Below are 115,343 nucleotides of genomic sequence, written 5' to 3'. Positions count from 1 at the left end.
TATGTATAAATCAAAGGTGACATTAGGTGATTTATTTGGGACCAATTCCCCGTTGACTGATTATTTAACCGTCGAATACGCTGAAATGAAAGAGCAAATTGGCGATGTATCGTATGACGAGTATCAAAAGATGGCGTTTGCGGATACCTCTTTTGATTATTACTCAAAAGGTGAGAAAATTAATGAGTTAGGCGTGTCAATTTTAGTTAATGGGGCTATTTTAGTAGTCGGGGGGCTATTGCCGTATCCGATAATGGTAGCGCTGGGATTTGTTTCGGGGAGTAAAAATCTAGGCGACGCCTTTAATGGCAAAGATATCATAACGGGCAAAAAATTATCGTCAGCCGATCGACTGATTAGAGGTCTATCAGGTCTTGCGGATGTAGCTCTAGCGGCTTACGGGACGTATAAGATGGTGTCAACACCTAAAGGAACTGTCAACGTAGTTGTGAACGATGGCTATCATGGTCAAGTAGTAGATCGGACAAAGCAAGCCAGTGGGGCTGGAGATCCAATTCAAACTTTAAAAAATAGATATCCTAATGAAATACAGCCAGGGAAAACATTTGAACATGTTATAGAAAATGGACAAGTAAAAATTCGAGATGGAATTAGAGAAGTCGATTTTGTTATCGATTCAAGCGGAAATTTGAAAGTCGGAAGAGGACATTCTCATTTAGCTAATGGTTCGGATGTACAAGCTGCTGGGATATTGAAAGTTGATTCATCTGGTAATGTTAGAAGAATAACCAATCAATCGGGACATTATGCGCCTAGTGTTGAACATGCTAAAAATTATGAAAAAATATTTAATGATGTAGGAATCAATACAAAAAATTCGTGGTTAGAAATTTATCAACTAGAGCTTACTAATTCTGGATATGTCAATTTAGGCGAACTTAAAATTATTGAATCTACAAAATTAAAATAGGAGATGATTTAATCTTGGGAAGATTAACACAAATGAACAACGAAATATTTCAAGAAAATTTGAATAAAACAGTTATTGAGATAAAAGAGAGATTAGGAATAAGTAGCGAGCTAGACAAATTCATCATAGAACCCATAGATGAGCCTGGAAAAATGTTAGATGGTGGTGATGAAATGATGAAAAGAATGGTTTTAACACCTGAAAATATTGGGGGGAAAGAGCTATTAATAGATGATGTTGTTGGAGTTTTAGGAGGACTATTTCCTCGTTCTCCAGTGTGGATAAAAGTTTTTTTTGTCAGAGAAGAAAGTGGCACTGCAATTTTTAGTTTACAAACTAGTTTAAGATTTAGGAAGCCGACACTTTTGCAAAATTCTGAAACAGGGCATGCTCCATTCAAAGCGGAAATAGAATAAAAAAGGCACTTTATCACTCGATTGTCGTCTTGTGAAGAAGTCTTGAATAGTAAGTCCAAGCTCACCAATCAAGTTGCCAATAGCTAACAAAAACTATTGGTGTCCAACAGTGAAGGATTGAAAAAAATTCAAGTGCCTCACCAAATGGGCAGGTATGTTAAGCTGGAAAGCATTAAGGAAGAAGGCAAGGTGCCAGTTATTTGGGCTCTACGTCAAATGGTGTGGATGGCTAGAAATTAATCGAAATTATCGACAAATTAAGCGGTTCTGTCAGCGATGGCAGGGGTGCTTTTTTGTTTGCCCAGCATGGGCAAACTCTAACGGGTTCAAGTCCCGAGTACATCCCGTAGTGGAAAGTACCTAGCTGAGAATAAGAGTGTCCACCGTGAGGTGGAATCTGAAGGAAGTTTAAAGCAAATCCCTGGTCCGACGAATAGAAATCATATAAGAGGCGACATCTGAGGATAAGGCTGCGAAAGAAGGTAAGCAGGTAATACTGAACGGCTACACAAATAACCTCAAAGCTAGTAAACTATAAGTAATCAGTTCACCACGTTTTGAGGTTATTGGCTGAGTCGGGGATGTTGGCATTGTACTTGAACCGCGTCACTCCATGGCAAATAATCATCCAGAAGATCTGGTTGTTGTAAAAATGGCACATTAGGCAAATGGGTAAATAGATACTCCAAATAACGCGTGGCGTTTAGCCCATTCGCAATCGCAGTTTCAACGATACTGTGCGCCAAGGCATTGGCTTGTCCTCCTGCCATACTTGTGCTGAACAGGTAATTTTTTCTGCCCATCACAACGGCTTTAATACTCCGTTCACTCAAATTGTTGGAAAGAGCTAATCGCCCATCCTCCAAGAAACACCTTAGCGAAGCCTGTTGATTCTGTGCGTAGCGAACAGCTTCTTGTAACTTCCCCTTCATCGTATGAAACGAACTTAGCCAATCAAAGAAGGCACCAACAATTGGTTGTGAGCGCTCTTGCCGAGCTTTGAGTCGTTCTTCAACGCCTAAGTCTTTTGCCAAAAACTCTCGTTCCAAACGGAAAAGTTGATCACAGTACTCTATCCCGATGGCGGCTTGCCCTCTCTTATCAGCGCAATCCACGAATTTTCTACGATAATGGGAATATTCCCAGTATCGTAGTTATGAGAAGTAAACTGAAATGGGAAGTAATCGTTTTGAATGGTGTTAGATCGCCATTTAACATCTGGTTACTTCCCATTTGAATTAAGTTATAATAGCATCATATCAAATGATGGAGGTGCTTTATATGACAAAGAATCAACGAATCGAAACGATGTTACTTATTCAACACGTCAAGAAAGAAATGCAAGAATTAGGGTATAAAGAGAGCTCAATTGCAGTATACCTACCATGTTGGAACCAGTTCCTTACCTACCAACAGGAAAGAGATCATTTATTTTTTTCCTGTACGATGGCGACACAATTTCTAAAAGATATCTACGGCATTTATTTGGATCAAATCCCTGACGGTTACAATAAAATACGACTTAGATCCATTCAACTTCTCTGCGAGTACCATACTCATCGCTTGATTTTGGTGCGTCAGCAATCGTCAAAGTTATCGGTATTGACAACTGAATCGCAAAATTTACTTAATGAGTTTAAGGTTTATCAACAACTCCACCATTTTATTTCTAACTCCTCATTAAAAAGCTACACTCGCTATCTAACCCCTTTTTTTCGTTTTCTAGAAAATCAACTCGTCACAGTAGATACGTTAACCCCAGGTCATATTTTTGAATACACTAAAACGTACCTATCTTTTTCAGCAAGTACTGTCTATAATTCCTCCGGCAGTTTACGCGTTTTTCTTCGCTTTTTATTCCACCAGAAATATGTGTCAGAAGATTTATCTCTTCATGTGTTAACCGCTAGTTATAGTAGACAATCAAAATTGCCTAGTACCTTTTCACAATCGGAACTGACTCAGTTATTAGCTTCAATAGATACGCAAACAGCGATCGGGAAGAGAGACTATGCGATTATTTTGATCGCAAGTCGTTTAGGGCTACGTTCTGGAGATATTAGATTGCTTACCTTTAGCTCCCTAAATTGGAGGGAAAACTGTATTGAGATTACTATGGAAAAAACGAAAAAAGAACTTGTTTTACCTCTCACCGCTGAGATTGGAGAAGCTCTTATCGATTATATCAAGTTCGGACGCCCAAAATCAGCGTGTAAAGAAATCTTTTTGACAAGTTATGGCCCATATACTGTTTTGTCTCCCTCAGCCATGAGTGGCATTGTGAAAAAACAATGTCGAAAAGTTGGCATCGATTCGTCTATCAATGATCATACTAAGTCCAAATCCCTCCATTCCCTTAGAAGTACACTAGCGACGACTCTGCTAGAAAATAATGTTTCTTTGCCTATAATAGCAGATATTTTGGGACACAGCGACACACGAACCACCGAGCTTTATTTAAAGAAAGATATAGAAGGACTGCGGCAATGTGCCTTAAATGTCCCTGGAATTTTTCAGATTCGAAAGGAGGCGTTTTAAATGGAAGCTTTAATACGTGTGCCTCTTTCCAAAGTAGCACTCCCAGATTTAGTCGCTAATTACATTGAGATTAAACGTGCAGCAGGTTTTTTGTATAAAACAGAAGCAGAGGTACTTAAGCGAATGATACGCTTTATGAAACAAACTGAGGAAGCCCTTCCCCTGGTAACACCGAGTGAACTAGTGCAGTGGTGTGCAAAAAAAGAAAGTGAAAAGAATCAAACGGCTTCTAGTAGAGGCAATGTCACACAAGCTTTTATTAATTACTTAAAGCAATGTGACTATGACATTGACTTACCTGAGCTGCCAAAGCTAAAAAGAACAACTTATGTGCCGTATATTTTCACAAGTGATGAAATTAACCGATTTTTCCGTGCAACTGATACATGTGACGGGTACAATGGTAGCCTTCGGCACATTATCTCACCTATCATCTTTAGGTTGATTTACGGCTGTGGCTTGCGAGTTTCAGAAGCCACTCGTCTTTCTCTATCTAATATTGATTTCAAAAAAAAGTGCTTGATTCTTACTGAAACAAAATCAAATAAAGTCAGGTTTATCCCATTTTCAAAGACACTGGGAATACTCTTGGAAAATTATTGCCAAACCTATGTGACATCAGATATGCCCTATATTTTCCGAGGGAAATATCACTATGGGATTAATCGAAGTATCATCTATAAGTGGTTTCGATACTATTTAGAAAAAGCACAGATCACACACAGAGGTAGAGAGTTGGGACCACGTCTTCATGATTTTCGGCATACATTTTGTGTCCATGCCCTTCATCAATTAGAAGGAAAAGGAGTCGATCTGTACTGTGGACTCTCCGTGCTTTCAACATATATCGGGCATGTGTCAATCAAGGAGACACAAAATTATTTGCGTCTAACACCTGAGTTCTTCCCAAGCATATTTCGACCTATTTACGGCTATATTTGCCTGGGATGATCGGGGCAAGCCCGAATACGATCTCCTCATATCGAGATATGTTCAAAATGATGTTTTTGTTTTTCGAACAGGTTTATCAATTAAGTCCAGAAAAAATAACGATGAGTCATTTCACCCGAGAAACTATTCAACACTTCTTAATTTGGTTAGTAGAGTCACGAGGAAATAGTTTATCAACACAAAACACTCGTCTAGCTTCTCTTAAATCATTTATTGACTATCTAATGAAAGTTGAACCTGATTTCTTGTATGAGCTAAAAGAAATCAGGGCAATAAAAGCGAAAAGCTATGGAAAACCACCAATGGATTTTCTATCAATTGACGCACTAACTTGTTTACTAGGTACGCCAGATACTAGCACTCGAAAAGGGTTAAGAGAAGCAACCTTATTAAGTCTGATGTACGATACTGGTTGTCGTGTCCAAGAATTAATTGATCTCACAATTAATGACATTCGCTTATCGAATACATCCACCATTCAGTTGAAAGGGAAAGGAAACAAGCAACGAATTATTCCGATTATGACACCAATGAGTGAGTTACTACAGAGTTATCTCCAGCAATTTAACTGTACAAACCACCTCTTTTTGAATCATTCAAATCTTAAACTTTCCAGGAAAGGAGTGACTTATTTATTACAAAAGAATGTTGATAAGGCAAAAACACTGACGGGTATTGAGTTTCCAAATTCTGTTTCACCACATGTTTTACGGCATAGTAAAGCAATGCATCTGTTAAGAGCAGGTGTCAATCTAATTTATATTCGTGATTTCTTAGGTCATGTAGACATTAAAACAACTGAGATATATGCGCGTGCTGACAGTGAAATGAAGCGAAAAGCTTTAGAGCAATCCATGAACTTGGTTCCGAGTGCCTCTCAACCTATTTGGCAAGAAGACCAATCCCTACTTGCATGGCTGAACTCACTGTAACTTAATTTAAATGGGAAGTAATCAGATGTTAAATGGCGATCTAACACCATTCAAAACGATTACTTCCCATTTCAGTTTACTTCTCATAACTACGAACATGGCTCCAACATCCTACTTGGCAAATATTCGGTAGATTTTGATAAGCACTATAGCCATCGGTTTGTAAATAACCGCTGAAATTTGCCAAGGTTTGTTCAGGCACTTTCTTTTCTCGTGTCAAGGTTGACTGATAGAGGACGATGGGCGTTGGGCAGTCAGCCATTGTTCGAAAGAGCCAAACACGTGCTTCCGATGTGGCTGGACGACCGTCAGGTCGTCTTAAAATCTGATAAGGGGTTTCATCAGCCATTAAGACCTCTTCCTTGACCAATTCTTGATGAAGTCGATCGTAGATAGGGGTCAACCAATCATGGCTTCCTCGAATGACCCAATTGGTCAAAGTTCGATGGCTGACATCTAGCCCCCAAGTCAACCATTCTTTCACTTGACGGTGAAGCGGTAAACACATTTCATATTTTTGGTGGAACAGTTGTGCTAAGATTGACGGACTTGAAAGACTATTTTGAATCGGCTGCTTTGCCGCCTCTGCTCGTTTGATCGAACAGGTTTCGCCAGCTTTACAGGTAATGCAATGGTACGTTTGTTCATGATAGATTCTTTTTTCTAGGCGAGCGGGTATAAACACGAGTTCTTCTCGTGTGGTTTTTCCCATCTCATTCATCTGAGTCCCACAGACTTCACATAATTTTTCCTCATCCGTTAAGTCTAAATGGATTTCTTCCAAAATAGGAAGATGTTTGGTGAGTGCTGCTTTTCTACCAATTACTTCTGGTCGCTTCTCAATGAAAGTGTCAGCGGTTTTTTCTTCAGTTGTCTCTGCTTGGTCGAAAAAAGACTCATCTTCATCCAATAAAGAGAGTTGATTCTCATCGACCTTTTTTTCACTAGACGTCCCAAATAGCTTACGTGTCAAATACTCGATTTGTTCAGCCAAGCGCTCAATTTGTTGAGCTTGATTCTCAAGTTGAATCCGCTGCTGTTCATTTGTTTGGACTAATATTTTTTCTAGTTCTGTCAATTAGATCACCCACTTTCTATCTTGATGTCTTGTTATTATTATACCATAAATAAACAACGTAAAACAGCTGAATCTCAATATTATCAAGGGTTTCAGCTGTTTACTTAAGAGAGATAACCTGGTTTTGCCGGCATAATTGCTTTAGGCTGTTGGATAGACAACCCTTCCAATAACCAGCGAAGTTCTTGACTAGTTAATTGCCGAACCTCGTCTTGATTTCGAGGCCACTGGAGTCGACCAGATTCGATGACTTTATACAATAAGAGAAACCCATCTTGATCGAAATATAAGGCTTTGAACCGATCTTTCTTGCCACCACAAAATAGAAAGAGAGCATCATCGAACAGATCAAGTTGATAGGTGTCGGTGATAATTGCTGCCAATCCTGCAATCCCTCGTCTCATGTCAGTCCTTCCACAAACGATGAATAGATTTTTAACTTGGCTATAATCAACGAGCACTGGTTTTCAACTCCTTTAAAACAGTGAATAAAATGTACTTGTCAATCCCATTGTACAAACGAACTTCCGTCTCTCCCATTGTACAAACGAACTTCCGTCTCTCCCATTGTTAACTTGCAAGCGAGAGACGCTTTAGGCAAGGGGATCTGTTTAGTAATAGGCTTGTCTGTCAATTGAACGGGGACTATCTTAGATTGTTGACTCATTTAGTTTCCTCCTCAGGCTATTTGATACCCCAAGTATAGACCGAAGAAAAAGGCTTGCCAATCCGTCGAGTATTACCTACTTACGAAAGAAGCTAAAGTCCCATAACTACTGCAACAATCAGATGGCGTATATGTGGCGGATAGATGGAGAGGAAGAGTTTGTCCTTAACTGGGGAGGGCTCACTTATCTGTACCAAACGCTCATAGTGATATGAGTCTGGAAAGTGAGCAGTCAGCCGAAGCCATAGTAGTGATGACGCAAGGTGAAAACCTTGAAGAGCGAAGGGCTGAACAACTTTATTGTTAGGAAATCTCGATTGAAAGAGGAAATAGACCACTGGCGAAGAGCGTAAAAGTGGATACCGACTTTACGAGAAAGAAAGGAATAACACCTATTTATACTGAAAAATTAATGGTTCAAATCCTCGACAAAGAAAACCTTTAAAAGGCAATCAAACGAGTTAAAAAGAATAAAGGAGCCCCAGGCGTAGACGGTATGACAATTGAGGAGCTTGATCGATACTTCGCAAAACATTCTGAGGAAATTAGACATCAAATTCTTAATCGTACGTATCACCCTCAACCAGTTATGCGAGTGGGGATACCAAAGTCCAATGGAGACAAACGATTACTAGGGATACCAACAGTGATTGACCGAGTGATTCAACAAGCTATTTCCCAACAACTCACACCTATTTATGAAGAGATATTCCATCCCAATAGCTATGGGTTTCGGCCGCATAAAAACGCGGAGATGGCAATTTGCCAAACACTAACTAATATAAACGATGGGTTTCAATGGATTGTCGATATTGATTTAGAGCGATTCTTTGACACGGTTCATCACGATCGGTTGATGACCTTGATGGCAAAAACAATCAAGGATGGAGATGTTATATCGTTAGTCAGAAAATACTTAGTGAGTGGGATACAGACGGATGAAGGCTTTAAAGAGTCGATTATAGGGACGCCTCAAGGTGGCAACCTGTCCCCTTTACTGAGCAACATTCTGTTGAACGAGTTGGATCAAGAGTTGGAAGAGCGAGGGTTAGAATTTGTCCGTTATGCGGATGATTGTATTATCTTTGTCAAAAGTGAGATGTCGGCTAGGCGAGTTCTGCGAAACATGACAACCTTTATTGAGAACAAACTAGGATTAGTTGTGAATGCCTCTAAATCTAAAGTGACCAGACCGACTGATCGCGAGTTCAAATTTTTAGGTTTTGGTTTTTTCAAGAATTTTGGAAATGACTACATGGCGAAACCTCATCACTTATCGGTAGACAGTTTTAAGTATAAGTTGAAACAATTAACGAGAAGAAACTGGGGTGTTAGCACAGCGCACCGAATAAGTAAGATAAATCAATTAATCAGAGGGTGGGTAAATTATTTCCGAATCAGTAAAATGAAAAACCTCTTAGAGAGGATTGATGGTCATACGAGGTATCGCTTGAGGATGTGTATATGGCAACAATGGAAAACGGCAAAGACAAGACGAAAGAATTTGATAAAACTTGGCTCGGATAGGAAAAATGCGTATAAAAATAGCCATTCGAGCAAAGCCGTTGCCCGAATAGCCACGTCGTGGGTATTAACAACGACAATTACCAATAAACGCTTAGAACGCTTTGGCTTACTATTTTCAGTTAAACATTACCAGAAATTACATAGGATGTAAAGTTGAACCAACCTATATCGAACGGTACGTACGGTGGTGTGAGAGGACGGATGATCAATTAATGATTATCCTCCTACTCGATAGACTGAGGAACAATTTGAAGCGTTAATTTGTTGGCTTCGTGAGAAGGTAGAACCAATTTGTTGATGGGGGAAGTGTTCATAATAAAATACCCCCTTCACGAGGAATAAAACCTTAGTGAAGGAGGAGCACAGCTATCCTTTTAAATTAGGATCGGGTTGTTTTTCCCGTGAAATCTGAATGATTACGCCGAAAGGGTCCTTAATAATGGCATAAAATTCAGCAAACTCGTTTTCGGTTGGAAGAGCAATGGTCTCCGCATTAGGATGGGCCATGATGTCGCGATACAGTTGTTCTGCTTCTTGGATTGTGCCTGTGGTGACACTGAACGAAAGGCCACTTGTTGTAGGCATGCCAGGGTAAACGGGATTGTCAACAATGTTGAGTTGCGTGCCGCCAATTTGTAAGACAGAATGCGAAATAAAGTGTTCTTCTCCTTGGGGAATGATTAAGTCAGGATCTAATCTTTCTTTGAATTGTTGATTGCTGATTTTGAAAAGTAGTTGTCCCTTAAAAAGTTCTTGATAAAAGGTCAAGGCCTCTTCTGCTTGTCCATTTAGGCTTAAAAATACTGCTAATGTCGTGTCTGTCATGTGTAATGCCTCCTATTTATTTGGTATACTAAGCATATAATACAATGGTGTCAGATTATGACACCGATGGAGGTATCTATGAGTAAATCTGAACGAATTAATCAGGAGATGTTATTTCTTAGTGGCAAACAACAGTTCAATTTAGCTGATTTAATGAAGGAGTTTGGGATTTCTAAAAGCACGGCTTTACGAGATATTCAAGAATTGGAGCGACTCGGGGTACCTTTATATACGGAAGAAGGCCGATACGGAGGCTACCGGCTGGTTCATCAGTCATTATTAACTCCGATCTATTTTAATGAAGAGGAAGTCTCTGGGATTTTTTTTGCCCTTCAATGTTTGAAATTCTTGAGCAATAGTCCCTTTAATGCGAACTATCAACAAATCAGCAAAAAACTCCTGCAGACTTTTACGCAAGAGCGACGAGAGGCGATTATCATGAATACGGATATCGTTCATTACAAAGGGGTGGTCCAAGTGGTAGTAGTTGATAATTTGGCCCTTATTTTTAAGGCAATTCTGGCAAGTCAGACACTAAAAGTGATTTATCGGCGATATCAAGCGGCGCACAAAGAGATTTTGCCTATTCGTTTAACAATTATGGATGGCTTTTGGTATTGTATTGGCTGGGATCTGGAAAAGGAAGCGTGGCGAACCTATCGTTGTGATCATCTGGAAATAATTGGTAGTGAGTCGTCGAAAGAAATTGTCTTTAGCAAGGCACAGATTGAGGCGTCTTATGACAAACAAGGTGAAACCTATCGCAATCTAAACTTTAAAGTGAAACTGTCGTCTAAGGGAAAAGACCACTATATTAGACGTCATTTTGAAAATATGACGTTGAGCGAGCAAGGAAATGAGTGCTACTTGATTGGCACATTTAATGAGCAGGAGGCGGACTTTTTAGTCGACTATCTGCTAGGATTTGGGGAAGAAGCAGTGATTATAGAACCGAATTTTCTAAAAAAAATGTATGTTGCTAAATTGCAACATATGATAGAAACGTATAATGGGTAGTCGTCATTTTTAACTAAAATAGATTTCCATCTATTGCATCATAATTGACACCAATGATAAGATAGAAGTAATTCGGAGGTGTCAAGATGAAAGTTGACGAACGTGTCTCAAAATATTTTAATGAATTAAATGCGAATGATTTACATATTTGGCAATATATGGCGAATAATAAACAAAAGTGTTCTGAATGCACGATTGAGGAGTTATCTCAACTATGTAATTCATCTAAGTCTAGTATTTATCGATTTGCTCGTAAGTTATCGTTAAATGGGTTTAGCGAATTAAAGTATGCCTTGAAAAATGATGTCACGATGAGTGAGATGGAGGATGATATTTTAACAGCTTTCTGTGATACCTTGACTAAGTCCATCAATGAATATAAAAAACATGATTTTACCGGGGTTTCAGAATTGATATATAACAGTCAAAAAGTTTTTTTATATGGTACAGGGACACTTCAGAGAGCGGTGGCTCAAGAAATGAGGCGTGTATTTTTATCAGGGAATGAACATTTTTATGTCACAGAAGGTGTGGATGAAATTGGTGCTTTAAGTGGCACGCTAACCAAGGATGATTTAGTCATTATTATTTCGTTAAAAGGCCAATCTGACAACGCGCGCTTGTTTGCAAAACAATTGGTGCTGCAAGGGGTTCCGTTTATCTCCATTACAAGTTTTGAAGAAAATGCTATTTCCCATCTCAGTAATGAAAGCGTCTTTGTGAATACTTCGGAATTAGATATTGGCTTAGGGCGAAAATATCAAGCATTGGATTCGTATTTTATATTAGTTAATATGATCTTTTTAAATTATATGACGTATAAAAATCAGAAAAAATGATTAAAACATCTACATCATGTTAAATAATCAAACAGATAGGTCCATTGGATGATTATTCAATGGGAACTCTCTAGCTATTTTCCAGTTAAATAAACGGAAGATAGTTTTTTTAGTTTGAGTGGAAAATATTTCACTTTTTGAAATGTTTTTCCTAAGGATGCACTTTCGCCCTGAACATCTGAAATGGATACCTATTCATTTGGGTTTAGGCTATACTTTGATGTATTAAATGAGTTAAGGAGATGACTAAATGAGTCTAAAAATAACCAATGTCAAAGTGATAGCGACAGCACCAGAAGGGATTAATTTGGTTGCCGTTAAAATTGAAACCTCGGAGCCAGGTCTATATGGTGTTGGGTGTGCGACGTTCACACAGCGGCATAAAGCAGTTGTTACAGCAATTGAAGAGTATTTAAAGCCTTTCCTAATTGGAAAAGACCCGCAAAGAATTGAAGATATCTGGAAAACGGCAATGGTGAGCAGTTACTGGCGAAATGGGCCAGTCTTGAATAATGCTGTTTCAGGTGTTGATATGGCGCTTTGGGATATTAAAGGAAAGTTAGCTGGCATGCCTCTCTATCAGTTATTTGGTGGAAAGTGTCGTGACGCAGTACCGGCATATATTCATGCCGACGGAAAAACAATTGAACATGCCATTGAATTAGTTAAAGATCGTGTCGACGCTGGCTGGAAAGAAATTCGGGTACAGGTTGGCGGGTATGGTGGCGAAAGTAATACCATGCATCGACCGGAAAGATCGACGCCAGGTGTTTATTATGATCCTCAGGTTTATATGGATACGATGGTAGAAACGTTTGAACAATTAACGACTAAGTTTGATTCAACCATTAACTATTGCCACGATGTTCATGAGCGACTAACGCCGAACCAGGCCATTCAATTTGCTAATCGTTTAGAAAAATTTAATTTAACCTTTTTAGAGGATGCATTACCACCCGAACAAGTGATGTGGTTTGATCATCTTCGTGCTCATACCAAAATTCCTTTGGCTCAGGGGGAATTATTTAATAATCCCAACGAGTGGATGACGATCATTGCTAAACGATATATTGATTATTTACGACTTCATGTGAGTCAAGTTGGGGGGATAACACCCGTTCGAAAAATCATCGCCTTTGCTGATGCTTATGGTGTTCAAACAGCTTGGCATGGGCCAGGTGATATGACCGGAATCGCTCATGCAGTGAATACTCATTTAAGTATATCCACGCCCAATTTTGGGATTCAGGAGTGGAGTTGTAGCATTAAGGAAAACACGTACAAAGTATTCCCAGGGACACCAGTCGTTAGAAATGGCTACATCTATTTGAACGATCAGCCCGGAATTGGCGTTGACATTGATGAGGAAGAAGCGGCGAAATATCCATGTCATGATAATTTACCAGAATGGACATTAGCGCGATTACCAGATGGAACAGCGGCCCGTCCGTAGGGGGAGTTGTGTACAATTTTTGATTGGGAGGAAGACATTATGAAAGAGACGAGAGATGAAGCGGTAGCGGCGGCGATAGTAAAAGAAATAGGAGGGAAAGGGAATATTCGGGCAGTTGGTCATTGTTCATCGCGTTTGAGAGTGACCTTGCATGATAAGCAATTGGTCAACGAGAAGGCAATTGAAGAAATTGATGGCGTTAAGGGGCAATTTTTTAATGGTGATCAATATCAAATTATTTTGGGAACAGGCTTTGTGGATCGGATTTATAACATCGTGGCAGGGAGTGATGATTCAAGTCTGAATACTGATTTAAAAGGAGATCTCTATGAAGGGATGTCATTACCTAAGAAGGTTTCACGAATATTAGGCGATGTGTTTATTCCCGTGATTCCGGTTTTGGTGGCAACTGGGCTTTTTAGTGGTATTATTAATTGCATTAATGCCTTTGGGGTGGAGATGAATCCCAATGTCTTGACGATTGCCACGATATTGATGAAAACGGCCTTTACCTTTTTACCCGTTTTGATCGCTTGGGCTGGAATGAAGCAGTTTGGTGGCACACCTGTTATCGGCATTGTGCTAGGTTTAATGCTAGTCAATCCCTTACTTCCTAATCCCAATGATGTGGCCAAAGGAGTAGTGGATGCCATTATTTTTCAACCTTTTGGCTTAACTTTAAGCGTTGTCGGGTATCAAGGCTCTGTTTTGCCAGCGTTAGTCGTAGCGATTATTGCTGCTAAAACGGAAAAATTTCTAAAGAAGAAAGTACCAGATGTGTTAGATTTAATTATTACCCCATTTTGTACGATTTTAGTGGCCGGACTATTGGGGCTGATTGTTGTTGGCCCAATCTGCCAATTTATTGAGTTGGGTGTTTTAAATGCTGCGAAGGCTGTGATTAATCTTCCCTTTGGACTTGGAGGGTTGATTATTGGCGGCACGCAACAAGCAATTGTGGTCACAGGTATGCATCATATTTTCTTAGCACTGGAAACGGATTTATTGGCAACAACGGGTTTTAATCCCTTTAATTCGATGATTACAGGTGGTATTATTGCTCAGGCAACGGCTGCTTTTACAGTAGGCTTAAAAATGAGAGATAAGAAAAAAGGGGGCTTCTTTATGTCAGCGTCACTTCCCGCTTTTCTTGGTATCACAGAACCAGCTATTTTTGGTGTCAATTTAAAATTTGGCAAACCATTTTTATTTGCTCTTTGTGGAGGGGCAACTGCTGGTTGGGTAGCCGGTCTTTTACATGCAGCAAGTACAGGAATGGGGGTAGCGGCCATTCCAGGATTTGTGACGTATCTTTATAGTGCGACTGGAATTCGAGATTATTTCATTATTCATGGGGTTGCCATATTAGTGACATTTTGTTTAGTTTATTTCTTTTTTGACCCAAATAAGGCGTTGGAAGAAGAATTAGTAAGCTGAAAAGAGCCACACTTTTTTGGTAAGGGGAATGACTATAATAAGTAAAAGCCAGACTTGTCAGAATAAATGACAAGTCTGGCTTTATTTAGTTTAAGTCTTCGGCCAAGACTTCGCGGGCGGCGATGTCTTGAATCAAGTAACAGGGTTTGTTATGCGAAATGACGTATAAATCTACTGCCAGATTGTTCTTCAATTTTTTTACAAAGAATGATAAAAAAATTAAGTGGTGCGATTCTACTTATCTTAAAATGACCATTCAGGAGTATTTTTAGACCCTTTAAGGTTTTTTAGCATCTTCTTACCATAAATTGATATCATAATTAGTATAAACTTATGGAATGGAGAATGCTATTATGGACAGACAGCAGCAAGTATTTGAAAGTATCAAATCTCTAGGTGTAGAGCCTATCGAAGGAAATGGGATTGTTGTCCAGTTTATGGACCCTAGTGTCAGCCCTAATGTCACATCATTTCTATTTCTTTCTGCCTCGTTCTATATTTTACAAATTTGTAAGAATGAATTGATTCTGGTTCAACCAAATAGCAATGGAATGGCCATTGCGACAAAGCTTAAAAAGAATACAGAGGTTTTAAGAATTGATTTTTCAACTATAAAAAAAATATCTGTAGAAGATCACGGTATTAATTATCAAATTACTATTTCCAGCGATGATGGTGATATTAACTTAACTGCGCAAAGAAAAGAACTCTCAGTTCTCAGATCAAGTGGTGCTATCACTGCCGAAAGTATGTGGCCAACTGATAATTGGCATGCCAAAAATATAGATGCTACACTAAAAAAATTAGAGGAGTTGTCCCCTACGAATCAATAAGAACAGTAGAGAAAGAATCAAAATGTCTCAGTGATTGGAATCTGGTTCTTTGCTTGGGAAAATTACACGTTATTTGAAAGGATCAAGATAGTTTTTCATATTGATTCTTTTTTTGGGGGAATTTAAAATGCGGATTTTTTCGGTCAATAATGTCTGCCACTTTTTTGTATGTCAAATCAAATGAATAGATTGCAATTGTATGGATGAAGCAGAGGGGCAAAAACAGAACAGTAGTCATCGCAAGAAATCGATTAGTCTGACAAGATTATCATGGTTTTAATTAATAATATATGTTAATTTTGGTCCATCTTCAAGATTAGATGGGAAAAGTTTTATTATTTTCTGCAGTAACTACTGCTTATTGTTCTATTTTAATTTTTAGCAGCCTAAAGGTTATAATCTCACAAGAAAAGTTGACGGCAAAGGTTATGATAGACTATCCTATAGAAGAGGGAAATAAAGGAGGCGTCATCATGAGCAGCATAGACAGAACATCAGGGATTCCCATATACGAACAGCTTACCCTTGAATTGAGTAAGTATATCGAAAGAAATCAAGCTGGTGATTTTATTCCTACGGAGAAAGAGCTGGAAAAAGAATACGAAGTCAGTCGGATTACCGTCAGAAAAGCAGTTGATCAGCTTGTCGATAAAGGTTATCTTGAAAAAATTCAAGGCAAGGGAACGCGGATTGTTAACACCGGCGCAGTTGGTCAAAATATCGGGTCGGTCTTTAGCTGGACGGAAGAGATGGCTTCTAAAAATATTGAGACCCATACGATTGAACAAAGTCTGAAACGAATCACACCATCCAAAAAATTAAAGCGGGAGTTGTCTTTAGCAGATAATGAAACGGTGATTTGTTTGGAACGTGTCAGAACGGTTGAACGAGAGCCAGTGGCGATTACAATTAATTATATTCGTGAGAAATTTGTGCCTGGCTTTTTTGCGGAAGGTTTGCAAAAGGAGTCCTTATATCAACAACTGGAGGAGCTGTATGGCATTCAGTTTTTAATGGCAGATGAGACGATTTCTGCTAGAGATAGTACCAGTCTAGAAGCCTTTAAGCTCAATATTAAAGAAGATGCGGCTGTGTTAAATGTCCGACGGATCTCCTATTTAAGTAAAAATGTGCCTTTTGAAGTGGTCGATATGGTGGCGCGAGGTGATCGCTATCACTATCTAGCGAAGTTGGAAGGAAGAAAAAATCACAGCATTCAAATCAATAAGCCTAGTTAGGCGTTAAAAACATCATTGAGTCTCTCATGGTGTTTTTTGTTATAACCTTTTTTATTATATTGACAAAAAGGTCATGATGATATAAGATGGGGTTAGGTTATAACAAGTTAGGGGTTTCGTTTTTAAAGGTTATGACGAAAGGGGGGTGCTATGGGTGTCAATTTTGAACAAAAAATCGTCTGTCCCTCTGTATATTCAATTAAAGGAATTGCTGAAGGCTGACATTGAAAAAAATATGGTCATAGGGGAAGTGATGCCAACTGAAAAGGCACTTGAATCTTATTATGGCGTTAGTCGCATGACCGTTCGCAATGCGATTGATGAACTGCAGCGAAGTGGTGTTGTCATTAAGCAGCAAGGCAAAGGGACTTTTGTTAATCAAACTAAAATGACTCAAGATGTGAGCGCTATTTTTAGTTGGACGGAAGAGATGTTGCTTAAGCAAAAAAAATCCACAACTTTGGAAATGGACATGAGGGAGGTGGAGCCGTCTAAGCGGATTCGTGAAGCCTTAAAGTTACAAAATGGCGAAAAGGTCCTATCTCTCACGCGCGTTCGGGCGATTGGCAATGAGCCAGTCGTAATTATGATTAATTATTTGCGAAGTAAGTATGTGCCTGATTTATTGGCAAGGGGATTGACTTCAAGTTCTTTGTATCAGGAGTTGGAGGAGCGCTACGGCATTATCTTGGAAAAGGCCGAAGAAGTCATCACGGCACGTTCGGCGACGGCAATCGAAGCCTCTAAGTTGTTAATTCCAGAAGATTCGGCTGTTTTGCATGTACGACGGGTCTCTTTTATGAAGAACAAAGTTCCTGTGGAAGTGGTTGATATGATTGCCCGAGGTGATCGTTATGAGTATTTTGTTGAGTTGGAAGGTCGTCATAAAAAACACATCATATAGAGAAAAGGAGTTAGGCAGATGTTACCGATTAAGAGGGAACAAATTGAACTGGATGTAGCGTTAAGCACACCAAAAGAAGCGATTCGTTATGCTGGCAATTTACTAGTTGCCACAAACAGTGCGACGGAAAGTTATGTAGAGGAAATGATCAGGGGCTTTGATGAATTAGGCGCCTATATCGTCTTAGCCCCTAATATTGCCATTCCTCACGCTCGGCCAGAATTTGGGGTCAATGAGCAGTGTATGGCCTTTGTGAGAGTCAAGGAACCAATAACTTTTGGCCATCCGCAAAATGATGACGTTTTCCTGATCATTCCGATTGGCGGCGTGGACAAACAGTTTCATATTGAAATGTTGCGGGAATTGAGCACGATTTTAATGGATCAGGATAAGGTAGCAAGGCTTAAAACATCGGAGAGTAAAGAAGAAATCTATGCAATCTTGAAAGGAAGTGCGACATGATGAATGTGTTAACAGTTTGTGGTATGGGGTTTGGCACCAGTTTAATGTTGTTGATGGAAGTGCAGGATATGGGGAAACGTCATGGGTTTGAAGTAAATGGGGAGGCAACGGATTTAAGTAGCGCTAAGGGAAAAGTGGCAGATTTAATTATTGCTTCAAGTGAAATCGCCAAAGAGCTGGCAGGGGAATCAGCTGTCGTTGTGCCAATTGTCAATTTGTTGGACAAAGAGGAAATTCAGGAGAAGGTCTTGCCGCATATTCAAGCATTTTATGCATAAGGAGGGAAGAAGATGTTAGCATTTATTACAGGGATTTTATCGACACCGGCGTTTATTTTGGGGATTATTGCGGCGGTTGGATTAGCAGCCTTAAGAAAGTCAAGCTCGGATATAATTAAGGGAACGTTAAAAACGATTTTTGGTTTTATCATGTTACAGCAAGGGTCCAGTATTATTGTCAGTAGTTTAGTGCCTTTCAGTCAAATGTTTGAAAATGCCTTTAAGTTAACGGGGGTGATTGCGGAAGACAATGCGATTGCCGCAGCTGTTCAAACGGTTTTAGGGACAGAAACGTCGTTGATCTTAGTCTTTGGTTTTATTATTAATGTTATTTTAGCAAGAGTGACAAAATGGAAATACATCTTTTTAACGGGGCACATGATGTTTTCATTTGCCGCAACCATGGCCATTTTATTTGATCAGATGGGGATCAACGGTTGGCAGGCCATCGCTCTGGGATCGCTGATTCAAGGATTAGCCAGTGTGATTTTCCCAGCTATGGCACAACCTTTTGTCAGAAAAGTGACGAACAATGACAGTGTTGGCTTTGGTTTTTGGGGAAGCTCATTAGTTTGGTTTAGCGGCTGGGTTGGTGGCAAGTTAGGCAATAAAGAACACTCCACAGAAACAATGAATGTGCCCAAACAACTGGATTTCTTAAAGGAAATGTCGATCTTAATGGGGCTGGTTATGAGTGTGATTTACCTGATTACCTCAGTTTTTGTCTCGCCGAAGTTAATGAATGAGTTAGCTGGCGGCCAAAGCATTCCCCTCTTTGCGATTATGCAAGCCTTTACTTTTGTTGTGGGGATTTTGATTTTACTACAAGGGGTCAGAATGTTCTTAGGTGAGTTAGTACCGGCTTTTAAAGGAATCAGTGAAAAACTGGTACCAGGAGCCAAACCTGCCCTTGATGTACCAGTCTTTTACTCTTTTGCACCAACAGCCACGACCATTGGTTTTTTATTCGCAGTGCTAGGTGGTTTATTGGCAACCCTGGTCTCAACCATGTTACCAGTGGTCGTCTTGCCTTCAGTGATTGGCTTGTTCTTTATGGGCGGGGCAGCTGGTGTTTTTGGCAATGCCATGGGAGGTCGGCGGGGTGCGGTGATTGCTGGGTTTGTTCTCGGCTTTTTATTCCAGATGATCGTCGCAGTGGCTTATCCAATCTTAGATTTAAGCGGCTACGGTATTAGTGGCCTGTGGTTTGCCTCGACGGATGCCATCATTGTGGTTGTCATCGTTCGCTTAATCGGCACGCTTTTTGGAATTGGAATTTAACTAAATGAGGAGTGAACATTATGTCAAAAAAAATAAGAACGGTCTTAGGGGATATTTCGATGGAAGAGCTAGGGTTTACCTACTCACATGAACATTTATGGTGTTGCCCTCCACCTCAACAAACCGATCGTGATTTTGAGTTAACCAATTATGAGGCTTCTTTGGCAGAATTAAAGACCTTTAAAGCCATCGGTGGTCAAACATTGGTCGATGCTTCCACCCTGGATTATGGCCGTGATGGTAGTAAGCTAAAGGCGATGTCTCAGGAAAGCGGGGTTCACGTTTTAGGGGTATCGGGTTTTAATAAGCACATTTATTTTGATCAGTGGGTGGAAACGGAAAGCATTGAGCAGATTACTCAGCGGTTAGTCAAAGATGTGGAAATCGGCATGGATGGTTCAGATGCTAAGGCTGGGATTTTAAAAGCTGGGTCTTGGTACAATTTGATTCATCCTTTGGAAGAAAAGATTACCCGAGCGGTGGCGCGAGCTCACAAACTAACGGGTGCCCCAATTTGGCTCCATACTGAGGCTGGCACTATGGGATTGGAAATGCTGGATATTCTGGAAGGCGAGGGAGTCGATCTCTCTGTTGTGGCTGTTGGACACAGTGACCGGAACGCAGATCCTTATTATCACTTACAAATTGTCAAACGGGGGGCTTATATTCAATATGACGGTCCGGGGAAAGTTAAGTATTACCCTGATGATGTTCGAATTGAGTTGATCAAAAATATTTTGGCTCATGGTTACGGCCATCGCTTATTAATTTCTGGAGATATGGGGCGTCAAAGTTATCTCCATGCTTACGGCGGTGGGCCTGGCTTTAGTTATATTAAGCAACTATTTATTCCGCGAATGTTGGATGAGGGGATCTCTCAAGCAGCAATCGATCAGATCTTTTACACAAATCCAGCTGTGTGGTTAGCAAAATTTTAGGAGTGAGCAGATGAGACCAAATAAATTATTGGCGATTATTCGCGATGTTTTACCTGAGGATGTGGTGCCAATTGTTCAAGGGTTAATCGCTGAAGGGATCAGAGATGTAGAAGTCTCTTTAAGTAATCCCGAGCGCGGCCTTGGTTGTCTTAAAAAGTTGGCTGACCATTTTAGCTCTGAGGAATTGTATTTAGGGGCTGGGACAGTTTTGACAGAGAGCCAGATTGAACAAGTTTTAACAGCGGGTGGCCGCTATATCATTACACCAGGCTGGAACAAGGAACTAGTTAAAAAGGCTTTGGCTAAAGGTGTCCCGGTTTATCCCGGCGTTTATACCCCTGGTGAAATTGCCGAGGCGGTTGAATTGGGAATTGAGTATTTTAAGATTTTTCCGATTAACGGGGCCAGTGACAGTTATTTAAAGGCTTTGCGAGGTCCATTTCCAGCGATTAAACTAATGGGAGTGGGAGGGATCACGCCGGAAAATCTAGGGGATTATTATCGTTTATCCGTACACTATTTTGGAATTGGCAGTGACCTAGTGCCGCGAGGGGCAACTAAAGAGGATTTGCCACAGATTCAAAAAAATGCTCAAGCCTTTGTGGCGGCGTTAAGGCAGGTGGACAAACAGGATGACTAAACCTAAATTAATGATGGAGCTGACTCGCGATGAGATCAAGGAGGCTTTAGCGGCGTTTCCGGTGGTGATCTTGCCGATGGGAGCGACGGAGCAACATGGTCATCATTTGCCCTTGGGCGTGGACATTTATTTGGCGGAATATTTTGCCAAGGAAGTTTCTAAACAGACTGGGGCGCTAGTCTCACCTAGTATGCCATTCGGCTATTCCTGGGTATGGCGGGATATTCCCGGTACGATCTCTTTGCAGCAAGATTTAGTGGAGGAGGTCATTAAAGATGTTGCCACCAGTGTTTCCCGTTATGGTACCAAGCTGTTAGTACTGATTAATGGCCATGACTCTAATAATTCAGCCATGAAATACGCAGTTAGAGAATTAGAAGACGAGTTAGCTATGCCAGTGATTTACTTATTCTACCCAGATTTAAATCAAGTGCTTAAGGATCAGATGGACTCGCCAACGTGGCATGGCATGATCCACGCCTGTGAATTTGAAACTTCTTTGATGCTCCACGCTAAAGAGGAACTGGTCGATCAAGAGAAAGCCGTTAAAGAATATCCGGAAAAACCAGATTTATATGGCATGTCCACCATCTCTCTCGGAGATTTAAGTAAAAGTGGCGTTTTTGGGGATGCGACACTGGCTACTAAGGAAAAAGGTGCTCGCATGGCCGAGACCTTTGCCAATGAGATGAGTGAGCTTGTGCGAAAAGCTTACGAGGAATTTGTGTTAAAACGATCGTAATAAAACCGACTTACCAAGCACTAAGCCATTGGTAAGTCGGTTTATTTTGTCAGCTAATGCTTTAAGACCGTTATGAGTTGGTGGTAAATTTTCTCAGCAGCCAGCACACCATAGTCTTTTTTGGAAATGGCGATAACTGGGGTTCCTGTAAATTTCTTTTCAAGAGAGTCTTTGGCATAAGCAAATGTCGGCGTTAAGAGAATGGCATCGGCTAGTTGACCATATTGATCCACTTGGTTTGAATTGTATGTGTCAACATCAATCTTCTGCTGATTTTCTTGCATCAGTAACTCTAGTTTTCGATTGAGCATTTGCGTTTGAAGCAACCCTTTATCGGAAATAAGGCTAAACGTCTTATCAAAGATTATGACTTTTTTTCTATTATCATGATTCTGTGGTGTATTCTCCTTCAGTTTTTGTGCCATTTTTCCCATGTGATCCCGTCCTCTTTTTTTAGAAAAAAACCCATCAAAAAAACTTGGCCTCTTATTACCCAACATCTCGTCAATTGTAATGTTAAAACACTTGCTCAGATCAATCAGAGTTTGGAGATCTGGCTGGCTTTTATTTCTCTCCCATTTTGAAATGGCTTGCGGTGTTACGTTTAATATTTCGGCTAACGTTTTTTGAGTCATTTTTTTTGATTGTCTTAATTCTTTTAGTTTCTCACCTATTTCTGGCATTAGTATACCTCCTCGGTCGTCAATTTATCAATGAACAATTCGTTGAATCAGAATAAATGGATGTCAACGAATAGTTGAGTTGTTCTATCAGGTACAGTATAGAGGATATTTCCGAATATGTTAACCAGAAACCTGGTAGTGGGGGTTAAGTAAGGGGAATTGCACACAACTTAACGATAGGTGACAGTTCGACACCGATATCCTCCTTGCGTTTGATAAAATAATCAGTCCTGAGGATGAACGCGCGCGCTATTCCCAATGTTAAACTTAACATACAAATAGCTCTTATTTATCTCATTTTCTATGATAGAAATAGTATGTCAAACAGATGTGTTGCTAGGGGGATATTTGATAAGGAGTGTTCATTTTAAAAGGAGTTATTGAATGAAGGAGAAAGAGGGAGAACATGTACAAAACAATGATCAAAAATGATATCAAACGCAGTAAATTAATGACCATTACGATTACCGCATTTATTGTTATGGCTTCGCTACTGACAGCGCTGGGTGCTTTTCTAAGTGTTAATTTAATTTCGGCGATTGACAGTGCCATGGTCGCGGCCAAAACGCCACACTTTATGCAAATGCATTCAGGTGAGGTGGATCAAGGGCAATTAGCAGATTTTGCTAGTCAACAATCGGTTAAGGACTATCAAGTTCTTAATTTTCTAAATATTGAAGGGCCGGATATTGTCATCAATAAGACTAGTTTGGCCGGCAGTATTCAGGACAATGGAGTGTCTGTTCAGAGTCAAAACTTCGATTTTCTTTTGGATGTGGCGGATGAGATTGTTTATCCGGAAGCCGGTGAGATTTACGTTCCTATTTATTACATGAAGGAAATGCCGATTGCAGTTGGTGATACTGTGACGATTGCGGGTCATCCTTTGACGATTGCCGGTTTTGTTCGCGATTCTCAGATGAATTCTGCCATCGTTTCTTCTAAGCGTTTTTTGGTTAATCAGGCGGATTACGATGTTTTAAAAGATCGTGGTAAGCTGGAATCGTTGATTGAGTTTCGTTTAGCTGAGACTGCCAATCTGGGTGAATTTGAAGCGGCCTATCTTACAGAGAAGATGCCGGCCAATGGACCGCCTGCGATTACTTATCCGTTGTTTAAACTGGCCAATGGGATTACCGACGGCATTATGATTGCGGTGCTGATTTTAATTAGTTTGTTGGTCATTATCGTGACCTTTCTCTGCATTCGTTTTACGTTACTCGCTAAAATCGAAGAAGACTATCGGGAGATTGGCGTTTTAAAAGGGATTGGTTTAAGAGTTGCTGACATTAAACGAATTTATTTGGCGAAATATGGGGTGATGGCTGCTTTAGGAGCTAGTTTAGGCTTTGGTTTAGCTTTATTATTGCAGCGGCCACTTTCTGCCAATATTCGCCTTTATTTGGGAGAATCCAGCAATCCTTTAGCTGGTGGGCTATTTGCTTTGGGTGGCGCTTTGCTGATCTTTTTCGTGATTTTATTGTATGTTAACGGAGTGCTTCGACGGTTTCGCAAGCTATCTGCCGCACAAGCCATTCGCTTTGGCGCGCCTGCCGAAAAATCAAAGGCGGTCAAAAGCTTTAGGCTAAGTCGAAACAAGCTGTTGTCGGCCAATGTATTTCTGGGAGTAAAAGATTTGCTGTCTAGGAAAAAATTGTATCTGACGATGTTTATGGTGCTGGTGATTTCTTCCTTTATTATGATCGTGCCTCAAAATATTTACAATACGATTTCCTCTAGAAATTTTATGACTTATATGGGCATCGGCAACTCTTATATGCGGATTGACGTTCAGCAGGTGGATGATATTGCCGCAAAGACAGCATTAATTGCCGACAAAATGTCTCAGGATGAGAGCATTTCGCAATTTACAGTGCTGACCAGTTATCTGATCGACATGCAAATGGCTGACGAGTCTGTTCAACGTCTTAAGGTTGAACTTGGCGATCATCAAGCTTTTCCAATTGATTATTCAGCGGGAAGAGCGCCAATCAAAGCCGATGAGATCGCCTTATCCACGCTCAATATGGATGACTTAGAAAAAGAGTTGGGAGATGTTTTGCGACTGACGATTGACGGTGTGCCGCAAGAGGTCAAGATTTGTGGGGTTTATTCTGATGTGACTAATGGCGGCAAGACCGCCAAGGCGGCCTTTGAGACATCGCAAGCAGCTAGTATCTGGAGCATCATTCCCGTTACTTTTTATGATAATTCCCTTGTAGATGATAAGGTCAAGGAGTATCAGGAGGCCTTTTCTTATGGCAAGGTGTCCAACATCGATGATTATATCGATCAGACCTTTGGCAGTACGACTGCAGCGATCAAAACCGCTTCTTATGGAGCAATCATAGCAACCATTTTGCTGACGGTCTTAGTGACCTTGCTCTTTATGAAATTGCTGATTGCCAAAGACAAACAGGCGATTGCGATGTTGAAATCGATCGGTTTTAGCACGAAAGATATTCGGCGACAGTATCTGACGCGTTCCTTGATTGTGTCAGTGTTAGCAGTGCTAGTTGGGGTGATATTAGCCAATACTTTAGGAGAAGTTGTCGGCACGTTGCTGATCTCATCCTTTGGCATCGCTAGTTTACACTTTGAAATCAATCCGCTCTTTGCCTTTGTGATGGCGCCGCTGGTGATTGGCACTTGTGTCTATCTGGCAACGTTAGTGGGGATTCAAGATATTCAATCCGTCAAAATTTCAGATCAGATAAAGGAGTAACTCATGGAAAATTTAATTATTGGCTCAACAATCAGCAAAACTTTTGGCAAGGCTGGAGCAGAAAGCCTTGCTTTGGGAGAGGTTAACATTGACTTGGCGAAGGGGGAATTTGTGGCCGTGATGGGGCCTTCTGGCTGTGGCAAGTCAACCTTACTTTATGCCTTAAGTGGCATGGATACGATCACCAGTGGTTCAGTGGTGTTTGATGGCATTGCGTTAGAGCAACTATCTGAAAATGAACTAGCGGATATTCGCCGCCAGCGCATGGGTTTTATCTTTCAACAACCGACCATGCTCAAAAATCTGTCTATTTTAGATAATATTATTTTGCCAGCTTTGCGAGACGCTAGAAAAGACGTCGCTCAGCTGAAAGAAAAGGCTGAGGCTTTATTAAAAAAAACCGGGATTGCTGAGCTTGGTAATCGTGACATCGCCGAAGTCTCTGGCGGCCAACTACAACGAGCAGGCATTTGCCGTAGCTTAATGGGAACGCCTGATATTTTATTTGCAGATGAACCGACTGGTGCCCTTAATTCAAAAGCGTCAGCAGAAATCATGGATCTTTTAGTTGAAATCAATCAGGAGGGGACGGCAATTTTACTTGTGACTCACGATGCAAAAGTAGCAGCAAAAGCCCAGCGCATTCTTTTTATGAAAGATGGCCAGATTGCCTCTGATCTAAGGGTTGCTAAGGAAACAAGTGAAAGTCGTATGGAACTAATTAATGCTCAAATGACTGAGCTAGAAATTTAGCGCAGCTCTAAGCGTAATAATCAGGAGGTCAGGACCCAACAGTCCTGACCTCCTGATTACATAGTGACTATTTTTCTGATAGTATTAGCGGTTCGAATGGTGATCTTGTTTTTTATTTTGGTATTGGCTGTTTTTGCCCACCAGTGGGTCTTTTGATAATTTTTACGAGAAAATGACCAAAAAACGGCATTCTGAGCTGGCTGAATTTGTTCGTATGCTTCTTTAGGCTCGCCAAGTACTTGATAAAGGGTCTCGTAAGATAAAGGTGGTAGCAGAAAAATCAAGTTATCATAGATTGTCTGATCGTCAGTTCCCCACCAATCAGGTGCACTGGTTAATAGTTCTGCTAATTCACTTTGCAAAAGAATATGAACGGGGATATCTAAGGCAAAGTTGTCTTTTATCAGCGCTTCAATCTGGCCAGCAAGTTGTTGCTTATCGTCAATGCTGCTAGAAAAGATGACATTCCCACTATTGAGGTGGGTAAGGACTTCTGAAAACTCACGTTCAGTCAAGGCTTTTTTTAATTCAGCCATGGAAAGCTTGTTTTTCCCTCCCACATTGATCCCTCTTAACAAGGCGATATATCTTTTCATCTAGTTAAAACCTCCTGTACGATTTAGTTGTTAGTTGTATTATAACAGGGATTATGCTCTTCTAAAAGGCAAGTGACTGGGGGAAAATCGAATTTTATTAGCTAATAGACGGATTATACTTGACTTATTTCGTAAAAAAGGTTAAATTAACAGTGTAAACAAAATTAACAGTGTTAATCGAAAGGGGATAATGGTTTAAATGTCTCGTAAAGAAAAAGAAAAACAGGCCCTTCAACAGAAAATTTTTAATGCAGCTACTCAAATAGTGACGGAAGAAGGGTATGAGAAATTATCAATCCGGAAAATTGCCACAAAAATTGAGTATTCGCCAACGACTATTTATAACTATTTTAAGAATAAAGACGAGATTCTCATGAGCATTGCCTATGATATTTATCGCGAGGTAGTTGAAAATGTCAAACAGGTGATCAAAGATCATCAGCAAGCGTCGCCTAGAGAAAAATTTGTCTTAACTAGTCGTTGCTATATTTCTATTATGTTGGAAAATCCGGAAAAGTTTCGAGCGGTTATGTTAACCAGTGGCCTTTCTCTTTCAGAGGATCTAAAAGCTAGAGATCCTGAAGAGGTTCAAGAAGGGAACTATTTGCTACAAATGCTTTTAGAAGAGGGGATGGCCACCAATGATTTTAGGAATGTTCAAGAAAATTCAGCAGAATTGATTTTAATTTCTTTAATGGGCTTGGTGTTTAACATCGTCAGTTATCGAGTGACAGATCCAATACAAATCGAGCAGATGACAACCGCTTATATTGATTTATTACTGAATGGGATAGGAGGAACACAAAATGAAAAAGAGTAAAAAGAAACGGTGGCTCTTGGCATTGATACCATTGCTGCTGATTCCTATAGGGCTGTTGGTTATTCAACACGTAACTGCGGGTGAGGAAAGCAAAGTAATCTTGCAAGGTCAGCAATTTGATCAATTGAATTTAGCTGATGGGCAGTTAGAAGGGGCTTTTAAACAGTCGGCGGTCAGTGCCAAAGTCAAGCTCACGATTGAAAATAACCACGTCAAAGGGATTGATTTGCTGGAACATACCAATGGTCTTGGTAGCAAATCTGAAACCATCATTAAGACGGTTATTGAACAACAAGGAACAGATGTGGATAGTGTATCTGGGGCCACTCTTAGTAGTAAAGTGATTTTAAAAGCCATTGAAAATGCTATTAAGCAGTAACTAATAAGGGAAAGAAGGTAACGACATGAAATACTTAATTATCTATTCAAGCAAGTATGGAGCAACGCAGGCCTATGCGGAAATGATTGCTGATCAGCTTAAGGGCGATAGTCAGAGTCAGAATGTGGCAGACGTGACCTTGGAAAATTTGCAAGCTGCTGACAAAATTATTCTAGGAAGCTCCATCTACATGGGGAGCATTGGCAAGAGTATGCAGAAATTTTGTGTGAAATACGAAGAACTCTTACTTGCAAAACCCTTGGATTTGTTTATTAACGGGTTACGTTCGGGTGATGAATTGGCTGATGAACTAGCCAAGGCCTATACGGAAAAATTGAGACATCACGCCTCGCAGCAAGCCGCCTTTGGTGGTAAAGTTAATTTCTCAAAGTTAACATTTATGGATAAAAAAATTATGAAAATGGTGAGTAAGCAAGAGCCGCAATTTGAGACATTTGATAATTCGACGAACTTGTCCTTGTTAAATGAAGCAGAGCTTATTCGATTTGCTCAACAAATTTGAGACAACCGGGATCGCTAAAAAAGCATGAGAGCTACTTATGAGTAGCTCTCGTGTTTTTACTTGTTGATGTAGAGTTGTCATTAATTGGGCAATACTTGTGTGTTCTAGAAAATAATAACAATTGCTGCACAATAGAAGTAGTTATGACATGGTTACTTTCCTTTGGGACTATATTTATTCTTCCAGATCTTAGAAAAAATAAATAGCAAGATTATTGGAACTAAATAGTCCAAAGTTCTATCCAAAATAAAACTCCAGGTAATGTTAACATGCTTGGCTAGATCAACGCCTAATCTAATTGCGAAAGCGATAATTAAAATAGCAACAGCACCATACAAGTATTTATACCAGATCTCCTTTTTCATCAAAAGCGCCTCCTAGTTCTTATTAACTCATTATATCATACGTTAGTAAGGACAAACTGTATGTTTTTTACTTTAGTAGGGAGTTTGTTGATGTAAAGATACTATCAATTAGGCAATGAAAAGTCTAAAATCAATTCACTTGTGTGGCCTAGAAAATGGTAATTGTAATGGCCAGTTAATTGGGCTAATTCTCCTGTAGCGTGAATGATTTCGGCTGGGCTATCTAGTGTCCCTTGATCAAACATGCCATTTTCAGAAGCTGTAAAGGCGCCAACTTTCCCAGCATAAGTTCCTTCAAAATGCAAAAAGCCAGCAATTTTTGATTTGGCTTTTTCAGCGTCCTCAAGATTGCTATCTAGGTAATAAAGCAGGTATTCCAAGGTAGCAGTTCCTTCTAAAACTCCACTTATTTGGTATTCAACCTTTGCAGAATTAATGGGGAAATGATTAAGAGTTGTTTCGATAGGTGTTTCTTCCCATTTTGTCACAGTAAAAATAGCTGTTTCCATAAGATCACTCTTTTCTAAAATATATGATACTTAAAGAGTAACAGAACGTACGTTCTTGGTCAATAGTTGTGAAGATAATTAATTTTCAGCCCTGAGACAAAATGTTTTACTTATTTTTAGTAAGTGATATACTCAGTATATAAATGAAACAAACAACTACCTTAGGAGGTATGGAAAATGACAACTATTAGTATTTTTGGTAAAGGCAATATGGGAGTAGCAATTGGTGGCAATTTTGAGGATGCGGGGAACACAGTCACCTATATTACTAAGGAAACGCCTGTTGAGCAATTAGGCGATGTAGTCGTATTAGCTGTCCCTTATCCAGCCGTGGCAGGTATTTTAAGTGCCTATCAAGCAAAGTTAGCCGGAAAGATTGTCATAGATATAACAAATCCAGTTAACTTTGAAACCTTTGATGATTTAGTGGTGCCAGCTGACAGCTCTGCTACTGCAGAAATAGCTAAGCAATTGCCTGATTCAGCTGTAATCAAAGCTTTTAATACAACCTTCGCCGCAAGCTTGGCGACCAAAAAAGTCGCGGGTGAACAGCAAACAACGGTGCTCTTAGCATCAGATGATCAAAAGGCTAAAGAACAGTTAACAGAAATTTTAGAGGGCAGTGATTTAGCGGTTATTGATGCCGGTTCGTTGAAACGAGCTCGTGAATTAGAAGCGATTGGTTTCCTACAAATTTCATTGGCTTCTGCTGAAAAAATCGGTTGGACAGGTGGCTTTGCTGTCCTCAAATAGACACTCATTTTAATTTGGCTCAACGAATCTTTACCAGTCAGTAGTAAAAAAAAGTGTTAACAGTAATCGGCTAATTGTCTAGAGTTGTAGATGAGTGGTCGATTCTTTTTTGTTGGTGGGCTTATTGTCGATAGGGAGTGACTTGACAGAAAAAAACTATCTCCTGAATGGACATAGTGGTTAGTTGTTAATAGATCGTTTTACGAACTAAGTGTCAAACAGATTGGCAAGCATATCGGAAAAGCTAATCTGTTTACTATCAATTGAGTATGGAAGTACAGATGTAGAGTTTATTTATCAAGGTTGTATTGATAGTAATGTCAATATATCACAGTATATTGATGGGGAATGCAATTTTTTCATATATGAAAAAGCTGGGAATTTTAACGTGAGTTTGTTTTTTTTTGGTAGGTTGGCATAAACAATCTAATGAGCAGCCAATACAGAACGATTTATCTAGATAATTTAAGTAGCACTGATGAAAAAATATTGCATCGAGTAATTTTAGTGATCAGTTGAATTCGAATTTCCTTTCTAAAAAAATGTAACAATATTGTAATGTGAAAACGTTCTCTTTTTATGGTGTTATAAAAAAAAATTGGAGGCGTAAATTTATGAAATGTAGGTTAAAAAGATTAGCTGTTTTATTCAGTGTCACTATCATGTTTTCTCCTACGGGATCTAGTTATGTTTTTGCAAGTGAAAGTGTTGGAACTAACAATGAGGTAGCTGTTGAGGTTAATTTAGAAAAGGACGATTTGGATACTGTTCTAACAGAAAGAGAAGAGTTTGTTGAAGAGTTCAAAGATTTACTGTTACTAGAAGACAATATTAGTATCGATTCTGCAGTAGATGGTGCTAAAGAAACGGCGCCGCAAGATACGATAACCGATTCAATTGAAAGTGAAATTGAATTAGTGAAAAACGAGGAACCTACGATATTTGAGATATCTTTGGAAACTAATGTGCCAGTAGAAACTTATGAAATCACAGAAAATATTTCTGTGACCTTTGATACTAATTTAATCATAGTAGATGAATTTCAAGAATCAGAGGAGCAAGAGGCACCAACGATGATTGAGGAAGATGAATTAGCATTTAGTCCACTAAAATTTATTGATAGTTTAATTTTCAAAGAAGCTTTAGCAGCTCCGAAATCTAGAATTAAGAATGCTTCACATACACGTCATATTTATGATGTAACAGCAAAGAAATGGAAAATTGTTACCGCCTATATTTCATCTGAATTTACGTATAATGGCATAAAAGTAACTGCTAGACGAACAGGAAATTATATGAAATCAAATGGAATCGCAGGTACATTTATTAAGATTAGTGGAACAAGCAGTGCTGTCCAAAAACCAAGTAGTAAAAGAAGGGTTGCCTATCAATCTGGTGTTGCAAAGATTGGGATCACAATCAAAGGTGTCAGTGTCGTTTGGGATACAAAATATTTACGTGTAAATGTTGAAGCTAATCATAACGGGACTATTAGTAAAAGCTCTGTATTAAGATAAGGAGGAGGAAAAATGAATCTTCTTTTAGTGTTGGTTATATTGGGGCTAGGATCAATTTTACTCTTTACTCTGTTAGTTTTGCTCATAAAAAGAGGGATAAATAATTAAAGAAGATAAGGCATGATAAAAAGGGTGTATAAATTTTTATAGTAACTTTTGTTATTTATGTTACATTTGGCATAAACGCTAACAAAGCATTATAACTTAAGAAAAACTCAAAGGATATCATATGCTATCAATACCGTTATAGATATGATGAAGAGTCAGCTGAAACAGAAAAATGGCACATTTATTTTCTAAATGACAAGGTTGTATGGAGGTATCTCCCATTAGATTAAATTGTAGAAAAAAATAGCGGCATTCTAACCCGCAAGTTTGCAATTTGGTAGCTTTAGAGAATGTCAAAAAATTAAAGTCAAGACGCCTTTTGCGGAATAAAAAGCAAAAGGGCGTCTTGCTAGATTTGACCTGATTTAAATGGGTTTTACTAGCTATTATAAAAGACTACTCATCTCCATTGTAATACTCAGAGCGTAGCCAGCGTTCTTCTGGCTGAGGTTGGTTGCCACTCATGCCAACCTGAACATCTTCGAGGATTTCTTCATAGGATTTTTGCGGGTTGAAACCTTTGGAATTGACATAACTAATACTGAAAAGTTCTTTCTTATTGGCGTAGATAAACAGGCCGAAGTTATTAGCTTGTTTGGTAATTAGTTTTTGATAAAAGGGATCGATAATCTTAGCATAGTAGTCAGTGCTTTGATCGTCTTTGAGAATAACGAAAAAACTATACTCTGCTTGATAGTGATTAAAATACTCATCCGCGGATAGTGATAAATCATTTTTGGCATAGTCTGCCCCTTCTAAAGTGATAAAATATTTTTTGAAGGGTTCATCCCTAAATAGAGGTTCAACAGCATCGCGAGCTTTTTTGGTATAAACAACTTGAGAATAAGTGTCGCTTGTGCCTGCAACTCCTGAGTCTACCACGTCACCTAAGTCACTTTTTTTGTCTTGAGGCAGGGTGATTTCCGCTTCTAGTCCATCAGAATCTTTAAACTTTGTCTTAAAGTATTGAATATTTTTAGCCGATTCAAGTGTACCTTCTCCTGTAAGGGTAAATTTCTGTTGATATTCTTTTTCAAGAAAGACTAATGCGGCTTTTTCCGCTTCCTCTTTCGTTGTATAGTTTTGTGATGTTTTTTCTTTCATGGTACAGCCTCCTATTAGGCCAATTAAAGTTGTGAAGATAAAGGCTATAAAAATTGGTTTTAGTCTTTCCATGTATGTGTCACCCGTTTTCCAATAGTACTACTAGTGTTTTTAATTTCTTAATTTTAACATTGTTCACTATTAGGATCACTGTGAACTTTTAGTGTTTGCTCGGTATGGAAATAAGAAGAGGTAAGATAAACCATTAATGTTTTTAGTGATTCAATTTATAGATAGCCAAAATTGCTCTGTCATTGAGATGACAGGGCTAAACCATATATATTCTACTTTAAATTGTTTTATATAAGATAGTCTGGTTTTGACATCGACCTAAATAAGGTAACTCTTTCGACAAAAAGCATAACAAAAGTTAGTAAACGATGCTTTATCATTTAAGTGTACACGAACGCTATTTAATGAACTTTTTGTCTACTTCATTGACTGGATTAAAGCAATATGCTAAGATTTTCCTATCTTAATTTAGAAGAAAAATAAAAGTTGCTGTGATTTTATGATAGTAAGAATTTTTTTGATTGAGTCAGTTTTTTTCATTTGAAATGAGTTCAATCAGTGATAGAACTATTAGATTAGATAAAATGAGAATCATCGTAACTACTAAGTTAATACTATCAACTTTTTAAGGAAAAACTATGCAGACAAAAAGAAAGAGTCTTATATGTATTATTTTGGGAGTAGTTTCAATTTTCGTTTTAATGCTTTATCGAAAGCCCATCACGATAATTCCAAAATACGATAAAATTTTAAGTATATCCATCAGTAAAAATGATATTCACAGGAGCTTAACCATAGAAGGAGAAAAAGAAATTCTTAATTTAATGAACGATGCCTATTCAAAAATCATCAACAGACAATCAGTAAATGATTCTCCGAATGTAGCTCAATTTTACACCATTAAAATTCTAAGAAAAGGAAATGTAACAGACACATTTTATGTTTATAAAGATGAAAACGATTATTTTATTGAAAAACCTTATACTGGTGTATACTTTTCAACAATTGAATTGTTTAATTATCTAAAGGGAACAATTCCATAAAAAAAGAGATACTTAGTGCCGTAAACACTCATTTATGGTACTTTTTTATTTATGCTTGTTTTCGGTCATTTTAGTTCTAAATCAGGTGCCAAAAACTCGTCCTCTTTTCAATCAATCCAATCTTCCAAAAAGTCGCTATTTTTGTTAAACTAATTAAGGAACCTATTATACAGAGGAGTAGATGAGATGAATGTAGGCATTGATTTAGGCACATCGAATAGTTTGATTTCATATTGGCAAGAAGGTGCCGTCACATTGGTGCCTAATGAATTTTCAAAAACAATTACCCCGTCAGTTGTGGGGATAGATGATAATGGGGAGGTCGTTGTCGGTGAGATTGCCAAAGAGCGTCTGCTGTCTCATCCCAATTTAACCGCCTCAACCTTTAAACAATTTATGGGCACTGAAAAACTTTACCACTTAGGTGATTTGAGCTTTTCTCCCATCGAATTATCGGCTTTGGTATTAAAAAAATTGAAACTCAATGCGGAAGCTCATATTGGCGATGCGGTAACGGAAGCGGTGATCAGTGTTCCGGCTTATTTTAATAATCTGCAACGTGAAGCCACGATTGAGGCGGCTAGACTTGCTGGTCTTAAGGTGACCAGTTTACTTAGTGAACCGACAGCCGCGGCGATTGCCTATGGTTTGCATAAAGAGTTGGATCAGACGATCTTAGTGTGTGATTTAGGTGGGGGCACGTATGATGTCTCTTTGATGGAATTATTTGAAGGCATTATGCAAGTTGAATCGATTTCAGGGGATAATTTTTTAGGGGGAGAAGATTTTACGAAAGTGATCGTAGCGGATATTATGGCCCAATGTCAGTTGACGGAAAGTGACCTGACAAATCAGCAATGGTCCCTGATTTATGAAAAAGCTGAATCAGCTAAGCGCTCTTTAGAGGAAAGGGGAGTTGTGACGGTTAATTTTCGGATTAACCAAGATCATTGTTATTCATTATCTTTGGAGCATTATGAAACCCTTTGTGAGCCCTTGTTAAATCGCATGAAAAAGCCATTGGTTCGAGTCTTAAGAGATGGGGGCTTGTCCTTAGAGGAGATTGATAAAGTTATTTTAGTTGGCGGAGCAACCAAGTCTGTAGTGATTCGCAAGTTTATTACCAAGCTGTTTAAAATTTTTCCTTTTGTCAGTTTGGAACCAGATGAAGCGATTGCGATCGGCGCTGGGGTTCAGGCCTCAATGCGTAGTGGCGATATTCTGCAAGAAGAGATGATGTTGACGGACGTTTGTAGTCATACAATGGGCACGGAAATTGTCAAGGAAACGCCGACTGGTTTTATTTCGGGGATTTATCAGCCGATCATCGAGCGCAATTCAGCCATTCCGATCAGTCGCGAACTGCCGTTTTCAACAATCGTTGACAATCAAACAGAGTTGTTGTTTGGCATCTATCAAGGGGAACACTCTCGGGTAGAAGATAATTTGAAGATTGGTGAAGTGCGAATCAAGATTCCCAAAGGACCTAAAGGACATTTGGTCACTTGTCGCTTTACTTATGATATTAACGGTATTTTGGAAGTCATTGTGACGGATCACAAGCATGACAAGACAGAACGGCTGATCATCGAAGAAAAGCCGGGATCTCTTAGTCAACAGGAATTAGTAGCGGCTTTAAAAAAATTGGATTACTTAAAAGTCCATCCTAAAGATCGAGAAATCAATCGGCTGTTACTGGCAAAACTTGACAGTCTTTACGTGGAGCATCAAGGGGATCTGCGGGAACAAATCTCTCGCTTAAGTGTCTCATTTGAATTTGTTTTGGACAAGCAAGATGATAAAAAAATCCGTAAAATGCAGCAGGAAGTCACACAATTTATCGAAAATATCAGTCAACATCAGTTCGACTGGTTCGATTGAGGGTGATAAGATGACAATTTATCAGATATTAGGCATCGAAGCAGGTGCTTCAAAAAAAGAAATTAAGCGGGCGTATGCCCAAAAAGTTAAACAATTGGACTTATCTAAAGACATGGAGGCTTATCAGGCTTTGCGCAAAGCCTATGATGTGGCTTTATCAATCCAAGGATCCCCGGAAATCAGGCCTGAGTTTCAATCGGTTCCAGATGAGGCGGTGACTCAAGAGGAGATCAGTTTTACAGATGACGTGATGCAGATCGTCGAACTTAAAAAAAGTTTGAATCAGCTGTTGCGTGAAACCATGACTCAGGAGGCTTATTTTGATGATCAGGCTCTATGGGAAGATTTGTTGAGGCCTTTTTTAAATGAATCCCTCCAGCAATACGAAGAGACTCGCGAGCGCATGATTTATTTTCTTGTGGAAAATCACTATTTATTGTCTGATGAGGTTAAAAAGTCCATCACAACATTATGTGAATTAACGGAGGAAGATTGGCAGGCCTATTATGGGTATTGGGACTACAGAGATGTATTAGCTGAGAATCATCTGCGGTTTGCGGATTATCAGAATATTCCTAAAGGACAGCGTGAAACCTATTATCATTATCGCTACCAAATTTATCACTTTTTATCTGACGATCAGCCAGAGAATGCTTCAATTCGCTCGATAGTTGAAAAAGCCAAAGATTTTTCTTATTTGGACGATGATCTGCTTTATTTGCTAGCTCTTTATTATCTGGGGCAAAGCAAAGAAAAAATCAGTGAATCAAGCTCTTTAATTCTCAATTTGTTGTCAAGGATTGAGGGCACACGATATCGGCAAGACTGTGAAAAATTCGCTCGATTTACTCAGTATCTTAATGGCGAAAAAGTGACCAAGTTAACTTATGCTGAAATTAAGGAATTGGAGTGGGCGTCAGAGCGTTTAAAACGCTATTGGGTATCGTTGCTTTACCCAAATAAGGCGACCAAAGAAGTTAAGGTGACATCAACTAAAAGCGGTCCCTCATGGCAGTTTATTTGGGTGGCAATCGCCATTTTAGGGTTAATTGTCAGAGTTGGCGGCATGACTAGCACTCAGTCCAGTCGACCAATCAAGCCGGTGGATCAAGAGATTATGAGGAAAATCCAATCTGAATCTTTAATTGATAATGCTAGGAAATTTCGCAGCTTGAAAGTTTATGGTAGCTTACGATTTTTTGATGATCTATTTGAAAAAGAAGGAACAGCGGGGACGGATTCTCAGTGGAAGGAGGATTTCAGCGACGATGGATATGCGGCTTATTTGGTGTTTAAACAAAATAATCAGGAGCAAATTAAACAAATCAAATTGAGTAGTTATTTGGATCGAGAGATCTTCCATTCTTTTGCAGATCAAGGGTCGATCGTTCAGGTGCGTTTCCAACAATTACCTGATTTTACACTGGCGGTCTTTCTGAATTGGCAGGAGCAGATTACCAATCTCGCGTTTCAGCCTGATGATCAAACCTTGTCTTCACCTGGTTCTTATACGGCTTATGACTATTTTAGACGTGATTTAAACCAATATGGCTTGCCGAGTGAGACTTACTTGAAAGTGCTCAGTGACTTAGGGGCTGACTATTTTTCTGAGGAACTGCGTACTGAGATGATTTTGGTGGCAGAGGATGAGGACAAGCTAATTGAACTGAGAGGATTTGTCAATCAACCGGGTTATCTTTTTAGGTCAGAGCAGTTGGTTTTGGCTTTGAAAAAAGAAGAGGATATTCTCTTTATTGAGTTTAATGAACGAGAGAAACTGGCTCAGATTTATGGTGGTTCATTTGCTGAAGCCCCACAAGCCTATATGGATCAAGTAGCAGGGGCTAGTTTTGATTTTCCTAGTTAATCGAGAAAAAGGGGGGCGTGACTTGGCTCACACAATTGTAATCGAAAATGCGGGTGTTGCTGATTTACAGCAGATTTATCAGCTTCAGTGTCGTGTTTTTCATGAGGAACAAGGGATTCCGCTTGCTGATATCCCTTTGACAGCCGCCAAGGAGCCTCAGTGGTGGTGTGCTAAACTTGATCAGAAGATTGTTGGTGCAGTGGCAGTCTGGCGAGAAGACGGAGTGACTCACTGGGGGCGTTTTTTAGTAGCGCCTGCTTATCGTGGTCGGCATATTGGCAGCCAGTTAGCCCGGGAATCATTGGCCGCTATTTTTGCGCAAGGGGTGGAAAAAGTGACATTAGAAGCGCGAGCGAGCACGGTCAAAATTCTTTTAAGCTTAGGTGGCAGTGTGACAGGAGCTGAGAAGATATTTTATCAAGGGACAATTACGCCAATGGTCATCGCTCAACAGTCGTTTAGCCAAGGTAAGTGATGGTATTAAACAAAATAAGTGGGCAGACTCTCCAGATTTTGGAGAGTTTGTTTGCTTTGATCTGATGTTACTTTAATTGACGTATGCAAAAAAAATAAGTTTTGGTTGACAAAATGAAAAACGCTTACTATAATACAAGTTAAGACAAGTTGATACAAGTTAATACAAGTTGAAACGATGAAGGAGGATACTATGGAAAAAGAGATCTCTGAAAGCAATCCAACGCCACTTTATAATCAATTGGCTAATTTGATTGAAAATAAGATTTTGTCTGGTAGCTATCAATATGGGGAAAAATTGCCTTCTGAAGGGGAGTGGATGAGAGAGCATGACATCAGTCGGGTTACCGTTAGAAATGCCTTACAGTTATTGGTAGATCAAGGGATTGTTGAAAAAAAGCAAGGAAAAGGCGCTTATGTGGCATTTCCTGTTTATAAGGAAGCTTTTAATGCGGGTGGTAGTTTCACTTCAGCAGGGGTTACGTCTAATAAAACTCCCACTACTAAAATTTTGGAAAAGGAATATCTTAATTTAAGTGAGGGGCAACAAATTGAATTAGGATTTATGGCCTCAGAAATTATTTCTTTAAAGCGATTGCGAAACATTGACTATCAACCGGTTATTTTTGAAATCGACTATGTCACAAAAGAAATGGCGCCGATTATCGATGGGTTAACTGAGTCGGATTCCTTGATTGAAGTTTTAAAAGCAAAGGGTTATCAAATCAATCATTTTGACAATGTGATCGATGTGTCCCTTGCCACAGCTGAGTTGGCCCAGCAGTTGCAGGTTGAAGAAGGAACACCACTGCTTCATATTAAGCAACAAGTTTTGGATGCTTCTAGCAAACTGATTTATTTTAATGAGCAGTTTATCAATTCTAAGCTGTATAAGGCAGCGATTCGTTCTTATTAATACCAGGAGGAATATCAATGAAAAAATTAATTATCGCCACCCATGGAGAGTTAGCGCAAGGCTTTAAAAATGCTTTGGAGTTAATCGCTGGTAGTACTGCACAGGAGATCACGACTTATTCCTTAGTTCCTGGCAAAAGCGCCACCGACTTTATGGCGGAAATCGCCAAGGAAATGCATGCCCAGCCGGAACAGCAATTTATTATTATGGGAGACCTTTATGGGGCTAGTATTGTAAACGCTATGTTGAGTTTAGGCCATTATCCTAATGGGGTCCTGTTGTCTGGGGTTAATTTGGGATTGGCTTTGCAAGTTCTTTTAGATGGGTCGGAAGTTATCTCTGATGCCACAATTGATGAGATGATAGCTGAAGCCCAGCAAGGTATTCGGCGGATTCAGCTGGACCATGAAGCACTAGTAGATGAGGATTTTTAGAGAGGAAGTTAGCTAAAGTTGGAAAAGAAAACATTTTTGGATGTCTTTAAGACAAAAAAACCGATTATTGCGATGATTCATTTAAAAGGAGACTCAGAAGAAGAGATTCAAGAGCGAGCCAAAAAGGAGATCGCTATTTACGCTGAGGAAGGCGTCGATTGTATTATGATGGAAAACTATTATGGCGATTATGTCCAGCTAGAAAAAGCCATTCAGTACATCGTTTCCTTGAAGTTAGGGATTCCGATTGGGGTCAATTGTTTAAATCTGGATGCCATGGGTTTTTATTTGGCCAATAAATATGAGCTGGATATTGTACAAGTGGATTCAGTAGTGGGCCATGTTAAACCACGCGATGAAGCGACCTTGCAAGCGTTTTTCGATTTGGAACGCAGTCAGTCTAAAGCTTGTTTAATCGGTGGGGTGCGCTTTAAGTATCAACCGGAATTATCCGAAAAGAGTTTGGCGGAAGATTTGGCCATTGCGAAGACTCGCTGTGATGCGGTTGCAGTGACTCAAAATGCCACGGGAGAAGAAACCTCAATGGCCAAAATTCAAGATTTTCGTGAGGCCTTAGGGGCGTTTCCTTTAGTGGTGGCAGCAGGTGTGACTGATGAGAATGTTTTGGCTCAATTGGCGATCTGTGATGCGGCTATCGTGGGAAGTTGTTTTAAAGATACGAAAAAGGACACTGGTGATGTAAGTCGCGAAAATGTTCGGCAGTTTATGACATTAGTGAAACAATATCGGGAGGGATTGTAGAGATGACAGTAAAATTAGTGAGAGTGGATCACCGTTTGATTCACGGGCAGGTTGGCTTTACTTGGACAAAATTTTTACAAGCAAATTGTATCTTGATTGCTAGTGACGCATTGGTGAAGGATTCGTTGAAAATGACCGCTATGAAGATGGCCACACCAAGTGGCGTTAAGTTAGTCATGAAAAGTATTGAAGATTCCGTCACGGCCCTAAATTCAGGGGTGACGGATAAGTACAGCTTATTGATTTTATGTGAGTCAGTGGAGGATGTGGCCAAGTTAGCTAGTCAAGTGCCCGCGATCAAGGCAATCAATTTAGGCGGCATGAAGGATGGGGCTGATCGTAAGCAAGTCTCAAAATCCGTCCACTTATCACCAAGTGACATTGAGTTGATTCAGCAGTTGTCAGCAACGGGCGTTGAATTAACAGTTCAGATGGTGCCTGATGAACAAGCTGTTAACATCGCTAAATTGATTTAAGGGGGAAAAATAGATGGAGATTTCAGTTGGGAATATCGTTTTAATGTTTTTAATTGCACTGTTTGCTTATATGCACAGTTTCTTTGGTTCAACTATGTGGAATCGACCAATTGTGGTCGGTCCTTTAGTGGGACTTGCTCTTGGTGATTTAGAGGCTGGTTTAAAACTAGGGGCTACTTTGGAATTAGTCTTTATGGGTGCTTTTCCAGTCGGTGCTAGCAATCCCCCAGACTTTGTCTCAGGGACGATTATTGCCACGGCTTATGTGATTATGAGTGGTCAATCGATTTCGAGTGCGGTTTTATTGGCAGTGCCGATTGCCACCTTGGTTCTATTAATCGACAACTTGCAGATGACATTTCTCTTGACGCATGCCAGTCATCAGGCAGATAAATATGCTAAAGAAGGGGATATTAAAGGGGTTGAACGGACTCAAATTTTTTATTCTATTTTAAATAAAGTGATCTTGGCCCTTGTGGTAGCCGCAGGGTTTGCCCTTGGTGTGCCAGCGATTGAAAAGATTTTGTCTTTTGTGCCAGAATTTATTACTCACGGGTTGGATATTGCGGCTGGGATTATTCCAGCAATCGGTTTTGCTATGCTAGCTAAAATGATGTTGACTAAAAAAATGGTGCCATTTCTGTTGTTAGGTTTTCTATTAGCGGCTTACTTAAATGTCACGGTTGTTGGGGTGGCGCTTTTCGGGATTGTGGCGGTCATGTTAATGATGACCGTTAGTGAAAATAAAAAACAGGAGGATTTTGTCGATGACAACGAATTCTAAGCCAGCGAATGAGGTAGCAGCAGGATCAAAATTAACACGGAAAGACTTTTGGTCAGTGTTCTTTCGGTCACTGACACTGGATGCGTCATGGAACTATGAACGGATGCAAAACTTGGCGTTTGCTTATACCATGGGCCCGATTATCAAGCGGCTGTATCAAACGAAAGAAGAGCGGGCCTTAGCACTTCAGCGGCACTTGGAATTTATGTCGATTACCCCTCATGTTTCCACTTTGTTATTTGGCATTACTAGTGCCATGGAAGAAGAAAATGCTCGTAATAGTGAGTTTGATTCTTCCTCAATTAGTGCTGTTAAATCCAGTTTGATGGGGCCGATTGCTGGTGTTGGTGATTCCTTTTTCTGGGGCACACTGAAAGTTATCGCCACAGGGATTGCGATCTCCCTGTCCAATCAAGGCAGCATTTTTGGCCCGATTGCCTTTTTATTGATCATTAATGTGCCACACTTTATTTTGAGATACCTCTGTTTGGATAAAGGTCTCAAGTTTGGTGCCAAATTTTTTGGCGAATTAGGCGACAGTGGCTTAGTTCAATCGATTACGCAGTCGGCGTCCATTCTTGGGTTAATGGTCATCGGCGCTATGACGGCGTCGAATGTCAACTTTGAGTTAACCATGAAAGTGGGTGGTGGCAAGATTGCTGAGTCACTGCAAACGTATGTGGATCAAATCATGTTAGGTTTTTTCCCTGCTGTGTTCTTTTTGATTATTTATTGGTTATTAGGAAAGAAAGTTAAAACGACGACGCTATTATTAGGGGTTATTCTGTTTTCAATTTTAGTGGCTCTAGTGGGCTTAGCGTAAAATAGGTTTGAATAGATGGTTTCTATTGAATAGAAGCCGTCTATTTTTTACTGCCCACTAAATATCTATTAAATAACCCAATCAGGAGGTAGAAGCCAAAACTTTGGCCTCGACAATTGCATTCATGAAAATTGCCTCCTATATATTGGATTTAGTGGGATGACTGTTAGAAAAGGCCATCCCTTTTGTGAATTATTTCCTCGGGTTTTAAAAGACATTATCTCCTCCATGAATGATTAATATTTAGTAGAATGGTGATTTTTTTTTATTTTCTTTATCAAGTAATAAATTGACAATTGGATAAGTAAGCAGATTACCATGATCGTGAGAATCAGAGAACTAGTTTCAAAAGGTTTAAAATACGATGACCACTGTTCAATATTTGCAATTCTTTGGTTTAACGTAATTGAAAGAAAAGTGGAGACAAAACTTCCAACAATGAGAGGAAGTATCACTTTTTGTTTATAGGAAAGAACAAAAAGGAGCAGATAAACGATTCCCATAATTAACCAACCGATCATCGATCGAAAAAAGAAATCTAAGTACATGGCTAGATAAATGAAGGGGAAGCTATAAACTAATGTTAGTAGCAGTCTAATTGTTTTATTATTCATAGGGACTCCTTGTTGTATAAGATTGATAAGTGCTTAGTAGTATCGAGACTTATCGGTGAAGATCAAAACTAAGTAAAAAAGGCTCATAGCCTAAAGGCCATGAGCCATAAATATTAAATGGTTTTTTTAAACGTAATCAGAAAGGCGCTTCGTGTAGCGACTACGTTAGGCATGTAAGCATGTGTAACGAGCTCCCATCCTTGTTGGGCTCTTGAATTAATCAAGTCGTCAAGTAGTTTCAAATCTTTTTCATTTGCGCTATCTTTAATCCACTTTGTAGATGTTTCTAAAATTTCACTTTTGTATTCGTACATATAATCAGCCTCCTAGTTATTGTATACTAATTATACGATATATAATATACAGATGGCATTACAATGTTGTCATCTTAACCATGTGCACAAACTACAGATTTAAGGAAGTGGTTGATGATTGGGAGAAAGTTTACAGGCGATGTTTGAATAGTTAAGTCAGTTGTGACCTTACTATTGATCATCTTTGCATCGTAAAGCAGGGATTAAGGTGTTGACGCAAGAGTTGCAGTTAGTATACTTTATGCCAATGGTGGGGTTGGAGTTCGCTAAGTTTGGCAAACTTCAGATCTAAGACACTGTCTGATGTCAAAGCACACATCACATCGTTTCCCCAAAACCTCAGTCTTTCTAAACAAATCCCACAAGGCGAGAGAATCTTCAAGGGAGACATTTCATCATGTCTAACAAGGCAAATTGTATGAGTGATGTTTTTGTTCTGATTGGCAGCTTCTAGCATAGAACCCAATTCCATACAGACACTAGAGCCTTCATTTGGAAAATCAGGGGAAATGCTCGTAAGTATGTCATTGGTATCTAGCAGAACACCGGCTACACCTCCCCAACCAGTTGGATACCTGTCAATCAATTCGTTTTTGACAGCGTTAAGTAGTCTTTGTTCGTTTGTCATTTTAATTCTCCTTTTGCTTTAGTTAAAGTATCTTAGGTGACAGTTTTAAAATGAGATAAGTGCGTAATCAATGCAGCAAGATAAAAGTCTAACTATGAATTATTTTTCGAAGATCGTTTTCCAATTTTTTATATTGCGGGTTTTTTATTGTACCATCATTGTTTGTTGCTTTCAGAAAAATTAGGGTGATTACTATGTGCTAGAAAGATAAAAACCACTTCTTAAACAAGAAGTGGCACCTATTAATCTATTTATTGAAAGCCAACTGCCACACATTCCGTTAATCTATTGGCACTAAAAAACACGTTGATGACATGTCCATTTTGAGGTGAGTAACCATCGTTTGGTTTGTTGTCATTAAACTCTTTTAGGCTGAATATTATCACTTTTTTAAATGTCATAGTTTCACCTCCTATTCTTTTTCAGCTGGAATCGGCTTTCCAGCTAAATCAATTAGTGGCGTGAGGCCAATCCCGCCTGAAAATGCCACCATTAAGTACTGAACGCCAGTTTCGCTATCGGTGATAATATGAGCTGCTTTCCCAAAACCTTGTAATTTATCACTCGTTAATTCAAATCTATTAGTCATCAGTGTAACTTCCAATCATTTTCTAACATCATCGTATCAAATCAAAAGCTGATGAGTGGCTAAAATGCTTGAAGGGTAAGAAAATTACCCTCAATGATATCTAATACTAGAGTTGTGGCAAGCCTAATTAGAATGGAGGGATTATTCTGGAGTGATAACTTCAGGTAAATTGGAGTCAATCGTCCCATTATCATCAGGCAAGTAATCGTGATAAATTTTGCTTGAGTCGAGGGTTCTAATTGTTTCTTTTTTTAAGCTGACGTCTTTATTTTCAGTTGGGGAGCAGCCACTGAGACCAATAAAAGCCAGGATCAGGATTGTAAGAGAAATATATTTTTTCATGTGAAACCTCCTTATGCGTTTTTTATTTCTATCACGGGAAAAGAAAAGTAGTGGTTCAATCGCAATTTGCTGACAAGTCTGTTGTTTCTAATGATGCGGTACTTGTGAACTGTCAAACTCGAGTACTCATTGGGTGATCATCGTTAAATTGAACTAAGTCCCAAAGATTACCATATAAGTCTTTAAAGACAGCAACTTTTCCGTAATCGGCGTGTTTAGGAGGTCTAATAAATTCTATTCCTTTAGCTAGCATCTGTGTATAATCTCGCTCAAAATCATCTGTTCCTAAGAAAAGAAAGACTCTCCCGCCAGCTTGGTTGCCAATGAATTCTTTTTGAATTGGTTTGGCTGCTTTTGCCAATAAAATAGTGGTTCCACTAGAGTTTGGCGGTGCAACAACTACCCAACGTTTGTCTTGTTCTGCTTGGTAGGTATCTTCAAGCAATAAAAAATTTAATTTCTCGGTATAAAATTCGATAGCTTCATCATATTCGTTGACGACTAAGGCTATGTGTACAATTGATTGTGTCACTATTAGCACCTCTTTTTTTATGGGTTTTATCTTACAAAAGACTGAAAGTAAGCGTTTTTTAATACCCGATATAGCTTCCTAAGGGCCATTACTAAAAATAAGCCAGCCAGCTATATATAGGCCAAGGTAGGTAATGATAACTAAAGCTGAAATGACTAGCGGAATCAATGCAAATTTAGAACGAGTATTTCTAAAGAGCATGAGCGACATGATGAATGACAATGTGTTTCCCACAAAAAATAAAATAGGAACTCCAGGGTATAACGACTGTATGATATTGGAATCCGTGAATCTTGATATTGCATAAAGTTGAGGAATAGTGCTAATTAGGGAGAGAATAATCAAAAAACAGGCTGATTTTGAATTCTTTCGGGTCATTTTAAATACCTCTTTTAATTTATTGTACCATAAAAATGGTGCCGTCATAATTTTTGTGAACAGTAAATTCCAAAAAAAAAGCAATCAGTTCTCATTGCAAAAAGTTACTTTTTATTTTTTGGTTTTGAAGCATAGAGAGCTAAAAAGATACAGGCGCTTACCAGCCAAATTATTTTCATGCGATCCCTTCCGTCCTTACGTTATGAGCTAAGGACGGAAGGGGGAGATGATTTCTTTAAAAAGCTACTTAAAGTTAGACTCATTCTTTTTTTTAGTCTTATTTTTATAAGCGTAATAAGATGGTTTATTATCAAAATATATTTCTTCAACAAAGTGGATATTTTCCTCAGGCAAATTTTCTATAATAGCAGGAGGGATGAAAAAGGCGTTGGCTGGTTTAAAGTGATCAAATAACGTCGTGCCACAATTTGAGCAAAACCCGCGTTCAGCGACTTCTGAGGAGTTAAATATGGCTAGGTGTTTTTTTGAAATAAATGTTACATCATTAGCACATTCTAAACTGGCAAATCCAGTAGAGCCTGTCAATTTTCTACACATTGAACAATGACAGACGACTAAGTCTAAATTTTTTAACGTAGCCTGAAATTGAACAGATTTACAAAAGCAACTACATTTGTATGTTGACATACAATCACTCTCCTGTTGATCGATTAATAATGATTCTTTTAGAGTTAACGTGGGCTGAGGTTATGATTCTTTACGATAGGAACTATCAATAAGAACGAATAACTGATTGTATTTGTTGAGAAAGATAACTGATAGCTGTTCAAAAAAGAGCTGGTAGCAGATTTTTTTTGAATATCAGAAAATAAAAAACTAAAAAAATAACGACAGTAAACACTAAGTGATTAATCCATTTTTTTTGAAGGCAAAGGTATATGATTTTGAAAATTGTTTACCAAAAAATTTTCCGAAAGAAAATTTCATCTTAAAACCTCCCTTATAAAGTAAAAGTTATTTATAAGTATATGTCAAGAAGGATGTAATTGCTAGAGCAATTAACAATCATTTTTGATTTTCACGTTGAATCAAAAAGGGGAGCAGAAGAGGTTGTAATTTCACTAAGGGAGTTTTAGTGCTTTCTATACACGTGATTAAACTTAATGAAATTTTACAGATAAATCAGCTTTAGAAAAATTTCGATAAAAATGTAAGTTACTAGGTTCAACGATAATTTGATAGCTTTCAAATGTAAATTCACATATTTCACCAACAAGTGTGATTTCACCTAAATTATGTTGACGTTCAAACGATAAGAATTCTGTCCCGATTAAATTTGGAAGATGACTTTCGAATTCATCAGTGTAGTCTAGTCCAGATTCCCAATCTATCCAACTAGTTATATTGTCAATGCTGATAATGAGTTTAGGGCATCCTTCGGAAGAATAAATTGCAGGGGTATTATTGTTGTTCAACCAACAATAAACGTATTCAAATTCAAAACATAAGTATGGAGTTTTGAAGTAGCAATTAACAATTGGAGCATCATGGAATGAAAAAAAATTATCAGTATCGTGAGTGATAACAGTCAAAAGTATCCCGTCCTTTCCCAAGTAGGTATTTACAAAGATTATAGCATAGAAAGTTTGTCAAAATAATTGATAGGAATAATCAAAGAGGTTTTAGTAATACCTAGAAGATTTGAAGCTTAGTGTTGACAGTCCAGTGAGAAAAAAAAAGATGCTTCAAAAAAATTATTTCTTTTTTTCAGTTCATCTAAAACCTTTAAAACAATTGGAAAGGTGTTATCACTATTAATAGACTTTATATCGACAAAGATAACCCCTGAAGAATCGTTAGCGCCATCAATTACTTGTTCAGGTATTTCAGTTTGCGCACTAAAATCAATTTCGATATCATATAATGCAAACACATGATGGACACAATTAGAATCGTCTGTAGGTTGTACAAACGAATCGTAGATTCTATTATTTTTATAAGATAGTATGTCATAGCCAGTTTCTTCTTTGACTTCCCTAATAAGTGTACGAACTAGGCTTTCTCCTTCTTCTTGGCTGCCACCAGGAAGATCAAAGCTGTTTTTGTATGGAAGTAATTTTTCATTTTTTATCAAGACGCCATAGACGCCAAAGTGGTTTGCTATTTTTTTCATGTACATAGCTCCGTAGATATTTTTTATCGTGAGTAGTATAGTTTAACAAAAATTGTGTAAAGTGCAAAAAAGAGTCCAGTTTTAATTACTAAAAAGGAACTGTAAATAATTTTTAAAAAAGCTCACCGCATATATGCGGTGAGTAAATGACATCAGAGTGTTTTTCTAAATGTAATCAGGAATGCGCTGCGTGAGGATGTAAGGATAGGCATATAGCCATGAGTGACAAGTTCCCATCCTTCTTTGGCGCGTAAATTAAGGAGAGCATCTAATTGTAACAAATCTTTTTCATTGGCACCGTCCTTCGTCCATTTGACACTTGTTTCTAATAGTTCAGTTTTGTATTCAAACATAAATATTACCTCCTAATATTTTATGAGGTGATGATAGCCAAAATATTAGGAACTTATGAAGAATATGCTTAAATGGTTTCAAATAGTACGTGAATGGTCGTAATTGATAAAATTACGGAAAATAAAAACCCTCTCCTAAGACAACTTTTTGTTGTTTTAGCTAAAAAACGATGGGCAGAGTAGCCAACAAGAATAACTGATAGTATGACCAACTGAGAAATAAATAGCTTCCAATTGTTAACATCGTATTCTTTGTATGTTGGCATAAAATTAAAGAGTAGCATGACAAAAATAATATCAATAACAATAATTATCCCTAGCTTTTTCATGATAATTCCATGTATTGTATGATCATGCAATAATTTGAGATGATGCGAAAGTAACAAAAAAACCAAATATTTTATTTGAGAATTCAATTTTAAGGTCACGTTGTAAAAATATCAGATCAGAACTTTTGATAAAAACAGTCAGAAACTCCATAAAAATAGAAATGAATGAAGAATCGTGGTGGTTAATTGTGATTGAATCATGAAGTCAGTAGGAAAAAAGACCATAATTGTGGTCTTAATTTTTAGTCAATTTTTTCTTTCTTTTTGCTTCTCGAATGATCATACAAATTGACCAAACAACGGCTGCTAATACTGCTGTATCCATAGTTAATTCCTCCTGTGTGCTACTTGATGAATTAACTATACCAAGAATTAGGAGGATTCAACTCGAAATTGCTAACATGGTCTTACACTTTTGTGATAAAAAGGGGGGTTATAGAACTTATGGTTACTTAAATACTGATCAGCTACTATTCTTTATCTGCTAGAAGTAATTTGCCATTAGAGTCAAGTTGAGGTGTTATACCAGTACTAGGTGCGAAAAGGTATTGAACGCTCGTTTTTGTATCGGCAACAATTTGATAAAGATCATTATGAGCTTCAGTGATAAACCGTTTTTCTTTTTTAGTCATGAAATGAACTCTCCTTTCAATTAATCATTTTAATTGGGCCATAAATGAAGGGTGGTCAAAGAGAAAGGGAAGATTAACCTAACGAAGAACTTTTTGATACATCAGGGATGGGTGTTTAGGTAGTGATGATAAACTTAGGTGACAGGGGTAAGAATCAAAAGCAAAAAAATAAACTTGGAATTAATTCCAAATTTTGACGACTTTACCAAAAATATTAGCTTTCTTAATCCAACCGTTTACGTAACCATGATTATTAGAAATTTGATACTCGATAGTACCGTTGCGATTTCTAATAGATGAAATTAAGTGTGTGTAGTAATTTCCTTTGACTTTACAAAAAACAATATCTTTAATCTCTAAAGTAGTTTTAGCTGTAACAGGAATTAAACTAACAGGTTGATTAGATTTAATAATTGGCAACATAGAATTTCCTGCTTCTTTATACTTTTCAACGGTTTGCCCGTTTTGAAGTAGTGAAGCAAAATAGCTTGCTTTTGACATATTTACCTCCGTTTCTTACTAAAAGAATATCATTTTAGCTGATTTTTGTAAAGGTGGCCTTCTATTAATCATGATGGAACTGAAAAAGCTAGGATAAATTATCCTAGCTTTTTTGGGGAGTGAGTTTTTTAGCAATCAGCCATTTTCCAAGGGGAACAATAAGGAGAATAATAACGACGCTAGCTTGAAAAATGGTAAACGGTAATTGTTTCTCAAAGAAATAGCATAGGAGTAATAGTGCAACCGAGGTAAGGCCTAAGCTGATGTTTTCTTTTGGAATATTCATGAGATCATAGCCTCCAATCAATGGGTTTATTATCCTAACATTAACATCTATGCTGTGATATTTCTAGTGACAATTCTGTCATAATAACCGTTAAATGAAAGGGTTTAGGGGGATAAAAGCCTAACAAGCTCATAGGCAATAATCGGCATGGCAGTAGTTGTGGAACATCAGAGGTTTGCTCGAAACAAACGTTCTGCCCAAAAGCTGTAACTCACGTTGAGTATTATTGAAAAAAGAGGCACCAACTTAATCTGTCATTGTTAAGCTACAAGACTAACAGATTAAGGGGAACTCAAAGAAATAAGCCAAAAGTTGAGGGAGAAATGCTTAAAAACGCCAAAGTTCCCCATTAAATTTCAAATCGTTTAAAAAGAACGTCCTTTAATAAGCATGACAAGCAAAATACCAAAAGTGGCGCCAATCGAGCCGCCTTGTAATAATGTCAACGTGGTATAGAGTTTTCCCAAGTCTTTTTTTTGAACAAAGGGCATAAGAAAGATTAAAACGAAACTAATGGTTGATAATAGAAATAATAATGTTAACAAATAATCACCTCTTATTTTTTATATTTTAATTGTACATTAAATTAGGCTGGATTGATACCAATTTTATATAGGAGAAAGGTTATGCTGTTACCAGAGTTAGCGGCCTGAGAAAGTCAAATAAAAAAAGTTTAACTAAATGGTGTTGAAGCCAAAGTTGATCAAATCTCTCTAAAAAGACAGATGTATGGTAATGAGTTGCTTTTAGCAAAGCCAACAGTCATGATAAATTAGGATTTTGTTTGGTTTAGTTAAAATAATTAAAGAGAATGATCGACTGTTATGGTCTATATTGTCCTTTTTCTTAATATAGTACCACTATTGACGCACATTTTGCATGTTATTGCCGTTCGTATAAGGTTTCCTTTGTGGTATAATGAGTAGCGATTTTGTCATATTAACCACAATTAAATTAGCTGGATTATACTCTTAACAAGCGGGATTAAGATGTATAAAGGAGAAGGAGATTCAAATGAAAAAAGTTAGCTTATTGTTAATTACCATTTTTGTCAGTGGCCTTTTTTATGCCCCAACCATTTTTGCGACAGATGAGGTCTCCTCAGATAATATCGCTGAAATAAGCAGTGATGATCAGGAAGGAACAGAGCCTTTTGAAGAAGCGCCTTCGGAAAACACCGAGGCCATTCCCATCCAAACTACTAGTATAGAAACGGGGAATACCTTCCAAATTCGTAAAGAGATTAGCATCACCACGCGAAATGATGATGCTGAAACAAACTATTCCTCTGTTAATTTAACCAGTACTGGTCTTGACTTACATGGCCCAACTACTTATGACACTTTTTTACGGTTTAGTAATCTTAATCTCCCAGCTGGCGCTATATTAACGAATGCTTACTTAATTTTTACAGCTCGTAATGTGTCGACGTCTCCTACTCAGTTCCAAATTTTCGGAGAAACCAGTGAAGCTACAGCTTTTACCTATCAAGGTGCTACCTTTAAAAATCGTCAGATGAGTCAGAATTTTGTAGAAGTCCAAACACCTGCAAAAGTTGCCGTCAACGATCAATTGACAACGGAAAGTCTGATGGCGATTTTTGATGAAGTGAGTTCACAAAAGGCGGGATTGGATGATGTTGTTTTTAAAATCGTCGGTAGCAGAAGTGGTAGTTATATCGCGCGTTCTTTTGAATCTAATCCGACCTTTGCCCCAAAACTAGTCCTTGAATATGAGACTGAACACGATCAAACCATCGTGACAACGAGCGTTAATTCAGATGATGCTGAAGAGTTTGGCATTGGTTTAGCTGTAACGACAAGCAGTAACCTGGAGATTGGTGGCCATTACGGAGTCCCTTCAGCAGGCAATAAACAACAAACTGGGATTCGTTTTAATCAAGTGGAACTGCCTGAAAATGCGGAGATCGAAGATGCCTATCTTGAGTTTGTGACGGCTACCACCACTAGCCGACCTGCCACTGCTAATATGGAGATCCGCGCAGAGCTTGGAGAGCCTGAAACCTACAAAGGGATTGCAAAAAATATCAGCAATCGCTCATACAGCACTTTAGCTATTCCGTTCCAACAAAGCAACTTTACAAGTCGCAACACGACAATTCGAACACCTAACTTAAGCAATATCATCAATGAAACGCGCTTAGCCGGGTGGCAGTCGGGCCAATCTCTGGCGTTTAAAATTGATGGTGATAATTTTATCGGCAGTGTTTATTCCTATGGTTCAACTAATCCACCTCGACTAGTCATTAATTATCGATACAGCGATACGCCTTTTACTTTAACCGATGTTATCTCTGATCCCCAAGAGATTAAAGAAGTCTTTATCAATGAAGTCGCGGCTGAAGGAAGTGTTGCTTCAAAGGCGGGATGGTTAGAATTATACAATCATCACGATCAGCCAGTGTTATTAACGCCTGAAATAGCCCTTACGAGTAAAAAGAAACAATCGAATTTGGCAAACCTCTTAATTCCTGCTAATGGATTTAAAGTTATTTACATGGATCAGCAGCCTGATTTAGGTAATGATCACGGGGCTTTTTCTCTAAGTGGGTCTGGGACGGTAAACTTGATCGATACGAGTGAGCCATCCATGCGTACAATTGATTCGTTGGACTACTTGAAACAAAAATACAACCAAACCTTCGGACGTAAACCGGACGGTAGCGACCAAGTGACGTTGATTAACCAGCCTAGTTTCGGTCAATCGAACAATCAAGCTAAAGCTGATCAAAGTCTAAGTTTCAGCCATACTCGTGGGCTTTATTCAAGTTCCTTCCAACTGGAATTAGTAACGGACCCTGCTTTAACAATTCGTTATACGACTGATGGTAGCGATCCAAGTGAGACAAAAGGAACCATTTATCAGAAGCCTGTGGCTATTAACCAAACAACGGTTGTAAAAGCCTATGCCTATAGTGATGACTATAACACAGGGGTTACAGCCCAGACCTATGTCTTTGAAAATAACTATCCTAATGAAAAAATCAGTGGCTATCAGTGGCTATACAAAGGGAACATCACGACGGAGGAATACGCTCTTGGTATGAAACAATTTCCGATTGTCTCTATGACGAGCAATTCGACTGCTTTAACCTTACTGGATAGTTTTGGTACCTTTGAATATATTGACAATCACACTGAAAATGGCAAGGGCGATTTTTTCAGTTTATCGGCTAATAAAAAATTTGGGCAAGTTAGCGCGTATCAATACAACTCAGGTGTTGCGGCTAAGTTCAATCGCAACGCTCTTACAAAAAAGGCTAATTATCCGTTCTTTGAAGCGACACCTGGTGAACCATATCCTGTTGTTAACAAGTTTGCCAAACTTGAATTAAAAGAAGGTCAAGATGGCCCGCAAAATGATATTTATGGCTTAGGTTATAACCGTTATGACGAATTAGTCACCAATACATTAGCCAGCCAAATGGGGAAAATTGCGTTAAGCGCTCGCTATGTTAACTATTTTTACAATGGCAAATACATGGGCATTAAAACTCTTCGAGAAGATTTTGGTGAGAAAATGTTTGAAGAGTATTTCGGTGGCAACGACAGTGATTATACTAAGATCCGTTTTCAAGATGGCTATTTTCCTTATGGGATAGTAGAAGATGGGGATTTAACGGTTTGGCCAGCGATTAAGAAAATACTTGCCACAAAAGATTTTCAGGAGGCTAAAAAGTACATCGATGTTGATGACTTTATTAAAACACAAATTCTCTTTATGTTTGTTGATACTGAACGAGAAATTGATGCAGTGGTGGAAAATGCCGTCTTAGAAGGAAAAAGCGATGCTGTTAAAATGACTTTTAACATCAATGACACAGATGGGGCTTTCCACAATAATAATCTGATCGGTACAGGTTTTTCAGCTCTAGCCGGTGGTGGGACGTATCGTTATAAATGGAATATTGATAGCATTTCACGGAAGGGACCTGGGGGACTTTTTGGTTTCTTTTCTGGCGACAGTACAATAGCGACGGCTGGTAATTTAGAATTTAAAACTCTTGTTAAAGATGAGGTATTAACACAATTTGGACCGGTAACTAGCAATCTATCTCAATCAACGACCCCTCTTTCAATTAGCAATGTCACTAATCAAATTCAACGCAATATCGATGAATTGAAGGATGCTTACAAACTTGACGCCGCCTTTATGGGCGCCAGAAAAACGATGTATCAAGACTGGTTAAATCAACAAGTTAAAATACTCAATCAAGTACCTGATCGTGTCCAATTTTCACTTGATATGTGGGCAAAATATCAGATGGCCCATAGCTATAAACCAGTGGAAATCAGTCAAGCAGCCGCTGAACTTAAATTGACCAACCCTAATCCTAATACGATCACCTATTACACATTAGATGGCTCTGATCCAATGGGAGCGAATGGGGTGATAGCGCCTCAGGCTTTTGTGTATAAAGCTGAAACCAAGTTACCTGAAGACGCGCAATTAACGATTCGAGCATACAGTGCTAATAATTGGGGACCTTTGACCAAACATTAATCACGAGATAACATGACAGCGACCCCTCTTCGAAGGCCAGATTTGACTTCCCAGAGGGGTCGCTGTGTTAACTACTTCCTGTTAATAGTAAAGTAAGCTAGCAGTAGTTCGCTGGTCGATCATCAAAAATCAGCTAAAAAATCAAGTGTACAGTCAAATGCTTGTTGGCGCGCAAGTCTACATAAGGGTTTATTGTTACGCTCTAAGCGGAATATAGAGTAAATAAGCTGGTGTGTTGGCGTGAGAAAGTGACTAGCTGGCGAAAATGTTTTATGGGAGTAATTGTATTTAAACTTTTTTTCCTCAAGTCTGTTAATAATTAACTCATTCATTCGCTTGGAAGGCCATACGACGTCTTCCTTGGCAGATAAAAGGAGAATAGGACCTTTGATATTCTCGACGTGGATTACTGTGTTTTCTGTCATTTCAACTTCAAGCAACCGATTAAAACTGTCAAAATAATTCATCTCACCATTTTTTATTAGAGTAGAGAAGAAGCTTGGCACAGCGCCACTGGTTGATACGTAGGGTACCTCGTTGTCGCGCCATTGCCAACTAGATTTTCCTGATGATTTAAGATTCCAAGTTAACCCTTCGAAAATACAGCACGAACCTGAGACGGCAATCACCCCGTTAATTTCGGCGATTAATGAGGCAGCGAGAAGGGCAAGTTCTGCTCCTTTAGATAGACCGTAAACAATAATTTTTTTTGTCCCGCTGTTTTTAAGCCAGTTTACCGCATGTTCGATGGTTTCCACTGGAATGTTTGATAGTGAACAGCCCGTTTGGATCGTTCGGAAATAGTAAACGGCTAGGGCCGATATTCCGATAGCGCTGAAAGACTTTGCCACGGAATTAGTGAAGGCTACACTACCTTCACTGCCACCTAATACAAGCAGAGCTATGTCCCGCTGCTGACTGGCGAAATAGCGACCTTGAAATCCGTCTCGATTAATGGTTGTTTTTGTCATTTGAATTGTCTTCAAAATGAAGTCTCCTTTCAAATTTAATTAAGAGTATCATTCCTTATATAAGTCCTCTTAAGTGATTTGGATTAGTCATTCAAAGCCAGTATAAAGGATTTTTTTGTTCGTGAAAAGTAGCAAAGCACAACTTGTGAAGTGATTGATTCTTCACAAAATCAACGGTGTGTTGTTAGTGGGATTGTCTGTTAAGAAGGGAGGCTATTTTTAAGTAAGTGAGCTGGTATTATCAATAGTCAAGACCAAATAATTTGGCAAAAAGCCTAACGATCAATTGATTCGTTTATCGAGAGTCAAGAAAGATCCTTTGTGGCCTGCGGCATGTTGATTGATTTATGTAATGGCGATAAGAAGGTTTTATTTAAAGATAATTTTTAGTAATTGAATTGATGCCTCAAATATGGAGTCTGAGAAAGTGTTATTACTGGGAATTTTAAGTTTGACTATTCTGTCACAAGTGCCCCTCTTGTTAACGTATCAGCCATTCTTATGGTCACTGATGTTTTATATTAACTTGCACGAGACAATGGTTGCGACATTTGAAGGAGCTATGTTCCGTCAGCATCTTTTCATTATCGGCATTTTGTTTTGCTATTAATTGTGCTAACTTATTGGGTGTTAAATGATGTCAGGGGAAAGCAGACTAGAGCTAAAGGTGTTAGGCAAGGATAATGATCGCGACAGTTGGTGTGCATGAAGAAATCTTATGGCTCAATACTAAAGATAGAGCCTGACAGACGAGAATCTAGTAGGTGTATCGGTTATTTTGGATTGATAGATGTAGATAACTATGAGAAAATTAAGAGAGAATAAGTGGGTGAGGCTCTTAAACTTTAAAGCCTATTTATGAATGACTGGAAGAAGGGGTAGAAAATGAAGGTTGATGAAATTACACTTTATTTGCGCAATCATGCGTCAGACAAATTTAAGCAGAACGTTGTCAAATTAGGAATTCCCGAAGAGCATACGTTTGGTGTTCCAACGCCTGAGTTGCGCAAATTGGCCAAAAAGCTGCCAAAGGAAAAAGCGTTTCTAATCGAGTTATGGTCAACGAATTACCATGAGTGCAAAATCTTGTCTGTGCTTGCCCTAGAACCGAATGAATGCACTGAAGCTGATATCAATATGTTGATGGATGGCATCATTTCATGGGATTTATGTGACTTATTTTGTAAAACGATTTTGATTAAACGGCCTGATTTTGACCAAAATATCACGAAATGGATTAGCTCTGATCAGCTATTTTATAAGCGTGCTGCCTTTTCTTTAATTGCTAGCACGTCTACTCACGCGGCTTTAACCATCGATGAGATCAAAGCATATCTGGAATTAATCGCAAACTATTCTGAGGATGAACGTTTATTAGTAAAAAAAGCGGCTTCTTGGGCCCTTCGAGAACTTGGGAAAACGAGTGAAGCTTCTAAGGAATTGAGTGTGCTTACGGCAAAAACTATGTTAAAACAAGCATCTAAAGCTAAACAATGGGTGGCTAAAGATGCCTTAAAAGAGCTGGAAACGTTGGTTGCTGTTAGTGGACGGACGCGACTTATTTCCTCAAAATCGGCCATGGGGAAACAAGTTAACGCCATTAGTGAGAAATGAAACGCTCGTTTGTAGTGGTCTTTTTTGCCATTTTTTTATGCTATACTGAAAGTCTAAAAGATGTTAGGGGGGAATGAAATTGGCTAAGATTGGTATCGTTGAAGATGATCCCTTGCTAAGAGAAGCCTTAGTCATCGGTTTGGAGCAAGTTGGTTATCAAACGGTCAGTGGTTCGACGGTCAAAGAAGGCTTAGCCATGATGACAGAAAAGCTTGATTTATGTATATTGGATATTAATTTACCTGATGGATTAGGTTATGAGATTGGCAAAAAAATGCTGATGCCTGTAATTTTTTTGACTGCCCGTGACGAGGAGTCAGATATTTTGCATGGTTATGATCTAGGGGCTGAAGACTATATCGTCAAACCTTTTTCTTTAGAGGTGTTAAAGCGACGAATTAAGGTAATCTTAAGTCGCAATCAGCTTGCCGAGAGCTATCATTATGGAGAGTTGTCCTTAAATTTTTCGGAAAAGCAAGTCTACTTCCAAAACGAATTGCTTAAATTAACGGCGAAAGAGTATCAGTTATTGCTTTTTCTTACCTCTCACGAAGGCCAAGTTTTATCAAAGGAAACGCTTTTGAGACATATTTGGGACGTGAATGGTGATTTTGTTGGTGATAACACAGTCAGTGTGACGATAAATCGGTTGAAAAAGAAAATTGAACTTAAGGCCGAGGGACCAGATTTTATTCGGAATATCTTTGGCATGGGGTATGTGTTTGGGAGTAACCAATGAGAGAACAGCGACTAGCAAAAAAATACCCCCTCCTATGGTTGTTGTTAACGGTGGCATTTGTTGCAATGATCTATTTTGTTTCTCAGAATTACTTGGTCTTACTTTTGGTATTGTTAATGAGTGGCGGTTTTTGGTTGCTAGGCCTTGGTCAAGGGCGACAACAGGAAAAAGAACTGCAGTTTATTGCCGATTTGTTGCGAACGTTTTTAGAGGGCCGTCTGATGTCAGAGAGCTCTCAGCTTAAGTTGAAAGAGACCCTAAGCGGCAAGATTAGTCATGAATTATTGCGCTTAGAAGAGCAATACAGTGGCTATCAGGCCAAAATCAATCACGACCAGCAGGTTTTGCAGCAATTAATTAGCGATATTGCTCATCAGTTGCGAACTCCTTTGGTAAATATCAAAACATATAGCAGCTTGCTAAAGCAGTCGGCTGATTTGTCAACGACTGAGCAAACGTATGTTAACGCCATTGAGCTGTCAGAAAGTCAATTAACATTTTTGATCGAAAGTTTTATCAAAATGTCACGCTTTGAAAATGACCTAATTCAATTAAAGGTTTCGCCAAATAATGTGAACGAGCTGTTGTTGGCAACGGTCTTTAGCCTTCATTCTGCGGCCTTAGGGAAAAACATTGACATTAAATTTGAAAATAATGAGCCAATTATTGCGGACTATGATTCAAATTGGTTAGGCGAAGCGCTGTTTAATGTTTTGGATAATAGCATTAAATACTCTTTTGAGGATAGTGTGATTAGTTTGCAAGTTTCGCAAAATGAGATGTTTACTGTGATTAGCTGTCGCGATTGGGGAATTGGCATTGAACGGGGTGAGGAACACGCCATATTTCAACGCTTTTATCGAGGAGAAAGAATCGATAATCAGGCTGGTTTTGGGATCGGCCTTTACTTAGCTCAAGAAATCATGTTAAAACACCATGGATTTATCAAAGTGACTCGTGAAGATCAGGGCCTAACTGTGTCCTTGTATTTTTAACAGGGAAGATAGGTTGGTAGAAATTGTCTACTCCCTTTGAACTAGGGCCGTCGTTAGTTACTAGAACTGAATCAAAGGATTGTTGGTTTTTATGTTTTCTAAACTTGATTCAGGCAGTGACAGTGCAATTTCTCAAACTGTTGATGATAGACTTAAGAACGTTCGAATGGTCTTTGTTTAATCGAACCCAAAAATAGTAAAGAAAAGGCAATGCCAGATTAGGTAATTGCCTTTTGTTATGTTCTATTTGGTAGAGAAGATGGGATTGCTCAATTTTTCTAATACAACTGTTAGAAGGTCACTCCTTTTTTGATTTTAATGAAACGATCTTTGATGTCTTATCAGAAAATGAAAATTGTACTTTTTTGGCGCTATTAGGAATGTCTTTAAAGTAAATTGCGTTATGGGAATTGGGTTCAAAATTGACTTGAAAACCTAAATCAATCGTGGCATTTTTTTGAATGTCAGCGTCATATTCTTGATAATTAAGGGTGCTGAAGTCCTCAATAAAATAACTATGAAGGGTCGTTTCAATCCACTGGTTATTGGCGTTGGCATAGTGAAGTGATTTCAACGAAAAATTTTGGTTGGTAGACATATTGTCGACAATAAAAAGCCGAGTGTTCTCTGAGTTTATTGATAAAGTGTCAACTGATGAAGGGGGGGCAGTTTTATTTATTACTTTTTTTTCTTTGGTTTTGAGGTCAGTGCTATCTGTTTGATTAACTATAATAACGAGTGCGATACTTACAGTTACTAATAATGTTGATATAATAGTAAATTTTTTTTTCATTGAATATCTCCTAAATTGATAGTAATTCCATTGTAGCACATCCTTAAAGTCGGTACTAAAGGCAATTATTAATGGTTAGGTGTCATAGTTACAATTGGCTATCTTTTTTGGTTTGTTAGCAAATTGTTAGAAATGGTTGTTAAACTCAAGATAACCAAGAAAGAGGAGTGGAGTCTCATGAGTATTATACAAACGGTTGATTTAACAAAAACCTATGGCGAAAAAACGAATCAAGTTGACGCTTTGAAACAAGTCAATTTGTCGATTGATGAAGGGGAATTTGTGGCGATTGTCGGCAGTTCTGGCAGTGGCAAAAGCACGTTGCTTCATCTGATCGGTGGGTTGGATTTTCCCACAAGTGGCGATGTGTTGATTCGGGGGCAACATTTAAGCCAAATGAAACAAACTGAATTAACGATTTTTAGACGACGTAATTTAGGTTTTGTTTTTCAAAGTTACAATTTGATGCCGATATTATCGGTTTATGAAAACATTGTCCTCCCATTAAAGTTAGACGGTGTCACAATTGACGAGGAGTTTGTCATGGAAGTGGTGGAGAAATTAAAAATCAGTGATAAATTAGCACAAATGCCCAACCAACTTTCTGGTGGACAGCAACAACGGGTGGCAATTGCTCGAGCTTTGGTAGCTCGGCCAACGATTATTTTGGCGGATGAACCGACTGGTAATCTTGATTCGCAAAATACGATTGAAGTGGTTGGTTTTTTGAAGACGTTGGCTTTTGACTTTCATCAAACGATTGCCGTGGTTACCCATGATGAAAAAGTTGCTCAGCTAGCTGATCGGATCATCAAAATTGAAGATGGTCAGATTGCGATCGGAAAGGAGTAATCAAAATGACAACCCCTAATAATAACAACGCTGTGATTCAAAGTTTAAGTATTGCCAGTTACAAGCATAATAAAAATCGCAATCGTTTGATGATAGCGGCGGTCGCCCTGACAATTATGGTTATTTATAGTATTTTCTCGATCATGTTAGGTCGGATTAATGCCGAGTATACGATGGAAGTGCGGGAACATGGCAATACAGCCAGCTCCTCCCTTGAACACCCGACTAATAGACAAATTAAGCAGTTAGAGTCATTAAATTACTTAACAGACACTGGGGTAATGACTTATTTTGCTGACGGGCGAGTTGATCAAGAAAACGTCTTTGCCAGTGTTTTTGTTGGAGAGAAGATGTTTGACACCTTTTATGCTCCTGCTTACACAGATATAATAGGAAAATTCCCTCAGGCGAAAGATGAGTTAATGCTTTCAATTCGTGGGTTAGCTGAAATGGGGATTCAGAACCCAGTCGTTGGCATGGAGATCCCGGTGGAAATTTATCGTGATCGAGATATCACTAGTTTTGACACCTTTCGTTTGTCAGCTTATTACACGGATTATGTGCCCCCGATTTTTGGACCGCCTATCGGCTATTTTTCAGAAGCTTATTTTAAAGATTTAAGTGGTCCAGGTATTGAGCCGACGGTGATTTTCTTAAAGCAAGCCAATCGATTTACGGGCAAACAAGTTGAAAAGAAATTGTATCAGGATGTGGCGACTAGAGATGACGTTCAGCGTTTTGACGGAGGCAATTCGGCTAATTACAATGTTGTTAGACAAACTGTTGGCGGCTATGATATCGCCATCTTGGCCAGTGGCGTTCTCTTTTTATGTGTCTTTTTATTGAATTATAACGTTATGGCGATTTCATTAGGAAAAGATGTTCAGTACTATGGTTTGTTAAAGACGATTGGGACGACGGACAAGCAAATCAGAAAGATCATCTATCGTCAGATTTGGCTGATTGGCTTGATCGGCGTGGGCATTGGTAGTCTTTTGAGTGTCTTAGTTGTTCAGGGGATTCTGCCACTAATTTTAGCCAACTACTACTTGCGTAATTATGGGGTTTCCAGTGATTTAATTCGATTTAGTCCGAGTTTATTGTTCATTGCTTGCGGAATTGCGATCGTGATTGCCTTTCTTAGTATCATGCTACCTGTGCGGAAAATTAGCCGCTTAGCTCCTTTAGAAGCTCTCAAGTACTCTCCTATTGAGGGAAAGGTCAGAAAAGCCAAATCAGGAAGCAGGCTCTATCAAATGGCTTGGCGCAATGGCACTCGTGATCTCAAACGCTTTATCATCACTGTTTTGTCTCTATTTATCGGTTTAACCATTGCTTTGGCTTCATTTTTAGTGACAGAAGGACTGGATTATACAAATAATTTCGCTTTATTTCCCGATTTTACAGTAGAAAATTCTTATAATCCAAGTTGGTCGGAGGATTATCGAGATGATTTTTTACCTGTTGATCAAGAAGATTTAACTTTTTTTGCCAATTTACCAGGTATTGAAAAAGTAAATGTCGTCGCAGGAGATTTTGTTTTTCTAGATGCTAATGAACCGGTTTGGCAAGTTGCCTTAAAAGCTGATTTTCGACTGCAGGAGCAGCAAATAAAAGAAGATGATAAAGAGGCCGCAAAAGCCTTGCTCAAGGATTATTACGCCCCGGTATTGGTAGCAGATGAGGCTTATATCAAAGAATTTGAAGCCTATGTCTTGAAACATCAGTTGGCAATTGATTTAGAAAGTTTCAAAAATGGCACGGGAGTTGTAGCGAATAGTTTCGGAACTTTTTCGCCAACGATGAAGCTTGTGGCAGAAAAAGTGATTGGTCAACAAATTAGTTTAGCAAATTATCAAGGAGAAGGATTAGGTAATATGACCTTTTCTGGTTTCATTGCTCCCGAGACTGACGATTATCCGAATCTTCACATTAGTTTTGGCTTAACTGCTCCTGATATTATCATTAGTGAAAAAGGTTTGGCTAATTTGGGCTTAAGACCTCGAGCCTTTAAAGTAGAAATAGATGTCGATTCCGAAGCAGAGCCAGCAGCTAAAAAAGTAATGAAACGTTGGTTTAGTCAGAAGGAAAGTGTCGTTAAACCTAGTCAGCGCGATCAGATGTTGCCGTGGGTGAATATTAATTCTGATTTTCTTGCAGATGCTCAAGATGAAATCAGAACGATTAAGATTACCATGTATGCTGTCAGTCTGTTGATGGTAGTTTTAGGCTTAGCCAATTTCTTTAATACAGTTATGATGAATATTATCAGCCGTAAGCGAGAATTAGCCATTCTAGAAAGTGTGGGAATGGTTCGTCAGCAGCTTCGTTGGCTACTGGTCATGGAGGGACTGGCTTATAGCTTAGTTGTCGTTGGCTTATTAAGTACGGTAGGGGTGATTAGTTTAAAACTTGTTTATAAGGTCTTAAAATCGCGGATTGGTTATGCAACCTACGAGTTCCCTGTTGTGCCTTTTATCGTAATTATCATCTTATTGATGGTCTTTTGCGTGGTGATTCCTCTATTATCTTATAAAAAAGTGACCGAAGAAAGTATTGTCGAACGACTGCACGGTCGTGATGAGTAGTGTTATTATTATAAGTCAATCTCTTGATATGGGGGAGATTGACTTATTTGATATGTGTAAAATTGACAGCTTTTTGGTGAGTTAGCTATTTTCTGGCTGTCATCTGTTGAGTCCCGTGATTGGTCTGTTGGCGGTAATTTTTTGGGGTAAAGCCGGTTATTTTTTTGAAAATCCGTGAAAAATAGTAAGGGTCCTGATAGCCGACTTTTTTGGCAATCTCATAAATTTTTAGATCAGTCATTTTTAAATAACGGCAAGCTTGTTCAATACGGATCTGAATTAAGTAGTCAATGGGTGAGGTGTTCAGATACTTGTTATAAATACTGCTGAGATAACTTTGAGAAATATTTAAATAAGTCGCCAGTTCAACTAGGGAAATACTTTCTGACAGATGTTCGTTTAAGTAGCGGATGCTCTTGGTCAAATAGCTATTTTGCTTGTCGTTGGACAAGCCATCTTTAAGATAGACAATTTCTGTTAAAATTAGTTTGATTAACTGGGAAGTACATATAATATTTCCTAAGGAAAGAGTTTTTTCGGCTATGTCAAATAAGTTAATAAAGTGAGATTGAATTAAGGCATTTTTTTCAGGTGACGATATGGCAATTGGTATTAAACGATTTAATTCAAAATAATCTGAAAGTGGTGTTTCAAAGTGAGCCCATAAAATTGACCAAGGATCATCTCCATCGGAATAATAACGATGAGCTGTGTTTTCTGGAATGATAAAGAGTGTCCCTCTAGTTAAGATAAAACGCTGACTATTGTTGATTTCAATGGTTCCTTCTCCCTCAAGACAATAGATGAGAATATTTTCTACATTTTCATTATAACGTTCACGGTAATGGTACCTTGCAGAAGGGTAGTAACCTAATTCATTAAGTAACGTGCCTTCAACTAAGGGATGCTCTTTAGCTTCCTGTAAAAGCCCTGGCGGTATGATAATATGACGTTCATCTTTAAACCCGTCCTTCTTTTTAATGTGATTCACTAAAATCACCTCCTTAACAGGAGTTTAACAAAAAAGTGCAAGATAATCCATGATTAATTAATATAGACTATGTTTTTGGTGGCGCTATCACGATATTATATGGGTAATCTACAGAAACAAATGTAGGATTACGAAATAATTTAAGGAGGCGCTAGAATGTCAGAAAATGTCAAGGTTTGGGAAGAAACGATTATCATGCCAACCTATCAAACGTCAGAACCTGATAAAAATCCCTTGTTTTTTGAGAAGAGGGTTTATCAAGGGAGTAGTGGAAAGGTCTATCCTCATGGAATGACTGAAAGAATAATGGATGAGAAGATTGATGTGGCTTATCCCGCAGTGATGTTGGAAAATCAGTATTTAAAAGTCGTTATTTTACCTACTTTGGGTGGTAGGATTCAGCGAGCATATGACAAGACGAATGATTATGATTTTGTTTATTACAATCAGGTGATTAAGCCTGCGTTGGTTGGCTTAATAGGCCCTTGGATTTCTGGTGGTATTGAGTTTAATTGGCCCCAGCATCATCGTCCATCAACTTATATGCCAACAGAATACGAGATTTCTTACAATGATGACGGTAGTAAAACGGTATGGGTAAGTGAAGTGGATAAAATGTATGGGACCAAAGGGATGGCCGGGTTTACCTTATACCCGGATTCAGCTTATATTGAGATTACTGGCAAGGTATATAATCGGACGGACACACCTCAGACTTTTTTATGGTGGGCTAATCCTGCTGTGCCTGCGAATGACCACACAGTGTCAATATTCCCTCCAGATGTGCATGCTGTAATGGATCATGGTAAGCGGGCGGTATCAGATTTCCCGATTGCAACTGGTACTTACTACAAATATGATTATTCAGCAGGGGTGGATATTTCTCGTTATAAAAATATCGAAGTGCCAACCTCCTATATGGCATATCACTCAGATTATGATTTTATTGGCAATTATGATGAGGAGAAAAAGGCTGGATTGTTACATGTGGCCAATCACCATATTTCTCCTGGGAAAAAACAGTGGGTCTGGGGAAATAGTGATTTTGGTTTATCCTGGGATCGAAACTTGACGGATGAAGATGGCCCTTATACTGAATTAATGACAGGCGTATTCACTGATAATCAACCCGATTTCACTTGGTTGAAGCCTTACGAAGAGAAGGAATTTAAACAATATTTCATGCCCTACAAGGGAGTTGGACATGTAAAAAATGCCACTATTGAGGCCGCAGTGAACTTGGAAATAGAAGGCGATTGTTTAAAACTCGTGGTTTATGGAACAAAAGCGCGAAAACAAGTCAATGTGATTGTTTCTCACCTTGGAAAATATCTTTATGAAAAGGAAATTGACTTAAGCCCCTTTTCCTATTTTGAAGATTCTTTTAAAACGTCTCTTACAAAAATTAATGAAGATGTCAGTATTACAGTATGTGATCAAAAGGGGCAGATTCTTGTGAGTTATCGAGGTATGAAGGATCAGCTTCAAGCCTTACCAGAGCCAGCTGAAGCTTTGTTGCCACCAGAAGAGTTAAAAAGTACCGAAGAATTATTTTTAGCAGCGACTCATATTGAACAGTACCGTCATGCAACACTTGAGGCAGAAGCGTATTACCTTGAAGGCTTAAAACGTGATCAAACAGACATTCGTTTGAATAATGGGTATGGGGTGTTTCTCTTTAAACGCGGTCTTTTTCAAGAAAGTGAAAGTTATCTGCAAAAAGCTGTGACGAAGCAAAAATGGAAAACACCTAATCCTTATTATGGAGAACCTTCTTTTAATCTAGGTCTCGTACAAGTAGAATTAGGAAAGGCTGAAGAGAGCGTTAATCATTTTTATAAAGCAACGTGGAGCGAAGATACTCAGTCAGCTGCCTTTTATCAGCTAGCTTGTCATGAAGCCAAACTTAAACACTTCCATGAGGCGATTACGCTGATTGACAAGTGTTTAGTCAAAAACCAGCATCATATGAAAGCTCGTGTGTTAAAAATAGCTTTACTAAGACAACTTGGAAACGAAACGACGGATCTGCTAAAAGCAAATTTTGTCGTTGATCCGTTGGATTTGGGAAGTCATTATGAACATTTTAAAGAGGGACATCAAGAAAAGTGGCAACAGGTCATGCGGGGGGAGTTAAACAATTATTTGGAACTGGCCTGGGATTATCTTAGTTGGGGATTGTTGGATGAGGCCTTGGAGATTTTGGAAAAGGCTCCTAGCTCCCCGTTAACTGCCTATTACCAAGGGTATGTTTATCATCAACAAGGCTACGAACAAATGGCTAAGGAGGCTGTGCTAAGAGGAGAGAGTTTATGTCCAGATTACTGTTTTCCTAATAAATTAGCAGAGATTAAGGTCTTAGAACTAGCTATTAATTTATTACCAGAACAAACAAGCTTTGCCCGATACTATTTAGGTAATCTGTTTTATGATAAAAAGCGCTACCAAGAAGCGATTGAGTTGTGGGAAGCGAGTATGAAACTAAATCCATTATATCCGACTGTTTACCGCAATCTGTCCTTTGGCTATTACAATAATTATGATCAAATAAAATTAGCTGAGTCCATGTTGAAACAAGCGTTTGAACTAGATTCAACCGATGCTAGAGTCCTGATGGAGTTGGAATTAGTGATGAAAAGGCGAGGGGCATCAGTTGAAGAACGTATTGACCTATTGGAGAAGCATCTGACTGTAACTGAGCAACGAGATGATTTATACATTGTGTACATCTCTTTATTAAACAATCAGGGTAAGCATCAAAAGGCTTTGAGTTGTTTGAAATCAAGACAGTTTCATCCGTGGGAAGGTGGTGAAGGGAAAGTCAGTGGTCAGTATATCTTTGCCTTGGTTGAAGAAGCCAAAAAGTTGTTGACGTGCGATCCTACGAAAGCCATCGACTTATTGAGTCACTCACAATCTTTTCCGCATAGTTTAGGGGAAGGCAAGTTACCAAATGCTCAAGATAATATTTCGGACTATTTTATCGCTAAAGCTTATGAGGCTATGGGAAATCAGGAACAAGCCAATAGTTATTATCAAAAAGCCAGCGTAGGTGTAAGTCAACCAGAAAGTGTGCTCTATTATTATGATCAGCCAGCAGATAGCATCTTATACAAAGGCTTAGCCTTGGCAGCCCTAGGTCGTATGAAAGAGGCGAAAAGTTGTTTTCATGGGTTAATTCGATATGGTGAACTTCATCTTTTTGATGTGATAACCTATGACTATTTTGCTGTTTCGTTGCCTGAAACAGTCGTCTTTAAACGAGATCTCCAAGAAGAAAATCAGCTTTATTGTGAATATTTGATGGGGCTCGGAAATTTGGGGTTAAACAATCATCAAGAAGCCTCGGATTACTTTTTGAGCGTTCTTGAACAGGATGGCAGTCACCAAGGGGCTAAGCAACACTTAGCGATGATTGATAGAGGATAATTGTAATATCTGAAAGCCGGTTTAGAAAAGTGGTTTTCAGATATTTTCTTCCTAGATTTTTAGCACTCAAATTATATTGATGGCTTAGGTTAGATGTTGGAGCGAGGCGTGATAAAGATGACTAAATATAAAGTAAAGGTGGTCAAGACCACTGTTCAAGGGAAGCATGACCTAGAAGAAATCTGTATCGAAGGGACCAATTTTGATTTGTCACTGCTGAATTATGGGGCAACCATTACGCATTTGGCGACAAAGGACAGGTGGGGGCAAAAGGAAAATATTGTGGTGAATTTTGAAAAAGTTGAGGATTATCTGGCGGAGCGAAGCTTTATTGGTAGTGCTGTTGGAAGGGTGGCAGGACGAATTCGTAAGGGAAAGTGGGGAAATGACAAAAGTGTACAGTTAGTTTGTAATGAAGGGGTTAATCATCTGCATGGTGGGGAGATTGGTTTTGATAATACCTTTTGGAGCTATCGAATTGAAGAAAAGGTGGACCAGTTGATTATTCTATTTAGGCGACAGTCACCTCATTTGGAAAGTGGGTATCCTGGAAATTTGGAAATGAACATTCGCTTTACGTTATACCAAGATACGTTGAAGATTGAGTATGAAGGTTATGCGGATCGAAAAACACTGTTAAATCCAACGAATCACACCTATTTCAATTTATCTGGCAGTAAAAGAACGTCCATTTTGGATCACCATTTATGGATTAATAGTGCTAATTATTTACCTTTAGGGAATGAACACTTACCAACAGGCGATAGTCAACCAGTTGAAGGAACTGTTTTTGATCTACGAGCTAGCCGCCAATTATCAGAGGTACTTTTCTCTACAGATTCTCAAATTCAGCAGGAGGATGGCTTAAATCATCCATTCTTATTGAGTCATACGACTACTTATATTGGCAGTTTATCTCATGCAAAAAGTGGTCGAAAGGTATTGATTACCTGTCATAATCCAGTGATGATTGTTTATACTGGCAATCATTTTAAGGGACAACCTTGCATCAAATACGGTGGAATAGCTCTAGAAACACAAGATTATCCAGATGCGGTGACTCATCCTCAGTTTCCTAATCACTGGCTCGAACTTGGAGAATTGTTTCATCGTCAAACAACTTGGTCCTTTTTTGCCACGTGAGATTTTGTGTAAGATAGTCTAGTTTTCTAAGGTATCGTCCATTTACCCTTTGAAAGCGCTGTATTATACTGGTTATATCAGGAATATGTGTTATTTAAAATCAAGAATTGGAGGGATTTATTGTGAAGTCAAAAGGAATAAAGATCTTAGCGGTAAGTATGTTAGTTATCATGGGATTAGCAGGGTGCTCTAGTGGAGGTAACAAAGTGGAAAAAGAAGAAGAGGCAGATGGAAAAAAAACTGTGACAGTTTGGGCGTGGGATCCGGCCTATAATGTGGCAGCTTTAGAAGAAGCTAAGGCCATTTTTGAAAAAGAAAATCAAGACGTTACGATTGAAGTTGTTGATTACGCCAAGGCTGACTTGGAACAAAAATTACATACAAATTTAGCTTCAGGGCAAAAAGAAGGGTTACCAGATGTCGTATTAATTGAAAATTTAAATGCGATCAAGTACTTGTCTTCTTATCCAGGTGCTTTTGCGCCCTTAACAGATCAAATTGACTATGATGATTTTGCGACATCTGTTGATTTTATGACTGTTGAGGGGGATACTTACGGTCTACCTTTTGGTGCAGCTGTGGCTGGTTTGTATTTCCGCAGGGACTATCTGGAAGAGGCTGGTTATGAGGCGAAAGATTTGGAAAATATTACTTGGGATCGCTATATAGAGATTGGCAAAGATGTTATGGAAAAAACCAAACATCCAATGTTAACTCAGGATCCTGAAGATGGCGGACTTTTGCGAATGATGATGCAGTCAGCTGGAACATGGTTCTTCGATCAAAATGGTGAAGTAGACATTGCTAAAAACAAGGTCATCAAAGAGACGATTGAACAATATAAACGACTGATGGATTCTGGTATTGTCAAAACAAACAGTGGCTGGAGCGAATTTGTTGCTGGCTTTAATGGTGGAGAGGTGGCAACAGTGCCAACTGGTTGCTGGATTACCCCGTCGATTATTGCGGAAGAATCTCAGAGTGGTAAATGGGGCGTGGCTCCAATGCCTCGATTAGCTATTCCTGAATCTGTCAACGCGACAGAGTTAGGTGGTTCCAGCTGGTATGTCTTATCAACAAGTGATGTTCAAGACGAGGCAATTGATTTTCTCAATCAGACCTTCGCGGGGAGTGTTGAGCTTTATGACACGTTATTGAGCAAGCATGGCATTAGTTCCATGTATTCACCAGCCTTTACAAGTGCTGCTTATACAGAGCCGCAAGCATTCTTTAACGGGCAAAAAATTTACGAAGATTTCTCTAAATGGTCGAAGGATGTTAAAGGGGTTAATTTTGGTATGTATACATGGGAAGCTGATAGCGCGCTAATGGCTGAACTTGTGGGCATTAAGAAGGGTGAAGATGTTGATAAAGGCTTGGACAATATTCAAAAGCAAGTCGAACAACAAATTCAATAACCAGTCTAAAGGCAAAGTAGCTCCTCTGATCGTGATAGAAGAGCTACTTTCCTTCCATTGAAGCAAAGTCAGCTTTCCCAGTGTTGAAGAGAACGGTGCTTTTGATTAGCTAAATGGAATTAAGGAAGAGGGGGTGTCCGAATGGACAGAAAACAACGAACGAATGCTCACGGGCTAGGTTTTGTTTTGCCGGCCTTGCTAATTATTACGATTTTTTCATTTGTTCCGATGATTCAATCATTTTTTTTATCATTTCAAACAGGAAAAGGGGTTGTAACAGAATTTGGCGGTTTGGCTAATTATCGACGTCTGTTTCAAGACCCAGTTTTTATTCAAGCGGTTAAAAATACCTTATTATTTCTGGTGATTCAAGTACCAATTATGACAGTCTTAGCCTTAATTATTGCGGCTATCTTAAATGACAAAAAGTTGAAGTTTCGAGGGTTCTTTCGAGTGTGTATTTTTTTACCTTGTGTGACATCGTTGGTCTCTTATTCTGTCTTATTTAAATCACTGTTTTCTTCAAGTGGTTTGATTAATGATATTTTGTTGAAACTTCAGCTTATTGATTTGCCGATTGAATGGTTAACCGATCCTTTTTGGGCAAAAGTGACAATCATTATCGCATTGACTTGGCGGTGGACGGGCTATGACATGATATTTTACTTAGCTGCCATGCAGAATATAGATGAATCTGTTTATGAGGCTGCTCGACTAGATGGCGCTAATGGCTTTAAACAATTTTTTTCAATTACAGTGCCAATGCTTAAACCAATTATCCTATTAACAACGATTATGTCAACAAATGGGACTCTACAATTGTTCGATGAAGTCATGAATTTAACCAATGGCGGTCCTAATAATGCGACAATTACGATTTCTAAATACATTTATGATTTATCATTTAAGTTTACACCTAATTTTGGCTATGCTGCGACTGTTTCTTATGCAATTGTTGTTTTTGTGGCAGTTTTGACCTTTATTCAGTTTAGAGTGACGAATCGTAAGGAAGGATAGGTGAGATTATGGTAAAAACAAAAGTGACAGCAGTTAGTAAATATGTCTTTTTAATCGTAGCTTCTTGCTTGTCGATTTTTCCTTTCTTTTGGATGGTGATTAGTGCGACAAATTCTTCAAAAGATATTTCCATGGGAAAATTGACCTTCGGCAAAGAATTTATTAGTAATTTTATGAAGTTAAACCAGCAGGTAGATTTAGCCAGGATTATTGGCAACTCATTCAAAGTAGCGATTGCGGCCACTTTATTGGCGTTGTTAATTTCTTCCATTGCTGGTTATGCTTTCGAGATATTTAAAACTCGCGTAACTAATGCTATTTTTAATACATTGTTGTTGGCGATGATGATTCCTTTTGTGGCTATTATGATTCCGCTATTTCGCATGATGACTAAAGTGGGACTATTGAACAGTTTTATCGCTGTGATTATACCTGCAGTTGCTACGCCCTTTCTAATTTTTTTCTTTAGGCAAAACACTCAGGCCTTTCCGAAAGAATTAATTGATGCGGCCCGAGTTGATGGGTTAAACGAGCTGCAAATCTTTTTAAGAGTCTATCTGCCTAGCATGAAATCTACGTACGCTGCTGCAGCAATTATCACGTTTATGAGTGCCTGGAATAATTATTTATGGCCGTTAATTATTTTACAGACAAATGACAAAAAAACATTACCTTTGGTTATCTCGTCCTTGTCCTCAGCTTACCAACCGGATTTTGGGATGATTATGATTGGCATAGTGATTGCAACTATCCCAATGGTCATTGTGTTTTTTGCGATGCAAAAGCATTTTGTCAGTGGAATGGTAGGATCTGTCAAGTAGAGGAGGAAGAAAATGATCAATTTAACAGGAAATTGGAATTATCGGCTGGACCCTGATGATTTGGGTGAAGAAAACAATTGGGCTACAACTTTATCAGAGTTTACTGGCGGGTTTAACATTCCAGGAAGTCATAATGATCATGGAATTGGTGAAAGTTATCAATATGACGGACAGTTATCAAAAGAAAATGTTCGTCATTTACGCCAGAAGCACAAGTATCGAGGGAAAATTTGGTTTCATAAAACAATAGAGATTGAGACATATTCGCCTAAGATGTGTTATCACTTGCTCTTGGAACGGGTGATGTGGCAGTCCCAAGTTTGGTTGAATGGGAAATTCGTGGGAGTGCGTGATTCCTTGTCTGTTGAACATGTCTATGATTTGACAGAATATATTAATGAGAACAATAAATTCGAATTAGTTGTATGTATTGATAATCGGGATATTAAAGATATTAATGAAACGCCAAGCGCTTATACTGATGAAACTCAGTCAATTTGGAATGGCATGATTGGCCGTTGTCAGATCATAGAAACAGCTTATTTGAGGAAACTGTCGATTCAGATCTTACCAGATAGTCTGCAAAAGAAAGTTCAAATAAGTCTGACGTATAGATTGCGTCAACCGTTAGAAGGGGGAAGAATGGAAATTTCCTTGTTTTATCAAAATGAGCCTTTGTTGACACGAGATGAGGTTGTGTCACATGACGGCTCAATAACATGGGACTGTCAGCTTCCTGCTATTCATCTTTGGGATGAATTTACACCTGAGCTCTATTCGTTAAAAGTCTCATTAAAACGGGATCAAGAAACACTTTATTCAGAGTTTCGTACCTTTGGCTTTCGTCATCTCAGTTCCTTGGACTCACAGTTATTAATCAATCATCACCCAACCTTTTTAAGAGGGACCATTGATTGTTGTATTTTTCCTTTGACTGGTTATCCTTCGATGGCAGAAGACCATTGGCAAACGATTATGTCTACGATTAAGTCTTATGGGTTAAATCATATTAGGTTTCATTCCTGGTGTCCGCCAGAAGCGGCATTTGCTGTTGCAGATAAGCTGGGACTGTACTTGCAGATTGAAGGGCCAATTTGGTTAGACGATTGGATGCCTTTTGTCCTAGGAGATAGACCAGACCACTATGATTTTCTACCTAAGGAGAGCGAACGAATTATCAGACAGTACGGCCATCATCCTTCTTTTTGTTTTTACAGTTGTGGCAACGAAATTCGTGGAGATTTCCAGTTGCTAAGTCAAACGATTGCCACGCTAAAGCAGAAGAATCCACAGATCCTGTATACACTTACCAGTAATTGGGATCGATCGGTAGATCCTGAAGATGATCTCTTTATCGCTCAAACGGTCGACACGATTCCGATTCGTGGTCAATATGATATGGATCAGTTGATTAAGTCAACTAAAATGTCCTTTGAAAAGGGTGTTAATCGTCGTCAAATACCAGTTATCTCTCATGAAATTGGCCAGTACAGTGTCTACCCTTCCATTAAAGAGATCGACAAATACACAGGTAATTTGTTACCAATAAATTTTCAGGCAATTAAAGATGATTTAATTCGTAAGGGAATGTTAGAACAAGCTGATGAGTTTACCCAAGAGTCTGGTAAATTAGCACTAGCACTTTATAAAGAAGAGATTGAAGCCGCATTACGAACGGAAAAAATGGGCGGGTTTCAATTGTTAGGGTTAAATGACTTTACCGGGCAAAGCACAGCAACCGTGGGAATTTTAGATGCTTTTTGGGAAACAAAAGATTTGATTGCTGCCGAGGAGTTTCGTCAGTTTTGTCAGGGGATCGTCCCATTGGCATTATTGGAGAAGCGAATTTGGGACAATCAGGAACCTTTTTATGCTGGTGTGAAAATAGCCAACTATCAAGAAGACATTGATGATGCGGAAATTCAATGGAGTCTTGATTATGGCGAAGGCGTTTTGTCGGGGCAGTTTAATACTTCCATAAGCTTAGGGGTTAATAGCTTAACTGAGGAAATCCAGCTCGATGATTTAAGCGTTATAAAATGCCATAGTCGAGTGACTTTCCAAGTGTCATTGTACTTAAAATCAGGGATACGTTACAGTAACTCCTGGGTTTTGTGGGTTTATGCAACAAATACTGAGACGTCACCAACTTTCTTACATGCAACCTACCCAGATGAGAAAGTCTTGGCTCGTGTCAGTCAGGGAGCAACCTTATTGCTAGAACCGGTGGCAGCTCAAATGGAACAGGCGAAAGCGACTAATTATTTTCCAGTTTTTTGGAGCCCAGTTCATTTTACTAGTCAAGAAGGTTGCGGTTTTATTTTTCAAGCCATGCATCCTTTGTTTCAGTCTTTTCCGACAAAAAGCTATCTCGAATCTCAATGGAAATCAGTTATTGAGACAAGCTATAGCTTGTCTTACCAATATTTAGAGAACGATTTTACGCCTTTAATCCAAGTGATCCCTAATTTTTTTAATCATGAAAAACGCTTATTACTGGGAGAATTTGCTTATGGTAAGGGGAAAATCTTAATCTCAACCTTAAATTTAACTGGAGAAACAATTGAGACAAAAGCTTTAAAACATGCTATCTATGACTATTTGAATCATTCATCTGACTCATCTTTGTACAAGATAGAGACAGCAGAACTACTCCAGTTGTGCCAAGTGAAGTCAGATCGTCATTATCAAGACTTGGCTCTAGGGAAAAAAGCTATGTCAGATAGCGAACTTCTACCCCATACTGCCAGTAATGGTAATGATGGGAAAAAGACTAAATGGCAAGCTGTCGATCAGCTACCAGGTCATTGGTGGGAAGTTGATTTAGCAGATACTTATATGTTTAATAAAATAGACATATCTTTTCTATCGAGTGGTGTTTATTACTATAGCATTAGCAGTTCTCTTGATGGAAAAGACTATGAGATCTTAGTAAATAAGACTGTTAACAGTGGAGAAGATAAGTTTGTATCAGAACCAGTTGAAGGCTGCGGGCGCTTTATCCGAATTTCTTTTGGTGATAGTGAAACTGGTATGTCAGTTGGGTTTCATGCATTTAATGTTTATCTGGAGGAGACGATATGACTGTTACATTTGATGAAGTAACTCAAGTTTTTCACTTAAGTAATCAAAAAATGAGTTACATTATGGAAATAAAAGAGCCAGGCTTTTTACTTCAAGTATATTATGGTAAAAAAATTTCTCGGTTTGACCACCGTGGAGATTATCCAGAAGTGGATCGGTCGTCCTTTTCACCTAATCCACCTGGCTGGAAAAATCGGGAGTTTTCGTTGGATACGGCGTTGCAAGAAATCCCTGGACAAGGGACAAGTGACTATCGGGAATCACTTTTTGAAATAGTCTACCCAGATGGCTCATCTGCCACAAGTTTTGTGTATCAGTCTCATCATATTTATCAAGGGAAACCTAAGTTGGCTGGATTGCCAGCTACCTATGTAGATGACAAAGAAGAAGCGGAAACGTTAGAAATTGTGATGGTTGATCCTTTTAGGCAGGTCGAAGCAATTTTAGTCTATACGATTTATCGATGGCGGTCTGTGCTGACAAAGTCTGTACGCTATCGCAATTTAGGAGAGGTGACCATTTGCCTTAATCGAGGAATGAGTGCTTGTGTCGATTTTGACGATGACAATTTTGAGATGATCCAGTTACCAGGTGCTTGGGCCAGAGAAAAACACATTGAGCGACAATCAATTGGTACTGGGATTAAAATATTAGACAGTAAACGTGGTGCTAGTAGTGTGACGCAACAACCCTTTATGGCCCTTGTCAGACCAGAAACTGATGAGCATCAGGGAGAAGCCTATGGCTTTCATTTTATTTACAGTGGTAATTTTTCTATAAGGACGGAAGTTGATCCCTTTTGCCAAACACGGGTATTAGTCGGAATCAATCCAAGCCATTTTAGTTGGCAACTTGAGCCCCTAGAAATGTTTCAAACGCCTGAGGTGGTTTTAGTATACTCTAATGAAGGACTAAATGGCATGTCTCAAACGTTTCATCATTTGTATAGAGAGCGACTAGCCAGAGGCAAGTTTCAATATCAGCAACGACCGATATTGATTAACAATTGGGAAAGCACTTATTTTGACTTTGACGAAACGAAATTAATCGAACTGGCAGAAAGTTCTGCAGAACTGGGAATTGAGTTGTTAGTGTTGGATGATGGCTGGTTCGGTAAACGAAACGATGACAAGAGTTCGTTAGGTGACTGGTATGTGAATCAGCAAAAGCTGCCACGAGGTCTTGCTTCTTTGGCTAAGGCCATTAATGACAAAGGAGTAAAATTTGGGTTATGGTTTGAACCTGAAATGATTTCTGAAGATAGTGACTTGTTTAGACAACACCCTGATTGGCATTTACACGTTCCAGGTTTACCAAGCTCTCAAGGACGTGATCAGCATATTCTTGATGTTAGTCGAGAGGATGTACGTGACTATTTGTTTGTGACAATGGTGAAGCTATTGAATAAGGCGCCAATTGAGTATATAAAATGGGACATGAATCGTAATATGACAGAAATTTATTCTCTTGGAAGACCACCACAACAACAGCAAGAAACCGCCCATCGATATATTTTGGGACTCTATGACTTGCTGGAGCGATTGACAAATAAGTACCCTGATATTCTATTTGAAAATTGTTCTGGTGGCGCAGGTCGCTATGATCCGGGGATGGTCTATTACATGCCTCAAAGCTGGGCCAGTGACAATACAGATGCAATTGAGCGGATTAAAATTCAGTATGGGACTAGCTTGGTTTTCCCACCAATTATGAGTTGTGCTCATCTGTCAGAAAGTCCTAATCATCAAGTTGGTCGCCTGACTAGTTTTGAAAGTCGTAGTGCCGTTGCTATGTCCGGCAATTTTGGTGTTATGATGGATGTGACACAAAAGACGGCAAGTGAACGGAAAAGTATCTCTAAGGTGATTAGTTTTTATAAACAGCATCGTCACTTAATTCAATTTGGCGAATTTTACCGATTATTAAGTCCCTTTGAACATAATGATGGTGCCTGGCTGTTTGTGAGCGAAAACCAAGATCATGCTTTATTTTTCTATTTTGAGATTCTTTCTCAAGCGACGAAACCTTTTCGTAGAGTTAAATTGGCTGGGCTTGACCCGGATGCTGAATATCTTGTAGAAAACGTCATCCGCACGGGTGAAGAGTTGATGAACTATGGACTTTATGTCAATTATGAGATGCAACATGATTTTTCAAGCAAAGTCATCGACATTAGGCGGTCCGATTCAGATACGTTATAACAAGAGAAAGCATGACGTTTTATTGGATATACGAACCCAAAAAGAGTGAAAAATACCAATTACTAAGGGTATTTTTCACTCTTTTTACTTTACAGGAAGGTTCAAAACTATCTTTACATCATAGTTTGACTCTAGCTTTACGCGGCGGCAAGTTGAGTTCCATTTATTGAATTTGGCTCGTTGGTATCTAATTGTTCCCGTTCTTGCCAATCAAATCTGAAATCAGTTGACGTTGACTTAAAAGTTGAATATTGAGCAGAGTGCTGATATGTCAGTGATCATCCTTTGATACTAAATGTTTTTAACTATTTTAAATGACGTCCATAGTCGTGATGCTTTTTTTGGAAGCGTAATTGGAAGCTATTTTGTTAAAAATATCTATTATAGCTGATTCTTAGCGCAATGACAAAAGTTCGAAGAAGTAAGCAATTTGTTTATAAATTTGATGAAAATATAGTAGTACTTGTTTGAATTAATGTTAAAATAGAAGGGTTAATAACAACGGTGATCAGTCGCTGACGATCGAGGTTTATTTTTTGTGTGTTTAGTAGACAAAGTAGTTAATTTAAAGGAGAAACGAATGGAGAAAATATGGCCTGCCAATTATTTAGTAGTGGAAAATGTGGAGCGCTATCGGCAGCTTATGCGCTTTTTTTATAAACGTCATCGGCAAATGCAGGGAGCAACTTATCGTCCTGAAATCTTGCAAATGATGCGTCAAGAGTATTCGTCGGATTATACGGAAATTGAAGCAGATCAAGATTTAGAAAATCTCGTGAAGTGGGGGAATTTACAAAAGCAACAGGAAATGATTCGCGCCCGTACGATTGAGGAATACCGCAATCGCAATTTCCGCTATCAGATTACCGAAGAAGGAGTGCTGGTAGAAGAGATGGTCTATCAGCTAGTTCATACGAAGCATATAGCTCGCGGCGCTTTAAGCGAAAAGGGATTTCGCAATTTACTGGGATTGTTGGAATCTTTGATTGCTGGGCGCGAGGACAGTGTGGTGTTATGGCTACAAATTCGCGAGGAGTTTCGTAAGGTCGGGGAAGATACTGCCAATTATATTGGTTATATTACCAGTCCAGAGGTTGACAGTCGCATGAAAACAGCACAGTTTTTAGTGTATAAGGACCGGTTTGTCAATTATTTACGTGAATTTATTAGCAGTGTTCAAAGTTTGACTTACAAATTTCAAACGGTGATTAAAGGGTTACTGGCGGTTGATCAGGAGGAACTGATTGACGGGTTGTATCAAAAGGAGTTGGAAATTCCAACTTTTGATGGTATTACTCGTGAGGAAGTGGCCGAGCAGGTGTTGGGGGAGTTTGAAGCCTTGAAAAACTGGTTTACTGGTACTTCTGATCGGCCTAGTGAATATGATAATTTAATGATGCAAACGGATCAGATGATCACTAAGATCACGGGTCTGATTTACTATTATGGTCAAGAAATTCATCAATATCAAAGTCGTAAAAAGGATTATTTACACCTGGCAAAATGGTTCGCTGAAGCGGAGAGTTTAGTTGAGGCCCAGAAGATGTATGCGGGAATTTTTGGTTTGGATCATACTCGTCATTATTTTGTTAGTGAAGGCAGTGATGCCACGAGCACTCGAGAAAATAGCTGGGAGTTAACGCCAGGCATTTTACACTTAAGCAAACGGGGTCGAGGCGCGCGAAAAGAATATCGGGCTCAGAGTTTTAAGGTAGATCGTCAGATTCAAAAAGAAAAATTGGCAGATTATCAGGCTGAGGTGGCAGCTCATCGTCAATAGATTGACCAGTACTTTGTCGAAGGAATTTTGGATTTTAGTCAGGTTAGGGAACTGGATCGTGCCTCACGACAGGTGTTTTTAAAGTGGATCAGTAAGGCAGTTGCGACACAGGCGCCAAAGAAGCATCTCAAACATCAGTCGATTGAACAACGGATTGTCACCGAATTGGATTTTGAAGTGATGGTCACCATCTATCCTGGCGAGCGAATTACAGTGGCTTGTGAAGATGGCGATTTGGAAATGCCGCGGGTAGTGATGGAAAGGAGGGGCCAATGACACCTGAAGAAACAGCAAGAGGCTTATAGTTACTATTTGAAAATTTCTGGATTATTCGTGAGGATCAGCCAGAACATTACAATTTTTTACGTCGGCATCAGCAAGCCTTGCAAAAAGAATTGCGTCAGCGCTTTGGCATGAGTTTAATTGCTCGTCCTCAGTATATTCAATTGTTAAAACGGCCTCAGCAATTGGCAGGCTGGATGGGAGATATTGGTTTTACCTCGTCTAGTGACTACGGATTGTTTTGTTGCGCTATAGCTTACGTGGAGGATTTTGAGGCGGGCACGCCGTTTATGTTAGATGAACTAATCCGTGGTTTAGGGTTAATGATGCCTGAAGAGCTAGAGATGGATTGGACAAATTACAACCATCGCAAAAGTTTAGTGCGGGTAATCAAAAAGATGATCAGTTTACGGTTGATTGACAGTATTCAAGGTGAAACGAGCGGGTTTGAACAATCGGAAATGAATCAGGATGTGCTCTTTATGACGACGGTTCAATCACGAGCCTTTTTAGCACGAGCCCCCCAATCTTATACAGAATATCAGGATTTTAATGAGTATTGGCAGGATTTTCAAGGGAGTCAACATTTAGAAGGGAATCAAGTGTTGTACCAGCGGTTGATGATGGAGCCTGAAATTCGTCGCAGTCCGGAGAATGAGGAGACTTTCACTCGTTTACGCAATTATCATTTTAGGATGCAAGAGTATGTGGAAAGTCACACTTATTTTCATTTTGAGCTGTATCGTGATTATGGGGCGTTTACCTTAGAGCAACAAGATAGTTGGCAGGAAGTGTTTCCTAGTCGGCGGGTTATTGATGAAATACTGGTTCAGCTGGCGACGCTTCTTCGGGCTACTGATTATGAGGCTTCGCCATATGGTCATGTGACTCTCTCGCAAGAAGCGTGGCAGCAACTAGTGATCAAGTTAAAAGGGGAGTATCACAGCTATTGGTCAAAAGAATTTAGTGAGATGAGCGATACACAATTAAGTCAGACCTTACTGTCTCGGGGACAGGAATGGCAGTTGATAGAAGTGACAGAGATGATTAAGTTCCAGCCGAATTTTGCTAGGCTGGTAGCAGAAATGAGGCAAGAAGATGAATAGATGGGTTGTTAACCGCGTAGGTCTGTTAAATTTTTGGTATTATCAAAATCAAATTTTTGAATTGGCCGATGGCCGGATGTTGCTGAGAGGAACCAATGGCTCGGGAAAATCGTTGACGATGCAAAGTTTATTCCCCGTGCTCTTTGACGGCAATACCAATGCCAATCGTTTGGATTCTTTTGGGTCAAGTGACCGTAAAATGGAAGACTACTTATTGGGAGAAAAAGGGGTATCCGATCGTGATGAAGGAACGGGTTATCTTTTTTTGGAAGTCAAACGGGAAGAACGGGAGGAGTATCTAACCATTGGGATTGGCATGCATGCTAGTCGTGGTGGTCGTTTAACCAAATGGTTTTTCGCTATTGAAAACAATCGCCGCGTGGGGATTGATATTGAATTGTACGAGGAGATTCGCAAAGATGAAATTGCCCCTTTGACGAAGAAAAAGCTGATTAATCGTTTGGTTGGTGGCGGCCGGGTTTATGATCGGCAACGGGATTATAAGCAGTTTGTTAATGAGCGAATTTTCGGTTTTGAAGACATTGAACAATTTGATGAGTTGATTGCCTTATTGATTAATTTGCGCAGTCCTAAGTTGTCCAAAGAGTTTCGCCCTTCGGTTATTTATGGTATTTTACGGGGATCGCTGCCAAAGTTAAAAGATGACGAGCTTTTGACCTTGTCTAAAACCATTGAGCAGTTAGATGGTCACCGGGAACGGTTGGAAGATCTTAGCAATGAAGTGCGGGAGTTGGCTAAGTTTACTAAAACGTATCAACGCTGGCAAGAAGAACTGACGGGGCAGGTGTCGGGAAAATGGCTGCAACTGGCAGGAGAGCAGAAAGAATTAGGTGCTACTAGTCAAAGGATCGCCAAGTCATTGGAAAGTGACCGTCAGCAATTGGCTGATAGTCAGCTAAAGCTGTCAGACAATCAGGTTCAGTTGGCAGCGTTGGAGCAGAGCATCCAGGAATTAAATCAACATGAAGGGATGAATTTGGTCCAGCGTGGCCAAGAATTGCAGGAGCAATTAGCAGATATTCAAAGGCGGTTGCTTAAAAACCATGATCAGCTTTCTCGCAAGCAAGAGCAGTTAAGTCGGCAACAGGAGCAGTTGGAACAACAGGAACGGGATAAAGAGTTGTATTTAGTGGATTTAAAAGACTTGTTGTTGGACAATGAGCAGTATCTTGACTATTTGCGACTAGCGGAGTTGGACAAGGTTTATGCTGAAAAAATGCAAGGAGAGATTAGCCGAGAGGAATACGACTATTGGCAGGCAGAGGTTCAGAAAAAGAAAGAACATTTTCAAGATGTTTTGGAGAAGCTACGTCAATTGGCTCATTTAAAAAACCAATTTGCAAACTTATCCCGTGAGGTCGCAACCATTCAACAGCAATTAGATGAGTGTGATCGAGATATGCGTCAATGGCAACAGACTCGTCAAGGAGAGATTGAGAAATGGAAGGAAGGGATTGAACTTTGGGCCAGTAAGGCGTCATTTTCGATAGCAGAAAAACGTTTTTCAAAGTTATTTTACCGGATGGATCAGTTATTGGAAGAAGATCTGCGAGAAGAGCTGGTATTAGCGCCGATTCGTGAGAGTTATGAAGAGGCCAGAAGTCAGAATCAAGCATCGATGGTTCCCTTAAGGAGCCGTTTGACGGATATTGAGGAACAGCAACAAGAAACAGAGGAAGCGATTAAGGAATGGCAGTCGCAAAAGATGCCAGAACCTACGCGGAATCAGACGAGGTTGGCTAACCGTCAGCAACTAGCGAAGGACATCTTGTATCGCAGTTTTTACCAAAGTGTGGATTTTCTTGAATCAGTCGAGCAAGGGGAGCGGGATAATCTGGAAGGCGCTCTATATGCTTCTGGTATTTTAGATGGGCTGATTTCTGAAGAAGGCTTAAGTCTGGCCGATGATCTGCAAATTTTACCACGACCAAAGTTTTTTGCCTCGACCTTAGCTGATTACTTGTGTGTCAATGATCAGATTGAGCCTGCCCTCCAACCTATCGTGGCAGATATTTTACAGAGTATTACCGTTGATGAGGTTGATCCTGAGTTACCAGCAATTTTCCGCAATGGCTCTTATGAGATTGCCAATTTAAAAGGAGCCATGGCTGAGGGCTATCATGCTTCTTATATTGGGGCAGCTAGTCAGGAGCGTTACCGTCAAGAGATGATCTTAGAGCTTCAGAAAGAGTTAGCTAGTTTAACGGAAGAGTATAGTAAAATTGAAGATCAGTTGTCTGTGAAGGAACGGTTACAAGATCAGATGCACGAGGATTATCACGATTGTCCTAAGGGGGAGCAAGTCTATCAAAGTATTAAGTACTTAGACGAGATTAAGTTGCGACGTCAGGCGAAACTAGAGCAGTTTACGGAAAAGCAAGCTGAAGCTCAGCATGTTGAGCAAGACCTGATCACAGCTAAAATCTCCCTTCATGATCTGACTTCCCAAACAGGGTTAGCTTTAGAAGAAACGGTCTATCAAGACGCGATTCGCTATAGCGATAATTATCAAGCAAACTTGCGAGATGCCTATCGAAATTATGAAATCATCAAAAAGATGGACCCCAACTTGATCAACTCAGCTCAGACTGTCGCCGATTTGGCTGATGAGGTTCGTCTTTGCTTTATTGAAGAAAATGAAGGCAAAGGGGAGGAGCAACGGCAGCAGCGATTGGTGGCAGAAAATCTGAAACAGCAACAGTTGGTTCATGTGGAAGAACTTCAAGCTCAGTTGTCGGCAGCCAGAAATGAACAGAGAGAACGGCGAGACACGGAAGAACAATTGCGTCAAGCGTTGCTTGACTTAAGTAATTCCCGGACAAAAAAGGAAATGGAACTGTCTTCGGTGACAGAAAAACTAACTGTCACCAGCTTCAAGGAAACTTACTGGCGCCGTCTATTGGAAAAAGAGTTGTACCAAGTGGTGGCGGACCAGACGGATTTGAAGAAAATTGCGCTTGAAAAAAAACGAGATGAGAATTTTAATAAATTACGAGGCCTTGAAAATAATGTGTTAACTCAGTTTGGTTATATTGGGGAGCAGTTAGGCAGTTATCAACCGCAATTGTTAAATGCAGTTGGGATTGACCTTTCAGCAGAAGAGGAAGCTCAGCTAGAAGAATTTGCCCAGTACAACCATTATAAGCAACCGCGATTTTCGGCTGATGGTCAGGCCCATACGGCGGTTGATTTGTTGGATAAGCTGACGGGACATCAAATAACCTTGAGGGATTTGCTGAAAAAAGACGATGAAGAGTTGTTTAAATCAATTATCTTAGAATCAGTTGGCAAGATTTTAAGAAGTCGTATTGAACAAGCCATGAAATGGGTGGAGCAAATGAATCAATTGCTCCAGTCGCAAAAAAATTCTTCAGGTCTGTCTTTAAGCATTCAATGGAAACCAGTACCGAGTGCCTCAGATCAGGATTTAGGAACGAGTAAGTTGGTTGAATTGTTGCAAAAACCGACGGAAATTCTCTCAGAAGCTGATCGTGAAGCTGTTTCTCGTCATTTTCAGGAAAAAGTGTATTATGCACAGGAGCAGTTGGTCAATAGTGAGGATGATAATAGTACTCTTTTCCAAGCGATCGCACAGGCTTTGGATTATCGTGATTGGTTTGAGTTTGAAATGAAATTCAAACGGGCCAATGAAGGTTACCGACCACAGGTCTTAAGCGATCGCAAGTTTAACCAGTTTAGTGGCGGTGAAAAAGCGGTGGCGATGTACTTGCCTTTATTTGCGGCAGTTTACTCACGTTACCGGGATGCAGGGCGAGATTGTCCAAAAGTCATCACCCTGGATGAAGCATTTGCCGGCATTGACGATGACAATATTGCTGAGCTTTTTAAAGCCTGTGAACAGCTAGGCTTTAACTATGTCATGAACTCTCAAGCGCTTTTCGGTGATTATCCAACTGTTTCTAGTTTGATGATTTATGAATTGTTGCGACCGCAAAACATTAATTTAGTGACGCCGATTCGCTATTATTGGGATGGGCACAAAAAGCATTTTATGCTGGAGGAAAGCCATGAGTAAGGTGCAAGCGCAGCAGTTTTTCAAACAGGACGTTTTCCGCATACTAGCTAAAGAACTTTGGCGCCGCTATTATCATAAAGGGGAGTTTGGTGGGTCAGTTGGCCTTGGCTTGTTCAAAGAGGTTGATACTGAACCGCTTCGAGGGCTGTTAGGCCTGACTTCTCTGGCGTGGTCGAAGAAGAAGAGCCTGTCCCTCTCCACTTTTGCTACAGCTATGGCAGACAGTGCTGTCGCATGGACGTTAGTGGAGTTTGTGGAGACGGTCTGGCAACCCTTAGTGTTAAAAACGGATGTTGTAGCTCAAGAGAATGCTGATTTTCAGCAGTTTAAGGCTGAGCTGGAGCAAATTGCTCCAGTTTACCTCAAGCTGTTGACAGATAAGCAAGTGTACGAGTGGTTTCAATCAGAAACTGTGAGTCTGGCTGATTTTCGTTTGGTTGCTAAGGCCTTGAAACATCTGCCAACAGATTATCTGCGGATCCCCGTGTTTGCTTATGAGCAGTCGGGTGACGCTCATGCTTTTGACAGTGGGATGCCTGCGGAAAGGCTGCTCCTGCAAATCTTAGCTGGCCAATCTCAAAAAGAGGAACGAGTCGGGTTTTTGGCAGAGGTTGAAGCGAAGAATGACTTGCTTAATGAATTTTACTTATTGCGAGACGATATCTTAAACTTTGCTGCCATCCGTGGTTTAGTCGCCACAAGTGATGGTGAAATTAATGAGATGTGGCGTCAGGCCTCACTCCAAGGGTGTTCATGGAATGTCCCTCTTAAAGAGATTTTACGGATGGACGAGATTCGCCCAATGTCTGGGGATAAAGTCTTGATTGTCGAAAATTCTGGTATTTATTCGATTCTGATTGATTTATTGCCTCATGTGCCGATCATCTGTTCAAGTGGACAGTTTGTTTACGCTATTTGGCAATTATTGCGTAAATTGGTTGCTAGTGGGACTCACCTGTATTACTGCGGTGATTGTGATCCAGAAGGGTTGTTGATGGCACAACGGGTCTTTGATACGTTTCCGGCAATGGCCCACACTGTTGGCATGAGTCTGGAAAATTATCAGTATGCTGTTAGACCTAGTGAAATCAGCCCACAACGGTTGAAACAGTTACGGCATATTCGCCAGCCTGAGCTTAAACTGGTGGCTGATAAAATTGCGACTAGTGGCATTGCCTTGCAAGAAGGAATGATTGACCAGTTGATTGCGGAAGTCAGACAAGTTTTTCAAGAGTAGGAAGCGAGTTAGGTTTTTTGATGGAGCTGTTGGTTTGTCAGACTGTTAGTAGAGGGCTATTCACGGTATTAAGAAGGCGTTTTTTGTAATGGAATTTTAAAGAAAGAGTCTTATCTATAACTGATATAATATTCATATAAAAGGCTACTGCATGAACACTTATCTTTAACTACAGAGGGATCCGTTCTAAGAACGGTGACACAAGTCAAACAAAAAACGCTGTTTAAACCGATGAAAGTTTAGCGATAGCGTTTTTTTGTTGGTTTTTTTAGTTCTGATTTTCACAATGAGATTAAGAAACGACATGGATAGTCTACAGAATCAGAGGGAATCAAGTAAAGGGTACTACTTGTTTGGTATTGGCTACATTAAATAGCTAAAAAGAAGCTGAAAGAACCACTCTTTGTTCGTCATTATGTTGATAATCCAGTGGAACTATATGTTTGGATTATTTTACGGGATGTATCTAGTTTTTTTACAGATATCGCAAAACTTCAAATAAAGATCGCTAGCTATATGTTATAAGAAGGTTTTAACAGTCATAAGCATGCAAAAAAACTGGAGATAAACTCCAGTCAATCACGCATTTAGTGCAAGCACAGAGTGATGAGCTCGTGCATAGTATAACAAGAAAGAGAGAAATTAGCAAAATAAAATGAGAGTTAAATGATTAAGAAGGCGATTGCTCATCTTTCTTATCATTAATTATCTCGCTTTCAGCTGTCTTTATCCCGATGTTTGATTCATTTATGCCATGCTTAATTGCTAATTTTAAAATGAAATACACAACAATCGCACATATGCCAAATAAAATTAAATTATAGATGATATCAATATAGTACAAACCTTCGATCGTCATAACCATCACCTCGTTTATAGTTTAAGCTAATTATATCATGATAAGAGAACAGGTATATGACAGTCTTGTCAGGTTAAGGGAGGAAGAGAGTAAAGGTATGTTAGTTATTTCGATAAATTGAAATATAAGCCATCGGGTCTATGAAATGTCCGATGGCTTATTGGCAAAGCCTAAATTAAGACTTAAAAACTGTCATTATCTTGAGTTAGGCGAGGTTGTTAACGCTCAGAATGGTTCTAGCTTAAGATTGAGTTGATAAGCAATGTGTTAAGCCTTTTTTATCGGCACCCAAACTTCATATCTGCTGCCTTCAGGAGTATCGCAATTTTCCTTTTCTATTGCTGTTATTGGATTTTCTGGACCATTATTTCTAATATATCCTTCTGGAATTTGGACTTTATCTGCATATCTATTACATTGGCCATTTCCGTTTTCGCCAACGGCTTCTTCATTGGTCGCCATCCATTCTGTAGTAACTACAAAAAAATCGCTTCCAGGAAATTCTGTCATTGTGTAACCTTCCGGGACGATTTCCACATTATTTACAAATAAACCTTGAGAATAAATTTCTTGTCCTTTGTTATTGGTATACCAGATATTAATCGGTTTTGAATCTGTCGCATGTTGAAGAATGGGGTGATAACCACCTTTTCTAAAAAAATTATTCCAAACAAGCTCAAAATCAACTGAGTTAGTAAGAATAGTTTCGTTACCAAGAAAAGTAAATTTTTCCTGGTGGATTTGAAATGTTTTTATTTCAGGTTTGTTTGTTCTTGACATGGGTTCTCCCTCCCTAGATATGTGATATGTGATATGTTCAATTATACCAAAAAAAAGAATAAGAAGGGCTATATAATTATGATAGTGCAGATTTCATAGCTAAATTATGTTCTGTCCGGGTTAATTTGGTATGTTTACTGCTAAAGTAGAGGTAAGAGAGTGCTTAATATGGCCGAAGGACCGATATTGGCAATTCTAGAATTTTCAGAGTATTTTGCGGAAGCACGAAGTCAATGCCCACATATAGCATTGAGCCCCTTTTTTATTAAGCTGGGTTTAAATTCTGATATGTAGAAATTTATGTAATAGGAGATATCACAAAAAAACAACCTTTTAGCGATGCTTTGACCAGCTAAAAGGTTGTCTTTAATTAACTTAAGAAAAACTAAGGAAAATGAGATCATAAATGATGTGAATAATTAACGGCATGATGATGGTATTTGATTTGAGTCCACTTAGATTAAAGGCTATTCTGGCACTGCCTTGAATCAGTAAGATGTGAGCGAGTGTTGTCATGGGATTGCCATTATAGTAGGTTGAAAAATGTAAAAGTCCAAAAATGATACAGCTAAAAATGATGCCAATTATCTCAGCTTGTTTTTGATTTGTTGTTTTTCTATAAATAAGGTTAGCTAGGACAAGTAATATATAAAAGCTAATTAATTCTTCACCTAATAACATAAAGGGGATGTTTAAGATGATTGACATGATATTTCCGGATTCTGGATTAGCAGCTAAGTGAAACTTTAAAACATATTGAAGAAAGATGGACGCCGCAAAACCTAAAACAGCTGTAAGAGTAATATATTTAAAGAAGTTCTTGATATTTCCATTAGGATCGCTCGGTTTACTGAATAAATCTTTGATACCTGATGTGCCGAAAGTGACGATAAAAGCAATCAACCCAGAAATCATTAAACTATAGGGTGATAAGGCAGTGAAAAAGGAATTGATTTCGTTTGTTGCAAGGAAAAATCCAACACCTAAAATGACTGCTCCGATTAATCCGCGACTAATTGACACATTGTATTTATTAATTAATTTATCCATGAGAAATCCTCCGCTCATTTATTATTTCGCCTTATTATTGATCGTTTGTAAATGAAAGTCAATAAATTTTCATTTGATTTTTCATCTTTTTTTTATAAGGATATTTTTAATACAAGGAAAGGGTTACAGTAGAGTGGGGTAGCAAAGCGACAGGCCTTTAAACTAATTTAGTAATAGTGGTTTTAATTATCTTAAATTGCAGTTTTTCCATCTAAAAATTTAAATATATGAACCTTTTTTACAAGTTGATAATATGTTTCTGTTAAACTAAATTGAAGAGAGAGGAGTGATTGAATGGCTTATATATTGGTTGCCGAAGATGAATTGTCGATCAATCGGTTAATAAGCAAAAATTTGCAATTAGTGGGGCATCATATTGTGCAAGCTTTTAGTGGTGAAGAGGTGTTACAACAAGTTATTTTAGAAAAATTCGATTTGATTTTATTAGATGTAATGTTGCCAAAAGTCGATGGTTTTGAGATTGCTAGACAATTAGAGCATACAGTGCCGATTATTTTTATCACTGCTAGAACCAACTTGTCAGATCGTTTGGCTGGTTTGGGATTGGGGGCAGATGATTATATTGTAAAACCCTTTGAAATACTGGAATTACTTGCTCGTGTGGGAGCTGTATTACGGCGGACTCAAAAACAAGAAAAAGTGTTTACTCATGATAATGTATCGGTCGATTTACTGACACGACAAGTATTTTTTAATCACCAAGAAGTACCACTAACACCAAAAGAGTATGAATTATTGCAAACATTGGTTCTTAATCGGAATTTGGCACTTTCAAGAGAAAAGTTACTTGAATTAGTCTGGGGATATGATTTTATGGGGGACAGTCGAACAGTTGATGTTCATATTCAAAAACTACGAAAAAAACTTGAATGGGAGGATGTTATCAAAACTATATACAAAATGGGATACCGATTACAGACAGGTAAACCCAAATGAGTCAATACAACTTTTGGCAAAAAACATACTTGATTACACTACTTTTTTGCGGTGTTTGTTTATGTCTTGGTGTTTTTATTATTGAAATAATTGGTTATCATCAAAATTTAAACCTAGAGATTGCTCAGCATCTTGCTGAGCAAACGGTTATTGCTGAAAATCTGAATCATGATATCAGTGTCTTAAATCAAGGGAATGAGAAGATGCTCTTAACGGTTTTCAAATTTTATAAAGAAACGTATCTTACAGAAAATTCTCAAATAGAAATTGCAAGGACGAAGACAAATTCAATGAATCAAACACCTCTTAAAGAAGATGAGGTAAATTATCAGATATTAAAGAATGAAGGGACGCCCTATTTATATATTACTAATTTACTTAAAGGGAATTATCGAAGCTGGACGTTAACCTATCAATATGATCTATCATCTTTTATTTGGAGGTCAAACCAAACACGATTGGCATATTTAATTGGTTGCGGAGGTATTTTATTAACCTTAACCATAGGTTTGTTTGTGATTTTGCGTCGTTTAACTGCTCCCCTTGAAAAATTGACATCAATGGCAGATCAGTTAGCGGAAGGCGATTTGGGATGCAGAGCAGACCAAGGAAGCCCTGATGAGATAGGGCGTTTGGCTACAAGTTTTAATAATATGGCTCAATTTATGCAACAATATATATCTGATTTGCAGGAAAGTTCTCGACAAAAAGAACAACTTGTTGCTAATTTGTCCCATGAAATTAGGACACCTTTAACAGCGATTAAAGGCTATGCAGATTATCTGCTAATTGCGGAAGTGACGGAGGTGGAGCGGATTGAGGCCTTATCATTTATTACATCTGAGAGTGCTAGATTGCAGCAATTATCACAGATGATGTTACAAAGCTATACAATTCAGCATACATCCTTAGATTACCATCGTTTGTCTTTAGCCACAATATTAAAAGAAGTGGACTACACTCTTTCTGAAAAGCTACAGCAAAAAAATGTAGTTTTCGATTATGAAAAGCTAGAGAATATTGAGTTATATGGTGATCCAACCTTGCTTAAAAGTCTTTTTATTAATCTCATTGATAATGGCATTAATGCGAGCGAGGCTGGTGGGAAGGTTTGGATTACCGCAGAAATAACCCAAACGCAGCTTTGCGTTGCTGTACATGATAATGGTTGTGGCATAACACAAAATGAACTAGAGAAAATTGGTCAGCCTTTCTTTCGATCAGACAGTTCTAGAGCGAGGCATACAGGAGGGGCTGGTTTAGGTGTGACATTATGCCACAAAATAATCGAACAACACCTAGGAACTCTTCATTACCACTCATCCGAAAAAGGAACGACTGTTACCATTGTTTTTACATGTTGTTAACAAGTTGATACCATTTCTAAAATAATAAAGAGCTATACTAGGATCAATTCAAGAAAGGAGTTATACAGTATGAAACGAAATGAAACAAAAAAGGCGATCAAGACGGTAGTCATTGGCGGGGTTAGTATTGTAGCACTGTTAGGACTGATGGGAGCGAGTGTTTCCCTTGTTAATAGTGTTAGTAGTGGTCACCTACAGACTGTTGATGCAAAAGAAATTAAGCAAAAAGTTTCTTTTAAAGATCAGCAGGAAATCGAGGGCTTTACCATTCGTACGTATGAATCAGTTAAACCGACTGAAAATGATATTTCTCCTCAATCAGCACTTACCATTGGCTTGGAGTCTTTAGAAGCAGATTTTAATGTTAAATTAAAGAACAGAGTGTTTATCGTATTTATACCACCTCTTTTTAAAAATTCTAATCCTTATTGGAATATTACGATAGAATTGGCAGAAGGGTCAACTATGTTTAATGTTGATTCCAGAGCTGGCAAGTTAACCTCTGCTTCAGTAAATAGTGATCCAAGTCTTGATTGGAGCTGGTTTGATAATTGGAATGAGGAAGTGGTTGAAAGCGATGATGACGATTTAATCCTTGGCAGTGAGGAAGCACCTGTATTATATAGTTCCGAAGAGCGTGTTGAACAAGAACAAAGGATAGCTGGATGGAATAAATTACCTGAACAAGAAGATATCAAACAAATGGCCCTTGACTATGGAAAAAAAATCACAGGTGATCTGGAGTTAACGATTGACAAGACGCAAATTGTTGATATTGTGTATGTTGCCGTTGGCAGTGAGTGGGACCAGTCAAATGAATATAGATACGAAGAAGGAGAAAAGAAAAAAAGCATTGAGGAAGTCGGTTTACCTTTTGAAGCTCACTATGTAGTTGAAGTTGGGCTGTCAGATAATACATTTTTTTCTGTTGCCATTGATAAAGCAGAAGGTAAACTTTTGTCATATGAATATTTTGATGTAAATTATCTTGATAGAAACTATGAATAAGTACATAATTTGTTTGTTATTTAGGATGTAAACATTAAAGAATTTTGAGCATCAGCAAGAGTATCGTAAAAAGCCCGTTCCCTAAGTTGGAGCGGGCTTTTTGCTTTTCTAGGGCTGAAGTAATACTTTGATATCATCTCCGGCCATCACTTTTTGAAAGGCTTGTTCCCATTCTGCTAATGGATAAACGGCAGAAACTAAGGGAGTTAAGTCGATTTTTTCTGATTCCAGAAGATCGAGGGATTTCAACCAAGAACTTGGTTTCTGGGTTCGCGATCCGATATATTGAATCTCTTTGTGAATCAGAAGACTCATGTCGATCGGAATCATATCTTTGGCAAAAAGCCCTTCTTGAATAATGGTACCTTGCTTTTTACTAATCTGAAAGGCTTGGCGAAGAGCGACAGGACTGCCAGAACATTCAAAAACATAATCAACGCCTAAATTATCGGTCAAACTAGCCACTTTTGATGTTAAGTCGCAGGTTTGACTGTCGATTATCTGATCGATACCTAAAGTGGATGCCAGTTGCAAACGCTTTTTATCTTGTGTAATACCAATAAGGATGACGGTTACCTGATAGGTCTTTAAGACAAGTGACATCAGCAAGCCAATCGGGCCTGGACCAAAAACAGCAATGGTTTCTCCTGATTGAATCGCCGTCTTTTCCATTACAGCATGAACACAACAAGCCAAGGGTTCCAACATGGCAGCGACTTGAGGGGTAATATTGTCGGGTATTTTATGACAACGTGAAGCTTTAGCGATGACATATTCTGCAAAGCTCCCATCAATCTGAGTTCCCAGTCCTTTTCGCTGACTGCAAAGGTTGTACTCTTCTTTGAGACAGTAGGGGCATTTTTCACAGACTTCAAAGGTGGTTTCACTGCTGACGATATCGCCCACTTCTAATCGTTCAACACTTTCCCCAACTTCAACGATTTCTCCTGAAAATTCATGACCTAATGTAAGTGGGGTAACTTTGGTGTATTCTCCTTTAAAGTTATGAATATCGGATCCGCAAATCCCCGTAAAAAGGACCCGAATCTTTACTTCATCTTCTTTAAGATCAGGAGTGACGACGTTTGTATAGCGCATCTGATTGTAGCCGGGATTCGTTTTTCGTAATGCTTTCATAGTATAATAAACTCCTTACTCATTAGTTTAAGTCAATGTGAGCCCCAAGATTAAGCAGATATTGGATAAGTTGATGGTAGCATTTTTCGCTTGTTAACTCAATTTTCTGGCTATCACAAATTATTTGAAAACGATATCAAGTTAATTGGTCTTGTGAAAAAATTGACCTAACTTATAATAAAAGTGTGGAGGTGCCCAAGATGAACAGAAGAATTAACAAGATTATATTGGATGTGTTACGAGGAGAGAAAAAGTCGTTACAAGATTATGCTCAGCTGTTTAAAGTATCGGAGCAAACTATTAGGAATGATCTTAATGATATTAATGAGCAGTTTGCTGCGGATGAGCAAGGGCAAATAATATTCGACGAAAGTGGTACGATTATTTTTACCTCCAATGTCGATTGGAACCAAACGTTAAAAAACTATGCCACATTTCAGCATTACCGTCTTTCACAAAATGAGCGTCGAACCATTCTAGCCCTATTACTACTGAATTCTATTGAGTATGTGACCACTTATTATTTATCTGAATACTTACTTGTCAGTCGCAATACGTTGATTAGCGATATTGAAGAGTTGAAACTTTGGTTTAAAAAAAATGAGTTGGAGCTTTATTCACAGGTTGGTAAAGGGTATCAAATACGGGGGGATGAGGGAGATCTTCGACGAGCTATGTTGAAACTAATTTTATTAAACGGCTTGTTCGCTGGTGAATATGCTTATGCTTTTGGCAATGAAAACAGTATTTTTCAACGATTATTGTTGGACATTATCGATCAAGATGGGATTTATCAAAAAATGAAAGGCTTGCTAATTAAAGCAGAACGTCAACATGATTTACAGTTGTCTGATTTTTCTTATCAGGAAGTGGTTTGTTACTTAATGATTGTGGTTAGCCGTTTAGAACAGGGACAAAGCATTAGTGAGGTAAAAACGGAGCAGCTAGTCAGCAGTTCTAAATATGGCTTTGCTAAAAGTTTGGCAACCGAAATTGAATCCGATTTCAACGTGTCTTTTTCAGAAAGTGAACTGTTATTTTTGACAGGGAATTTGCGGCAAAAGAGCTATTTAAAAAACAATGGTCGAAAGATTGATTCCATTGAAATCCAAATACTGGTCAATGAGTTCATCTTCCATTTGTCCAATAAACTCAACATTAAATACTACTTAAATAGCGATCTTTTCGAATTGCTAGAAAACCACTTGAAGTTGTCAGTATTGAGAATTAAGGAGAATGTGACGGTTGAAAATGACTTGCTGCCAGAAATCATGGCGTCTTATCGAGACATCTTCCCAATTGTTAGATCGAGTTTAACTAATTTGGAGACTTATTTAGAAAAATCCTTTTCAGATGACGAGGTGTCATTTCTCGTTATGTACGTTATGGCGATCGTAGAAAATAGCTCAGGTGATCAGCCGGTTATCACTGTTCGTCTCGTTTGTAATTCTGGTAGGGGCACTGCTCAATTGTTAAAGGCGAAGATCACGCGGATATTTCCACAAATTGAGATCATTTCAGTGGATTCTTCTCATGATATTGCCACTAGCCAGTGGTTGACTCAGGATTTGGTAGTTTCAACTGTGCCGATTCGTCAGTTTTCGCACCCCTTGGTGATTGTTAATCCGATGTTGTCTGAAACCAATATTATGGATATCCAACGAATGGTCTATCAGCTTCAGGCCCAAAAGGTCATGAAAAACCAAGTAGGTGAGACAGTGAAGAGTCGAAAAGATGAGTTTTATCAGAAGTATTTACAGGTAATCGATAAATACATCGATACTGAGGACAAGGTTCATGCTTTGGCAGAATTGGAGAGGGTTTATTATGCTCACTTTGAAGTGGAGAAAGAACACTCTGCTCGTGAGATTGCCACCTTATCCGATATTTTAGCTGTACAACGGATCGAGCTAAATGGTCAAGCTGAGACTTGGCAAGACGCGGTGCGCTTAAGTGGGCAGCTATTGTTAAGGGATCGTTTGATTACAGAGTCTTATATTGAGTCGATGATCGAGATCATCGATCAGTTGGACTCTTATGTGGTGATTTATCCAGGAGTGGCGATTCCCCATGCTGATGGGAAAAATGGTGCCTTGAAAACCGGGGCAAGTTTTGTTCGCTTACAGCAACCAGTTAATTTTAATCACCAGAAAAATGATCCAGTCAAGTATGTGATTGCTTTCAGCATTGCCGAGCAAGATAATTTGGGCAGTTGTTTGTATAACTTAACAGAGATCTTAGGCAGTGGCAAGTTTGATCAGGTCTTAGGATCTTGTCAGACAGAGTGGGCCTTATTAGACAAAATAAAAAATTTAGAAAATGAAGTGATGGGGATTGTCGATGAAAAAGTTACTGTATGATACTAAAGAAAAGTTTATGTTTTGTCGCTTTCAAGCCGAGAAGCGGACGGAGCTTTTGGAAAAAATGAGCGATGTGCTGATTGCGGAACGCTACGTGAAGGACAGCTATAAAGAGGCCGTGATTCTCAGGGAAAAGGAATTTCCGACAGGGCTTCCCACTAAAGGGATCAGTGTTGCTATTCCTCACACTGAGAGTCAGCATGTGATTCATGAAGGTTTTTTGGTAGGGATTGTTGAAACCCCTGTCATTTTCGAGGTGATGGCCAGTCCAGGAGAGGAAGTGCCAGTGGAAATTATCTTTATGTTAGCCATTAAAGAGCCGGAAAATCAGTTGGTAATGTTGCAAAAGTTAATTGGTCTTTGTCAGAATGAGCGCGCATTGGCCATGATCAAGGAAGGGAAGGAGGTTGAGTCGATTAATCAATTGTTACGGGAGATCATTTGAAAAAACAAAAATAAAGGGGATGTAACGCATGTTAGAACTAATTAAATCAGCAGTTAATTATATTCTTGATTTAGGGGCAACGGCTATGTTGCCGATTATCTTAACGATTTTTGGGTTAATTCTGGGACAGTCTCTCAGCAAGTCATTTCGCGCAGGCTTAACGGTTGGTATTGGGTTTACTGGCTTGAACTTAGTAATTGGTTTATTATCTGATTCAGTTGGCACGGCTTCTCAAGCGATGATTGAACGGCTGGGCTTAAATTTGGACATTTTGGATGTTGGCTGGCCAATTGGTGCGGCGATTACCTTTGCGACACCGATTGCCGTTTTGTTAATACCAGTTATTTTTATCTTTAATATTATTTTATTGCGCTACAATATGACCAAAACAATGGATGTGGATTTGTGGAATTACTGGCATTTAATTTTTCCAGGGGCCATGATTTATTATGCGACAAATTCAATTTGGATTGCGATTATTTGTTCGCTGATCAATGCGTTTGTGATTTTCAAATTAGCTGACTGGACGGCACCAGCAGTTGAACATTTCTTTGGCCTACCGGGGATTTCGCTGCCTCACGGTGAAACGGTAAACTTCGCTCCCATTACCTATGCTTTAAATCGGCTTTGGGACAAAATACCTGGTTTGAATAAGATCGACATCAATGCCAAGAACTTAAAGGATAAGCTGGGGCTTTTTGGAGAACCGATGATGATCGGCCTGATTTTAGGAATCGGCATGGGCTTCTTGGCTGGTTATGATTCTCAAGCCATTATTCAGTTAGGGATTCAGATGTCAGCGGTGATGATTTTGATGCCGAGAATGGTGGCGTTGTTAATGGAAGGTTTGGCGCCAATTGCCGACGCAGCGAAAAGTTTTATTCAAAAACGATTCCCTGGAAAAAAGGTTTATATCGGACTGGATGCTGCGGTGGTGACAGCTCATCCAGCAATTATTACGGTGGCGCTTATCATGGTGCCGATTACGATCTTTTTAGCAGCAGTTTTACCTTACAATCGCTTGTTGCCTTTTGCTGATTTAGCTGTTTTGCCATTTACGGTTATTTGGTCAGTGGCGGCTTCAAAGGGAAATATTTTCCGGGGATTGCTTAATGCGATTGTCTCTCTGTGCTTGGTGCTCTTTATTGCGACTAATTTAGGCGCTTTAACGACGACGATGGCCCATGCTGTTGGGTTTGCTTTTCCCGAAGGGGCAACGATGATTTCTGGGATTGATATGAGCAGCCATTTAACCTTGTGGATTATGTTGAAATTAATTGATCCGACGAATGTGCCTGCTTTTGCGGCTGGAATTATTGGACTGCTGTTATACGGCGGGCTTTGGTATTGGGTTAGAAATGATATTAAGAAGCAGTTTCCAGAATCAGAAAATAACTAGAAAATAGGAGTGGTCATCGTGAATAAAAAACATATTTTAATCGCCTGTGGAACAGGTGTCGCAACATCAACAGTCGTCAGCATGCGTGTGCAGGAGGAATTAGCGAAGCACCAGATCAACGCGACGGTGGAGCAATGCAAGGTGGCGGAATTACCAGCAAAAATTACTGGCGCGGACTTAGTAGTCACGACGACCTCTTATGAGAGTGATCAGATACCAGTGATTCGTGCTCTATCCTTTTTAACGGGAATCGGAATGGATGAGGATATTGCTAAAATTATTGAGATTATGAAGTAAAGGGGCCATTCAAAATGACTGATTTTAAAGGGAAAGTAGCAGTTGTGACTGGTGGTGCCAAAGGGATTGGCCGCTGCATTGTGGAAACATTTGCCAAGGGTGGCGCTCAAACGGTTATTTTAGATTTTGATTCATCAGCGGGTGAAACTCTGGCTGATGAAATAAACGGTAGGGGTGAGTCGGCTCTTTTTATCAAAACAGATGTCAGTCAGGTGGCGAGTTTGGGCCAGGCTAGAGACCTTGTGATGGCGCAGCTTGGTCGAATTGATCTGCTAGTTATTAATGCTGGCATCAGCTATCATCACAGTCTTCAGGAGATCGACGTAGAAGAATGGCAACGGGTGATTAACATCAATTTAAGTGGGTCTTTTTATACGATAAAAGCTTTTTTAGCAGATCTGATTCAACAAAAAAATCAAGGAAAGGTCGTTTTTATTACCTCTGGTTCAGGGATTACTGGAACTGGTGGTGGGGCTCATTACGCGGCCTCCAAATCAGGCCAACATGGGTTGATGCGCAATCTGGCAAAAGAGTTGGGGCCCTTAGGGATTAATGTTAATGCCATTGCGCCACGAGTGATTCAGACTGATATTTTAGATCACTTATACCCGACAGAGGAAAGCCGGGAGGTATTGCTTAAACAGATTCCGCTTGGCAGAATAGGCCAGCCTCAAGATATTGCTAATTTAGCAGTGTTTTTAGCCAGCCCTGAGAGTTCGTACATTCACGGGCAAATCATCTTAGCGGATGGTGGACGAACGTATTAGAAAGGACGAAAAAAATGAAAACAGTGTTAGTTGCTTCAGGAACGTCGCAAAATAAGTTGAAATTTGCGACCAGCTTTATTGACACCTATTTAAATGAGCGGGGAATAGCTGTAAAAGTTGTCGGTGAAAGTATTTATGAAGTGAAGCTAAAGGAAGTGGAGCCAACGGTCATTGTGGTAATTGGACCTCATTCTTTTGGGGAGGAGTATCCTGTGGTGAATGGGATGGCCTTTATTACGAAGATGGGGATGGAGCAGTGTTGTGATGACATTCTTCATCATCTCAGCTGATCTGGGATGACGATAAGACTATTTGCCATCGATATTTATGGCACCTTATTAAACGAGAAAAAACAGATTCCGCCAGCCAATCGAGTAGTTATTGGCGAAAATTGGTGTGGCAATCACTTGTTGGAAATGAATTAGTTATGGAGGGAAACAAAGATGACAATCTCGATACCAAATAAAGGTGATTTAACAGATGAGCAACTAATAAAGTTGCTGGCAACGATGTGGAAAATCCGCTTTTTTGATGAAAAGGTGGATCAGCTATTTGCTCGTGGCTTAATTCACGGTACCACTCATTTAGCCGTTGGTCAGGAAGCCACGGCGGCAGGCAGTGGAGCAGTTCTTCGTCAAACTGATTGGATTACTGCAACGCATCGGGGTCATGGGCAAACCATTGCCAAAGGAACGGATGTCAAAGGGATGATGGCGGAGCTATTTGGCCGCACGAATGGCACGAATAAAGGGAAAGGTGGCTCCATGCACATTGCCGAGTTGGCAACGGGAAACTTAGGGGCGAATGGGATCGTTGGTGGTGGTTACCCAATTGCGACTGGGGCTGCTTTAACGGCCAAAATGAAACAACAAGATCGAGTGGCCCTTTGTTATGCGGGAGATGGTTCCACCAATGAGGGGAGCTTTCATGAATCGCTCAATTTAGCTGCAATCTGGGATCTACCGGTTGTCTTTTTTATTGAAAATAACCAGTATGGCATGAGTGGGCCAGTGGAAAAAATGACACGGGTTTCCCGTCTGAGCGAGCGAGCCCTTGCTTATGGCATTGAAGGGGTGACCATTGATGGCAATGATTTAATCGCGGTGATCGATGCTACTTGGGATGCGGTGGAAAAAGCCCGCAATGGCGGCGGGCCAACCATTATTGAAGCCCTTACCTATCGCTGGAAAGGTCATTCAAAGTCAGACGCAAAAAAATATCGAACCAAGGCAGAAGAGGAAGAGTGGCGCAAAAATCGCGATCCAATCAAATTAGCGAAGGAACGATTTATGACAGCTGGCTTGTTGACAGAAGCTGAAGCTGAGTTAATTCGACTGGCAGCTAAGGAAGCTATTGAGGAAGCGGTTAGCTATGCTGAAGCTGGGGAGATGCCACTGCCTTCAGCGTTGTATGAAGATGTCTATGCAGATTAAGGGGGAACTGAGGAAATGCGAGAAATCACTTATTTAGAAGCAGTTAGAGAAGCGTTAACCGAGGCGATGCATGAGAATCAAGATGTTTTCCTGATGGGAGAAGATATTGGCGTATATGGCGGTGCCTTTGGTGTCACTCGTGGGATGGTCGAAGAATTTGGTGAGGAGCGCATTCGTTCAACACCTATTTCCGAAAGCGCCATTGCTGGTACTGCAGTTGGAGCGGCTATTACTGGCATGAGGCCAGTTTATGAATTACAGTTTTCAGATTTTATTACGATTGCTTTGGATCAAATCGTCAATCAAGCCGCAAAAATTCACTATATGTATGGGGGGAAGGCAACGATTCCTCTGGTGATGAGAACGCCTGGCGGTTCTGGGACTGGGGCAGCTGCTCAACATTCTCAGAGTTTGGAGAATTGGACAGCTCATGTTCCTGGTCTAAAAGTGGTGCAACCAGCGACTGCTTACGATGCCAAAGGATTGCTTCACGGGGCGATTGAAGACAATAATCCTGTGATGTTTTACGAGCATAAATTGTGTTACAAGACCAGTAGCGATGTCCCAGAAGGGAAGTATGTTATTCCTTTAGGTGTGGCTGATATTAAGCGTCAAGGAAGTGATATCACCGTTGTGGCAACGGGGATCATGGTTCACAGAGCTTTAGAGGCTGGCGAGATTCTATCTCAAGAAGGGATTAATATTGAAGTGGTTGATCCGCGAACGCTTGTCCCTCTGGATAAGCAAACAATTGTTGACTCGGTTAAAAAGACGGGACGGGCGATAGTTGTAACCGAAGCGGTTAAACGCAGTGGCTTTAGTGCAGAGTTGGCTAGTGTGATTGTCGAAAATGAGTCATTTGATTTTCTGGATGGGCCAATTGTTCGCTTGGCAGGGGAAGAAGTACCGATTCCTTATCATCCAGATTTGGAAAAGTTGGCAGTGCCTCAAGTAGTGGATATTGTCAAAGCTTGCCAAGAGATGATGGCAAAAAAGTGATAAAGGAGGTCTTGTGAATGGCTTTTGAGGTATTAATGCCAAAATTAAGCTCAACGATGGCAGAAGGAAGTATTACCCAGTGGTTTAAAGAAGAAGGAGAATATGTGGAAGTTGGCGAAGCAATTTTTGAAGTGATGACAGATAAAATTGCGATTGAAGTTGAGGCCTATGAAGAAGGAACATTGTTGAAACGTTATTACGAGGCAGATCAAATGGTACCGATTAATGCAGTGGTCGCCTTTTTAGGGAAAGTTGGTGAAGAGGTTCCTGATCAGGCACCGTCGATTGAGAGGCGTCAGTCTGAACCAATCAAAGAACAACCTCAGTCAGATTCTTCTGTCTCGGTTAGTCAAGAAATACGAGCGACGCCAGCCGCTAGGAAGCTGGCTCGTGAAAAAGGAATTGAGCTAAGTCATATTCTTGGAAGTGGGCGCCATGGCCGCATCCATCTCAGTGATGTGACGGCTTATTCGGTGAAGCCTAACGGCGTGCCAGCCGTTGAAAATCAAGAACTTTTCAGCCCGTGGAAGGGACTTCGTCGAGCGGTTGCTGATACGATGGTGACTAATAGTCAAACGATTCCTCATGTGACGATGGAAGCGCAAGTCAATCTCAAGGAATTGGTGTTGTTGCGGCAGCAGCTATTACCAGTGATTGAAGAGCAAAACGGCAAGCGGTTGTCTTTGCTTGAGTTCATGATTAAAGGGGTCACCGTCGCTCTTAAACAATTCCCTCGTTTAAACGCTCACGTCTTAGAAGATGGGATTCATGAATTTAGCCAGGTTAATATGGGGGTGGCGGTTGGCTTGACTGATGGTTTGGTCGTGCCGGTAATTAAAGGGGTCAATCAGCTTGGTTTAGCAGACCTAACTGAAGCAGTCAAAGTCATGACGGAAAAAGCCCGAGAAGGCAAGCTGACATCAGCGGAGGTATCTGATGGGACCTTTACCATTAGTTCTCTCGGTAAAGGGGTTGTTCGCCATTTTACACCGATTATCAATGGGCCCCAAGTGGCAATTTTAGGGGTTGGTAGTTTATATGAGGCGGCTTACTCAGTTGGCGATCAAGTGGAAATGCATCCTACCTTAACGTTAAGTCTTTCCTTTGATCATCGGGCAATCGATGGGGCGCCTGTGGCCGAATTTTTAAGCGTACTCGTAGGTCTTTTGGAACAACCTTATGGCCTATTACTATAAATAGGGAGAGGAAAGATTCGATGGAAAAAACGATCATTGAAACACTGGTAATTGGGTCAGGGCCAGGAGGTTATGTGGCAGCGATTAGAGCAGCACAATTAGGACAAGCTGTCACGATTGTGGAGAAAGACGAGATTGGGGGCGTCTGCTTAAATGAGGGGTGCATTCCGTCAAAAGCTTTAATTACTGCTGGACATCGCTATCAAGAAAGTCTTAACTCTGACTTTTTAGGTCTCGAGGTTAAGCAGGCCAACCTTGATTTTTCCCAAACGCAAACATGGAAAAATCACCATGTGGTCAAAAGACTGACGACTGGGATCGAGAGTTTGTTAACAAAGAACCAGGTTAAGATTATTAAAGGGAAAGCCCGTTTTATCGATCCAACTCAAGTGGCGCTTGAAACAGAGCATGGGGTAACTGATTATCGCTTTAAGCAGGCGATTATCGCCACTGGTAGCCGTCCGTTGTCGCTTAAGGGATTCCCTTTTGGACCACGAATTTTGGATTCAACAGGTGCCTTGAATTTAAGCGGAATTCCTAAAAAGCTAGTGATTATTGGGGGTGGCGTGATTGGCGCTGAACTAGGGAGTGCGTACGCTAATTTAGGCTCAGAGGTGACAATTTTAGAAGGCTCCCCTCAGTTACTGCCTAGTTTTGAGGGAGATATGGTTAGAGTGGTTCAGTCCGCTTTTAAGAAAAAAGGAATCGTTGTTCAGACTGAAGCGCTTGCTAAAGAGGCCGTTGTAACGGCCTCAGGTGTGGTTGTTCATTATGAGGTTAAAGGGAAGTCCTATGAAATTGCCGCAGACTATGTTTTGGTGACCGTTGGCAGACGTCCTAATACAGATGACTTAGATTTAGAGAAAACTGGCATAACAGTGGATCAGCAAGGTCTTATTCCAGTGGGAGCTGATTATCGCACAAAGGTGGCCAATATTTTAGCGATTGGTGATGTGGTGGCAGGATTGGCTTTGGCTCATAAGGCTAGCTACGATGGGAAAGTAGCGGCTGAAGTCTTAGCTGGTAAAAAAGTTGAGCGTGATTATCGAGCAGTGCCAGGGATTTGTTTCTCTGATCCTGAACTGGCTAGTACGGGACTTACTTTAAAGGAAGCTGAAAAGACCATTTCCGCCAAAGCGTTTCAATTTCCTCTCCAAGGCAATGGTCGAGCACTGTCACTTAATCAAAATCAGGGATTTGCTAGGCTGATTGTTGATCAGGATTCAACGATTGTCGGTGGTCAGATCGTCGGCGTAAACGCTAGCGAGATGATTGGTGAGATTACTTTAGCGGTAGAGGCAGGGTTGACAGTTGAGGATATCGCCTTAACCATTCACGCTCATCCGACATTGTCAGAAGCAATTATGGATACAGCTGAACTTGCTCAAGGCTTACCGATTCATCTATAAGGACAAGGGGATTTGGACAAGCGTCTAAATTCCCTTGTTTATTTTTTTTTATTTCTGGGAGAATGGCCGTAAATTCGTTTATAGGCTCTCGAAAATGATAAGGGGTTTTGATAGCCAACGGCTTTGGCAATAGTCGTTACTGTGTGGTCTGAGTTTTCTGGTAAAATAAAATTGTCTGTTACTCGATTAAAAGTGAATCAATATGGTAAACTGGTTTTATTAGCCGATTGTAAAGGAGCTTTAAATGAAGATAAATACCTATGAATTGAACGAAATACCTGAAGATCAACTGAGGTTTTCGGTGATTTTGGCTAAGCAAAATAATAAGACTATTTATGTTCGTCATAAAGATCGAATAAGTTATGAGCTACCTGGAGGCAGGAGAGAGTTAGGCGAATCTATTGAACAATGCGCCAGTAGGGAACTGTTTGAAGAAACAGGTGCAATTGCTTTTCAATTAAAGCCGTTGTTTATTTACGGTGTAGACAATGAGGGGATTGAAACTTTTGGTCAAGTTTTTTATGCAGAAGTAGCATCGCTGACTGATTCATTAGAGCACGAAATTGAAAAAGTTGTTTTACTTGATAGCTTGCCTGAAGTGCTGACATATCCAGATATTTATGCTGTAATTATTCCTAAAGCCGTAAAATTGATTCGATTATAATTTATTGTGAGGTTTTGTTGGCATAATGTAACTTGATTGGTCCAAAATGAGAGTCCTCACTATTAGAGTTAAGTCATTTACGTAAAGATAAACGATCCCCCAGAATTAATTCTGGGGGATCGTTATTGTCTGTTGTAAAAGTGTTATGAGATATCAAAAGTGCTTGAGAGCTGTTTTTTTAGGATGGAGTGTGCAAGAATCGTCGTTCATTATAATCGGGAAAGCGATCCGTGTGATCCAGTCATCTTCGTGAAGACCAAAAGAGAAGTCGCATAGGTATTCTTCAAGGTTAGGGCCAATGATTTGCAAGTTGTTTTCTTTAGAGTAGTTTATCAAATCAACGTAAGTTGAAAGAAGGGATTGATAATTACCAATCACAATTTTACTCATCATTAAGCGTTTTTCGATAATCCGCACACGAGGATGCTTAACGTTTGTTGGGGTAATAGGATAAAAAACTTCTAGTTGGCCCTCATCAAAGAAGAATTGATTAAAGTAGTGTTCATGAAAGATAGCCGAGAAAGGCCCAATAATTTGGAAGTTATCTTCTTCGCAAAGTTGAGTTAATTCAGCAAAACGATCCCAGAATAATTTTTTTGCATGGTGATTACAACGATAGTTAGTGAAATACACATAGGTTTCAGGGGAGTAGTCGATCGTAATATCACGATTGACTTGTGCTGTTTCCAAATAAATTAATGATTGACTGACAGCGGAATAGGAAGCCTTGGATTGGCGGATTTGTTCTTCAATTAGTTGTTTTTCCTTTTCTAATGCGGTAATAGATTGATTTAAGGCATTTCGAAATACCTTTAAGTCTTTTTTCTTTACGAGTAGTTTGATGTCGGAAATGCTTAAGCCTTTCTTTTTTAGTTCTTTAATTTTTAGAGCGTCAATTGCCTTTTCTTCTGAGTAATAACGGTAATTGTTGCTTGAATCACGCTTGCTAGGTTTTAGCAAGCCTTTTTCATCGTAAAATCGTAAATTTCGCTTGGAAATGCCGCAAATATCTGATAGCTCGCCAATGGTGTAGTATGCCTTCTCCTTCATACCTGAACCTCTCCTTTGGTTATTTGACTGCCTTTGACAATAGACGGAAGCGGGGAAGTTGAATTGATTTATTCTAAGAGTGACGTTGACAATAAGCTGGCGGACGGCAAATAGGGATAAGTTGAGATTTTTGTAAGCGGTATCTTTTTAGGTTTATTATACTATAATGCTCTTAAATGTCAATTGTCAGAATAAGCAAGAATCTTAGTAATAATCCTAACTTTTTTACTGCAGGTAAAGCACTAAGAATAGATCTGTTGTAGGAGAAAAGTAAAGCTTGATATTATGTTTGATTTAATTATCATGGTGTAGATCTGTTGATAAATTTGTGAGAATAACGACAGCAATTAGTGACAGGAAACAGGACACATTGTTTAAATTTCATTAAATGCTAAAGCGTCAAGCATTCTCCTGGCCCATGGTTTTAAGTCTTTTGCCTTTTAGACACTAGCGACAACAAAATGAAGACCAAAGAGTTCAGATTTTGGCGCATTTTGTAGAAATTATTTAGTCGGTACCCATATCAATTAATAGCTTTCCAAAAAATATCTTTGAAACAGAAGTTATGAGTGTGTTCCAATTTGACGAAGATCCGTTAAGTCGACATTTTTTTATTGGGTTGTCAGTATCTTAAGTGGATAGTGTTGTATGATTCGTTTAGGTTTCTGCTTAATAAATTATGTTGTAGAATTGAAACCTATTAGCACTTTTCAATTGTGCCTTTTTTGTGATTGTTTTTTTGATGAAAAAGTGGTTGAATAGAAGTGAGACAATCATAATTCAGTCCGAAAATTTTGTTTGAGGTATCAGTGAGCTGATTTAATGAGGTCAATTCAAAAAGCAACATCTGAGTATATGAAAGAACATGTGTTGTAGAGGCGAAAGGAACCGTAGATGGATATAAAACAAGAAGAATTAAGCAAGTTTGATGTTGTTAATATTTTTAAAAGTGACTTGGTCGAGGCCGAGCGACTATTAGGGATCGGTCAGGGAGATGATGCTTGCATGCTGTTAATTGCAGCTTCAAGGTCTTTTCTTCGCTGTTTATCTGAGGAGACTTTCGAATAAAAACCGTAGTAGATGAGTGTAATATATGTTGTGGAGGAAAATGATAAAAAAGTGATGTGTATTATTGCAGTATTGGTTCTAGTAGGGTGTTCGAAAAAACCTGAGGTGGCGACAGACCAATCAACAACTCAACCATCAAGCCCTGCGGCACTGCCTAGTCGGTGAGCCCAGTCCTACGGCTAGTATGTCGACAAGCGCTACTACGGAAAGGTTTAGCCAGCAGATTGAGGAAGTCAGCACGGCTCCTTACACGAGTTCGTTTAATGCTGTAAAAAATGCTGAGGCAATTGGTAAGGTGTTATTCACCTCTTTTTCAGGTAGTCAAGCAGGCGTGATGGAATATTTTGATCGAATGACGATTGTCGTGACAGGTCCAGATACTTACCAAGTCAGCTTGGTGGTTGGAGTGGCAACATGATGGAGGAATGGGTTAGGTAGTTAATCAAAAAGATAGCTAAAGGGAACGTAATCACCTAAATCTTGGAGTAGTATCAGGTGGTTACTTTTTTTGTAAGGGGAGTCAGCTGAAGAAGTGGGAAGAGTGAGCGGGCTGATCGGAAATTATACCTTTTGTTAGTTAAATTCAAAAAAGTTGGTTCTTTTTTTATTATCAAAATAGCTATTTTGACCTTATTTTAGAATTGACAGGTTATATGTTATTCCTTATTATGAGTGACCACCCAGTCAACAAATAAGCGTTGTTTAGGTGGCGCTGACTCCTGTTTCATCAGTGAATCTTGGCTTGTTATGCTGGATTTACAAAGGGAAAGTGACTGTCCAACTGCTAGATGGCTATCTAGAGTTAGGCAGTCACTTTTTTGGTGGTAAAGGCGAGTGTTAATCTTCTAAATGAATGACGCGGTCAAACATCGTGATGTCTTCTTTAGCGAGTTTGTGCCCGACTTCAATAACTGCTCCGGGATAGTTTTTTAGGGTTTCTCGAATAATGGCAGCGTTGTGATGATCTAGGGCAGACGTCCCTTCATCGACTAATAAAAACGGACGTTGTCGCAGTATGGCACGTGCAATTTCGATCCGTTGTATTTGACCACCAGAAAGACCTGTATCGTCTTCTTCTAGTGAGTAGTCTAGTCCTTTTTCGGTGATGAGCTCTGTTAAACCGGTCATTTTTATGGCGTCAGTAAGGTCTTGGTCTGAAAATGATTTTCCTAATGTTAAGTTGTGATAAAGAGTATCAGCAAATATAAAAGGAGTTTGTTGAATTAGCGCAAAGTGTGATTGCAACAGTGTTTTATTAAACTGAATGATAGGTTGGCCGTTGATAAGGTATTGACCTTCTGTTAGAGAAGTTTGTTGTTGAAAGACTTTTAGTAAAGTAGATTTCCCATAACCGGAAGGGGCCATAATCAGTAGTTTTTCTTGGGCATGAATCAGTAGTGTTGTTGGTTTTAATAGGAACTGTTTTCCTCTTTTTACAGCCGCTCCTTGTAATGTTAGCGATTGAATGGTTTTTAAAGAACTACCAGTTTTTATTTGTTCATAGTTAAACGCCAATTCGATTTTTGTTAAAATCCCGTCGACAGTAGCGAGCTGATTCTTAAGTTGAATGACTTGAATAATTGGATTAGTAAAAGAATTAGAAAGTTGCACAACTCCCAGAAATGCGCTTAAAGATAAGTTTCCTTGGATAATTCGCAAAATTCCAAAACCAAAAGGCAAGATGATTCCTGTAAACCATGAGACAAGATAGATAATAGAATCTGAGAATGCGATGGTTCGTTCCATATTAGCCAGTGACTTTTCCAATTGTTGCACAGAGATATCAGCTTGTGTTTCGGCATAAGAGTAAGCTTGATAGGTGACAATCGTAGCAATACCGTGGAAAAGATTGTTCATTTTTTTTACATAAGCACTGTTGTCTTGTGTCCAGGTGTTTGCTGTCTGCTTAATGCTCTTTTCGGTTATTTTTGAGATAAAAAAAGGGAGAAATGAAGCCAGTACGCAAACGAGCGTCATAAAAAAATCAAAGGTTAAAGAACCTAGTAATGCGATTATAAAGGACAATAGATTGCCAATAATCGTAATTTCTGCTTTAATACCGCTAGTTTCTAGTTGTTTCATGTCATTTGTTAAAAGTGATAAAATCTGACTGGTTTTATCACTCTCCTGTCGCAAGTAATAGTTGACTAATTTACGTTTCAAGTTTTGATTGATATCTTGAATAAACTGAATTTGAAAATACTTGGATAAGTAATTGATGATGCCGAAAATAAAAAATCCGATCACTCCCAACCAAACAATTTGTTTAAATTCAACTAAGTTTTTATTGCCAGCAACGCGAATAAAAGCACTGATAATGTACGCCAGTAATAAATTACTGAAACTGTTTGCAACTTGAAAAATAATCATAAGGATAAGTTTGAAGCGATTGCCATATTTTATAATAATCATTTTATTTCCTCCTCTTTCTTTAGTATAGGTTCAAGTTCCTGCGTTTTATGGTAATATTACAATATATTGTAAAAAAAGTAGGGGACTAAATGAAAAATTATGGAGAAGCCTTTCGTTATTTGCGTAAAAATAAAGGGGTTAAGCTGAAGGAGTTAGCGGAAGAAGGTCTTTCAGTGTCGTTAATTGCCCAGTTTGAAAAGGGGCAATCGAAAATCTCCTACGATCGGTTGTTGAAATTATTGCATAAACTGAATGTCAGTCATGATGAATTTGGGTTATTAGTTAACCCGGGGCAGTATTGGCTAAAAGAGCAGGAGATGATGAGTAAGTTTTATCAATTGATGAACAGTTATCAAATTGATACGGTTATTGATGACTTTTTGCTGAAATTGCTGGTAGAACAAAGGAAAATTGAAGATTATTTGGCGAAACAAGTCAGTCTAAAGATGAGTCATTTTTTGATATTTGTTAAAATTTACGTGTTGTTTATCAAATTGAAACAAACGGGAAAGCCGATGAGCTTAGAAGTTATTCCAGAGGATATTGGAGTAATCGGGCTACCCGTTCAGCAATATTTATTTGATGTTGAGATTTGGGGGCTTTATGAATTAGAATTACTCAATCGCATGTCCTTTATTTTTACACCGCCTATTTTGTGGCGTTTTGTTCAACAATCTGTCAAACGATTAGAGTCTTATCGGTGTTTACCAGCAGCGGAGGAGTTGGTTTTCCAGACGTTATTTACCTGTTTAACTGTTTTTTGTGCTAAAAATGCTTTTGAATATGCCTTTAAGACGCTTCTAATGGTTGAGGAACAATTGGTCTTTCAAGAAAATCTTCGTTTTGCGGCAATGTTGCCTTTTTATCGGGGCTGGATATATTTTTTTATGGGAGATCAAAGTAAAGCCAATTCGTTATTTCTGGAAACCATTCAGATTTACGAGCAGTTGGGTTTAGAAAAAGAACGGGATAAATATAAGGAATTGAGCGGAAATTTGAAAAAAGTCAAAGAAAATCAGCTGTTTCTAATCCAGATTTTTGGCTCAGTATAGGAGAGGTTACATGAATAAGTATCGTCATGAAAAGCGTTATAAATGGTCCGATCCACAAATTTTGGCATTATATCCACAATTTTCTAGTCAGTTTATTACAGGCATTGAGTCATTAGAACTTTATACAGATTATGACGAGTGGTATAGTGAAAAACTTTCTTATTTAAAAATAACGTTCAAGTTAATTGATGGCATCAAGGAGAAGTTGACAATTTTATTTAAGGATGTTTCTTCGTTTAGGCTAGAAGGGTTTGGAGGAGGTTATCACCCAATTTCTGGTTTTGATATTATCATACTAGACTATGGGCCAGGGACAACGGTTCAATACGAGGTGATTGATTACGAAGATGGGGCGCTATTTTTCTATTTTAGATCTATGGAGGTTTTATCTTTTAGTCAGAAATAAAGGTGAGCTATTTGTTAGAGAAAGAAAGGAGACAAGATGGACGATATGAGTGAAGAGCTAAAACAGGAGATATACGAAGTCTTAAATTTTACTGTTAATTCAGGTTATTTTGCAAAAGAGGAGGTAGAAGAAATAGCGATTCAGCAAATAGAAGAGCTCTTTTTTGATTATGAGAGGAGCCTATTAGCAGTTGCTGACGTTCGACAGATGATTATGGAAGTTAAGACCAGTTATCAGTCAACATCTTCAGCTTGTTATGAACGGTTACGTCAAGTTTTTGATCAACTTAATCGTGAGAGGATTATTGCAGTTGATTTTGCTGGTTATGATATGAGTGAAGGTCATGAATCTGTAGGAGATGTGTTTCAATTTATGAAAGCTAATGAGATTCCTCGTTTTGGTTACTGTTTTTTTCATCAACAAGATATTGAAAGAAGCATGGACCCAACAATCGGCGAATTGTTTTTAGCTTTTAATAGTATGAATGGGGATGAGGAAATTGCTTTAGCTGTTGGTAAACGAGTTGTGTCTTTATTAGCACAACAAAATTTCACGGTAAGTTGGGATGAAACGGTCCATCAGCGTATCTGCATTGAGGAGTTTACGTGGGACAAGGTTTTTAACAATGAGGCGAACGGAGTCGAACAAGCAATTCAGGTGATGCGTGAAACCTATGTCGTATAAAAGAGGTGCTTAATGGACAGCCATTCCGATTCCTATTATGATTCTTAGTGATTCACTCTACAAATTTGCAGTAAAGCTTGAGGTGTTTGTGATGAATTGCTAACTAATGACCAAAAGATAATGACTATCTTTTGGTCATTAGTTTTAATTAAGTCGGTTTATAGGAGCTTACATTCTAGATGTTTTTATCGTTTAAGCTGTTTGTCGTCTTATTAAATCAGTTTATTCGATTTATTGATACTTTTTATTTAAAAAGGTTTTAAAAGTTTTATTTATAGCTTATACTTGAGGTATCTCTTTTTAAAAAGGGGTAATTAATGAAAAGGAGCTAGATATGAAAAATAAAACGTTAATTAAGTTGACATTGGTAACATTAATTGCACCATCATTTTTGAATGCTCAAGGGGCAATTGCAGCTGAGACGCTACAAGAAAAAATGCCTGTAACAGAAAATGCGGGTACAATCACCTCAAAGGAAGCTGCACCAGAAGTAGAAGTTGTGCCTACTCCAGAAGTTACCCCATTACCAGTAGAGGAAGCGCCATCGACAGTTGAAACAGTACCGGCGCCGTTACCCAAGGAGGAGCTTGCTCCAGAGGTATTAGTAACGCCAACACCTGAAGTAGTTGTGACACCAGCTGATGAGCCAACGACTCCTACACCAACTCCTGGTGACGATGTTAGCCATCTACCTGGAGAAAATAATGGTGGGCTCAATGCTCCCACTTTATCGGTTAATCCTGTTAAAATGATCAAAAAAGGGGTTGTTTTCGATCCGTTGGTGGGTGTCTATGCCTATGATCATTCAGGTGATGTAAGTCAGCGAATTAAAGTGGTCACAAATACTGTTGATATAGCTAAAGCGATTGAAAAAAATGCACCACCTTATATTGTTGTCTATGAGGTAGATTCGGTTGATGGTGGACCGAAAACAACGAGAACAGTTGAAGTTTACGTGGTTGATGATAGCCAATATGGTATGCTAACAGCCTCAATTTCAGACTTTACGATTGCACAAAATGGTGATTTGACAGCTGAAATCAAAAAGCGATTGGTTGTGAAAGGACCTGACGGAAAAGTTTTACCAGCTTCAGATTATAAGATTGCGACAAATGGTTCAGCTGGTGGTGGCGATGTTGGAGAGTTTAATATTTCAGTTGTTGTCTCTTCGGAAGATTATGGCACGTCGACAGAAGTGACTGTTAAAGTAACGGTGCTTAAAGGAGTAACGTTAACAGCTTCAGACCGTCGTATCCTTTTAGGTGAAACTTTCGATCCTCAAGAAGGGATTGTGGCGTTTGAAACTATGGCGGATGGCACTACTAAGAATTTAGAAGCCTATGATGTGACGACGGATTCTGGTCTTTCAATTATTGGGAATGTTAATACTACTTTAGCAGGTGTTTATCCTGTGACATATTCGGCTAAGAGTAGTAGTGGTGTCGTAGAGTCAGTTACCGTTAATATCACCGTGGCTGAAAGTAATATTACAATCAACACGGAAAGTTCCATTACGATCTTTCAAGGCTCAACTTTTACGCCAGAAAATTATGCAACAGCAACCGATGAAAGAGATGGTGCTCTTCAGGTGACGGCCACTCATAATGTGGCGACTGAGACGCCTGGTACCTATTCTGTTACTTATACAGCGACTAACTCGGCTTTGAAAACAGAGACGGTAACTGTGCCAGTCATTGTTGAAGAAAGAATTCCTAAAATTATTGTCTCCTCGCCAACAATTGTTCAAGATCAGGAGGTTACTGATGCCATGATTAGAAGTTGGGTGACTGTGGAAGATCCGCTTGAGGCTGATTTGATTGATAAAGTTACCTACACGGTGACCAAACGGGGAGTGCTCGACACAACAACCGTAGGGAATACATTTACGGTTGATTATTCAGTAACGAACTCTTCTGGTAATGTGGCAACTGCTTCATTGACTGTGACAGTAGCTGAGCGGCATGCAACAATCACGGCAGCTGACCAAACGGTTAAGATTGGTGAGACAATTACCGACGCAATGATTAGAGGATGGGCCAGTGCCAGTGATCCAGTAGATGGTGAAAACCTTGCTGTTACTGATTTTAAGTTGTTGGATGGTGAAATTAACACCAATGTCGCTGGCAGCAAGTATCGAATTGAGTATTCTTATACGAATACGGCTCATAATACTGCCACAAAAGTTATCACTCTATCTGTCGCCGATGTTATCATGCCGACTTTAAATGTGGAAGATCACGTTATGTATGTTGGTGACAAGTTAACCGAAGAGATGATTTTAGCTTGGGCAACGACTGAAAATGCGGAAAATGTGGGATTTGAAGTGTTAGGTGATGCGATCAAGGTCAGTACACCAGGCAGCACCTTAGTGGAGCCAGGAACTCAGCAAATTCGATTCACAGCTTATGCTGGCGTAAATAATGGTAAAGAGGTTAAGGGGTCACCAACCCAACCTGCTTCAGCAAAAAATAAGGAAAAAACAATCACGTTGACAGTTAAGGCTAAGGGTGACGGTTCTGGAAATAATGGCCATTCTACCATTAAAACAAGCGGAATTAACACAGCACCTAAAACAAATGTGATTAAGACAGGCAAGGCGACTTTACCTAAGACAGGCGTGAACGCGTCTAATATGATGTGTTCATTAATTGGTTTAATATTAGTTGTTATGTATGTCTTTAAAAAGAAACAAGATGAGTGGGATATTGAGTTATAAAAAGACTATTTTATCAGGTTACTCTAACTAGTAAAAGTGGTCATATTTTAATGATATGAGAAAAAGCTGAATGAGATATTGCCATTGTTCCGAGTGCTTTAGCACTTAGAATTGTTGAGATAGAAGCTTAGCGTAGTACTGCCGAGTGAGGCAGAGTCAACGACGATTTAGAGTGAAAAACAATTCAAGTTCTTCTTTTACATGGGAAGAACTTGAAATGTTCTTCTATTAAAAAAATGTCAGAAGGGGATTTTTTTTGAAATATTATAAAATTGGTTGGATTGTACTAAAGAAATGTTTGGTTTTTATTTTCGTATTTGTTGGTTTGTCACTGATGTTTGCCTACTTTAAATTGAACACCAAACATCTTCAACTGTTAATTACTGTCTCATTTGTATTTGTCAGCTTGCAATATTATTATGTTGTGGCACTGTCATTAATGGGGATCAGGAAACCTGTGAAAGATTACGCCGACCGCCGACCGAAAACCCGGTTTTTAATTTTGATACCTGCTCATAATGAAGAGCAAGTGATTGCCTCTACTGTTACAAATTTAAGAAAGTTAGAGTACCCACAAGAACTATTTGAAATTGTGGTTATCAATGACAATTCGACGGATGAGACTGAAATGATTTGCACTCAAATAGGTGTTAATCACGTCAACACTGGCGAGAAGTTATTTCCTAGAGAAGGCGTAGGGAAACCTGGTGGAATCCAATACGCATTAAGAACTTTGGGGTTTGAAGGACTTGCTGATCAATATGATATTTTATTAATTATTGATGCGGATAATCATGTTGATCAGCATTTGCTTAAAGAACTTAATTCTCAGTGGCAATCAAAGGGAAAGCCAGAGGCCATTCAGAGTTATTTAGGGGTTAAAAATTATGGAACTATTTTAAGTAGAGGTTATGGCATTTCTTATTGGATCAGCAATCGTTTTTTTCAACATGCCAAATATCGTTTAAAATTGCCATGTTCATTAGGTGGAACTGGTATGGCTTTAAATTTGAATTATCTTTTGAAAAAGGGAGGTTTCAAATTTGATTCTTTGACAGAAGATTTAGAATTGGAGATTGAGATAGTTAAGGATGGCGGGCGAATTCTTTGGAATTATTTTGCGGGTGTCTATGATGAGAAACCAGATCATTTGCAAATCAGTATGAAGCAGCGCACGCGATGGGCGCAAGGCCACTGGTATGTGGCGTTTAAAAATAGCGGGTGTCTCTTAAAGGCGTTTTTTAAAACGCGGAAATGGAAATATATCGATCAGTTAATCTATCTTTACAGTATGGGGCAATCGTTGTATTATGTAATTTTTGCAGTGCTTAACGCCTTGTTTATGTATATCACGTATGTTGCAACATATAATATTGATCTGGTTTACAATCAATTTTTATTTCATCTGTTTCATAGTTTTTTTCCGTTGTTTATTTTTTATTGGTTTACTGGGATATACAGCTATGCCTTTCTTCCGTTATTCACACTGCATCAAATACATCAGAAAAAATTTTTTCTAAAGACAGTGTTCTTAAGTCTGCCTTATTACAGTTTGACATTTATGGTTGTTCAAATAAGAGGTCTTTTAAAATTCAAACAACAAGGTCATTGGGTAAAGACACCACATAATAAAACGTTGATCGAACTTGAAGATACAAAATCTAGTAAGTCTTCTGTTCGTAAACTGGAGTAAATGTGAAGTTGATGGAAAAGGATGAAGAATGTTTTACTAAAGTTTGATGGTCTATTGTTCAAATAATGTGGTATTTTATCTTAGCGAAATAGTTAAGGGGTATTTACTATCAACTTTGAAAAAAAATAACTATATACATCATGTTAAATAATCAGACCTCAAGAATGGCACTTTCAGCTTTTTTCTAGCTGAAAGTTTAACAGTAAAGAAGAATTATTTAATAGGAACTATATGGATTAAACAAGCAAGGAGTTGGCCAAGGAGGACAGCTACTCGCTTGTTTTATTTGCTCCATTTTGACATTTTGTTTTTCATAAAAAATCGAAAAATAAAGTTATTTTAATTTAGTTAGGAACGAATTATTATGACTCGGCAAGCGGCTGTATTGGCCGTTTTTAGTGGAAGCTACCTTTAGGTTAATGGAACGATATCTGATTATATATCTCTTTTTCAACTTTCTATTTGACATCAAATGACGGGCATGATATTATTTGTAAGTCTTAAAACGTAATCATTACGTTTTGCGTTTTAAGATAATTTGATTGAGCATAAGGGGAGTGGTAACAGTGAAGAAACTGATTAAATGGGGGCTTGGAGTTGTAGCGATAAGTTTATTAGGGGCATGTT

The 115,343-nt window shown here is 39.1% G+C and carries 109 protein-coding genes and 3 pseudogenes (2 of these 112 running past the window's edge); 77 read left to right on the top strand and 35 right to left on the bottom strand.

Annotation, left to right across the window (positions count from 1 at the left end; genetic code table 11):
- Window positions 1–931 carry the 3' portion of a pre-toxin TG domain-containing protein gene (locus I6N95_RS08145; RefSeq protein ID WP_209526573.1) on the top strand. The gene continues 386 nt to the left of window position 1, outside the view, so only the last 931 of its 1,317 coding nucleotides appear in the window; its start codon lies beyond the left edge, outside the window; it ends in the stop codon at window positions 929–931.
- Window positions 932–945: 14 nt separating this feature from the next.
- On the top strand, window positions 946–1,347 hold the full coding sequence (locus tag I6N95_RS08140) for a hypothetical protein (protein WP_209526571.1): 402 nt from the start codon (window positions 946–948) through the stop codon (window positions 1,345–1,347).
- A gap of 563 nt (window positions 1,348–1,910) precedes the next feature.
- On the opposite strand, the pseudogene I6N95_RS27680 reads toward I6N95_RS08140, so the two are convergent.
- A pseudogene (locus I6N95_RS27680) lies at window positions 1,911–2,471 on the bottom strand (IS66 family transposase); the annotation flags it as partial.
- Window positions 2,472–2,628: 157 nt separating this feature from the next.
- On the opposite strand from I6N95_RS27680, the gene I6N95_RS08130 reads away from it, so the two are divergent.
- Genes I6N95_RS08130 through I6N95_RS08120 form a run of 3 tightly spaced genes read left to right on the top strand, consistent with a single transcriptional unit; the run spans window position 2,629 to window position 5,768 of the window.
- A complete protein-coding gene (locus I6N95_RS08130; RefSeq protein ID WP_209526566.1) occupies window positions 2,629–3,885 on the top strand; it encodes a site-specific integrase in 1,257 nt (418 codons plus the stop codon).
- Window positions 3,886–4,836: a tyrosine-type recombinase/integrase gene (locus I6N95_RS08125; protein WP_209526564.1), complete on the top strand. Its 951-nt coding sequence runs from the start codon at window positions 3,886–3,888 to the stop codon at window positions 4,834–4,836.
- On the top strand, window positions 4,833–5,768 hold the full coding sequence (locus I6N95_RS08120) for a tyrosine-type recombinase/integrase (protein ID WP_209526562.1): 936 nt from the start codon (window positions 4,833–4,835) through the stop codon (window positions 5,766–5,768). The genes I6N95_RS08125 and I6N95_RS08120 overlap by 4 nt, the downstream gene beginning before the upstream one ends.
- Window positions 5,769–5,844: 76 nt before the next feature.
- Here the strand turns inward: I6N95_RS08120 and tnpC are convergent, their stop codons facing one another.
- The 3 genes from tnpC to I6N95_RS08105 form a co-directional block, all read right to left on the bottom strand.
- Window positions 5,845–6,846 (bottom strand): IS66 family transposase, encoded by a 1,002-nt coding sequence (gene tnpC, locus I6N95_RS08115; RefSeq protein ID WP_209526560.1) that lies wholly within the window; start codon window positions 6,844–6,846, stop codon window positions 5,845–5,847.
- Between the two features lie 104 nt (window positions 6,847–6,950).
- The gene (tnpB, locus tag I6N95_RS08110; RefSeq protein ID WP_347340538.1) at window positions 6,951–7,307 is read right to left on the bottom strand and encodes an IS66 family insertion sequence element accessory protein TnpB; all 357 of its coding nucleotides are present in this window, start codon (window positions 7,305–7,307) and stop codon (window positions 6,951–6,953) included.
- 41 nt (window positions 7,308–7,348) lie between these two features.
- Window positions 7,349–7,513, bottom strand: a complete 165-nt coding sequence (locus I6N95_RS08105; RefSeq protein ID WP_209526555.1) for a hypothetical protein — start codon at window positions 7,511–7,513, stop codon at window positions 7,349–7,351.
- 451 nt (window positions 7,514–7,964) lie between these two features.
- Here I6N95_RS08105 and ltrA point away from each other — a divergent pair, with 451 nt between their 5' ends.
- On the top strand, window positions 7,965–9,191 hold the full coding sequence (gene ltrA, locus I6N95_RS08100) for a group II intron reverse transcriptase/maturase (protein WP_347340542.1): 1,227 nt from the start codon (window positions 7,965–7,967) through the stop codon (window positions 9,189–9,191).
- A 215-nt stretch (window positions 9,192–9,406) separates the two neighbouring features.
- Here the strand turns inward: ltrA and I6N95_RS08095 are convergent, their stop codons facing one another.
- Window positions 9,407–9,865, bottom strand: a complete 459-nt coding sequence (locus I6N95_RS08095) for a VOC family protein (RefSeq protein ID WP_209526553.1) — start codon at window positions 9,863–9,865, stop codon at window positions 9,407–9,409.
- A 78-nt stretch (window positions 9,866–9,943) separates the two neighbouring features.
- On the opposite strand from I6N95_RS08095, the gene I6N95_RS08090 reads away from it, so the two are divergent.
- The 13 genes from I6N95_RS08090 to I6N95_RS08030 all read left to right on the top strand — a co-directional run bounded on the left by I6N95_RS08090 (window position 9,944) and on the right by I6N95_RS08030 (window position 21,927).
- Window positions 9,944–10,882, top strand: a complete 939-nt coding sequence (locus I6N95_RS08090; protein WP_209526551.1) for a helix-turn-helix transcriptional regulator — start codon at window positions 9,944–9,946, stop codon at window positions 10,880–10,882.
- A gap of 86 nt (window positions 10,883–10,968) precedes the next feature.
- The gene (locus tag I6N95_RS08085) at window positions 10,969–11,721 is read left to right on the top strand and encodes a MurR/RpiR family transcriptional regulator (RefSeq protein WP_209526549.1); all 753 of its coding nucleotides are present in this window, start codon (window positions 10,969–10,971) and stop codon (window positions 11,719–11,721) included.
- 250 nt (window positions 11,722–11,971) lie between these two features.
- Entirely contained in the window at window positions 11,972–13,174 is a 1,203-nt protein-coding gene (locus tag I6N95_RS08080; protein WP_209526546.1) for an enolase C-terminal domain-like protein, read from the top strand.
- A gap of 39 nt (window positions 13,175–13,213) precedes the next feature.
- Window positions 13,214–14,611, top strand: a complete 1,398-nt coding sequence (locus I6N95_RS08075; RefSeq protein ID WP_245249295.1) for a PTS transporter subunit EIIC — start codon at window positions 13,214–13,216, stop codon at window positions 14,609–14,611.
- 353 nt (window positions 14,612–14,964) lie between these two features.
- On the top strand, window positions 14,965–15,444 hold the full coding sequence (locus I6N95_RS08070; RefSeq protein ID WP_209526544.1) for a hypothetical protein: 480 nt from the start codon (window positions 14,965–14,967) through the stop codon (window positions 15,442–15,444).
- Between the two features lie 473 nt (window positions 15,445–15,917).
- Window positions 15,918–16,682, top strand: a complete 765-nt coding sequence (locus tag I6N95_RS08065) for a GntR family transcriptional regulator (protein ID WP_209526541.1) — start codon at window positions 15,918–15,920, stop codon at window positions 16,680–16,682.
- Between the two features lie 154 nt (window positions 16,683–16,836).
- On the top strand, window positions 16,837–17,586 hold the full coding sequence (locus I6N95_RS08060; RefSeq protein WP_209526539.1) for a GntR family transcriptional regulator: 750 nt from the start codon (window positions 16,837–16,839) through the stop codon (window positions 17,584–17,586).
- A gap of 18 nt (window positions 17,587–17,604) precedes the next feature.
- Complete coding sequence (locus I6N95_RS08055) at window positions 17,605–18,048, top strand: PTS sugar transporter subunit IIA (RefSeq protein ID WP_209526537.1); 444 nt, start codon at window positions 17,605–17,607, stop codon at window positions 18,046–18,048.
- Window positions 18,045–18,326 (top strand): PTS sugar transporter subunit IIB, encoded by a 282-nt coding sequence (locus tag I6N95_RS08050; protein ID WP_209526535.1) that lies wholly within the window; start codon window positions 18,045–18,047, stop codon window positions 18,324–18,326. Before I6N95_RS08055 ends, I6N95_RS08050 begins: the two co-directional genes overlap by 4 nt.
- 12 nt (window positions 18,327–18,338) lie before the next feature.
- On the top strand, window positions 18,339–19,607 hold the full coding sequence (gene ulaA, locus I6N95_RS08045; RefSeq protein ID WP_209526533.1) for a PTS ascorbate transporter subunit IIC: 1,269 nt from the start codon (window positions 18,339–18,341) through the stop codon (window positions 19,605–19,607).
- A 20-nt stretch (window positions 19,608–19,627) separates the two neighbouring features.
- Window positions 19,628–20,545: a phosphotriesterase family protein gene (locus tag I6N95_RS08040; protein WP_209526530.1), complete on the top strand. Its 918-nt coding sequence runs from the start codon at window positions 19,628–19,630 to the stop codon at window positions 20,543–20,545.
- Window positions 20,546–20,555: 10 nt separating this feature from the next.
- Window positions 20,556–21,185, top strand: coding sequence for a bifunctional 4-hydroxy-2-oxoglutarate aldolase/2-dehydro-3-deoxy-phosphogluconate aldolase (locus tag I6N95_RS08035; protein ID WP_209526528.1), 630 nt, complete (start codon window positions 20,556–20,558; stop codon window positions 21,183–21,185).
- Complete coding sequence (locus I6N95_RS08030; protein WP_209526525.1) at window positions 21,178–21,927, top strand: creatininase family protein; 750 nt, start codon at window positions 21,178–21,180, stop codon at window positions 21,925–21,927. The genes I6N95_RS08035 and I6N95_RS08030 overlap by 8 nt, the downstream gene beginning before the upstream one ends.
- 53 nt (window positions 21,928–21,980) lie before the next feature.
- Here the strand turns inward: I6N95_RS08030 and I6N95_RS08025 are convergent, their stop codons facing one another.
- Window positions 21,981–22,610, bottom strand: a complete 630-nt coding sequence (locus I6N95_RS08025) for a helix-turn-helix domain-containing protein (protein WP_209526523.1) — start codon at window positions 22,608–22,610, stop codon at window positions 21,981–21,983.
- 406 nt (window positions 22,611–23,016) lie between these two features.
- Between I6N95_RS08025 and I6N95_RS08020 the strand changes: the two genes are divergently transcribed.
- Together I6N95_RS08020 and I6N95_RS08015 are read left to right on the top strand one after the other, a co-directional pair.
- Window positions 23,017–25,335 carry an FtsX-like permease family protein gene (locus I6N95_RS08020; protein WP_209526521.1) on the top strand — a complete coding sequence of 773 codons (2,319 nt, stop codon included), beginning with the start codon at window positions 23,017–23,019 and terminating at the stop codon, window positions 25,333–25,335.
- A gap of 3 nt (window positions 25,336–25,338) precedes the next feature.
- A complete protein-coding gene (locus I6N95_RS08015) occupies window positions 25,339–26,088 on the top strand; it encodes an ABC transporter ATP-binding protein (RefSeq protein WP_209526518.1) in 750 nt (249 codons plus the stop codon).
- Between the two features lie 56 nt (window positions 26,089–26,144).
- Here I6N95_RS08015 and I6N95_RS08010 read toward each other — a convergent pair whose 3' ends face one another.
- Window positions 26,145–26,684 carry a DUF1697 domain-containing protein gene (locus tag I6N95_RS08010; protein ID WP_209526516.1) on the bottom strand — a complete coding sequence of 180 codons (540 nt, stop codon included), beginning with the start codon at window positions 26,682–26,684 and terminating at the stop codon, window positions 26,145–26,147.
- 199 nt (window positions 26,685–26,883) lie between these two features.
- Between I6N95_RS08010 and I6N95_RS08005 the strand changes: the two genes are divergently transcribed.
- The 3 genes from I6N95_RS08005 to I6N95_RS07995 are packed head-to-tail and all read left to right on the top strand — an operon-like array spanning window position 26,884 to window position 28,406.
- Window positions 26,884–27,504 carry a TetR/AcrR family transcriptional regulator gene (locus I6N95_RS08005; protein ID WP_209526514.1) on the top strand — a complete coding sequence of 207 codons (621 nt, stop codon included), beginning with the start codon at window positions 26,884–26,886 and terminating at the stop codon, window positions 27,502–27,504.
- Window positions 27,491–27,883 carry an FMN-binding protein gene (locus I6N95_RS08000; protein ID WP_209526512.1) on the top strand — a complete coding sequence of 131 codons (393 nt, stop codon included), beginning with the start codon at window positions 27,491–27,493 and terminating at the stop codon, window positions 27,881–27,883. The genes I6N95_RS08005 and I6N95_RS08000 overlap by 14 nt, the downstream gene beginning before the upstream one ends.
- 25 nt (window positions 27,884–27,908) lie before the next feature.
- Window positions 27,909–28,406 carry a flavodoxin domain-containing protein gene (locus tag I6N95_RS07995; RefSeq protein WP_209526509.1) on the top strand — a complete coding sequence of 166 codons (498 nt, stop codon included), beginning with the start codon at window positions 27,909–27,911 and terminating at the stop codon, window positions 28,404–28,406.
- Window positions 28,407–28,558: 152 nt separating this feature from the next.
- On the opposite strand, the gene I6N95_RS07990 is transcribed toward I6N95_RS07995, so the two are convergent.
- Together I6N95_RS07990 and I6N95_RS07985 are read right to left on the bottom strand one after the other, a co-directional pair.
- On the bottom strand, window positions 28,559–28,771 hold the full coding sequence (locus I6N95_RS07990; RefSeq protein ID WP_209526507.1) for a hypothetical protein: 213 nt from the start codon (window positions 28,769–28,771) through the stop codon (window positions 28,559–28,561).
- 104 nt (window positions 28,772–28,875) lie between these two features.
- The gene (locus tag I6N95_RS07985; RefSeq protein WP_209526505.1) at window positions 28,876–29,280 is read right to left on the bottom strand and encodes a DUF3224 domain-containing protein; all 405 of its coding nucleotides are present in this window, start codon (window positions 29,278–29,280) and stop codon (window positions 28,876–28,878) included.
- Window positions 29,281–29,457: 177 nt separating this feature from the next.
- Here I6N95_RS07985 and I6N95_RS07980 point away from each other — a divergent pair, with 177 nt between their 5' ends.
- Window positions 29,458–30,033 carry an NADPH-dependent F420 reductase gene (locus I6N95_RS07980; RefSeq protein WP_209526503.1) on the top strand — a complete coding sequence of 192 codons (576 nt, stop codon included), beginning with the start codon at window positions 29,458–29,460 and terminating at the stop codon, window positions 30,031–30,033.
- Between the two features lie 614 nt (window positions 30,034–30,647).
- Window positions 30,648–31,550 carry a hypothetical protein gene (locus tag I6N95_RS07975; protein WP_209526501.1) on the top strand — a complete coding sequence of 301 codons (903 nt, stop codon included), beginning with the start codon at window positions 30,648–30,650 and terminating at the stop codon, window positions 31,548–31,550.
- A 504-nt stretch (window positions 31,551–32,054) separates the two neighbouring features.
- Here the strand turns inward: I6N95_RS07975 and I6N95_RS07970 are convergent.
- Window positions 32,055–32,762, bottom strand: coding sequence for a hypothetical protein (locus I6N95_RS07970; RefSeq protein ID WP_209526499.1), 708 nt, complete (start codon window positions 32,760–32,762; stop codon window positions 32,055–32,057).
- A gap of 650 nt (window positions 32,763–33,412) precedes the next feature.
- On the opposite strand from I6N95_RS07970, the gene I6N95_RS07965 reads away from it, so the two are divergent.
- The 10 genes from I6N95_RS07965 (at window position 33,413) to I6N95_RS07920 (ending at window position 42,234) form a co-directional block, all read left to right on the top strand.
- Complete coding sequence (locus I6N95_RS07965) at window positions 33,413–33,817, top strand: DUF5301 domain-containing protein (RefSeq protein ID WP_209526482.1); 405 nt, start codon at window positions 33,413–33,415, stop codon at window positions 33,815–33,817.
- 186 nt (window positions 33,818–34,003) lie between these two features.
- Entirely contained in the window at window positions 34,004–35,698 is a 1,695-nt protein-coding gene (locus I6N95_RS07960; protein ID WP_209526480.1) for an Hsp70 family protein, read from the top strand.
- Window positions 35,699–35,708: 10 nt separating this feature from the next.
- The gene (locus I6N95_RS07955; RefSeq protein WP_209526478.1) at window positions 35,709–37,565 is read left to right on the top strand and encodes a J domain-containing protein; all 1,857 of its coding nucleotides are present in this window, start codon (window positions 35,709–35,711) and stop codon (window positions 37,563–37,565) included.
- A gap of 22 nt (window positions 37,566–37,587) precedes the next feature.
- Window positions 37,588–38,040: a GNAT family N-acetyltransferase gene (locus tag I6N95_RS07950; protein WP_209526476.1), complete on the top strand. Its 453-nt coding sequence runs from the start codon at window positions 37,588–37,590 to the stop codon at window positions 38,038–38,040.
- A 192-nt stretch (window positions 38,041–38,232) separates the two neighbouring features.
- Window positions 38,233–38,955, top strand: a complete 723-nt coding sequence (locus I6N95_RS07945; protein ID WP_209526473.1) for a GntR family transcriptional regulator — start codon at window positions 38,233–38,235, stop codon at window positions 38,953–38,955.
- Window positions 38,956–38,972: 17 nt separating this feature from the next.
- A complete protein-coding gene (locus tag I6N95_RS07940) occupies window positions 38,973–39,389 on the top strand; it encodes a PTS sugar transporter subunit IIA (RefSeq protein WP_209526471.1) in 417 nt (138 codons plus the stop codon).
- A gap of 18 nt (window positions 39,390–39,407) precedes the next feature.
- Entirely contained in the window at window positions 39,408–40,151 is a 744-nt protein-coding gene (locus I6N95_RS07935) for a BtpA/SgcQ family protein (protein WP_209526469.1), read from the top strand.
- A 2-nt stretch (window positions 40,152–40,153) separates the two neighbouring features.
- A complete protein-coding gene (locus tag I6N95_RS07930) occupies window positions 40,154–40,627 on the top strand; it encodes a PTS sugar transporter subunit IIB (RefSeq protein ID WP_209526467.1) in 474 nt (157 codons plus the stop codon).
- Between the two features lie 13 nt (window positions 40,628–40,640).
- Window positions 40,641–41,411 carry a PTS mannose/fructose/sorbose/N-acetylgalactosamine transporter subunit IIC gene (locus tag I6N95_RS07925; RefSeq protein WP_209526465.1) on the top strand — a complete coding sequence of 257 codons (771 nt, stop codon included), beginning with the start codon at window positions 40,641–40,643 and terminating at the stop codon, window positions 41,409–41,411.
- Window positions 41,395–42,234 (top strand): PTS system mannose/fructose/sorbose family transporter subunit IID, encoded by an 840-nt coding sequence (locus I6N95_RS07920; RefSeq protein WP_209526464.1) that lies wholly within the window; start codon window positions 41,395–41,397, stop codon window positions 42,232–42,234. The genes I6N95_RS07925 and I6N95_RS07920 overlap by 17 nt, the downstream gene beginning before the upstream one ends.
- Window positions 42,235–42,961: 727 nt before the next feature.
- Here the strand turns inward: I6N95_RS07920 and I6N95_RS07915 are convergent.
- From I6N95_RS07915 to I6N95_RS07845, 15 genes are all read right to left on the bottom strand, one after another.
- Entirely contained in the window at window positions 42,962–43,162 is a 201-nt protein-coding gene (locus I6N95_RS07915) for a DUF4177 domain-containing protein (protein WP_209526463.1), read from the bottom strand.
- A 229-nt stretch (window positions 43,163–43,391) separates the two neighbouring features.
- The gene (locus I6N95_RS07910; protein ID WP_209526462.1) at window positions 43,392–43,790 is read right to left on the bottom strand and encodes a cytidine deaminase; all 399 of its coding nucleotides are present in this window, start codon (window positions 43,788–43,790) and stop codon (window positions 43,392–43,394) included.
- A gap of 251 nt (window positions 43,791–44,041) precedes the next feature.
- Window positions 44,042–44,191: a hypothetical protein gene (locus I6N95_RS07905; RefSeq protein ID WP_209526461.1), complete on the bottom strand. Its 150-nt coding sequence runs from the start codon at window positions 44,189–44,191 to the stop codon at window positions 44,042–44,044.
- Between the two features lie 11 nt (window positions 44,192–44,202).
- A complete protein-coding gene (locus I6N95_RS07900; RefSeq protein ID WP_209526460.1) occupies window positions 44,203–44,379 on the bottom strand; it encodes a DUF6440 family protein in 177 nt (58 codons plus the stop codon).
- A 141-nt stretch (window positions 44,380–44,520) separates the two neighbouring features.
- A complete protein-coding gene (locus tag I6N95_RS07895) occupies window positions 44,521–44,721 on the bottom strand; it encodes a hypothetical protein (RefSeq protein WP_209526459.1) in 201 nt (66 codons plus the stop codon).
- Between the two features lie 112 nt (window positions 44,722–44,833).
- Entirely contained in the window at window positions 44,834–45,253 is a 420-nt protein-coding gene (locus tag I6N95_RS07890; protein WP_209526457.1) for a VOC family protein, read from the bottom strand.
- A 621-nt stretch (window positions 45,254–45,874) separates the two neighbouring features.
- A complete protein-coding gene (locus I6N95_RS07885) occupies window positions 45,875–46,279 on the bottom strand; it encodes a GFA family protein (protein WP_209526455.1) in 405 nt (134 codons plus the stop codon).
- 473 nt (window positions 46,280–46,752) lie between these two features.
- Window positions 46,753–47,184 (bottom strand): hypothetical protein, encoded by a 432-nt coding sequence (locus tag I6N95_RS07880; protein ID WP_209526452.1) that lies wholly within the window; start codon window positions 47,182–47,184, stop codon window positions 46,753–46,755.
- 116 nt (window positions 47,185–47,300) lie between these two features.
- Window positions 47,301–47,765: an NUDIX hydrolase gene (locus I6N95_RS07875; RefSeq protein WP_209526449.1), complete on the bottom strand. Its 465-nt coding sequence runs from the start codon at window positions 47,763–47,765 to the stop codon at window positions 47,301–47,303.
- Window positions 47,766–47,917: 152 nt separating this feature from the next.
- A complete protein-coding gene (locus I6N95_RS07870; RefSeq protein ID WP_209526447.1) occupies window positions 47,918–48,118 on the bottom strand; it encodes a DUF4177 domain-containing protein in 201 nt (66 codons plus the stop codon).
- 68 nt (window positions 48,119–48,186) lie between these two features.
- Window positions 48,187–48,447 carry a hypothetical protein gene (locus I6N95_RS07865; protein WP_209526445.1) on the bottom strand — a complete coding sequence of 87 codons (261 nt, stop codon included), beginning with the start codon at window positions 48,445–48,447 and terminating at the stop codon, window positions 48,187–48,189.
- 470 nt (window positions 48,448–48,917) lie between these two features.
- A complete protein-coding gene (locus I6N95_RS07860) occupies window positions 48,918–49,079 on the bottom strand; it encodes a DUF6440 family protein (protein ID WP_209526443.1) in 162 nt (53 codons plus the stop codon).
- 180 nt (window positions 49,080–49,259) lie between these two features.
- Window positions 49,260–49,580, bottom strand: coding sequence for a hypothetical protein (locus I6N95_RS07855; RefSeq protein ID WP_209526441.1), 321 nt, complete (start codon window positions 49,578–49,580; stop codon window positions 49,260–49,262).
- Window positions 49,581–49,683: 103 nt separating this feature from the next.
- On the bottom strand, window positions 49,684–49,866 hold the full coding sequence (locus I6N95_RS07850) for a hypothetical protein (protein ID WP_209526439.1): 183 nt from the start codon (window positions 49,864–49,866) through the stop codon (window positions 49,684–49,686).
- 365 nt (window positions 49,867–50,231) lie between these two features.
- Window positions 50,232–50,411, bottom strand: coding sequence for a hypothetical protein (locus I6N95_RS07845; RefSeq protein WP_209526437.1), 180 nt, complete (start codon window positions 50,409–50,411; stop codon window positions 50,232–50,234).
- Between the two features lie 469 nt (window positions 50,412–50,880).
- On the opposite strand from I6N95_RS07845, the gene I6N95_RS07840 reads away from it, so the two are divergent.
- Window positions 50,881–54,390, top strand: a complete 3,510-nt coding sequence (locus I6N95_RS07840; RefSeq protein WP_209526435.1) for an FN3 associated domain-containing protein — start codon at window positions 50,881–50,883, stop codon at window positions 54,388–54,390.
- Between the two features lie 122 nt (window positions 54,391–54,512).
- Here I6N95_RS07840 and I6N95_RS07835 read toward each other — a convergent pair whose 3' ends face one another.
- Complete coding sequence (locus tag I6N95_RS07835; protein ID WP_209526433.1) at window positions 54,513–55,376, bottom strand: acyl-CoA thioester hydrolase/BAAT C-terminal domain-containing protein; 864 nt, start codon at window positions 55,374–55,376, stop codon at window positions 54,513–54,515.
- A gap of 412 nt (window positions 55,377–55,788) precedes the next feature.
- Here I6N95_RS07835 and I6N95_RS07830 point away from each other — a divergent pair, with 412 nt between their 5' ends.
- From I6N95_RS07830 to I6N95_RS07815, 4 genes are all read left to right on the top strand, one after another.
- Window positions 55,789–55,971, top strand: a complete 183-nt coding sequence (locus tag I6N95_RS07830; protein WP_209526430.1) for a hypothetical protein — start codon at window positions 55,789–55,791, stop codon at window positions 55,969–55,971.
- 275 nt (window positions 55,972–56,246) lie between these two features.
- Window positions 56,247–56,975, top strand: a complete 729-nt coding sequence (locus tag I6N95_RS07825) for a DNA alkylation repair protein (RefSeq protein WP_209526428.1) — start codon at window positions 56,247–56,249, stop codon at window positions 56,973–56,975.
- 79 nt (window positions 56,976–57,054) lie between these two features.
- Window positions 57,055–57,714: a response regulator transcription factor gene (locus tag I6N95_RS07820; protein ID WP_209526426.1), complete on the top strand. Its 660-nt coding sequence runs from the start codon at window positions 57,055–57,057 to the stop codon at window positions 57,712–57,714.
- Complete coding sequence (locus tag I6N95_RS07815; RefSeq protein ID WP_209526424.1) at window positions 57,711–58,709, top strand: sensor histidine kinase; 999 nt, start codon at window positions 57,711–57,713, stop codon at window positions 58,707–58,709. The genes I6N95_RS07820 and I6N95_RS07815 overlap by 4 nt, the downstream gene beginning before the upstream one ends.
- Before the next feature lie 298 nt (window positions 58,710–59,007).
- Here I6N95_RS07815 and I6N95_RS07810 read toward each other — a convergent pair whose 3' ends face one another.
- A complete protein-coding gene (locus I6N95_RS07810; RefSeq protein WP_209526420.1) occupies window positions 59,008–59,502 on the bottom strand; it encodes a hypothetical protein in 495 nt (164 codons plus the stop codon).
- 177 nt (window positions 59,503–59,679) lie between these two features.
- Between I6N95_RS07810 and I6N95_RS07805 the strand changes: the two genes are divergently transcribed.
- Both I6N95_RS07805 and I6N95_RS07800 read left to right on the top strand, forming a co-directional pair.
- Window positions 59,680–60,354: an ABC transporter ATP-binding protein gene (locus tag I6N95_RS07805; RefSeq protein ID WP_209526419.1), complete on the top strand. Its 675-nt coding sequence runs from the start codon at window positions 59,680–59,682 to the stop codon at window positions 60,352–60,354.
- A 5-nt stretch (window positions 60,355–60,359) separates the two neighbouring features.
- Entirely contained in the window at window positions 60,360–62,942 is a 2,583-nt protein-coding gene (locus I6N95_RS07800; protein ID WP_209526418.1) for an ABC transporter permease, read from the top strand.
- Between the two features lie 85 nt (window positions 62,943–63,027).
- Here I6N95_RS07800 and I6N95_RS27675 read toward each other — a convergent pair whose 3' ends face one another.
- Window positions 63,028–63,933 (bottom strand): helix-turn-helix domain-containing protein, encoded by a 906-nt coding sequence (locus I6N95_RS27675; RefSeq protein ID WP_209526416.1) that lies wholly within the window; start codon window positions 63,931–63,933, stop codon window positions 63,028–63,030.
- Between the two features lie 156 nt (window positions 63,934–64,089).
- Between I6N95_RS27675 and I6N95_RS07790 the strand changes: the two genes are divergently transcribed.
- The 11 genes and pseudogenes from I6N95_RS07790 (at window position 64,090) to I6N95_RS07740 (ending at window position 85,508) form a co-directional block, all read left to right on the top strand.
- The gene (locus I6N95_RS07790) at window positions 64,090–67,362 is read left to right on the top strand and encodes a DUF5107 domain-containing protein (RefSeq protein WP_209526414.1); all 3,273 of its coding nucleotides are present in this window, start codon (window positions 64,090–64,092) and stop codon (window positions 67,360–67,362) included.
- Between the two features lie 117 nt (window positions 67,363–67,479).
- Window positions 67,480–68,505, top strand: a complete 1,026-nt coding sequence (locus I6N95_RS07785) for an aldose epimerase family protein (protein ID WP_209526411.1) — start codon at window positions 67,480–67,482, stop codon at window positions 68,503–68,505.
- 122 nt (window positions 68,506–68,627) lie between these two features.
- Window positions 68,628–69,923: an ABC transporter substrate-binding protein gene (locus I6N95_RS07780; RefSeq protein WP_209526409.1), complete on the top strand. Its 1,296-nt coding sequence runs from the start codon at window positions 68,628–68,630 to the stop codon at window positions 69,921–69,923.
- Between the two features lie 141 nt (window positions 69,924–70,064).
- Window positions 70,065–70,940 carry a carbohydrate ABC transporter permease gene (locus I6N95_RS07775; RefSeq protein ID WP_209526407.1) on the top strand — a complete coding sequence of 292 codons (876 nt, stop codon included), beginning with the start codon at window positions 70,065–70,067 and terminating at the stop codon, window positions 70,938–70,940.
- Between the two features lie 8 nt (window positions 70,941–70,948).
- The gene (locus tag I6N95_RS07770; RefSeq protein WP_209526405.1) at window positions 70,949–71,761 is read left to right on the top strand and encodes a carbohydrate ABC transporter permease; all 813 of its coding nucleotides are present in this window, start codon (window positions 70,949–70,951) and stop codon (window positions 71,759–71,761) included.
- A 12-nt stretch (window positions 71,762–71,773) separates the two neighbouring features.
- Entirely contained in the window at window positions 71,774–74,845 is a 3,072-nt protein-coding gene (locus I6N95_RS07765) for a discoidin domain-containing protein (protein ID WP_209526403.1), read from the top strand.
- A complete protein-coding gene (locus tag I6N95_RS07760; RefSeq protein WP_209526401.1) occupies window positions 74,842–77,046 on the top strand; it encodes an alpha-galactosidase in 2,205 nt (734 codons plus the stop codon). Before I6N95_RS07765 ends, I6N95_RS07760 begins: the two co-directional genes overlap by 4 nt.
- 580 nt (window positions 77,047–77,626) lie before the next feature.
- Window positions 77,627–79,102, top strand: a pseudogene (locus I6N95_RS07755) (TIGR02677 family protein).
- Between the two features lie 44 nt (window positions 79,103–79,146).
- Window positions 79,147–80,214 (top strand): annotated as a pseudogene (locus I6N95_RS07750) (TIGR02678 family protein); the annotation flags it as partial.
- Window positions 80,207–84,271: a TIGR02680 family protein gene (locus I6N95_RS07745; protein ID WP_209526399.1), complete on the top strand. Its 4,065-nt coding sequence runs from the start codon at window positions 80,207–80,209 to the stop codon at window positions 84,269–84,271. The pseudogene I6N95_RS07750 and the gene I6N95_RS07745, both read left to right, overlap by 8 nt.
- Entirely contained in the window at window positions 84,264–85,508 is a 1,245-nt protein-coding gene (locus I6N95_RS07740; RefSeq protein WP_209526397.1) for a TIGR02679 domain-containing protein, read from the top strand. Before I6N95_RS07745 ends, I6N95_RS07740 begins: the two co-directional genes overlap by 8 nt.
- Window positions 85,509–86,178: 670 nt before the next feature.
- Here the strand turns inward: I6N95_RS07740 and I6N95_RS07735 are convergent.
- From I6N95_RS07735 to I6N95_RS07725, 3 genes are all read right to left on the bottom strand, one after another.
- Entirely contained in the window at window positions 86,179–86,367 is a 189-nt protein-coding gene (locus tag I6N95_RS07735; RefSeq protein WP_209526394.1) for a hypothetical protein, read from the bottom strand.
- Window positions 86,368–86,634: 267 nt separating this feature from the next.
- Window positions 86,635–87,147 (bottom strand): effector binding domain-containing protein, encoded by a 513-nt coding sequence (locus tag I6N95_RS07730; RefSeq protein WP_209526392.1) that lies wholly within the window; start codon window positions 87,145–87,147, stop codon window positions 86,635–86,637.
- 375 nt (window positions 87,148–87,522) lie between these two features.
- Entirely contained in the window at window positions 87,523–88,197 is a 675-nt protein-coding gene (locus I6N95_RS07725; protein WP_209526390.1) for a CPBP family glutamic-type intramembrane protease, read from the bottom strand.
- Window positions 88,198–88,491: 294 nt separating this feature from the next.
- Here I6N95_RS07725 and I6N95_RS07720 point away from each other — a divergent pair, with 294 nt between their 5' ends.
- The 3 genes from I6N95_RS07720 (at window position 88,492) to I6N95_RS07710 (ending at window position 91,529) form a co-directional block, all read left to right on the top strand.
- Window positions 88,492–89,154 carry a response regulator transcription factor gene (locus tag I6N95_RS07720; RefSeq protein ID WP_209526388.1) on the top strand — a complete coding sequence of 221 codons (663 nt, stop codon included), beginning with the start codon at window positions 88,492–88,494 and terminating at the stop codon, window positions 89,152–89,154.
- Between the two features lie 29 nt (window positions 89,155–89,183).
- Window positions 89,184–90,521 carry a sensor histidine kinase gene (locus tag I6N95_RS07715; protein ID WP_209526386.1) on the top strand — a complete coding sequence of 446 codons (1,338 nt, stop codon included), beginning with the start codon at window positions 89,184–89,186 and terminating at the stop codon, window positions 90,519–90,521.
- A gap of 69 nt (window positions 90,522–90,590) precedes the next feature.
- Window positions 90,591–91,529, top strand: a complete 939-nt coding sequence (locus I6N95_RS07710) for a hypothetical protein (RefSeq protein WP_209526384.1) — start codon at window positions 90,591–90,593, stop codon at window positions 91,527–91,529.
- A 108-nt stretch (window positions 91,530–91,637) separates the two neighbouring features.
- Here the strand turns inward: I6N95_RS07710 and I6N95_RS07705 are convergent, their stop codons facing one another.
- Window positions 91,638–92,666: a zinc-dependent alcohol dehydrogenase gene (locus I6N95_RS07705; RefSeq protein ID WP_209526382.1), complete on the bottom strand. Its 1,029-nt coding sequence runs from the start codon at window positions 92,664–92,666 to the stop codon at window positions 91,638–91,640.
- A 200-nt stretch (window positions 92,667–92,866) separates the two neighbouring features.
- Between I6N95_RS07705 and I6N95_RS07700 the strand changes: the two genes are divergently transcribed.
- The 11 genes from I6N95_RS07700 to lpdA are packed head-to-tail and all read left to right on the top strand — an operon-like array spanning window position 92,867 to window position 102,971.
- Window positions 92,867–95,026 (top strand): BglG family transcription antiterminator, encoded by a 2,160-nt coding sequence (locus I6N95_RS07700; RefSeq protein WP_209526380.1) that lies wholly within the window; start codon window positions 92,867–92,869, stop codon window positions 95,024–95,026.
- Window positions 95,007–95,471: a PTS sugar transporter subunit IIA gene (locus I6N95_RS07695; protein ID WP_209526378.1), complete on the top strand. Its 465-nt coding sequence runs from the start codon at window positions 95,007–95,009 to the stop codon at window positions 95,469–95,471. Before I6N95_RS07700 ends, I6N95_RS07695 begins: the two co-directional genes overlap by 20 nt.
- A gap of 28 nt (window positions 95,472–95,499) precedes the next feature.
- Window positions 95,500–96,870 (top strand): PTS galactitol transporter subunit IIC, encoded by a 1,371-nt coding sequence (locus tag I6N95_RS07690; protein ID WP_209526376.1) that lies wholly within the window; start codon window positions 95,500–95,502, stop codon window positions 96,868–96,870.
- 18 nt (window positions 96,871–96,888) lie between these two features.
- Window positions 96,889–97,167, top strand: coding sequence for a PTS sugar transporter subunit IIB (locus I6N95_RS07685; protein WP_209526373.1), 279 nt, complete (start codon window positions 96,889–96,891; stop codon window positions 97,165–97,167).
- 14 nt (window positions 97,168–97,181) lie between these two features.
- Window positions 97,182–97,934 (top strand): SDR family NAD(P)-dependent oxidoreductase, encoded by a 753-nt coding sequence (locus tag I6N95_RS07680; RefSeq protein ID WP_209526371.1) that lies wholly within the window; start codon window positions 97,182–97,184, stop codon window positions 97,932–97,934.
- Between the two features lie 14 nt (window positions 97,935–97,948).
- A complete protein-coding gene (locus I6N95_RS07675) occupies window positions 97,949–98,224 on the top strand; it encodes a PTS sugar transporter subunit IIB (RefSeq protein ID WP_209526369.1) in 276 nt (91 codons plus the stop codon).
- A 6-nt stretch (window positions 98,225–98,230) separates the two neighbouring features.
- The gene (locus I6N95_RS27390; RefSeq protein ID WP_283808943.1) at window positions 98,231–98,359 is read left to right on the top strand and encodes a hypothetical protein; all 129 of its coding nucleotides are present in this window, start codon (window positions 98,231–98,233) and stop codon (window positions 98,357–98,359) included.
- 18 nt (window positions 98,360–98,377) lie between these two features.
- On the top strand, window positions 98,378–99,367 hold the full coding sequence (locus I6N95_RS07670; RefSeq protein ID WP_209526367.1) for a thiamine pyrophosphate-dependent dehydrogenase E1 component subunit alpha: 990 nt from the start codon (window positions 98,378–98,380) through the stop codon (window positions 99,365–99,367).
- 15 nt (window positions 99,368–99,382) lie between these two features.
- Complete coding sequence (locus tag I6N95_RS07665; RefSeq protein ID WP_209526365.1) at window positions 99,383–100,366, top strand: alpha-ketoacid dehydrogenase subunit beta; 984 nt, start codon at window positions 99,383–99,385, stop codon at window positions 100,364–100,366.
- Window positions 100,367–100,383: 17 nt separating this feature from the next.
- On the top strand, window positions 100,384–101,562 hold the full coding sequence (locus tag I6N95_RS07660; protein ID WP_209526362.1) for a dihydrolipoamide acetyltransferase family protein: 1,179 nt from the start codon (window positions 100,384–100,386) through the stop codon (window positions 101,560–101,562).
- 20 nt (window positions 101,563–101,582) lie between these two features.
- Window positions 101,583–102,971: a dihydrolipoyl dehydrogenase gene (gene lpdA / locus I6N95_RS07655; RefSeq protein WP_209526360.1), complete on the top strand. Its 1,389-nt coding sequence runs from the start codon at window positions 101,583–101,585 to the stop codon at window positions 102,969–102,971.
- Between the two features lie 38 nt (window positions 102,972–103,009).
- On the opposite strand, the gene I6N95_RS27815 is transcribed toward lpdA, so the two are convergent.
- Window positions 103,010–103,138, bottom strand: coding sequence for a helix-turn-helix domain-containing protein (locus I6N95_RS27815; RefSeq protein ID WP_209526695.1), 129 nt, complete (start codon window positions 103,136–103,138; stop codon window positions 103,010–103,012).
- A 77-nt stretch (window positions 103,139–103,215) separates the two neighbouring features.
- Here I6N95_RS27815 and I6N95_RS07645 point away from each other — a divergent pair, with 77 nt between their 5' ends.
- Window positions 103,216–103,635: an NUDIX hydrolase gene (locus I6N95_RS07645; RefSeq protein WP_209526357.1), complete on the top strand. Its 420-nt coding sequence runs from the start codon at window positions 103,216–103,218 to the stop codon at window positions 103,633–103,635.
- A 153-nt stretch (window positions 103,636–103,788) separates the two neighbouring features.
- Here the strand turns inward: I6N95_RS07645 and I6N95_RS07640 are convergent, their stop codons facing one another.
- Window positions 103,789–104,685 (bottom strand): MerR family transcriptional regulator, encoded by an 897-nt coding sequence (locus tag I6N95_RS07640; RefSeq protein WP_209526355.1) that lies wholly within the window; start codon window positions 104,683–104,685, stop codon window positions 103,789–103,791.
- 894 nt (window positions 104,686–105,579) lie between these two features.
- Between I6N95_RS07640 and I6N95_RS07635 the strand changes: the two genes are divergently transcribed.
- On the top strand, window positions 105,580–105,753 hold the full coding sequence (locus I6N95_RS07635; RefSeq protein WP_209526353.1) for a hypothetical protein: 174 nt from the start codon (window positions 105,580–105,582) through the stop codon (window positions 105,751–105,753).
- A 184-nt stretch (window positions 105,754–105,937) separates the two neighbouring features.
- Window positions 105,938–106,171: a hypothetical protein gene (locus I6N95_RS07630; RefSeq protein WP_209526350.1), complete on the top strand. Its 234-nt coding sequence runs from the start codon at window positions 105,938–105,940 to the stop codon at window positions 106,169–106,171.
- 419 nt (window positions 106,172–106,590) lie between these two features.
- Here I6N95_RS07630 and I6N95_RS07625 read toward each other — a convergent pair whose 3' ends face one another.
- A complete protein-coding gene (locus I6N95_RS07625; protein WP_209526348.1) occupies window positions 106,591–108,165 on the bottom strand; it encodes an ATP-binding cassette domain-containing protein in 1,575 nt (524 codons plus the stop codon).
- Between the two features lie 89 nt (window positions 108,166–108,254).
- On the opposite strand from I6N95_RS07625, the gene I6N95_RS07620 reads away from it, so the two are divergent.
- The 6 genes from I6N95_RS07620 to I6N95_RS07595 form a co-directional block, all read left to right on the top strand.
- Window positions 108,255–109,217 carry a helix-turn-helix domain-containing protein gene (locus I6N95_RS07620; RefSeq protein ID WP_209526345.1) on the top strand — a complete coding sequence of 321 codons (963 nt, stop codon included), beginning with the start codon at window positions 108,255–108,257 and terminating at the stop codon, window positions 109,215–109,217.
- Window positions 109,218–109,227: 10 nt separating this feature from the next.
- Window positions 109,228–109,623 carry a hypothetical protein gene (locus I6N95_RS07615; RefSeq protein WP_209526344.1) on the top strand — a complete coding sequence of 132 codons (396 nt, stop codon included), beginning with the start codon at window positions 109,228–109,230 and terminating at the stop codon, window positions 109,621–109,623.
- 36 nt (window positions 109,624–109,659) lie between these two features.
- Entirely contained in the window at window positions 109,660–110,307 is a 648-nt protein-coding gene (locus tag I6N95_RS07610; protein ID WP_209526343.1) for a DUF6891 domain-containing protein, read from the top strand.
- Window positions 110,308–110,641: 334 nt separating this feature from the next.
- The gene (locus tag I6N95_RS07605; protein WP_209526342.1) at window positions 110,642–113,023 is read left to right on the top strand and encodes an immunoglobulin-like domain-containing protein; all 2,382 of its coding nucleotides are present in this window, start codon (window positions 110,642–110,644) and stop codon (window positions 113,021–113,023) included.
- A gap of 256 nt (window positions 113,024–113,279) precedes the next feature.
- Complete coding sequence (locus I6N95_RS07600; protein ID WP_209526341.1) at window positions 113,280–114,716, top strand: glycosyltransferase family 2 protein; 1,437 nt, start codon at window positions 113,280–113,282, stop codon at window positions 114,714–114,716.
- 566 nt (window positions 114,717–115,282) lie between these two features.
- Window positions 115,283–115,343, top strand: partial view of a metal ABC transporter solute-binding protein, Zn/Mn family gene (locus tag I6N95_RS07595; protein ID WP_209526340.1) — the start only. Its footprint extends 1,472 nt past the window's final position; only the first 61 of its 1,533 coding nucleotides appear in the window; the start codon lies at window positions 115,283–115,285; its stop codon lies beyond the right edge, outside the window.

It is taken from the genome of Vagococcus allomyrinae, from assembly GCF_017829975.1.
Lineage (GTDB): Bacteria > Bacillota > Bacilli > Lactobacillales > Vagococcaceae > Vagococcus_D > Vagococcus_D allomyrinae.
Note: the sequence above shows the minus strand (reverse complement) of the source record. Positions and strands in the feature narration are given on the sequence as shown.

Bases quoted from the DNA above. Each gene is read 5' to 3' on its own strand.
- I6N95_RS07810 (WP_209526420.1), bottom strand. From the start codon at position 59,502: ATGAAAAAAAAATTTACTATTATATCAACATTATTAGTAACTGTAAGT.
- I6N95_RS07975 (WP_209526501.1), top strand. From the start codon at position 30,648: ATGAAATGTAGGTTAAAAAGATTAGCTGTTTTATTCAGTGTCACTATC.
- I6N95_RS08055 (WP_209526537.1), top strand. From the start codon at position 17,605: ATGTTACCGATTAAGAGGGAACAAATTGAACTGGATGTAGCGTTAAGC.
- I6N95_RS07910 (WP_209526462.1), bottom strand. From the start codon at position 43,790: ATGACAAACGAACAAAGACTACTTAACGCTGTCAAAAACGAATTGATT.
- I6N95_RS07895 (WP_209526459.1), bottom strand. From the start codon at position 44,721: ATGAAAAAATATATTTCTCTTACAATCCTGATCCTGGCTTTTATTGGT.
- I6N95_RS07825 (WP_209526428.1), top strand. From the start codon at position 56,247: ATGAAGGTTGATGAAATTACACTTTATTTGCGCAATCATGCGTCAGAC.
- I6N95_RS07870 (WP_209526447.1), bottom strand. From the start codon at position 48,118: ATGTTTGAATACAAAACTGAACTATTAGAAACAAGTGTCAAATGGACG.
- I6N95_RS07840 (WP_209526435.1), top strand. From the start codon at position 50,881: ATGAAAAAAGTTAGCTTATTGTTAATTACCATTTTTGTCAGTGGCCTT.
- I6N95_RS07675 (WP_209526369.1), top strand. From the start codon at position 97,949: ATGAAAACAGTGTTAGTTGCTTCAGGAACGTCGCAAAATAAGTTGAAA.
- I6N95_RS08095 (WP_209526553.1), bottom strand. From the start codon at position 9,865: ATGACAGACACGACATTAGCAGTATTTTTAAGCCTAAATGGACAAGCA.
- I6N95_RS07925 (WP_209526465.1), top strand. From the start codon at position 40,641: ATGGAGATTTCAGTTGGGAATATCGTTTTAATGTTTTTAATTGCACTG.
- I6N95_RS07620 (WP_209526345.1), top strand. From the start codon at position 108,255: ATGAAAAATTATGGAGAAGCCTTTCGTTATTTGCGTAAAAATAAAGGG.
- I6N95_RS27390 (WP_283808943.1), top strand. From the start codon at position 98,231: ATGACGATAAGACTATTTGCCATCGATATTTATGGCACCTTATTAAAC.
- I6N95_RS07955 (WP_209526478.1), top strand. From the start codon at position 35,709: ATGACAATTTATCAGATATTAGGCATCGAAGCAGGTGCTTCAAAAAAA.
- I6N95_RS07630 (WP_209526350.1), top strand. From the start codon at position 105,938: ATGTCGACAAGCGCTACTACGGAAAGGTTTAGCCAGCAGATTGAGGAA.
- I6N95_RS07875 (WP_209526449.1), bottom strand. From the start codon at position 47,765: ATGAAAAAAATAGCAAACCACTTTGGCGTCTATGGCGTCTTGATAAAA.
- I6N95_RS07900 (WP_209526460.1), bottom strand. From the start codon at position 44,379: ATGACTAATAGATTTGAATTAACGAGTGATAAATTACAAGGTTTTGGG.
- I6N95_RS07860 (WP_209526443.1), bottom strand. From the start codon at position 49,079: ATGACTAAAAAAGAAAAACGGTTTATCACTGAAGCTCATAATGATCTT.
- I6N95_RS07770 (WP_209526405.1), top strand. From the start codon at position 70,949: ATGGTAAAAACAAAAGTGACAGCAGTTAGTAAATATGTCTTTTTAATC.
- I6N95_RS07905 (WP_209526461.1), bottom strand. From the start codon at position 44,191: ATGACATTTAAAAAAGTGATAATATTCAGCCTAAAAGAGTTTAATGAC.
- I6N95_RS07705 (WP_209526382.1), bottom strand. From the start codon at position 92,666: ATGAAAGCATTACGAAAAACGAATCCCGGCTACAATCAGATGCGCTAT.
- I6N95_RS07760 (WP_209526401.1), top strand. From the start codon at position 74,842: ATGACTGTTACATTTGATGAAGTAACTCAAGTTTTTCACTTAAGTAAT.
- I6N95_RS07725 (WP_209526390.1), bottom strand. From the start codon at position 88,197: ATGGATAAATTAATTAATAAATACAATGTGTCAATTAGTCGCGGATTA.
- I6N95_RS07940 (WP_209526471.1), top strand. From the start codon at position 38,973: ATGAAAAAATTAATTATCGCCACCCATGGAGAGTTAGCGCAAGGCTTT.
- I6N95_RS07785 (WP_209526411.1), top strand. From the start codon at position 67,480: ATGACTAAATATAAAGTAAAGGTGGTCAAGACCACTGTTCAAGGGAAG.
- I6N95_RS08035 (WP_209526528.1), top strand. From the start codon at position 20,556: ATGAGACCAAATAAATTATTGGCGATTATTCGCGATGTTTTACCTGAG.
- I6N95_RS07730 (WP_209526392.1), bottom strand. From the start codon at position 87,147: ATGTCAAGAACAAACAAACCTGAAATAAAAACATTTCAAATCCACCAG.
- I6N95_RS07915 (WP_209526463.1), bottom strand. From the start codon at position 43,162: ATGTACGAATACAAAAGTGAAATTTTAGAAACATCTACAAAGTGGATT.
- I6N95_RS08025 (WP_209526523.1), bottom strand. From the start codon at position 22,610: ATGCCAGAAATAGGTGAGAAACTAAAAGAATTAAGACAATCAAAAAAA.
- I6N95_RS08125 (WP_209526564.1), top strand. From the start codon at position 3,886: ATGGAAGCTTTAATACGTGTGCCTCTTTCCAAAGTAGCACTCCCAGAT.
- I6N95_RS07945 (WP_209526473.1), top strand. From the start codon at position 38,233: ATGGAAAAAGAGATCTCTGAAAGCAATCCAACGCCACTTTATAATCAA.
- I6N95_RS08075 (WP_245249295.1), top strand. From the start codon at position 13,214: ATGAAAGAGACGAGAGATGAAGCGGTAGCGGCGGCGATAGTAAAAGAA.
- I6N95_RS08085 (WP_209526549.1), top strand. From the start codon at position 10,969: ATGAAAGTTGACGAACGTGTCTCAAAATATTTTAATGAATTAAATGCG.
- I6N95_RS07615 (WP_209526344.1), top strand. From the start codon at position 109,228: ATGAATAAGTATCGTCATGAAAAGCGTTATAAATGGTCCGATCCACAA.
- I6N95_RS07920 (WP_209526464.1), top strand. From the start codon at position 41,395: ATGACAACGAATTCTAAGCCAGCGAATGAGGTAGCAGCAGGATCAAAA.
- I6N95_RS07990 (WP_209526507.1), bottom strand. From the start codon at position 28,771: ATGAAAAAGGAGATCTGGTATAAATACTTGTATGGTGCTGTTGCTATT.
- I6N95_RS07980 (WP_209526503.1), top strand. From the start codon at position 29,458: ATGACAACTATTAGTATTTTTGGTAAAGGCAATATGGGAGTAGCAATT.
- lpdA (WP_209526360.1), top strand. From the start codon at position 101,583: ATGGAAAAAACGATCATTGAAACACTGGTAATTGGGTCAGGGCCAGGA.
- I6N95_RS08080 (WP_209526546.1), top strand. From the start codon at position 11,972: ATGAGTCTAAAAATAACCAATGTCAAAGTGATAGCGACAGCACCAGAA.
- I6N95_RS08030 (WP_209526525.1), top strand. From the start codon at position 21,178: ATGACTAAACCTAAATTAATGATGGAGCTGACTCGCGATGAGATCAAG.
- ulaA (WP_209526533.1), top strand. From the start codon at position 18,339: ATGTTAGCATTTATTACAGGGATTTTATCGACACCGGCGTTTATTTTG.
- I6N95_RS07970 (WP_209526499.1), bottom strand. From the start codon at position 32,762: ATGAAAGAAAAAACATCACAAAACTATACAACGAAAGAGGAAGCGGAA.
- I6N95_RS08000 (WP_209526512.1), top strand. From the start codon at position 27,491: ATGAAAAAGAGTAAAAAGAAACGGTGGCTCTTGGCATTGATACCATTG.
- I6N95_RS07690 (WP_209526376.1), top strand. From the start codon at position 95,500: ATGTTAGAACTAATTAAATCAGCAGTTAATTATATTCTTGATTTAGGG.
- I6N95_RS08015 (WP_209526518.1), top strand. From the start codon at position 25,339: ATGGAAAATTTAATTATTGGCTCAACAATCAGCAAAACTTTTGGCAAG.
- I6N95_RS07670 (WP_209526367.1), top strand. From the start codon at position 98,378: ATGACAATCTCGATACCAAATAAAGGTGATTTAACAGATGAGCAACTA.
- I6N95_RS08120 (WP_209526562.1), top strand. From the start codon at position 4,833: ATGATCGGGGCAAGCCCGAATACGATCTCCTCATATCGAGATATGTTC.
- I6N95_RS07790 (WP_209526414.1), top strand. From the start codon at position 64,090: ATGTCAGAAAATGTCAAGGTTTGGGAAGAAACGATTATCATGCCAACC.
- I6N95_RS08005 (WP_209526514.1), top strand. From the start codon at position 26,884: ATGTCTCGTAAAGAAAAAGAAAAACAGGCCCTTCAACAGAAAATTTTT.
- I6N95_RS08065 (WP_209526541.1), top strand. From the start codon at position 15,918: ATGAGCAGCATAGACAGAACATCAGGGATTCCCATATACGAACAGCTT.
- I6N95_RS07645 (WP_209526357.1), top strand. From the start codon at position 103,216: ATGAAGATAAATACCTATGAATTGAACGAAATACCTGAAGATCAACTG.
- I6N95_RS07665 (WP_209526365.1), top strand. From the start codon at position 99,383: ATGCGAGAAATCACTTATTTAGAAGCAGTTAGAGAAGCGTTAACCGAG.
- I6N95_RS07735 (WP_209526394.1), bottom strand. From the start codon at position 86,367: ATGACGATCGAAGGTTTGTACTATATTGATATCATCTATAATTTAATT.
- I6N95_RS08040 (WP_209526530.1), top strand. From the start codon at position 19,628: ATGTCAAAAAAAATAAGAACGGTCTTAGGGGATATTTCGATGGAAGAG.
- I6N95_RS07745 (WP_209526399.1), top strand. From the start codon at position 80,207: ATGAATAGATGGGTTGTTAACCGCGTAGGTCTGTTAAATTTTTGGTAT.
- I6N95_RS08070 (WP_209526544.1), top strand. From the start codon at position 14,965: ATGGACAGACAGCAGCAAGTATTTGAAAGTATCAAATCTCTAGGTGTA.
- I6N95_RS07710 (WP_209526384.1), top strand. From the start codon at position 90,591: ATGAAACGAAATGAAACAAAAAAGGCGATCAAGACGGTAGTCATTGGC.
- I6N95_RS08050 (WP_209526535.1), top strand. From the start codon at position 18,045: ATGATGAATGTGTTAACAGTTTGTGGTATGGGGTTTGGCACCAGTTTA.
- I6N95_RS07605 (WP_209526342.1), top strand. From the start codon at position 110,642: ATGAAAAATAAAACGTTAATTAAGTTGACATTGGTAACATTAATTGCA.
- I6N95_RS07625 (WP_209526348.1), bottom strand. From the start codon at position 108,165: ATGATTATTATAAAATATGGCAATCGCTTCAAACTTATCCTTATGATT.
- I6N95_RS07775 (WP_209526407.1), top strand. From the start codon at position 70,065: ATGGACAGAAAACAACGAACGAATGCTCACGGGCTAGGTTTTGTTTTG.
- I6N95_RS07680 (WP_209526371.1), top strand. From the start codon at position 97,182: ATGACTGATTTTAAAGGGAAAGTAGCAGTTGTGACTGGTGGTGCCAAA.
- I6N95_RS07740 (WP_209526397.1), top strand. From the start codon at position 84,264: ATGAGTAAGGTGCAAGCGCAGCAGTTTTTCAAACAGGACGTTTTCCGC.
- I6N95_RS08010 (WP_209526516.1), bottom strand. From the start codon at position 26,684: ATGAAAAGATATATCGCCTTGTTAAGAGGGATCAATGTGGGAGGGAAA.
- I6N95_RS07765 (WP_209526403.1), top strand. From the start codon at position 71,774: ATGATCAATTTAACAGGAAATTGGAATTATCGGCTGGACCCTGATGAT.
- I6N95_RS07960 (WP_209526480.1), top strand. From the start codon at position 34,004: ATGAATGTAGGCATTGATTTAGGCACATCGAATAGTTTGATTTCATAT.
- I6N95_RS07800 (WP_209526418.1), top strand. From the start codon at position 60,360: ATGACAACCCCTAATAATAACAACGCTGTGATTCAAAGTTTAAGTATT.
- I6N95_RS07930 (WP_209526467.1), top strand. From the start codon at position 40,154: ATGACAGTAAAATTAGTGAGAGTGGATCACCGTTTGATTCACGGGCAG.
- I6N95_RS07805 (WP_209526419.1), top strand. From the start codon at position 59,680: ATGAGTATTATACAAACGGTTGATTTAACAAAAACCTATGGCGAAAAA.
- I6N95_RS07610 (WP_209526343.1), top strand. From the start codon at position 109,660: ATGGACGATATGAGTGAAGAGCTAAAACAGGAGATATACGAAGTCTTA.
- I6N95_RS07640 (WP_209526355.1), bottom strand. From the start codon at position 104,685: ATGAAGGAGAAGGCATACTACACCATTGGCGAGCTATCAGATATTTGC.
- I6N95_RS07965 (WP_209526482.1), top strand. From the start codon at position 33,413: ATGCAGACAAAAAGAAAGAGTCTTATATGTATTATTTTGGGAGTAGTT.
- I6N95_RS08130 (WP_209526566.1), top strand. From the start codon at position 2,629: ATGACAAAGAATCAACGAATCGAAACGATGTTACTTATTCAACACGTC.
- I6N95_RS07720 (WP_209526388.1), top strand. From the start codon at position 88,492: ATGGCTTATATATTGGTTGCCGAAGATGAATTGTCGATCAATCGGTTA.
- I6N95_RS08090 (WP_209526551.1), top strand. From the start codon at position 9,944: ATGAGTAAATCTGAACGAATTAATCAGGAGATGTTATTTCTTAGTGGC.
- I6N95_RS07995 (WP_209526509.1), top strand. From the start codon at position 27,909: ATGAAATACTTAATTATCTATTCAAGCAAGTATGGAGCAACGCAGGCC.
- I6N95_RS07885 (WP_209526455.1), bottom strand. From the start codon at position 46,279: ATGTCAACATACAAATGTAGTTGCTTTTGTAAATCTGTTCAATTTCAG.
- I6N95_RS07815 (WP_209526424.1), top strand. From the start codon at position 57,711: ATGAGAGAACAGCGACTAGCAAAAAAATACCCCCTCCTATGGTTGTTG.
- I6N95_RS07635 (WP_209526353.1), top strand. From the start codon at position 105,580: ATGGATATAAAACAAGAAGAATTAAGCAAGTTTGATGTTGTTAATATT.
- I6N95_RS07660 (WP_209526362.1), top strand. From the start codon at position 100,384: ATGGCTTTTGAGGTATTAATGCCAAAATTAAGCTCAACGATGGCAGAA.
- I6N95_RS08020 (WP_209526521.1), top strand. From the start codon at position 23,017: ATGTACAAAACAATGATCAAAAATGATATCAAACGCAGTAAATTAATG.
- I6N95_RS08105 (WP_209526555.1), bottom strand. From the start codon at position 7,513: ATGAGTCAACAATCTAAGATAGTCCCCGTTCAATTGACAGACAAGCCT.
- I6N95_RS07695 (WP_209526378.1), top strand. From the start codon at position 95,007: ATGAAAAAGTTACTGTATGATACTAAAGAAAAGTTTATGTTTTGTCGC.
- I6N95_RS07985 (WP_209526505.1), bottom strand. From the start codon at position 29,280: ATGGAAACAGCTATTTTTACTGTGACAAAATGGGAAGAAACACCTATC.
- I6N95_RS07865 (WP_209526445.1), bottom strand. From the start codon at position 48,447: ATGAAAAAGCTAGGGATAATTATTGTTATTGATATTATTTTTGTCATG.
- I6N95_RS07700 (WP_209526380.1), top strand. From the start codon at position 92,867: ATGAACAGAAGAATTAACAAGATTATATTGGATGTGTTACGAGGAGAG.
- I6N95_RS07855 (WP_209526441.1), bottom strand. From the start codon at position 49,580: ATGTCAAAAGCAAGCTATTTTGCTTCACTACTTCAAAACGGGCAAACC.
- I6N95_RS07850 (WP_209526439.1), bottom strand. From the start codon at position 49,866: ATGAATATTCCAAAAGAAAACATCAGCTTAGGCCTTACCTCGGTTGCA.